This window comes from Parabacteroides sp. AF14-59 (genome assembly GCF_003479515.1).
GTDB classification, from domain to species: domain Bacteria; phylum Bacteroidota; class Bacteroidia; order Bacteroidales; family Tannerellaceae; genus Parabacteroides; species Parabacteroides faecis.
Map to the genome: position 1 here is coordinate 1 of NZ_QUHH01000025.1, position 96,915 is coordinate 96,915.

The window sequence follows — 96,915 nt, forward strand, 5'->3', positions numbered from 1 at the left end:
TTGTTTTTAGTAATAAATGTTTTATCTGTAAACTACTTTCAGTAAAGGTCACACCTCCCTTACTTCCTTTCTTTTGACAATTATCAAACGAATAAAGCACAATCATCAAACGAAAGGAACACATATGTCATTTATTCATTTGATATATATCAAACGAATAAGTCTACAGTAAGTTAATGAGATTTCAATACATTTTTTAAAGATTTTGCATAGGAAGTTTTCCTATCTTTGTCGCTATATCATTATCAATTAAAACTTAATTCTAAAATGGAATCAGTAGTGAAAAGAGTAGCTGCAACAAGTTTGTTAGCCTCTTGTGCAGTATCATTAGCACTGTTTACCTCTTGCGCAGGTGCAGAACAAAACACGCTTACTCCCGAAGAGGTAGCCGATGGATGGCAACTTCTTTTCGACGGAAAAACACTCGACGGTTGGAAAGATTACAACGGAACAACCCTCACACAGCCATGGCATGTTGTTGACGGATGCATCCAGGCTAAAGGTGACGGCAGTGATGCCAGCGGTTATATTGTAACCGATAAACAGTATGAAAATTTCGAATTGTCATGGGACTGGAAACTGTCGAAGGGTGGCAACAGCGGTATGCTTTACCATGTTGTCGAACGTCCTCAGTTCGCCGTACCTTATGTTACAGGTCCGGAATATCAGCTGATCGATGAACCGAACTTCCCGGAACCTCTGGAAGAATGGCAAAAACTGGGCGTAGACTACGCAATGCATCTGCCTGACAAATCCAAAATGAAGGTTAACCCGCAAGGTGAATGGAACAATTCTAAAATCGTATTTGATAATGGTCATGTAGAACATTGGCTGAATGGCCAGAAAATTCTGGAATTCGAAGCATGGACCGACGATTGGTATGAAAAGAAAAACAGTGGAAAGTGGGCGAATGCTCCCGAATATGGTTTAGCTAAAAAAGGCGTCCTTTGCTTACAGGATCATGGTTATCCTGCATCTTTCCGTAATATAAAGATCAAAGAACTTCCCCGCAAAAGCAAAGAAGTGAATCTGTTCAACGGAGTCGACCTAAAAGGTTGGGAAGCATACGGTACTGAATTATGGTATGTAAAAGACGGTTTGCTGATTTGTGAAAGCGGTCCGGATAAAAAATACGGTTACCTGGCTACACGTGACTATTATGATGATTTCGACCTGACAGTTGAATTCAAACAGGAAGCAGACGGAAACTCTGGCGTATTTATCCGTTCTTTCATTGAAGAAGATGTAAAAGTGAACGGATGGCAGGTTGAAGTAGCTCCTAAAGGTCATGACACCGGTGGTATCTACGAATCATACGGTCGCGGATGGTTGATTCAGATTCCGGATGAAAAAGAAACGATCCTGAAAGAAGGCGACTGGAACACCATGCGTATCAAAGTTCAGGGTGATAATGTACAAACCTGGTTGAACGGCGAAGAAATGGTTAACATCAACGATGAGAAAATCGGTGCCGGACAAGGCCGCATCGCTTTACAAATCCACGATGGTGGCGGCATTAAAGTATTATGGCGTAACCTGAAATTGAAAACGTTATAATCCCGTAATAACAAACAAAAAAATCCCCGGTAGAATGTTCTGCCGGGGATTTTTTACTTTTATCATTTACGTCCATGTCCTTTTTTACGAGAGCTATCCGCTTTTTTCTGTTTCTCCTGATATTGTTTGTACTGTTCGTCCGTCAGGATCTTCTTTATCTGAGCGTCTTTTTCAGTACGCATAGCTATCATTTTTTCCCGCATCTTTTCACGGTCTTCCTTGACAGACTCACGTTCCTTCTTCATCTGCTCTCTAAAATCAGCTTCCACCTTACGAAACTCTGCAGCCTGTTTATCATCGAGTTTCAGATCCTCGATCATTTTTTCACTACGTTTGGAAGGATCTCCCTCCTTTCCCTGGCGATTACCGCCCTGTGCAAAAACTGTTGCAGAACTAATCAGGATAACCAAAAACAATCCTATTACCTTCTTCATAAACTATACTTATTACTTAAATTAATATTTAACTGTTTGTGAAGCGCTTCGATATAATAGACTTTGTTACATGGAAATAGTTTAATCACTTTGAAAAATATTTTTTACTCAACCGGTCCGATCACCAGTCCTTCTGTCGTCCATTTATTGATAAAATGGCTGAGAGAATTCAGGAAGCGGTTGAAATCTTTCTTCTCTGTGCCGGTCCATCCTGTTTCGGCATAGGCCGCAATACGCGGATAAATTTTCTGATTCATACTTTCAACAGTCGGAATAAATTCACCCCACATCTGGCAACCCAACCCCAACACTCTACTTTGTTCTTCCGGAGATAATCCTTCCGGTACCGGATTGAATAAATAGGCTTTTGACAACGGGATCGATTTATAATCATAATCGATATAAGTATATATATGATATGAATTTACAACATCATATCCTTTGTCGATCGTTTTTTTGATCAAGGCAGAATCTCCTTTCCAGAAATGAACGATAGTACCTTTTGCCAACTGCTGCTCAACATCTTTTGTATCTTCTGCAGACTGGTATTCATGCAATTTATCACCAGTAATTTCATTCCAGCCCATCATTCTCTTTCCTTTGGCCGCAAGCATATTGGACACCTCATTCGTAAAATAGATCTGTAGTTCTGCAGGTGTTTTCAAACCTTTCTTAGCCATATAGTTACGTATGGCTGGAGATTCTTTCCACTGGTTATATTTTACTTCATCACCACCTATATGAAACACAGGGCTAGGGAATAAAGCAATAACTTCGTTCGTTACATCATCAAGAAATTCCATCACACGAGGATCGGAGACATTCAAAACCTCATAATGAACACCAAACTTTCCTGGTACTTTGATCTGCTTTCCACTTGTTCCCAACCAAGGGTAAGAAGCAATAGCAGCACTGGCATGTCCCGGCATACTGACTTCCGGAACAATAGTAATATGTCGTTTGGATGCATAATCAACAATTTCCTTTATATCTTCCTGTGTATAGAAACCTCCATGTCGTTTTCCATCGTACACATCGCTTCCAAAATGATTGATTTCCGAAGAATCGCGGAAAGCACCTATCTCTGTCAACTTCGGATATTTCTTGATTTCAATTCTCCATCCCTGATCGTTGGTAAGATGCCAGTGGAAAACATTCATTTTCAATCCGGCCATTTCATCCAACAGGTCTTTCACCACTTCTTTCCCTTTAAAATAACGTCCTTCATCCAACATAAAAGCGCGCCAGGAAAAAGCCGGATAGTCAGAGACAATTGCTCTCTGAACCAGATATTTACCGTCTTTCTCTTTGATTATTTGACGCAGTGTCTGCACACCATTTAAAATACCGGTTGCAGAATTAGCCTTGATATTTACCTTGCCGGAAGTAACTTCCAACTGATATCCTTCCGGTTTATCTGGTAAAACTGTCGGATCAAGCATCAGGTTAATATCCCCTTTTCCTGTATCTTTAAGGGTTGCATCCACCGAAAAGTCAGAAGAAAGAGCTGCTTGTAACAATTGAGCTTCATTGTTTAAATCACCGGAATAAAAAATAGCCGGATGAGCACTCATCTTAAAAAAACCCGGTGTATAACTGATCTCCTGAGGTTGCGGAATAATCGCATACTCTTCAACGGGTGGAGCCTGGCAGGCACAAAGGATAAGAAAACACAAATAGGTCAGAATGTTTGTTTTCATGTACTTCAGATTTATAAATTAGATATAAGATATTGTAAAAAAACAAATTACAAAGTAATATGATAAAAACAAAATACACAAACTTATATTTCAAAAAAACAGCTAAATAAAAGCGACAGGGTTCAGGATGTATATCTAAACCCTGTATTCTACTTCATATTCCAATCTGCATTAAAAAAGGAAAGCGACAGTTCCTGCAAAAAAGATATAAACTAAAAGCTTTAGTAAGGCTAAAAATTCAACTTAAATAATGATAGAGCCTCCTTTTTTTAATTCATCTCTTACATCTCCACTGGAAACGTCTCTGATCCTTTTTTGTCGATGCAATGCCAAATAAGAAGTAACTCCCGCAGCTTCACCAACCTGGTTCATATTTACCATAACTCTTATACCTGAATAGGCTATAATTGCAGCATCCAACATTCTGCCGGCAACCATCAAATTCTCATGTTTCTCCGGGATTATCGAACGAAGCGGTATCTGATAGAAAGTCGGATCAACCTCCATTTCCTTCCGCCAACGACTTTTCTGATCTGCGACTCCAGGTCTTACATAAACCTCTGAACCATCAAGATATCTAAAAGTCAATCCTGGCTTATCCTGATGATGGATATCCAAACGATAACTACCATTTGCTATTGCATCTTCAAAATGTTTACCATACATTGCATCTTCATCACTAATCTGATAGAGACATTTTATATGCCTTGTTTCCCGTATTCCAATATAAGAAGGTAATGCGACCAACCCCGGCAGATTTTCTTTGGTTCCATATTTTCTCAACATATCCATAATTGCCCGGATCTGCCTTCTTCCTTCAATTTCTGCTTTTGTCAAATCATCCGCCACAGAGCAATCGGCCTTATATACCCGAGTCCCAGCAAGCATGTAAACATTCGTATTAGGCAGTGTTGCCCCCCAGACAAATCCATCCGGAATATTGAATTCAGCAGCATGCATTTTCAACAGTTTATCAAATTCTCTGGAATTCCAGCCTTCAAAACATGCACAAGTCGTAGGGGGCTGTAACAAATCAAAAACATAAGATTTTAAACCTAAGCGATAGCATAAGTCACCATCTCCTGTTGCATCTATAAAATATTTCGCTTTAATGATCCCTCTCCCGGACTTATTATCGACAATCACCCCGATTAACTGACCATCTTCATCCAGGCATGGCTCTGAAAAAAGTGTATGTAAATAGGGATGAATACCTGTTTCCAACACTAATTCATCCAACTCTATTTTTAACTCTTGCGAATTAAATGTATACGCTGAACTTGGATTTGAACTGACATTTACCGCATCACGTGTAGCCAGGCGATCCAATACTTCTTTCGTCAATCCGGCTATTATTTGCTGTTTGCCTTCCGTATCATATAATGAATGCCATATATTTACTAAAGAACTGGTTGCAACACCACCAAATGCATTCTGTTTTTCAACAATAGCAACAGATGCACCTAAGCGTGCCGCTCTAACTCCTGCAAAAACCCCTGTACAACTACCTCCCAATATACAGATGTCAACCTCATCGATTACCGGTAAATTCACCCGTGTACTTTTTATTTCTCCACCATGTTCCATACAGGAAGAAAAAGGAGCCATGATCCCAAGACCAACACTTCCGACCCAAATATTATTTAGAAACGTTCTTCTGGAATGTATTTTCATATCTATATTTTATTAATTGTTTTTTATTCAATTTATTTTCATAAACCAGTACCGGATGAGTATCCCACCTAAATACTTCAGGTGGTACTCACCACGGATAAATTTCTCCAAACGAAACTAATAACCGCTATTCTGTGTCAGATTTTTGTTAACATCCCGTTCTGCCTGGGGAATTGGCCACAAATAATCTACATTCTCCCTGAAAAATGTTTCTTCACAAAAATAATAGCCATCTGCATTGACAGGCACTTTCGTATAACCAGGTGCATCTTTTTTAGAACAGATCTTCATGCCATGAAAACGTCCTTTAAGTAATATATGAGCTGTACGCCACCGGAACAAATCAAACAGTCTTAGACCTTCCCAAGCCAATTCCACACGTCTTTCACGTCTCAGGATAGTGGTCAACTTATCCGGGTTTGTTTCCGTAACAGGAGGCATTTTTATTTCTTCGCGACCTCTGACACGGTTTATTGTCTCATCCAATAAATTCTGCGTTATAGGTGTTCCAGACTCTATATTCGCTTCCAGATAACTCAACAAAACTTCTGCATAACGAATCATTGGAAAATCGCAACCATACACATTCAGATTTCCATTATAATCTTCATCACAAAATTTACGAACCATATAACCGCTCCACTGACGTCTTGTCAATTGATCCTGATAAACGTTCGGGGATGAATCAGGATGGGCAATATATAATATATTTTTAAAGACGGATATATTATCTACAAATATTGTTTTCAGTAATCTCGGATCACGATTTTCATAGGGTTTCTCCGGATCGAACAATGGAGATTCTTTAACAGGCAAACCATCTATACATTCAAAATCTTCTACCAATTCATTATACGGACTGTAATGATGATATCCTCCCCAGGTAAACCCTAGACAACTTAACAAGATGGAATTCCCATATATATCCGGCATTCTTTTACTTACCAACAAGAACTCTTTACTGTTCTCACCCTTTTCAATAAAAAGATCGCTGAAACGTGCATCTATGCTATAGATCCCCAGATCTATAACTTGTTTATAAACATTTTTCGCATCTTCCCATCTTTTTTCTGCCAAAAAGACTCTTCCCAAAATAGCCAGAGCCGCCCCTTTCGTTATTCTGCCATAATCTTTATCCGGGCGCGTCACCGGTAAATTAGGAATTGCCGATTGTAACTCCTCTATTACAAATTTGATAACATTTTCACGACTATCACGAAACGCACTATTAGCTTCATCCACCGTTAATACTTTAGTAACCAAAGGAACATCACTCCACAAAAACGCCAGCCAGAAATAATCGTAAGCCCTTATCGTTTTGACTTCAGCTTTCATTTCTTCCAGCTTATTTACATCCATTTCAACATTATCAATATTCTCAAGGAAATTATTACATTTCGTAATTTTGATATAAGTAGTTGTCCACAAATCCATTACTGGCTGATAAGATGCTGCTAAATCACCATTATTAAAATCTGTGACACCGTTGTCCTTTTCAAAACCATTATCTGTGGTAGCCTCAAACAATCTTAAATAAGCATCCTGATTCCATAAGTCAAAAGATTGTTTTGCATTGGTTCCTGTCAACTTATTTTGTTGATATACTCCTGTTAAAGCTAACAAAGCATCCCCTTCTGTTTTCCAGAAAGTACTATTAGACAAACTATCCAGCGGATATTTGTTTAATAAACTATCACACCCTGTTAGTATAACGACAGAAAAGCTCAAAAAAGCGATTACAAATATATATTTACTTACACAACTCTTTTTCATATTGTTTCAAATTAGAATGTTACACTAATACCTGCCATAAAATCCCTAACAGCCGGATACATAGAAGTTCTTTCCGGATCCCATCCTTCCAAAAAATTATGAAAAGTGGCCAGATTTTTTACACTTGCATAAACCCTCAGATTTGACATACCCAAAGATTGAATCATTGCAGAAGGGAATGTATATCCGATTTGTATATCATTTATCCGAAAGAAAGACGCATTAATAACTCTGTATGTAGATTTATAAAATTGTTGTTCTCCTCCCCCAACAACCAGTAACCGGGGATAAGTCGCATCATGATTATCTTTAGTCCATCGTCCCTTTATCATCCATTCCTGCGGATTGGATCCACGGTAAAAGGCATTTCCCTGATAACTTTCTTCTCCTCCGACAAAGCGGTCCATTCCTCCTACTCCATTCATATTAAGTAAGAAATCGACATTTTTATACTGAGCATTGATATTAAAACCAAAATTAAACTTAGGAAACTGGGTTCCTATTATCTGCCTGTCATAGTCAGCATTAACAATACCATCGGGTACACCATCCGGGCCACTTATATCGACCAACTTTAAATCCCCAGGTTTAGCAGTCCGGGGTTGCTTGGCATAATTATCTATCTCTTCCTGGCTATTGAAAAAACCATCAACAACATAGCCATAAATCGAATTTAAAGAATGACCGACAAAAAGTCCTCCGGCAATATCCTTTTCCACATTAGCCAGTTTATCCACACGATTTTTCACATAAGACACATTTGCCGCAACTCCATAAGAAAAAGCCCCTATAACATTTCTATGCTGAACTGAAAAGTCGACACCTTTATTAATTACAGTTCCTGCATTTTGTACAGACGGAGTCATTCCCAAGACCTTTGAAGCTGTTACATTATATAAAATATCAGATGTTTCTTTTATATAATAATCTGCAGTAAACGTTAGTTTATTGCTAAATAAGCCGAAATCTAGTCCGACGTTCATTACCTCTGTGGATTCCCAGGTAATATCCGTACTTGGAACATCTACAGCAGCAGCACCAGGCCATAACTCTTCCGAAACACCAAACGGAGCATTAATACCCAGAGCTATTACTTGTTGATAAGGATAATCTCCAATATTCTGATTACCTAATTTACCCCAGGAAGCTCTCAATTTCAAATTGTTTATAACCGGTATATTGAAAAAATTCTCTTGCGATATAATCCATCCACCAGAAACAGACGGAAAAAAACCCCACCTGTTCTTTTTGGGGAACCTTGAAGATGCATCATACCTGGCACTGACTTCCAAAAGGTATCTATCCAGGAATGAATAATTCAATCTTCCGAAAAAAGAGGCCAAAGCCCACTCCGATGCAGAACCGGCATTTTGCTGGTTAGAAGCCGAACCTGCATTCAGTTCATATAAAGTATTACTGGGAAAATTATCGCGAAAAGCTTCAACCCAATCGTTTTTATTACTTTCCTGAGAATACCCTAAAAGAGCATGAAACAAATGAGAATTTACAGACCAGTCATAATCCAAATATGCCTGCAATGTTAAAAGAGTATTCCGTGCCTTACGTATCCTGAGATCGGAAGGAGAAGCAGTCAGATATTGATCTATCACCAATGTAGGCCTGAATCTTTTGTAGTCGGAAGCCGAATAATCATACCCTGCCACTCCCGTCAGTTTTAAATCCTTCAATATATTCCATTCTATATTGGCACTTGCAATAACATCTACATCATCATTCTTAATAAAAGATTCACTGTCCATCCAACCTTCAATTGTAAATCCCGTCTGATTACCATAATAACCATCCGAACGTTTCCCGGCTATTGTATTCGGAACCTTTATGGCGTAGCTTATCAAGCCTTCAACTCCCTCAGGAGGATTACTGTCAACAGCCGTTGGCTGGTTACTATCCCCTTTCTGTCCAGAAAATTTCACATTTACTTTAAAATTATCTCTTAGTTTGCTGCTTGCATTAAACATTACATTATAACGTTGATAATTTGTTTCTGCAACAATACCTTTTTGATTAAGATAACTCAGAGAAAACATATAAGAATTCTTTTCTGTTCCTCCCGTCAAACCTAAATAATGATTGGTCTGAAAACCACTTCCGGAATTTATCAGGTCGTCATAATGCCTTTTATTGGGATAATTATCCGGATCTTCCCCTGATTTAAATTTAGCAATTTCATCTGCCGTATATTGAGGACTTCCTCCTCCATTTATCAATGCCTCATTGTACATTTCTGCATAGACCCAGGAATCCACTATCTTAGGAGTCTCCGATGGACGGGAAAAACCGAAATTACCCTGATAAGTGATTCGGGCTTTTCCTTCTTTCCCCTTTTTCGTTTCAATTAATATAACACCATTGGCTGCTCTGGTTCCATATATAGAAGCTGATGCTGCATCTTTTAAAACAGAAATACTCTCTATATCATTCGCATTCACATTGTCCAATGAAGAAGACAACCCGTCAACCAATACTAATGGAGAGTTTCCTGCACTACTGAAAGTCCCCAATCCACGGATCGTTACAGAAGACTGATCGGCCCCCGGTTGTCCGGATCCTTGTGTAACATTTATACCGCTAACCATTCCCGATAACAATTGAGAGGTTTGTGTCACTTTCAATTTTCCAATCTCTTTCGTGCTTAATGCCGAGACGGACCCTGTTAAGTTGACTTTTTTCTGTGTGCCGAATCCCACAACCACAACTTCATCCAAGTTAGTCGAATCTTCCTGTAAATCAACATTGATCACATCCTTATTACTGACTGTAATATCTTGAGACATATAGCCTATATAAGAAACAGACAATATATCGGACGATGAGACTTCCAGAGAGAACCTGCCATCTATATCAGTAACCGTTCCATTTGTTGAACCTTTCACCAAGACATTCACTCCGATAACAGGTTCGCCCGTACTTTTATCTTTAACTATCCCTGTTATCTTCCGCCTATCCTGTAAAGTTCCGGTAGCTTCATCTGCCGAAAGGATAATATCCTTATCCACGACCTTATAAGCAACATTTGAATTTTGAAATATCTGATCTAGGATTGTAAAAACAGATTTATCTTTTACGTTTACCGAAACTGTTCGATGAATATCGATAATCTTGCTGTTATAAAAGAAATGAAAATCAGTTTGCGTTTCAATCTCTTCCAATACATCAAAAACAGTCCGATTAGTCATATTCATTGAAAGTATAGCCTTTTGTGCATATGAGTTCGATGCCCAAGCTAATCCGATTGACAAAAAAAGCAATAGACTGGTTAACTTCATGATTCTCGTGATTTTAGATTGTAATATAAAGGCACTAATATTCCCTTTATATTGGAAATAATAAATCTTTACCATACTTTTGCAGTGATTTAAGATTAAAAAAAATTGTTTGTAGTCTCTAAAGACCTTTCGAATTTTCATACGGGAATATGTTACCAGCATATTTCCGTATGTTTTCAATAAGGTTTACAATAATTAGGTATTACTTCATAGGCATATATATTAAATTAAACATTCAGATTTAACACTATCTCATTTTCTTCAGGATGACAGTCTCATTTTGAATACCCGAACTATCATCCGATGTCATTTGCTTAATTGTATAATCGATTTGCGAAGAAATTTTCAAATAATCCAATATTTGCGACAATAGCTTATTTTCAAATGTTCCGGTAAAACGGTAAGTATTGATTACGGAATCCTTTACATCAAACCTTACATTATAAAAATAAGATAACTTCTTCAATACCTGTGGTATCGGCATGTCTTTAAACATCAAACGCCCCTCTTTCCAAGCTGTATCGTACTCCGTATTTACGGTGGCAATAGAAACAGAACCAGAAGAAATGTCATAGACTGCCCTCTCTGATGGTTTTAGTTTAATATTAGACACTATATCGCCTTTCCTTACAGTTTCTATATTTACAGAACCGCAAACTAATGTCGTTTGTACTATATTCTCATTTTTATAAGACTGCAAGTTAAACTCCGTTCCCAGCACTTTAACCCGCATCCGGTCATTAGCCACACTTACTATAAACGGTTGCTCCGGGTTATGCACAACTTTAAAATAAGCCTCCCCCGTAAGTGTTACCCGCCTCTCCTTTTTATCATAATGCAACGGATAGGAAAGTACACTTCCCGAATTCAAATAAGCAACGGTTCCATCCGGCAAGTTAAAATGAGTACGCATACCTGCATTAGCCTGGACTGTTACGATCTGTGTTTCACCTCCAATTTCCTTTTGTTTCCAATAAGATATTGCAGTAGATAAGATCAATACACCCAAAAAACAGGCAGCTACCAGATAAGCACGATCTATCCAGTACTTTCTCTGTGAAAGTTTAATACGCCTTTTCACTTTACTAAAAGCATCCAGCGGATTACGGGATGCTATCCTTTCTTTTGTGCGAAGAGCATGATCTATCGCAGCCAACTGCAACAAAACATTTTCCCTGTCTTCATCATCCCTTAACCAATCGTCAACCCGGATTCTTTCCTCTTCCGAAGCTGTTTCCGATATATATTTCAAGAGAACTGTTTCGTCTGGTTCATTACTGATAATATGTCTATTTTCTTTTTCCATTCTATACATACGACAAAACTTGAGGCACAGTACCCTAAACTCATGTTCCACTTTTTTTCAAAAAAAGTAATCAGTAAATCATATAAAATATTTTGTATGTATAAAGAAACAATTTACATTTGCTTATAGATTTGAAATACCACAACAGACAAACAATCCAACTCCATGAATGATGATCAGATTCTGAATTTACTACAAAATAATGATGAAAATGCTTATAAACAGCTTTTTCTAAAATATTATTCACCTTTATGCGAATATGCCTCCCAGTATATTTCCGATGAAGATTCTGAAGAGTTAGTGCAGGATCTGATGCTGTTTATTTGGGAGACACGCAAAAGTTTAATTATCGGAACATCTCTCAAATCATATCTCTTCATCTCAACCAAACACAGATGCCTGAATGCCATCAAAAAGAACTTATACCACGAACGGATACATAATAAAATATATGACAAACTTAAAGATCAGTTTGAAGATCCTGATTACTATTTTATAAACGAACTAACAGAGCACATAAACAAAGCTATAAAAGAATTACCGGTAACTTATCGGGATACTTTCGCCTTAAGCCGTTTCGGAGAACTTACCAATAACCAAATAGCCAATAAACTTGGCGTATCCGTCAAAACGGTTGAATACCGTATCTCCCAATCCTTGAAAATCCTCCGTGTCAAACTGAAAGATTATCTCCCTCTTCTTTCTTTTTTATTTGGATTTCCTTCCTGATAGATCCCTAAGGATTTTGTTTTCTTCCGCAGAAAAACTGTTGCCGACAGTGTCGGCAATATTGTCGACAACGTCAGCAAAATTGTCGACAGCGTCGGCAAAGCTGTCGAGGACGTCGGCAACAGATAACCCCGGCAACTAAATCAATATACATAAGGATAATTACGAACAAATATACGGCAGTATTCAACGAAGTTTTTGTTAATAAAAACAAAATCAACACATAGTTTTTTAAACTTAATCATATTCCTGAAGTCTATCTTCTCGTACCGGAAACCAGTCCGGTACACTATTTGTTTTATACAGATAATATATTAGTTATGAAATCGGGAAGATACTTATTATGGTTATTTTTTATTCTTTTTTCGTTGCCGGCAGTTGCACAGCGGGGAGGAGTTGATGTCACTGGAACAGTGGTAGAAGAGGGGAACAACGAGCCGATCGAACAGGCCACAGTCCGCTTATTGAATGTAAAAGACAGTACAATGATCGGAGGTGTGGCCAGTTCGCGCAACGGGAACTTCACTTTAAAAGGAATTAAAGCCGGTAGTTATTTACTGCACGTCAGCTTCGTCGGTTTCGATCCTTTATACCAGCCGATACGTATCACAGGAAAGACAGACCCGGTCAAGTTAGGGAAACTGGCACTGAGCGACGGAGCTATCCAGCTGGGAGAAGCTGTCGTGATCGGTAAAGCACCCGAAGTAGTGGTACGAAACGATACCGTCGAATATAATGCGGATTCTTATAAAACGACCGAAGGAGCCGTACTGGAAGACTTATTGAAAAAGATGCCAGGTGTGGAAGTGGACAGTGAAGGAAAGATTACCGTCAACGGGAAAGAGATCAAGAAAGTCCTGATCGACGGGAAAGAGTTCTTCTCTGATGACCCGAAAGTCGCTTCTAAAAATCTTCCCTCTAAAATGGTTGAGAAAGTGCAGGTATTGGACCGTTTGAGCGACATGGCACGGATGACCGGATTTGACGACGGAGAGGAAGAAACCGTTATCAACCTGACCGTCAAGCCTGGAATGAAACAGGGATGGTTCGGAAATGCTTTTGCCGGATATGGCAGTGAGGACAGATATGAAGGGAACTTTATGGTCAATCGTTTCATTAACAACGATCAGTTCACGTTGATGGGAGGTTTGAACAATACGAATAATATGGGATTCTCGGATATTGCCTCCAACATGTTCTCCGGAATGGGAGGACGACGGGGCGGACGTATGGGAGGTGGAGGAGCCGGAAACGGTATCACGACTTCCGGAAATGTCGGCATGAACTTCAGCAAAGAGTTTAGCAAAAAACTGACATTGGGAGGTAACGTACGCTACTCGCATTCCGATAATGAGGCGGAAAGTAAGACAACCCGGACAAATATTCTACCGAACGACAGTTCGACTATTTATAATGAGATAAACAATAACAATACAAAAAGTGATAATGTCGGTGCCGACTTCCGTATGGAATGGAAACCGGATACCGCCACACAAATCATTTTCCAGCCGAGTTTCAGCTATAGTAACAGCCATAACCGGGAGTCCGGTTCATTCAACACGCTGACCAACCGGGGAGACACGGTCAATCTCGGAGAATCCGATTACCTATCCGACGGAGAGGGCTATAATATCAATGCCCGTTTGGAATTCAGCCGAAAGCTGAATAACGAAGGACGTGTGTTCAGTGGTTCATTAAACGGAGGGATAAGCGACTCTTATAACAAAGGTTTGAACTACTCCAATACGGAGTATTTCCTTGGGAACGAACAAAACGAGTTGATCGACCAACAATTCAGATACGATAATAAAGGATTCAATTACCGCGTTTATTTGTCATGGGTAGAACCGATCGGTCGTAATAATTTCATCCAGGCGACCTACAGTATCAGCCAGAACAAACAGGAATCATTGAAAAACTCATATACCAAAGAAGAAGGAAGCGAAGAGTACAATGTACTGGATACGGCATACAGCAAAAGTTACCGTAATAACTTTATAAATCAGCAAGCTAGTCTGGCATTCAAAGCTGTCCGCGAGAACTATGATTATACGATCGGTATGAATCTGGAGCCTTCGCATAGCGTAAGTGAAAACTTCGTCGGCGACTCTACCCTTTCCAAGCTGACACGTAATGTAGTTAATGTCTCCCCAATGGTCCGTTTCAACTATCGGTTTGACAAACGTACCAATCTGCGTATCAATTATCGAGGTCGCACCAGCCAGCCGAGTATGACTCAATTACAGCCGGTAGCCGATATATCCGATCCGTTGAATACCGTTACCGGTAATCCGGATCTGAAGCCGACTTATTCAAATAACCTGTCTGCCCGTTACCAGAAGTTCATTCCTAATAAACAGACTGCTTTCATGGTCATGTTGAATGCAAATTATGTGGTCAACGATATTGTTACCAAATCCATCTATGTCGGTGAAACAGGTAAAAAGATGACGACTTACGAGAATGTGAATGGAAACTACAATGGCAACGCACGTGTCATGTTCAACACTCCTTTGAAAAACAAGAAGTTTTCTATCAACTCCATGACAATGGCTTCATTCGCCAACTCTAACGGTTTCATCAACGATGAAAAGAACGTAAACAAGGATTTCACAGCCATGGAGCGTGCCGGTATTGATTTCCGTTCTGACTACCTCGACCTGGGGTTAAATGGGAACGTACGCTACAGAAGTACGAATAACTCTTTACAAAATCAAAATGATCAAAACACTTTCAACTATGGAGTCGGCGGGACAACCACTATTTACCTTCCGCTTGATTTTAAAATTGAAAGTGATATTACCTGGTCGAGTAACTCCGGTTATGCCGCCGGATACCAACAGAAAGAAGTTCTGTGGAATGCATCGGCCTCTAAATCCTTCCTGAAAGGCAATCAGGCAACCCTGCGTTTCAAAATATATGATATCCTGCAACAACGTAGTAATATTTCCCAAAGTGTAACAGCCAACTACACCCAATATTCGGAATACAACACGCTGAGCAGTTATTTCATGGTCCACTTTATCTATAGGTTCAGCATCTTTAAAGGCGGAGCTTCCGCCAACGATATGCGCGGACCGGGCGGTAGAGGGCATGGCGGTCCCGGAGGACCTCCCCCACGGTTCTAGCAATCGTAAAAACAGATATGCTCACAAACTATTAGGGGACGCAGATGACGCAGAAAACGCAGACTCTCGCAGATTTATATTAAAATTAATCTTTTCTGCGAGAGTCTGCGTTTTCTGCGTAGTCTGCGTCCCTTAATACAAATATAGGAACCAATCTTTAGCCCTTTTCCTATACATTATTATATATACTATACTTTCAGGCTATACGGTTCACGTATCGGATTTCCCCTCCGTTTATTGGCTTCGTCATCAAAGAAGAACTCTTCTTTTTCCGGATTCCATACCAGTTTACGGTCAAACTCATAACAAAGATTGACTATATGACAAAGGGAAGCCGTACGATGTCCTATCTCCACCGTGCTTAACGGTTGCTTACGGGTCTTCATCGCTGTGAGGAAATCATTATAGTGATCGTCACTCTTATACAGTTTGATCTTATCATCACCGATCACTTCATCCTGAAGTTTTGCCGGGATCGTATCCAGGAAACTACGGCTGATGTCGATCACTCCGTCCGAACCGATAAAGCGGACTGCATTCCCATCGGCTTTCCGGAAAGGTTCGTGTGTCATAATGGTTCCATTTGCATAACGCATGCTGAGCGGTCTCAGTTCACCTTCCTCGGGAGGAGTAAATTCGATCGGACCGGAATCGTCCATACCCAAAGCCCATTGTGCAATATCAAACATGTGAGCACCCCAGTCGCAAATCATACCACCGCCATATTCCCGGTAATTACGCCAGTTCGGGAACGTATTCCGTTCCATAGGGGGAGCCAGTTCCTCATTATACACGTTCATCGGAGCCGGACCGATCCACATATCCCAGTTCAGCGTCTTGGGGACCGGTTGTGCCGGAAGATCATATTTTACAGGAGGAGGTCCGATAGAGACTTTGACCTCTTTGATCTCACCGATATAGCCATTACGAACCAATTCGCAGGCATGGCGGAAGTTACGCCATGAACGTTGCATGTTACCGACCTGCAGTACGCGGTTATATTTCGCAACTGCATCCGCCATAGCACGTCCTTCTTCGATACTATGAGACATCGGCTTTTCCACATACACGTCTTTACCGGCACGGCAAGCTTCGATAGTCTGAACAGCATGCCAATGATCCGGAGTGGCAATAATCACTCCGTCTATGTCGCTACGATTCAGCAATTCATGGTAGTCGGCATACAGTTTAAAACCTTTATATGCCTGCCCTTTTGCCTTTTCGGTCTCTTTTTCAACAATCGCCTGCATGGCATTCAGCTGACGGGATTCACAATCGGATGCTGCGATCAGGTTAGCTCTACGGGCAAATTCCGGAGCAAGTGTCCAACGTCCTTGTGCCCCGCAACCGATAATCCCGAGATTGATCTGGTCGCTGGGAGCAACGAAATTCGTTCCTCCTAAAATGTGACGGGGTAAAATAGTGAAGCCTGCAATTGCCAATGCTCCACTTCTGATGAAGTTTCGTCTTTTCATTATGTCTGTCTTATGGTATTAGAGAAATTGAGATATTTCTACAAATCTATAAATAATACCCTACAAAACAAACACTTGAACACGATTATATACAGAAAATATCTCGATCAGAAGTGCGACAGAAAGGCTTTTATCAACGAAGGATTAAGTAAAGCCGGGTACAGGAAACCATAGACTGCCCCGTAAAAATGGGCATTGTGGTTGATATTGTCCCCTGCACGTTTAGCCATATATTGACAATAAGCCAGATAAACCACTCCAAAGATAATTCCCGGCACAGGAATGATCGCAAACAACAAAATTTTGCTCCAGGGATCAAATAATATGTAGGAGAACAACACTGCCGACACCGCACCCGATGCTCCGATAGACACATAATAAGGATCGTTATGATGCTTGATCAGGTCATAAAGGGAGGCAAAAATCATTCCACCGAAATAAAGTCCGAGAAATCCCCATGTTCCGAAACCAAGGTAACCGAATACTTTTTCTATATAAGTACCGAACGACCAGAATGTAAACATATTGACCAGCAGATGCGTCATGTCTGCATGAACGAAACCGTGAGTAATCAATCGGTACCATTCATTATTCTTCACCGTACGATAGGGGATCAACGCCAGTTTACGAAATAATTCCGCATTATTGAAACAGAGATAAGAAACTAATACGGTTATACCGATAATAATATATGTAATCATCTTCTTTCTTTTGATATATCCGGCAAATGTAGTAAAGATTTGTTATTTACAAATTACCTTACTACCTTTATCAACTTGTAACAAAGTATAAAAAAGCATGCTGGCTGCCATACATATACAATGGGTTGCAGGGGTAATATTCATCATATTGTACTCCATCACCATACTGGGGTTGGTTCTGGTTATCATTGCAGAGAACAGGAATCCTTTAAAAACCATCCCCTGGGTCATTGTATTATTACTGGCTCCCGGCATCGGATTACTCTTTTATTTCTTCTTCGGACAGGACAACAGGAAGCAACGTATCATCTCACGCCGAACCTACAAACGTATCATGAAACGCCCGCAGGAAGGTAAGCTCCCACAGGATGCCTGTACAGTCCCCGAGCCGTACCAACCGTTGGTCACCCTGCTGAATAACAACAACCAGTCTTCCCTGCTTTACGGAAGTGAGATTAAAATCTATACGAACGGGACAGACAAATTCAAGGATCTGCTACAAGATATCCTGGGAGCAACCCACCATATCCATATCCAATATTACATCTTTTGCGACGATGAAGTCGGGACTCGTTTCAAGAATGCCTTGATCGCAAAGGCGAAAGAAGGTGTCCAGGTACGGTTATTATATGATGATGTTGGCTGCTGGAATGTAAAGAACAGTTTCTTTAATGAAATGCAGGAAGCAGGTATCGAAGTACATGCCTTCCTGAAGGTAGCTTTCCCAGTCTTCACCAGCAAAGTCAATTACCGTAACCACCGGAAAATCGTTGTCATCGACGGAGAAATCGGTTATATGGGAGGCATGAATATAGCCGACCGCTATGAGAATGGAACGGAATGGGGCATCTGGCGCGACACCCATTTCAGGATAATCGGGAAAGGTGTACACGGCCTCCAGTCCGCTTTCCTGATCGACTGGTATGTTGTCAGCAAAAATCTTCTGAATGACAAGATTTTTTATCCGCCAGCAAAGATCTATAATGAGGACAACATTATGCAGATAGTAACCAGCGGTCCGGTCGGCCAATGGCGTACGCTGCTTCAGGCATATATCTTTGCCATAGCAAATGCCAAGAAATACATCTACATACAAACACCTTACTTCCTTCCGACCGAGGGGTTGAACCAAGCATTGCTGATCGCAGCACTGGGAGGCATCGACGTACGCCTTATGCTGCCCAAACGTTCAGATACCCGTACGGCTAACATGGCGACACATTCTTTTATAGACGAAATGGTAAAAGCAGGAGTGAAAGTATACTTCTATGAGCCGGGCTTCCTGCATTCCAAATTAATGATCACCGACGATGCGCTAACCTGCATCGGATCGGCTAACATGGATTTCCGCAGTTTCGAGCATAATTTTGAAATAAACGCATTCGTATATCAGCCCTCTTTCGCCATACAGATGAAACGGGTATTCCTGCACGACATGCACAGTTGCGAACGGCTGATCCCTTCGCGCTGGCTGAAACGTCCTGTCAAACAACGACTCACCGAGTCGTTCATGCGCCTGTTCTCCCCGCTTCTTTAAGCCTTTTCTTCTTTGATAAAAATACTGAAATTAACGGAGCCATAAACACGTTGCTGATCGAAATAAGGAAGATGGGAGAAATCATTCGTTTTCGGATGTTCCATTACGAATATGCCCCCGTCACGCAACAGGTCGCGTTCAAAGACCAGTTCAGGCACTTCCGGCAGTTCCTTCAGCGCATAAGGCGGATCGGCAAAAATAAAATCGAAACTCTGTTTCGGAGCCGAATGCAGATAGCGGAACACATCGCCACGGATCAGATGGAGAGATTCGGTCTTCAGTTCTTTTGCGACCTTTGCAATGAAAGAAGCGTGTGCATTATTCTTCTCCACAGCGGTAACACTTTTACACTCTCTTGAAAGCAATTCAAACGAGATACTCCCTGTTCCGGCAAATAAATCCAGTGCATCAGTCCCTTCCAGATCGGTAAGGTTATTGATCACATTAAAGAGGTTCTCTTTTGCAAAGTCGGTAGTCGGCCGTGCACTGAAAGAAGACGGCACGTCAAAACGTCTACGACCATATATTCCGCTTATAATTCGCATACAGATAAAGCTATTAAATCCAATGGGGCCTGAACGACTTCGGCTCCCAACAAGTAAGCATCCGACGGTATCTCTGCCGGACTGATATATTGTATATAATTGCGTAACGTAGTCGTTATACTGTTACGCAGGGAAACACCTCCATAGATATGAAGCTGATCCTTTTCCTGATCCATACCGACCTGTTTCCATACATATAATATATAGTACAGGATATCGTCAGGCTTATCATACTCAAAAGTGTTCACAAAAAGCAATCTCCCCTGGGCAAAACAAACCACATCCATCATCTTCCGGTGGAGCACCACATACATTTGGCGGGGGATCAACGTCCGGCTTTGTTGCTTCCACAAAGCCAGCTGGGGCGTAATATGATGGACAAAAGAGGGATTGATCAGTGAACGGGAACAGAACTCATACACCTCTTCATCCATTCCGAACACCACTTCCGCAGCTTCACGTGCCAACAGATTATGCAGGCATTTATTCTCCGGAGCAGAAAAAGTAAACGATAACAGATCGTTTTTCTGCTTTTCTGTAAAGACTTCTTCCGGCACCACCGTATATTGCGATGTCACATAGACCAGGTTTGTCCGCTTATATGAATAAGTAAGAAACTCATGTCCGAAGAAAAACTCTTTCAACGAAGAGATATAAGGCTTCGTCCGGTCGAACTCCATGTTCCTGTAAAAGAAACTTTCGCTCTCCGAAGGGCAGTATCCTGAAAAAGAAAGTCCATCCGACCTAAGCCGGATGGACATTATGTATTTTCCAGAATTATCAGCAGTCAACGTATCAGGGATACTGATAGCCATAAGCAATCGATTATTCCCAGTTACCTGCGTTGTTATTAATTTCAGTCAGTGAACCGACACGTAAGCCCGGATATTTTTCCAGCTTTTCGGCTTTATCCTTCAGGTTCACAACCAACTGTTTGTCGAGGTCACCCAGATAATCGTCATACTTAACGCCTGCTTCAAATACTTTTACAGTATAACCTGAACCGGAAGTCAGAGTTGCTGTATCCATAGAGAACTTCACGCTTGTTCCCGGAACATTTGCCAAATCGTCTACATTGTAGCTTTTACCGAACAATGTATCTTTTGCTACAACCCAAATAGTATCACGTCTGATCAAACCTTTCTTCACAGCTTCCTTCTCAGTCATACCTTTTTCCAACTGCTCGTCAGTCAAAACACCTTCTTTGATCAAGAACGGAAGTTTGTCATCCTTCAGGAACTTAACCAAGTCGTTGAAACTACCTGCATGCGTTTTGTACACATTCTTATACTCGATCTGAGCTTTACGGATATCGATCAGACGAGCCTTGATAGCATTTTCACGCGCATCCTTTTGTTCATTGAATTCAATCGGCGTCATAATGCTTCTATAGCACATGTAAACTAGCAGGAGAACTGCAGCAGCTAATAAAATCTTTAATGTAACTTTCATGGTTTGTATTGTTTTTTTGAATTTATTTCGTTCGGCAAATTTAAAAAAGAATATTTAATACACTACCTTTATCACCAAAATTATTGCAATCAAAATGATAAATAGTTATTTAAGCCGCCAAATTACACAAAATTTTCCACATAATCCTACTGAAGACCAGTTTTCTGCCCTGAAAACACTCACGGATTTTCTGCTTTCGACGGAATCAGACACACTTTTGTTGCTGAAAGGGTACGCCGGAACGGGAAAAACATCGTTGGTCGGCGCCCTGGTCAAAACCCTGACCGAACTGAAGCAAAAAACGTTTTTGCTCGCCCCCACCGGTAGGGCAGCCAAAGTATTTTCTAACTATTCCGGCCAGAAAGCATTTACGATCCATAAAAAAATATACCGCCAGAAGGCCTTCTCCAATGAGCCTACCGGATTCATGCCGACTGATAATTTACATAAAGATACGTTATTTATTGTTGATGAAGCGTCCATGATATCGAACGACGGTTTAGACTCGATCTCTTTCGGTACGGGACGGTTACTCGATGACCTGATACAATATGTTTACTCGGGAGAAAACTGCCGGTTGATCCTGATGGGCGACGTGGCACAGCTACCGCCGGTCATGCAGACGGAAAGCCCGGCACTGAACCCGGAAATACTCAGGGGATACAATCTGCAGGTACAGGAAATCGTCCTGACACAAGTTGTCAGACAAAGCGGGGATTCAGGTATATTACTCAATGCCACCCGTTTACGGGATGCACTGCGTAACAACGAAGTCGAGATATATCCCAAACTCCACCTGAAAGATTTTACAGACTTCCGAAAGATCAACGGGGATGAACTGATCGAAGAAATATCAGCGGCCTATAGCCGTGACGGGATAGAAGACACAATGATCATTACCCGCTCCAACAAACGAGCTACGATCTACAATAACGGGATACGCAACCGTATCCTATACAGAGAAGAAGAATTATCATCGGGCGACCGGCTGATGGTCGCCAAGAATAACTATTTCTGGACCAACGATTGCAAAGAAATGGATTTTATTGCCAATGGCGAGATCGTCCAGGTTGTCCGTGTAAAACGGACAACCGAACTCTATGGTTTCCGCTTTGCCGACGTTACCGTCCGTTTTCAGGATTACGACCTCGAACTGGATATAAAAATCCTGCTCGACACCTTGCAGACCGATTCGCCAGCCCTGCCTAAGGAGCTTAACGACAAGTTGTTCTATACGATCCTCGAAGACTACGATGACATTCCAACCAAGGCGGGTAAAATGAAAAAGATGAAAGCCGATCCGCACTATAATGTCGTACAGGTGAAATATGCTTATGCCATCACCTGCCATAAAGCACAGGGCGGACAGTGGATGAACGTCTTCCTCGATATCGGCTATATGACGGAAGAAATGCTGGGAGAAGATTTCTACCGATGGCTGTACACCGCTTTCACCCGTGCCACCCACCGACTGTATTTAGTTAATTTACCGGATGAATTTGTTGAGTGACAGCACACTTTTTTACATATTAAGTACGTTACATAAATAAAATAGTTATTTTTGTTGCAATATAAACCGGGGCGTTGTTATTACACTCCCCGTTAAGCATAAATTCAGAAATGGCAAATAAAGAAAAAATAGATTATCTGTTACTTGACATCAAGGAACTTGAGACGTTGATTGCCGGTATGCGCGATGCAGAGGTATATCCGGTGTCCTTCTTTAGCCAGACGTTCAATCTGACACATAAAATACTGAATGACCTTCATTCGCTGGAAACGGCACAGATTGAAATGTTACGTAAACAAATGGAAGCCCATCAGGCATTGATCCAGTCGCTGCCCAATCCGGCCGCGACAACGATCCCGGTTCCCGAAACGGAAATAAAAGAAGAACCGGTTGCAGAAACTGTGATCATTCCGGAACCGGAAGTTGCACCAACCAGGAAAGTCATCATCGAGCAACAAGAGATTATTCCGGAAGAAAAGATAGAGGAAAAAGTGGTTATCGAACAAGCGGAGGTCCATCAACCGGAAATAGTGACACCGGAACCGATTACCGCCGTACAGCCGGAGCAGGTACAACCTGAATCCGTACAACCGGCCCCCAGGTTATCTGAACCGGCACAGGCAACCGAACACAAAATACAGCTCGAGACACCTCACAAAACAGTTGTGGCAGACAAACAAGGGGTTTTCCTCAGCGACATACTGGAAAAAAAGAATCTGTCTGACTTCCGCAAGGCTTTCAGCCTGAACGACCGCTTCCGCTTCCGCCGCGAGCTGTTCGGTGGCAATGAAGATAAAATGAACAAAGCGATTACCGACCTCAACGATATTCATTCGTACGAGGAGTCGGTAACCTATCTGAATAACGAACTGAAATGGAATATTGAGGATGAAGCCGTAGCCGATTTCCTCAAATTGTTGGAGAAACGATTCCTTTAATCAGTTGACAGCTGACAAGTAACAGTTGACAGTTTTAAGGACTGTATTTTAACTGTCACTTGACAACTGTCGACTGTCAACTAAAAAAGATTATGGCAAAGTTAACAGTTGTACCGACTCCCGTAGGAAACCTGGAAGATATGACCTTCCGGGCCATCCGCGTGTTGAAGGAAGCCGACCTGATCCTGGCCGAAGACACACGTACTACCGGTATCCTGCTGAAACATTTTGAGATACAGAACAAAATGCAGTCGCACCATAAGTTCAACGAACACAAGACGGTGGAACAGATCGCCTCCCGTATCAAAGGAGGTGAGAACATAGCCCTTGTGTCGGATGCCGGAACGCCCGCCATCTCCGATCCCGGCTTTATGCTGGTCAGGGAATGTGTACGACAAGGCGTCGACGTGGAATGTTTGCCGGGAGCAACCGCATTTGTTCCGGCACTGGTAGCCTCCGGGTTACCGAACGAGAAATTCTGTTTCGAAGGATTCCTTCCCCAGAAGAAAGGTCGTCAGACCCGCTTGAAGGAACTGTCCGTCGAATACAGGACCCTTATTTTTTACGAATCCCCTTTCCGGTTGGTAAAGACGCTTACCCAACTAGCCGAATTCTTCGGGACCGACCGACAAGTATCCGTGTCACGCGAAATATCCAAGCTGCACGAAGAGACTGTCCGCGGAACCCTGGAAGAGGTTATAGCACACTTTACCGTGAACGAACCGAGGGGTGAGATTGTTATAGTATTAGCAGGCTTAAAAGATAAAAAGGAAAAAGAGACAGAAAAAGATGTTTAACTCAAAAAACAAAAAGAACATGAAGAAGTTATTATTAGCTTGCACCTGCGCAACATTACTGGTATCCTGCGGACAAAATTCAGCCGAATACAAAAAGCTGAAGGCAGAAAACGATTCTCTGAAGATAGAGAATATGAAATCGACCAGCGAGATGAATGAAATCCTGACTACATTGAATGATGTAGAGGCAGACATACAGTCTATCCGCGATGCTGAAAACTATCTGAATCTACAGCAACAAACAGGTGGCGAGTTCAGCAAAAGTAACCGCGAACAAATCAAGCAGAACATGCAGCTGATCAGTGAGACACTGAAAAAGAATAAAGAAACGATCAGCCAGCTGGAAGACAAGCTGAAAAAAAGCGGTATCCAATCGGCTGCCCTGAAGAAAACGATCAACCGTCTTTCCTCCGAACTGGACCAGAAGGCAACGATGATCGTCGCCCTGCAGGAAGACCTGGCAAAGAAGAATGTCCGCATCCAGGAACTGGACGAAATGGTATCTTCCCTGAATGAAGATGTCGAAAGCCTGGCAACAACTGCTGCCGCCCAGTCTGAAAAATTAGGCGAACAGGATAAGGCACTCAACACGGCCTACTATTGCTTCGGTACGGGAAAAGAGTTGAAAGACCAAAAGATCCTTTCCGGCGGTGGCCTCTTCTCTAAATCAAAAGTATTACAAAGTGGCTTCAACAAAGATTATTTTATCTCTGTCGATATTCGCGAAGTGAAGGAAATTCCTTTATTCGCAGCTAAAGCCAAACTGAAATCCAACCATCCGGAAGGTTCTTACGAATTCGTAAAAGACGAAGACGGTAATCTGACATTGAATATCACAGACCCGAAAACATTCTGGAGCCTGGGTAAATATCTGGTTATTGAAGTAGGATAATGAAATACAAAAATCTCTTTATAGATCTGGACGATACCCTTTGGGATACGTACCATAACAATAAAAAATGCCTCGAAGAGCTTTATACCGATCACCACTTTGACCGGTATTATGCCTCCTTCGAGGCTTTCTTCGCTATCTATTGGCCGCACAATGAACTGTTGTGGAAGCAATATCGCGCAGGAGAGATCGACCGTCAAACGCTTATCATCGACCGCTTCCGTTACGTGCTTCGTCCGCTGGGTATTGAGGATACCCAATCGGTGCTGGCTGTCAATAATGATTTCCTGCAACGTACGACAACCAAGACCGGACTGGTCCCCGGAGCGATCGAGTTGCTGGAATATCTTCGCCCCTCCTACCGCATGTATATCTTATCGAATGGTTTCCGTGAAGTACAGGACAAGAAACTGCGCAACTCCGGACTGGCTCCCTACTTTACCCGGATGATCCTCTCGGAAGATGCCGGTATACAGAAGCCTCATAAGGGTATTTTCGATTTTGCCCTGATCAATACCAATTCCCGACGCAATGAAACGCTGATGATCGGCGACTGTTTCGAGGCCGACATATTCGGCGCCCACCAATCACGGATAGACCAGCTTTGGTTCAATCCGCAGGATCTGCCGCCCCAGGAGTTTACCCCTACCTATACAGTTAAACGTCTGGAGGAAATAAAAGGGATATTATAGACCTTTTTCAGTTGACAGATGACAAGTGACAGTTGGACTTCACGATCGAATATAGAAAAAGATGAAACCTCCAAAGAAAAAGCTTACGTCTTTTTGTCGAAAAGCTTACGCCTTTTTCAGAACGGGTAGGCAACCATTTCAAATGAGTGCCGCAGCGATTTTTCATGACTGCAGCAACTACTGGAAATGACTGCAACAGCTACCCGAAATGACTTCTACAAGCGAGATCCATAAAGTCACGTTTCAGCCTTCAGTCACTTCTCCGCATTGATTTACAAAGCATTATCCTGAAAGGAGAATAAAACGCGTCATCATATTTTCACCCTTCAGGATTGAGCCATGATTATCAAAGAGAGTGAGCTCCTGAAGGCTGAAACGTACATAATAAGTTCTCGTATGTAGCAGGTAAGTAACTATCCCCATTAGCACATTGGCTTATTGGCACATTATCCCCCTCTCCTTAAAATTCCGACGTAAAATGGAACTTGATATCCGGGAAATCCTGTTGTGCCATGGTCAGTACATAACCGGAATCGGCCAGATAAACATCACGGCCTTCTTTGTCAAGCGCCATATACTGCGATTTACGCTTCTTGAAATTATCCAAAGCGACCTGATTGTCACTTTCAATCCAGCAAGCTTTATAAAGACTGATCGGTTCCCATTTACACTGGGCACCATATTCATGCAACAAACGGTACTGGATTACTTCAAACTGCAATTGTCCGACCGTACCGATAATCTTACGGCCATTGAACTGGTTGGTAAAGAGCTGTGCAACCCCTTCGTCCATCAACTGTTCGATCCCCTTATTCAACTGCTTGGCTTTCATCGGGTCGGCATTTTCAATGTATTTGAACATCTCCGGCGAGAAGCTGGGCAACCCTTTGAAATGAAGCTCTTCACCGGCAGTCAGCGTATCGCCGATCTTAAAATTACCCGTATCCGGCAAACCGATGATGTCGCCTGCAAACGCTTCGTCCACCGTTTCTTTCTTCTGTGCCATAAAAGCAGTCGGGCTGCTGAAACGCAGTTGTTTGCCGAAGCGGACATGTTTATAAGGAGCATTACGTTCGAAACGACCGGAACAGATCTTTACGAAAGCAATACAACTGCGGTGATTCGGGTCCATATTCGCGTGGATCTTGAAGATGAAACCGGTAAAATTATCCTCTTCCGGCTCAACGACCCGTTCCACCGCCTGGATAGGACGGGGAGACGGTGCGATCTTGATAAAACAATCCAGCAGTTCCTTCACACCGAAGTTGTTCAGGGCAGAACCGAAAAAGACAGGAGCGATGTCTCCCCGCAGATACGTATCCACATCGAACTCCGGATAAACGCCTTCAATCAGTTCGATATCTGCACGAAGCTTTTCGGCCAGCGTATCGCCGATATGGTTTTCCAGTTCCGGGTTGTTTATATCGTTGAACTCGATCTTCTCCGTCACATACTGTTTACTCGGCGTGTAAAGGTCGAGTTTCTGCTCATATATATTATATACCCCTTTGAAACGCTGTCCCATATCGATCGGCCAGCTTAAAGGGCGCACGTTGATATGCAGTTCTTCTTCAATCTCATCCAGAAGATCGAAAGGATCTTTACCGTCACGGTCCATCTTGTTAACAAACACGATCACCGGCGTTTTGCGCATACGGCAAACTTCCATCAACTTACGGGTCTGTGCTTCCACACCTTTGGCAATGTCGATCACGATAATTACACTGTCTACGGCAGTTAACGTACGGAAAGTATCTTCGGCGAAATCCTGGTGACCGGGAGTATCGAGGATATTTACCTTATGATTGTCATAGTCGAAAGCCATCACAGAGGTTGCTACGGAGATTCCACGTTGTTTTTCTATTTCCATCCAGTCGGAGGTAGCCGTCTTTTTGATCTTGTTGGATTTTACGGCACCAGCCACATGGATCGCACCACCGAACAACAGCAGTTTTTCCGTTAATGTGGTTTTACCGGCATCCGGGTGGCTGACAATAGCAAACGTTCTTCTTCTTTTAATCTCTTCTGAATACTGACTCATTTTTATATCTTTATTTTATTTCAAACAGGGTTATGAACAGAGTTATCAACATACTTATCAACATATCAACAGGGTTATCAACACCCTACAATTTATCCATGCAAAGGCGAAGGCTCTCTTCCCAATGCGGGATAACGACACCGTATGTTTCTTTTATCTTTCTCTTATTCAACACACTATAGGGAGGACGTACGGCCTTTGTCGGATAATCTTTCGTTTCGATCGGCAAGACACGGCAATCGATCCCGGCGATCTGAAGGATCTTCACTGTAAAATCATACCAACTGCAAACACCCTCGTTCGAGAAATGATAAATACCCGGTACGAAAGCGTTCAGCTCATCGGATGTCACCACCACCAGCATGGCAGCTGCCAGGTCACCGGCATAAGTCGGCGTCCCGATCTGGTCGAAGACAAAGCCTAACTCATCGCGTTCTTTACCCAGACGGAGCACAGTCTTCACGAAATTATTACCGAACTCGGAATATAACCAGGCCGTACGGATGATAACCGCATCGGGACAAACCTCCTGCAACATCTCTTCACCGGCGAGTTTGGTACGACCATAAGCCGAAACCGGACGAGTGGCATCTGTTTCCACATAAGGGCGGTAACCCGTTCCGTTAAATACATAATCGGTTGAGACATGGATCATTTTAGCTCCGGCTTCGTGCGCTGCTTCACCCAATACACCGACTGCAAAAGCATTGATGCGGCGGCACAGGGCTTCATCTTCCTCTGCCTTGTCGACAGCCGTATAAGCGGCACAGTTCAACACATAATCGACCCGGTTGTCCTTGATCATTGCCCGCACGGCAGCAGGGTCTGTAATGTCCAATGTATCGACATCCGTAAAAAGGAAATTGTATCCTGAATAGTTCTTTGCCAGCAGGCGGATCGAATTGCCCAGTTGCCCATTGGCACCGGTTACTAATAATGTTTTCATTTCATTAATCTTCTAATTTCAAATCACCGTTCATATCTTCACGATACTTCTCGGCCAAAAGAGCCAGGAAAGAACTGATCTGTTTGATCGCCTCCTGTGTTTCCGAACTGACGGTTTTTCCCTGCATACGAAGAAGCAGATAGCCATAGATTGCGTTAAAACAGGTTTCCAGTTCCGGTAAATCTTCACCCCCGGACTTTGCCCTAAGTTGTACTATATAAGGAAGCGTTTTATAATAAGCCGCCCCGTAAACCATTTCTTTCGGGGATTTCAGCAATCGCAGGTGCAGGTCGGTCAGGGCAATGATCACATTCTTATTCAACTGAATATGTCCTTTTTCCATGACTCCTTCGCTACGCATCATATCGATCAGTTCTTCATACCATTTGGCTATCTCCTCTTTCACTTCGTCCGGTTGATCGTATTGGGCGATTACCGTCCGGCGGATCGAATCGAGATCAAACTGATTGGCACGTATCAGGTCTTCCACCTGCCACATGTATAATAAATACTCGGCTATATTTTCTTTTCTTTTTTGTCTCGCTATAATCATAGCTACAAAGATACACTATATTCAGATATCGCCCGATAAAAATCGGCATCTTTAACACCTAACTGGCGGCATGCCAGGCGCGCTGCGTTCAGATTCGTCAGAAAATAGTTGTCCGGTATCCGTATCGGGAAATCTCCGTAACGGGTCTGCAGGAAAGTAGCCCCGTCTTTTTCAATCACCGGATGCTGACCGTAAGAAATGGCGGTAATGTCTTCACGCACCTCTTCCGCCAACTGTCTCACAGCCGGATCGCCTTCAAAATAAATCAGTTTGCCGGAACGTTCGATCAGGGTTATGAAGTTCCTGAACGTACCGTAATAAGCATCCGGACTGTCATGGTCTGTTTCCGGTGTCCACGACAGATTGGTCAGTATGGCAATATGAGGACGGTAGAATTCCAGTTGAAAGCGTTTTTCCAATGCGGATGTAACATGCTCATCCCCTTCGATCAGGGCTATACGTGCTTCATAGCTCATATGTACCCGATTCGGCAACAAAGGGATTTCACTGGTCAGGGCATAATCGAAGGCCAGTTTCTGCCGCTGAAGGGCATAAATGATCATCGAGATAATTGTTTTCTTTCCACGGCTTCCCGCAACAACTACCCGAGTCTTCTCTTTGGTTCGCTGAAAAATGAATTCAGGTATAGAGAGAATTAATAACCCCAATTCCTTAGCTTTTATCAATTCCGGGTTATCCTGCTTGACAGTAGCACCCAAAACGACAAAATTATTATCCTTTGTTAATCTCTCCGGAAACCAACCGTCTCCATGACATGTACAACCTGCGGCGTGTAGCTTTGCTATCACTTCCTCTGCTATACCGTCACCTGAAACACTCACGTCATATCCCTTTTCATGAATAGCCAAAGCCAAATCAAGCACAAGAGGTTCGGTCACGGAGATTAAATGAACTTTTCGCATCGCTTAGATTTTGTCGCAAATGTACACATTTTCATTAAGGTTCACCATAACAGTAATAGAAAAAACATGCTTATATTTGACACAAAAAAAGTGAAATGGATATACAGATAATCGATACCGGGTACTTTTATGCAGATGGCGGAGCCATGTTCGGAGCTATTCCTAAAACGGCATGGAGCCGGCGTTATCCGAGTAATGAAACGAACGGCTGCGTCCTGGCAATGAGAAGCCTGCTACTATCAAACGTTCCCGAAAAAGTGGTCCTCATCGATACCGGAGCAGGCACAAAACATCTCAAGCAACTGGGCTATTATAACTTCTTCGATCTTGTCGACCTCGGGGAAGAATTACACAAACGGGACATTTCACCGGAACAGGTAACGGATGTCGTCCTCACCCATCTGCATTTTGATCATTGCGGCTATTCGACCCTGAAAAATGAAGAGACCGGAGAAATCTATCCGGCTTTTCCCAATGCGACCCACTGGGTCAGCCGCAGACAATGGGAGAATTTCCTCCACCCGAATGCATTGGAAAAGGATTCTTATTTTATTGAAAATATGCAGGCGATAGCAGACAAGGGGTTGTTACGCCTTATCGATACCGATACGGAACTTTGTCCGGGTATAGACTTGCGTCTTTTCGACGGACACACACCGGGGCAGATCGTTCCTTATATCCGGACACCCGAACAGACCTTTGTTTTTGCCGGCGATGTGATCCCGCTGGCTGCCAGCGTTTCTCCGGAATGGATATCTGCTTACGACACATTTCCGGTCACTTCTTATCAGGAAAAAATACGCCTACTGGAAGAAGCAGCCCTCGAAAGGCAAGCACTCATTTATTGCCATGATGCGTACATAAAATGCAGTACAGTAAAAAAAGTAAAAGACTTTTTCAAAAAGGATAAAACGATAGAAACACAGTAACTTCGTCGATTAAGAACGAGAATTATATCAGGTATAAAATAAATCACTATCTTTGGAAACAATCTCTAAGACAGATCATAAATACAAGAAAAAAACAGTATCATTTATAACTTTTTACGACGCATGAATAAACTAAGCAAATTAACGCTGCTTTGTGCAGCTTTTGCGGGAATGATGGCATGTTCCGACGGAAAAGTCGCTAAAGGCGATTACGGAATTATCCCACTTCCCCAGGAAGTTTCCATCACCAATGGAGGCTCTTTCGTATTAACGCCTTCTACTTCTATCATTTACCCCGAAGGGAATGATCTGCTAAAACAAGCTGGCGAGTTTCTGGCTTCTTATATTAAAGAAGCAACCGGTTATGCCCCGAAAGTGGCTACGGCAAAAAGCTCAAAGCCGATCCATCTTTCGATCGATAAAAGCATCTCCAATCCGGAAGGTTACCGACTGACAGTTACTCCCGAAGGCATTGAACTGGCCGGAGCGACCGAAGCCGGTGTTTTCTATGGCGTAAAAACTTTACGCAAGTCGATCCCCGCAGTTGCCGAAGGCATGAATATAGAACTTCCGGCTGTCACGATCAACGATTATCCCCGTTTTGCCTATCGGGGTATGCACCTGGATGTTTCCCGTCATTTCTTCCCGGCTGACTCTGTCAAAAAGTACATCGACATACTGGCTTTACATAATATGAACACTTTCCACTGGCATCTGACAGACGACCAGGGATGGCGTATCGAGATCAAGAAATATCCGGAACTTACAAAAATAGGTTCTCAACGCAAACAAACCGTGATCGGACATAACTCCGGCGAATATGACGGCAAACCTTACGGTGGTTTCTATACCCAGGACGAGATCCGTGATGTGATCGCTTATGCCAAAGAGCGTTTTATCACGATCATTCCTGAAATCGACCTGCCGGGACATCAGCAGGCTGCGTTGGCTACTTACCCGGAACTGGGTTGTACAGGCGGTCCGTATGACGTATGGCAACAATGGGGAGTTTCAGAAGATGTGATCTGTGCAGGAAATGAGAAATCAATGCAGTTCCTGGAAGACGTACTCTCGGAAGTGATCGACCTGTTCCCGTCCGAATACATCCACATCGGCGGTGACGAATGCCCGAAAATACGCTGGAAAACCTGCCCGAAATGTCAGGCAAGGATTAAAGCGGAAGGCATTAAAGGAGATAAAAAACACAGTGCAGAAGAATATCTGCAAAGCTCCGTGATCTCGCAAATGGAGAAATTCGTGGAAAGCAAAGGCCGCCATATTATCGGCTGGGACGAGATTCTGGAAGGCGGTCTGGCACCGAATGCCACCGTTATGAGCTGGCGCGGAGTGGATGGCGGCATCGAAGCGGCCAAACAACATCACAATGTGATCATGACCCCGAACACTTACCTTTATTTCGACTATTACCAGTCTACCGATACGGAGAACGAACCGATGGCTATCGGTGGTTATCTTCCTCTGGAACGGGTTTATTCACTGGAACCGACTGCCGGTATCCCGGATGAATATAAAAAATACGTGATCGGCGTACAGGCAAATCTCTGGACCGAATATATCCCGACCTTCTCACAGGTTGAATACATGGTTATGCCTCGTATGGCTGCTTTGGCTGAAGTGCAGTGGACCGATCCGAGTAAGAAAGAATATCAGAGCTTCCTGCCCCGTCTGGTTCGCATGACCAAGCTGTACGACCGTCTGGGATACAATTATGCCAAGAATATCTTCGATATCCATGCCGAATTCACCACTGATACGGAAAACGGCGAAGTCGTTGTCGATCTGTCTACAATGGGTGACGGCGATATTTATTATACACTGGACGGCAGCGAACCGACAAGTGCAAGCAATAAATACGATACACCGGTAAGGATCAAAGAAAATGCAACGATAAAAGCCGTTGTGGTACGTCCTGCAGGTAACAGCCGCGTATTCTCTGAAAAAATCACCTTCAGCAAATCGACAGCAAAGCCGGTTACCTTGCGGGTTGCTCCGAGCAGAGGGTATGAGTTCAAAGGCGGTCCTGAAATGACAGACGGCCTGACAGGTGATACGAACTATAAAACCGGACGTTGGCTGGGTTTCCAGGGGAAAGACCTGGATGCTGCTATCGACCTGAAACAACCGGTCGAAATCAGCCAGGTGGCTTTCAATACCAATGTGGTGAAAGGCGACTGGATCATGGGGGCAGCAGGAGTTACCGTTAAGGTTTCTGAAGACGGAAAGAACTTCAAAGAGATTGTATCCAAGACAATCCCTTCATTGAAGCAATCGGATAAAGACGGCATCTATCCGCAGGAAGTTACTTTTGCACCGGTTAAAGCCCGTTATGTAGAAGTGATTATCAAGAGTGACAAGCTGCCGGCATGGCACGGTGGCGCAGGCAATCCAGCCTACCTGCTTGTAGACGAAATTATTATTCAATAGGGTACTATCAACACAGAGCCGGTTAAAGACTTACCTCTTCCCGACGTAAGCTTTAACCGGCTTTTTTGCTTAAAATCCACACTGGTTTCATGCGAAGGACAATCATCACACTAAGCTTCCTCTTATACTTCTTCACACTGGCAAGTTCCAAAAATCAAGATGACCAGGAATATATTCTTGTTCTGAACTCCGTCAATTTCGATGAAGCCTGGACTAACGGAATCTATCAGTCTATCTGCAAATCATTCGACGAGTCGCCATACGCAGTCAAAGCGGAAGAGTTGATGATCCCGACCATTGCAAGCGCAGAAGAAGCTGCGGCCAAAAGAAATTCTTTACTGGAAAAATTCCCCCAGTGTCCCAAAGTCGTTGTCTTCATAGGCGATCCCGGATGGCTGGTGTGCCGTCCGTTATTCGATGACGAGTGGAAGGATATCCCTATCCTGATCTGTTATTCACGTGAATCAATGCCCGCCAGTCTGGAGAATCTCCTTTCGCGGAACCTATCCGACCAGCAACTCGTACCTGCCGGCCAACTTATGAAAGGTTATAATATAACGGCTTTATACCAACCCTTTTATATCCGGGAAACTCTTGAACTCATGCAACATATACAACCGGATATCAGGAATATAGCTTTCATATCCGACAACCGTTATATCAGCCTGTGCGCACAAAAAGAAGTCGAACAGACTATGTCGACTCATTTTCCTTCTCTGAAACTGCACCTTCTTACCACTACCCGGCTTTCCACCGAACAATTACTCGACACGATCTCGCGTTATAACAAAGAAACCGGTATTTTATATTATTCCTGGTTTTCGAAACATCTTCAAAACAAAGACAATTACCTGAACGACAATATACAACGGGTCGTTTACGGATTTTCCCATTATCCGGTCTTCACCATCGCAGACCAGCAAGTGGAAACCGGTTACTTTGCTGGAGGACATTACATCTCGTTATCCGACTTCAGCCACGAAACGACCCGTACGTTACAGAAAATAATCGAAGGTACTCCTGCCCGCGATATTCAGCCGCATCCCGGTGGTAAAGCACGAACTTACCTGAACTATCCCCATCTGAAATCACACAATACCGACAGCAACCTCTATCCCGGGGATGCAGTCTATTACCAGCGTCCTCCTAATTTCTATGAACGGAACAAGCTGGCTATGATCTGCATCGCCGCTCTTTTCTGCGCCATGATCGTCATCCTCGTCATGAGACTCCGTTTCTACTGGCAAAAGCGCCAGCAAAAGATACGCGAGTATGAACTGCTCGCCGGTTTCAGGCGTATGATAGACAATATGCCGGTCATTTATATCCGTCAGCAGATCATCTCTAACGAAAAAAGAGAACCCAACGATTTTATTTTCATAAATATCAACCGGGCTTATGAGAAGTTTTTCGGCTGTTCCCGCGAAGATGTGATAGGTAAGCGTTTTTCACAGATAAAACGGAAGTTTCCTAAACTCCAGTTCATAGATAATATGGGAATCAACCACAGCGGCCTGTTCCCAGTAGAAGACAAAGAAGGAAAAACCTCTTTCTTCGATGTATTGATTTTTCCGGACACAGAAAATGTGGTCGATATATTCTGCATTGACAAGACGGAAGCCCAGCAGAGCCTGAACTTACGCAAAAAGATAGAACAGGAAATCCGCGAACGTGAAAAAGCGGAGGAAGCGAACCGCCTCAAGTCCGCCTTTCTGGCTAATATGAGTCATGAAATCCGCACTCCGCTAAACGCAATCATCGGTTTTTCCAATCTGCTCGCCTATGAAGAGAATCTAGGAGAAAGAGAAGAGTTCATCCGGATCATCGAGAATAATAATGAACTATTGCTCCGGCTGATCAATGACATACTCGACCTGTCCAAAATAGAAGCGGGAACACTCGAATTTACTTATTCCGATGTAGACCTGAACAGTCTATTAACGGAAATAGAGCAAAGTTACCATATCCGTAACCGGCATCCGGAAGTTCAAATCTCTTTTGAGGAACGTTTACCTCAGTGTATCATCCATACGGAGCGTAACCGCCTGACCCAGGTCATCACCAATTTATTGAACAACTCCATGAAGTTCACCACCCGGGGAAATATCCGTTTCGGTTACCGGCAAGAAGGCAAGATGCTGCGTTTCTATGTAGAAGATACCGGCTGCGGCATTCCTGCCGATAAAATAGATTCGGTATTCGGACGCTTTGTCAAACTGAATAATTTCCAGCAAGGTACCGGGCTCGGACTTTCCATTTGTAAAACGATTGTTGAAAAACTCGGCGGAGAGATCGGTGTGGAGTCGGCAGAAGGAGAAGGAACTTTATTCTGGTTTACAGTGAAAGTTGAATAAAGACAAAAGCTATCCGGTGAAATAAATTAGATACCTTTGCGTCAAATATCTAATTTTATTCGCCATGAAAAGAAATATATTACTTTTAGCGGCGATCTGTTCCTGCTATAATCTGTTTGCCGAAGAGGTAATCGTAAAACAGTTCAGATACGCCGGCCCCTATGAAGTTAAAAAGCCGTTCCTGCAAGACAGCCTCGACGTAAACAGCAAGAAATTTACTGAAAAAGAGTTACTGAAAACATCCGTTCCGTTCAACAATGTCCGCCAAAGTATGCAATTCCTGGAGGTAAATGCCAGCGGGGAAAGTATGCTACCGGACAATAACCAGGCCTGTCATATCGGACTGGCTTCTTTCTATCTGAACAGCGACCGGTATGTAAAGGGATCTTTGCAGATAAAAGGACCGGAAACGTATGAGGTTTATATAAATAATGAAAAGCAGACACCTTCGGATGGGAAAGTGGCACTGACACTTGAACCTCACCGGTATGAAGTCATTATCAAATATCTGTCGGAAAAAGAAAAAACAGGCTCTCTGAAAGTCTCTTTCGATACGGAATCGGAAGCTGTCGTTACAGCAACAACCGATCCGGAAAAAAGATATACCATCAGCGATGTGTTCGACGGAACACGTATACGTTCCGTCAATCTCTCCCCTAACGGAAAATATCTGCTGACAGCTTACCAGACCACTTTCCCGGGTGGTAAAACCGAATCATACCAACAGGTTACCGACCGGGCCAGCGGACAAGTCCTGATGGAAAGTAACTCCATTAATTATAACTGGATGCCTCAAAGCAACCGTTTGTATTATACCCGTAACGGCTTGCAAGGGAAAGAACTGGTAAGCCTCGATCCTGTTACGAAAACGGAAAACATACTTTCTGTCAACTTGCCCGACGGATGGTTTGTCTTCTCCCCAACCGAAGATTATCTGCTCTTCAGCGTATCTGAAGAAGGGCCGAAAAAGGATCAGGATATGGAAGAAATCCTGGTTCCCGACGACCGTCAGCCGGGATGGCGCAACCGTTCCTTCCTGCACAAATACGATCTGGCGACAGGGGTTTTCGAGCGCCTGACTTACGGACATAATTCGACTTCGCTCAACGACATCTCACAAGACGGTCGTTATCTGTTATTCACCAGCCACGAACGGACACTGACCAAACGTCCTTTCAGCATCACGACGCTTTACCGCATGGACCTTCAAACCATGCAAACAGAAGCGTTACTGAAAGATCCGTTTATCAATTACGCCTGCTTCTCTCCCGATGGTAAACAATTGGCTATCGCAGGTTCAGGCGAAGCTTTTGACGGCATCGGATTGAATATCGCACCGGGACAAACCTCCAATACGGCTGACGGGCAACTATTTATCTATGATCCCGATAGCAAACAAGTGACTCCCGTAAGCAAGGATTTTAACCCGTCCATCCAGTCTTTTACCTGGAACAACCATAATAAACAGATCTATCTCCAGGGAGAGGATAAAGATTGTGTCCGCCTCTATGTGCTCGATCCGTCTAATGGCAAGATCAAACCTGTCCCGTTAAAAGAAGATATTCTCTCGGATTTTACGATAGCTACATCGGCTCCGGAGCTGGTTTATTTCGGAGAAAGTGCTTCCAACTCGCAACGTCTTTACGCTGTTGACCTAAAGAAGAATACGACTGCCTGCCTGAAAGACCTCTCCAAAGATATACTCAAAGATATCACGCTAGGTGAAGTACATGACTGGAACTTTAAGGCAGCGGCAGGCGATACGATTTACGGACGCTATTATCTACCTCCTCATTTCGATCCGAATAAGAAATATCCGCTGATCGTCAACTATTACGGTGGAACAAGCCCAACAGAACGCTCGCTGGAGAACCGTTATCCGTCACATGTGTATGCGGCATTGGGATATGTGGTTTATATCATCCAACCCAGTGGGGCAACAGGATTCGGACAGGAATTTTCGGCACGCCACGTCAATGCATGGGGAAAACGCACGGGAGACGAGATCATTGAAGGAACAAAAAAGTTCTGTACAGAGCATCATTTCGTGGATGCCAAGAAGATCGGCTGTATCGGAGCCTCCTACGGAGGATTCATGACACAATATCTGCAAACGAAAACAGATCTGTTCGCTGCAGCGATCTCGCATGCCGGTATCAGCGATATTACAAGTTATTGGGGAGAAGGGTACTGGGGCTATTCATATAGCTCGCTGGCAACAGCTAACAGTTATCCCTGGAATGCCCGCGATATTTATGTAGAGCAGAGTCCGTTGTTTCATGCGGATAAAATCAATACACCGCTCCTGTTCCTACACGGTTCTGTCGATACGAATGTGCCGATCGGAGAAAGTATTCAGATGTTCACTGCCTTAAAGTTATTAGGAAAAGAGACTGCCTTTATACAAGTAACAGGACAGAACCATCAGATATTCGATTATAAGAAACGTGCCGAATGGAATAACACGATCTTCGCCTGGTTCGCCAAATGGCTGAAAGAACAGCCGGAATGGTGGGAGGCGTTATATCCTGCTAAATCCTTATAAAAAGAGCCCCTCAGGCCACAGTCTGAGGGGCTCTTTTTATAAAATATATTGTTACGTTACACTATCCCACGCATCCGGTCTTCGAAAGCTGTCAGCGCAGCCTTCGCTCCTTCACCCATCGAAATGATGATCTGTTTATAAGGAACAGTCGAAACATCACCCGCTGCATAAATACCCGGAACACTTGTCCGGCAATGGCTATCAATCACGATCTCGCCCGGCCGGTTCGTATCCACCACCTCACGGAAAGCACCGCTATTGGCAGCCAGACCGATCTGAACGAATATACCATCCAGCCCGATCGTACGCACTTCATCCGTCTGACGATCTTTTACACGGATACCGGTCACTTTCTCACCGTTACCCACGACTTCCATAGTCTGTGAGTTCATGAATATCTCCACATTCGGCAGACTTCTCAGTTTATCCTGCAATACCTGATCGGCTTTCAGCGCATCGGCAAATTCCAGGACAGTCACTTTCGAGCAGATACCTGCCAGGTCGATAGCCGCCTCGATTCCCGAGTTACCTCCACCCACTACAGCCACATGCTTTCCTTTATAAAACGGTCCGTCGCAATGCGGGCAAAAAGCAACACCACGTCCGATATACTCTGCTTCGCCGGGAACATTCAGATGGCGCCAGCTTGCCCCGGTCGCAACGATCACTGCGGGTGCGATCAATTTCTCTCCGGTCGAAGTGGTCAATATTTTATCACGGCCCTCCACTACCACATTTTCTACCCGGCGATGTTCGAGGATATCGATCGGATAATCTTTCATATGCGACATCAGGTCGAGTGCCAGTTGCTGACCGGTCGTCTGAGGAACGGAGATCATATTCTCGATGCCCACCGTCTCCTTTACCTGACCGCCTACACGATCCGCCACGACTGCCACATTCAACCCTTTACGCGCCGTGTAAATAGCAGCCGCACTACCGGCAGGGCCACCGCCCACAATGATCACATCATAGTTCTTTTCTACTACAGGCAGGTCTGTTTCTTTCACGCCATACTGAGCTTCCAGCTTACCGAGCAGCTCGCCGAAATCACCCCTACCCACATGGATCAGTTTGCCGCCGGCAAAGACAGAAGGAACACCCTGCACTTTCATGGCTTCCACTTCTTCCTGATTGATCGCTCCGTCCACCATCTCATGTGTGATCTCCGGGTTCAGCGTAGCCATAGCATTCAGAGCCTGTACTACGTCAGGACAGTTGGTACAGGTCAGAGAGACATAAGTTGTCAGCTTGACTGGACCGTTCAAAGCTTTCACGCGGTTGCAGATACTTTCGTCGGGAATATTCTTTCCTTTCCCGTCACTATTCAGAAGCGCCAACAGCAGGGAGGTAAATTCATGTCCATTGGGAACACCACGGAATTTAATACCGGTCTTTTCCCCATTTTTCAATAAAGAAAATTCCAGTCCTTCTCCGTCGACCACCTGTACAGAGATCTTATCTGAACAGTCCGCCACATCGTTCAGCAGTTCCAACAGTTCCTTGCGGTTTTCGTGTTCTGAGGATACCTGAACATCAAACATATATTCGTTCGTCAGTCCGGCAAAAATACCGGATAACTGATTTTTCATTGAAGAGTCTAACATTATTAAAATCCTCCTTATTATTAGTTGTTTATTCTTTGATAGCTTCGAGCTATCCTATTATCAAATGAACCTGTAACTAAGTATGCCTCAAAGACAAAAAAGGCCGACAATATGTTGCCGGCCTCCAGTTTTACTATTAGATCTTACCGACCAGATCGATGCTCGGTTTCAATGTTTCGCCGCCTTTTTTCCATTTAGCGGGACAAACTTCACTCGGATGTTCAGCGATGAACTGAGCAGCTTCTACCTTACGAAGCAGTTCGTCTGCATTACGACCGATACCGTTATCGTTGATTTCAGCCAATTTGATCTTTCCTTCCGGATTTACCAGGAATGTACCACGGTAAGCCATACCGTCTTCTTCGATCATGACACCGAAAGCACGGCTCAATACGCCTGTCGGGTCAGCCAACATCGGGTATTTGATCTTACGGATCGTTTCAGAAGCATCGTGCCATGCTTTGTGTACGAAGTGTGAATCTGTACTTACAGAATAAACTTCTACACCCATAGCCTGGAACTGGTCATATTTGTCAGCCATATCTACCAACTCGGTCGGACAAACGAATGTAAAGTCAGCCGGATAGAAAAAGAAAATAGCCCATTTACCTTTGATATCGTCGCTGCTTACTGTTTCGAACTTACCGTTATGGTATGCCTGTACTTTGAACTCGGGTGCTTGTGAATTGATAATAGGTTCCATAGAATTTTTATTTTAATCGTTATTACTATTTTGTTTTGTTTCTGATGCAAAGATAAGTTGCCGGTTCGAGGTAAGAACAAAAAATCCAATCGAAAGGTTTTATGCCCTCATAGACAAAATCTTTGGGTATCAGTATTTCAGAGTTATTAACAAGTGGATTCAATCCGGCCAGCACAGGCTCTCACCCTTGATTTCCGAGGTTTCGAACTCCAGAGTGGCATGATGTATACCAACATGTTGAAGCTCGTGCTTGATCTCCTGTTTGATGCGTTCCATATCAGACAGATCGTCGATCGAGACATGCGCGGTCAAGGCTGTTTCAGTCGTGCTGATCGCCCAGATATGCAAGTGATGGACACCCTGTACACCTTCCACGGCATGCATGGCCTTTTCCACCTTTTCAATATCGGTCCCGGCAGGAACGCCGTCGAGCGAAAGACGTAAGCTGTCACGCAACAATCCCCAGGTAGAATAGATGATGACTAAAGCTATGATCAATCCGATAACCGGGTCGATAATATACCATCCCGTATGTGCAATGACAATCCCGGAAATAACGACTCCGACAGACACCAGCGCATCCGCCGCCATATGCAGATAAGCCCCTTTCACATTCAGGTCTTTATCCTTATCCTTCATAAAAAGCCATGCCGTAACTGCATTGATAACAACCCCGATCCCTGCAACCCAGGCGATTGCATCTCCTTCTACCGGACGGGGATGAAACAGTTTCGTTATGCTCTCAGCTATAATAATGCCGACAGCGACCAACAGAATGACCGCATTCAGCAGGGAGACCAATACCGTACTTTTCTTATACCCATAAGTATAACTAGCCGTCGGATGTACCTTTGCCAGCCGGAAAGCCAGCATAGCCAGTACCAGGCTGGCGACATCCCCCAGGTTATGTCCGGCATCGGATAGCAAACCGAGCGAATTATACCAGAAGCCCGCAGCAAACTCGGCTACAACAAATGCCAGGTTCAGGGTAATACCGATGATAAAGGCTTTATTCAAAGAGGTTATTTCGTGATGATGGTCATGATGATGTTGTTCCATATTCATTCTTACTTTTATTTGAGTAACAAAATGAAACAAAACTATGTTTTTCCCAGCAATAAAAATCTACCTGATTGTAGGTAAAATGTCACACAATTTTATCCTCCGGTCTTTGGATTTCGTTATCTTTGGACACAAAGCAAACTAAAAGAAAAAGAATATGAGAAGAATAAGTTTTTTCATTTTTTCGGCAGGTGCACTACTAACCTATATGGCCGGTTTGACAGCATGTGGCCTGGCAGGAAGACCTATCGCTCAATCAGCTCCTGATAATAACCCCAGTTATAAAGTCGAGTATCTATTCGAACATGATGGTTGCAAAGTATACCGGTTCATGGATATGGGGAATTACGTCTATTTCACCAACTGTCAGGGAGACGTAACGAGTATCGAGAACGACAGCATCCGTCTCGTTAACAAAATCCGTAGACAACCGGTAAAAATTCACAGGGAACGGATTGAATAGGGTCACACGGTAATACCCTGTTTCTTAAATATCTCTTTGGCATTTGCCAGACGTTCGGCAGACAGAGGTTCCACGTCTTTTAATTTGTATTCGATTCCTTGTGCTTCATATTTATAAGCACCCATTGTATGATAAGGCAACAGCTCTGCTTTCTGCACCATTTTATAGCGGCTGATATATTCAGCCAGTTTATTCAGCGCATCGTCATTATCAGTCAGTCCGGGAACGATGACATGGCGGATCCATACAGGAACACCGCGTTTCTCCAGTTCATCCAGGAAACGTAACGTATTATCCAGCTTCACTGCCGTTAACCGGGGATGTAATTCGGGATCGATCGTTTTTATATCCAGCAGGACCAGGTCGACATAATCCAACACTTCCAAAGCTTTCGGTGTACAGATATAACCGGAAGTATCCAATGCCGTATGAATACCGGCTTCCCGGCAAAGACGGAAAAAAGCGGTAAGGAATTCAGCCTGCAACAAAGGTTCTCCTCCGGTGACAGTCACACCACCTTTAGCTATAAAATTTTTGTAGCGCAAGACTTCCGCCAGAAGTTCTTCCGGTGACAATTGGTATTTAGCACCTCCCCGGCTGTCCCAGGTATCCGGATTATGGCAATAGAGACAACGAAGCGGACATCCCTGCATAAAAACGACGAAGCGAATTCCGGGTCCATCAACTGTACCGAAACTTTCTAAAGAATGAATTTTCCCCTCCATAAGCAGATGACAAGTGATAGTCAACAGATGACAGATGACAGCCAGGACACATTTACGCATCCTCTAACTGTCAACTATCACTTGTCAACTGTCAACTTTTAAAGTGAGTGATTGATTGTTCTTGAAATGACATCCAACTGCTGTTCGCGTGTCAGTTTCACGAAGTTCACGGCATAACCGGAAACACGGATGGTCAGCTGCGGATATTTTTCAGGATGGTCCATAGCATCCAACAGTAATTCCTTATCGAAAACGTTCACGTTCAGATGTTGACCGCCGTCAGGAGTAAAGTAACCATCCAGCAAACCTACCATATTGGCGATCTGAATATCACGTTCTTTACCTAAAGTAGACGGAGAAACGGCAAATGTATAAGAAATACCGTCATGTGCATGCTGGAACGGCAACTTGGCAACAGAAGCCAGTGCGGCAATCGCCCCCTTGGTATCGCGTCCGTTCATCGGATTGGCACCCGGAGCAAACGGCGTACCGCCTTCACGTCCGTCAGGCGTAGCACCTGTCTTCTTTCCATATACGACATTAGAAGTAATGGTCAGGATAGACTGTGTCGGAGTAGCGTTACGGTATGTCTGGTGCTGACGCAGATATTCCATGAACATTTCAGTAATATCCACAGCAATACTGTCCGTACGGTCATCGTTGTTTCCGAAAGGAACATAATCGCCTTCGCGCTCAAAACCGACAGCCAGTCCGCGTTCATCACGGATCACCTTCACCTTCGTATCGCGGATAGCCGCCAATGAGTCGGCCACGATAGAAAGACCGGCAATACCTGTCGCACGGATACGTTCCACATGACCGTCGTGCAAGCCCATCTCGAATGCTTCGTAAGCATACTTATCATGCATATAATGGATGATCTTCAAAGCATTGACATATACCTTCGCCAACCAGCGCATCATCTGTTCGTATTTCTCCATTACTTCGTTATAATCGAGGTATTCGCTGGTGATCGGCTCGAACTTCGGAGCTACCTGCGCACCTGAACGTTCGTCACGTCCGCCATTGATCGCATACAGCAAACATTTAGCCAGGTTGGCACGTGCACCGAAATATTGCATCTGCTTACCGATCTTCATTGGAGATACACAGCAGGCAATACCATAATCGTCGCCATAATCCGGACGCATCAGATCGTCATTCTCATACTGGATAGCGGAAGTATCGATAGAAACCTTTGCACAGAAACGTTTCCAGTTTTCAGGAGCATTATTGAACCACAGCACCGTCAGGTTAGGTTCCGGAGCCGGGCCGAGGTTATATAATGTATGCAGATAACGGTAAGATGTCTTTGTCACCAGAGAACGGCCGTCGACACCTTGTCCGCCTAAAGATTCAGTCACCCACACAGGATCGCCGGAGAACAGATCGTTATATTCCGGAGTACGCAGGAAGCGGACAATACGCAGTTTGATGATGAACTGGTCGATCAACTCCTGTGCTTCTTCTTCCGTCAATTTGCCCTCACGGATATCTTTTTCAAGATAAATATCGAGGAAAGTAGAAGTACGTCCCAACGACATAGCCGCACCATCCTGGTCTTTTACAGCAGCCAGGTAAGCCAGATAGACAAACTGAACGGCTTCGCGTGCATTCTTAGCCGGCTGGGTCACATCGAAACCGTAACTTGCACACATCTTTTCGAAAGCCTTCAAGGCCTTGATCTGTTCGGATATCTCCTCACGGCTCTGGATAATCTCTTCCGTCAGTTCCTGAATATCGAGTCGTTTCAGATAGTTCTTCTTCTCTGTGATCAGGATTTCAGTACCATACAATGCTACACGACGGTAGTCACCGATGATACGTCCGCGTCCGTAAGCATCCGGCAGACCGGTGATGATAGCGGAGCGACGTGCTGCAACCATTTCATCCGTATAAGCTGAGAATACGCCTTCGTTATGCGTCTTTCTGTATTTCGTGAAGATTTCTTTTGTCATCGGGTCCAACTCATAGCCATAAGCAGTCAAGCTGTTTTCTACCATGCGGACACCGCATTTCGGGAAAATACCGCGTTTCAGCGGAGCGTCTGTCTGCAAACCGACAATGACCTCATTTTCCTTGTCGATATACCCGGGACCGTACGTATCTATCCCCTGCGGTAATTTAGTTTCAGCATCGTAAACACCTTTCTCCCTTTCTACCTTAAACATTTCGGTCAGTTTATCCCAAACCTTTTTCGTCTTATCCGAGGAGCCCTTCAGGAAAGAATCATCCCCTTCATAAGGTTTATAATTGTTCTGGATAAAATCCCTTACATTAATCTCTCTTTTCCAAATTTCGCCTTTGAACTGCGCCCAGTTCTCGTTTTCAAACTTCATACCTATCTTTGTTTACTTCGGTTTTAATTTCGAGACAAAGGTACAGCTTTTATATGGGACAAGAAACTGGTCATATATACTTGATATGCCGGAAACGGTCAAAATGCCTACAAATAGTTACAAAAAAGGCCGGAGAATAGTAGCATATAGCCTCTTTTAGGTATCATAGCGTATGGATTATAAATAATAACAAAAAAATAAAAAAGGGACCATCCTTCACAGGGGAGCCCCTTTTTTATGTCGGAAACAACCAATAAAAACTTCCCGACATACGTTTAATCATCTTATATGCTTACATAATTAGCAAAAAGGTTTTGATATAGCGATTATACTAATAGTGTTACTTTTTACATTTGCAAAGATAGAGGCGGCTAGGAAAGTACACAATACCTATAATAGAGTAAAAAGGGAGGTGTCTGTTACCTACTTTGTGTTATATTAAGCAAATTGCTTTCTATACTAAAGAAAAGACGAAAAAATAAAAAGAGCCATTCTTCACAGGATGGCTCATCTTTTATATGAAAGGGACAACCAATAAAAAAACTCCCTTCCACTTGGGTATTTTACCTTAAATAATAGGTGTACATAAAAATCAACAAATCGGGGTTTTGGTCAGGACGATTATACTAATAGTAAAACTTAATTGATGGTGCAAATATACGGGCACTACCCTAAGGCCACAATACCTATATATATGTAAAATGGACTCATTTCTAACTATTAGTAGGGATTACAGGACAAAAAATCACCAGCGCAGCTATTCTGCCAGCAGATTCTCTCCCGTAACACCTGCCGCCCCTCGGCGACGGAGAATACCCTGGTCAAGGAAAGCATTCAGCTCGTTCATGGCCTCGTAAGGAGTCAATCCGGTCAGCCCTATATATTCCTTTCGTGTAATGCAAATGTTTATTTTGAGGAAAGAGATCAATTTATCCTTCCTCTCTTCCACAGTAGAGTGGCTTATTTTCTGTCTCCGTGTCAGGGAATGCACACGTTCGAACTTCATCTCCTGTTTGATTTTTTTGCAAAATTCACTGCTGATTCTCATAGTATATATAGATTATTATTTATGTCAAAGAAACAAAATTCCATTTAAACAAATTTTCATTCAAAAATCATTCTTTATTCATTCGACAGATGTCGAATGAATAAAGAATGATTTTTGAATGAAATAGACACCTTTGAGAAAGGAATGCTTTTATATATAAAATAACAATTTAATACCTATTACTAGGTAGCCAAAATCAAATTATACCTATTATAGGTGACTACCCAAATTCTTATATATGTTTATATTTGCAAATATAATTCACACATAAATATTAATATTATGAAACAGTTTATCCTATCTTTACTTATTATCCTAGCAAATATATCAAATATATCTGCAGAAGTTGTCCCTCCTTATCAGATTTTACAAACGAATATTACATATTCATATAATGTAACTGAAGGGAATGTTCTTAATTCTAAGACTGTTGTAACATTCAATGGAAATGGTCTGAATAATACAGGGATATCTAGAGGCACATGTACTCTCGTACTATCCAAAACCCCTTATTTAGACAATTATTCAGAATGCTATTATTCTGCTCCATACAAACAAATACTTCTAAATAAACCAGGAGTAGAATCAAACTACATTTTTCCACTCGAAGGTAATAAACAGTATCGACTTATCAGCATAAATAATGATAGTTACTACACTCTTACACATAGAAGAGAGCAAATTCCTAATGGAATATATTATCAATATATACTGCTAAAGTTTGCTTTAAATCCAGCAGGAAGCTGGGCCATCATAAAAGAAGCCAATAATCAAATGATAAAAGTAAAAGATGGACTATATTATGCTGCAAAAAAAGCAGATCCTACCCCCGAACCTGAACCCGAAAAGAAATTTGACTTATCTGTTGAAAGCATAAAAGTAACTCCCAACAGCAACAGTATCAATGGTGATGTTAAAGCTTCTGTAACCATCAAGAATAACGGGAACAAAACAGCAAATAATTGCTGTGTACGATTCTTTTTATCCAAATATAACACCGTATACAAACCATATCAATATTTATTTTCAACAGTATTTAAACTAGGTTCACTTGATGCCGGAAAATCGACGACACATGAGGAAACATTAAATTTTTTAAGTCAATCTGCTGCATCACCAGGATCCTACTATATAATTGCAGATGTATATTCATCAACTGCTGAAAAAGAGGATAGTGATGATACAAATAATCAAAAAGCGACTCCTTTTACAATAAAAAGTGGCAAATCTTTAAATATTATAAACAATAGATCTTCCATACAAATAACTAACATTACCGAAGAGGATCTCGGTAACACAATCTACATAACCGGAAGCAATGCCAGATCAATAAAAGAAATTCCAATCAATACAACTAACGAAATTAACATTACAAACAATTGGTCAGACCCCATTTTATTTATAACTATTATTGATAAAGATGGAAATCGAAAAGATACCAAGATTAACAATACAAAATAAAAATCTAATTTTCAACTCTTAAACGGCACACGATTCAAGTATTTTATTCAGATAGCTAGAACTACAAACAATAATGCCATAGTTCTAGCTGTCTGAATTATTCATAAATAGACATCTCTATTTATAAAGCATTTAAGATTTTTATAATATTGATATTGAACAACAATCATTCTATTCGTAGATACTCTCCTCCTCAAAAGTTCAAATAAGACCTATATATCAGCAAAATAAACTTGTCACTAACCATTAATGGAGATTTTACAGCATTTTTCCAGCAAAACTCCATATAATACCTACAAATAGGTAACATTGGGTAATTTTTACCTACTATATGCGATTGCGCATACTTTTTAACCGCCCTAATTTTGCCAAAAATTTCAAAAGGCAATGAGAAAATTAACAAATTTGTTGGCTATCACTCTACTTGGATCCTGCGCAACAGCCTTCGCACAGAACGAAGAGACACTTACATCAGCAGAAGAATCTGCAGAAATTTATGCAAGCGGTTATGAAAAATTTAGATTTGGCGGTTATGGTGAAATGGCAGCCAGCTATATGGATTATCAATGGAACAGATTAACCCCCTACGGATCAGCTAAAAAAAGTCGGGGTAGCATATCTATACCACGTTTTATCGTCGCTTTCGATTACAAATTCAGTCCTACATGGATATTAGGAGCAGAAATAGAATTTGAATATGGAGGGACTGGTATGGCACGTGAATTGGAATGGTACTCTGAAGGTGGAGAATACGAAATGGAAGTAGAAAAAGGAGGAGAAGTTGCTCTGGAACAATTCCATATTACCAAACTGATTCATAAATCATTCAATATACGTGCCGGACATATTATTGTTCCAGTTGGTTTGACTAATGCACATCATGAACCGATCAATTTCTTTGGAGTATACCGTCCTGAAGGGGAAACGACAATTCTCCCTTCAACATGGCATGAAAATGGTATTGCATTCTTTGGAACAATAGGAAAGTTTGATTACGAAGCTATGCTTGTTGCAGGGTTAGACCCATTAGGCTTCCGTAATACAGAATGGATTGCCAGTGGAAAACAAGGAGCATTTGAAATTGACAACTTTACAAGTCCAGCTGTTGCAGGACGCATTAATTATAGCGGAGTAAAAGGCTTACGTGTTGGAGCCTCCGCCTACTTTAATCGCTCTTCTAAAAATGCATCCAAGCCTCAACGGACATCGGGATACAATTTTGATGTTACAGTTCTTACAGCTGATGCTCAATATAAAACAAAAAATCTGACAGCACGGGCTAACGTTGTTTATGGGAATCTCAGTAATAGTGAAAAATTATCACAAATAAATCAAGGTAGTACGGGTAGTTCGGGATATCCCCGTACACAAGTAGGAAAAAATGCGATCAGCTACGCAGCTGAAACAGGCTACAATGTAGGCTCATTTTTTAACGACAATGCACCACGCATATACCCATTCGTACGCTATGAATATTATAACCCTATGGAGAAAACACAGGGAAAAGTATTAGCAGATAAACGTATGCAGATATCAATGTGGACTGCCGGAGTTAACTATTACGCACTTCCTAACCTGGTTATAAAAGCTGATTATTCCAATCGCCGTGTCGGCGGAGGAAACTATAACAGTGAAAACATGATATCAGTAGGTATCGCATATATCGGCTGGTTTTTGACTAAATAAATCAATTAAACAATAAATTATATGGAAATGAAAAAGCAAAATCTTTTTGCCATGTTGTTTTTAAGCATGGGTATGTTTCTCACAACAGCTTGCAGTGATGACGAATCAGACAAAGAAGATGATGGTGACAAAAAAGTCACAGCAGAAATGCTGGATAAAGTTATTGTCACTTATGTAGACAAAACAGTTATTCCTACTTATGCTTTGATGGATGAAAAAGTTGAAGCACTGGACAATGCCGTAAAAACATTCATAGCCAGTGGAAACCAAAATGATCTGGATGCAGCTTGTGATGCATGGAGAGCAGCACGCAAACCTTGGGAAGAAAGCGAAGCATTCTTATACGGTCCTGCTGATTACGAAAATTTAGACCCCAGTTTGGATAGTTGGCCTTTACAGAAAGATGATATTGACCAGATCCTGGCAACACAAGATTTTTCGAGTTTAGATGATGATACAGAAGATGCACAGGGGGTCAGAGGTTATCACACATTAGAATATCTGTTATTCAATGACGGTAAACCTAAAGTAGCAACAACAGTTACAGCCAATGAAAAAGGATATATGCAGCGCGTTTCAGCTCGTTTGCTAAAAGATGCACAACGTCTGCATAAAGCATGGTCAGAAGGTCTAGGAACAACAGAAGTGCCAACAGCTTTCGGACAAGAAATGAAAGATCACAATGGTCGTTTATCCAGTGCCGCTCATGTTGTTAGTACAATCATCGACGACGGTATAAAAAATATTGCAGATGAAGTCGGTAGCCAGAAAATAGCAAATCCATACAACTATTGGAAATCCGGAGAAAAAGAACAAGCCGTTTTAGAAGTTGAATCTTGGTACAGCTGGAATTCTTTGGTAGACTATGAAGATAATATCATCAGTATTGAAAACTCATATTTTGGTGGACGTGAAGGAAGCCGTGATGAAGCAACCAGTATGTCAGCTCTTGTCAAGTCTGTGGATGAAAGTCTGGATAGCCGGGTTAGAGAACAACTGACCGCAACACGAAAAGCTATCAGAAATATCCCTGCTCCATTCCGCAGTAATCTGGGTGCTACCACTGAAATCGAAGCAGCAATGAAAGCTTGCAGCGAGTTGTCAAATATTTTCACAGAAGTAGCTAATGCATTAGAAGTTAACAACTAACAAAAGCTAATCAAGGTAAATATAAAACAAATAACGATATGCGCGTATCTTACCGAAAATTACATTCAGATCGGGGATTCGTTAGATACAAAGTCCTTTATGGACTTTGTATCTTTGCGTTACTGAATGGCGCGACTTCTTGCGAAGACGGATTAGACGATACTGAGATCAGAAAACCTAACGGGAAACTTGCAAAACAAGAGGAGTTGTCTGCGGGAATTTCAACCCTTTTTAATTCCGGACCTAAAGCATATGATCAGGCAGCCGACTGGGTTACAGGAGAATATGATACTCGATTCAATTTAGGAGACAATTTATACGATCGTTCCCGGGGTACAGGTGAAGGAGTAGGAAATGGATTAGGTCCTGTTTATGCCGGTTATTCTTGTGGTAGTTGTCACAAAAATGCAGGACGGACCAAACCATCCCTTTATACAGACGGAGGATCCGGCACTTACGGATTTTCATCCATGCTAGTATATATTACCCGTAAAAACGGAGGGTTCTATCCACAATATGGACGTGTTCTGCACGATCAAGCCATCTATGGAGTAAAACCTGAAGGAAAGCTTAAAGTAACTTTTACAGAAGATGAGTTTGAATTTCCCGATGGAGAAAAATATCGTTTACAAACTCCACACTATAACATTACAGACTGGTATGCAGACAGTATAGCTCCATCCGATCTACGTATCACCGTAAGACAGCCGCTTCGCCATGTAGGTATGGGGCAAATGATGGCATTAGATCTCGATGAATTACAAGAGCTTGCCAACAGAAGTAATTATCCAGAGTATGGCATCAGTGGACGTCTGAACTGGATTACTGAACGGGGAGTTTATCAGATTGGCGTTTCTGGTAATAAAGCACAACATGCTGACCTAACAGTAGAACTTGGCTTTTCTTCTGATTTAGGAGTAACTAATGATCGGTATCCAGAAGAAGTATGTGAAGGACAAACTCAAATGATGGGTTTCTCTCAATATGGTGTAGATATATCAACGGAAGATATGGAAAATGTGGATCTTTATATGCAGGCATTAGGAGTTCCTGCACGACGAAATATCGATGATCCGACTGTTCTTTTGGGTGAAGAGAAATTTTATGAAGCTAAATGCCACTTATGCCATACAGTTACTTTGCATACCCGTCCACGTGGTACAATATTGTTGAATGGGACACAATTACCCTGGTTAGGGAGCCAGGTTATCCATCCCTATTCAGACTTCCTGCTACATGACATGGGGCCAGGGTTAGATGACAACTATCCTAGTGGTTTAGCACAAGGTTGTGAATGGCGTACAACTCCGCTTTGGGGAATTGGATTACAGTCCATTGTCAACGGGCATACTTATTATTTACATGACGGACGAGCACGTAATTTGACAGAAGCAATTATGTGGCATGATGGCGAAGGTGCAGCCTCACGAATACTTTATTCACGAATGAGTAAAGAGGAGAGAGACGCTCTTATCAAATTCATCAATTCACTTTAATTCAGTTATTATATCGACAAAAGATTTACTTTATAAAAAAACAGAGAATGGAACTATCATATAAATCAATCGCAACAGCCCTGCTCATCTTGGCTGGAACAACTGCGTCACTAAAAGCACAAGATATACAAATAGATGACAAATACGTTGAGAATGATGTTGTATCCTTAGCAGGAAAAAAAGGATTCTCTTTCAGCACAAAAGCCGGGGATTTCTTATTTAAGCCGTATGCTTTAGTACAAGCTTCAGGGACTTTCAATTATTATGACGGGCCGGGGTTAGAAACTCCCTATGCCGATAATATAGCCAACTCCGGATTTGCTATACCTAATGCAATTTTAGGTTTCACAGGAAAAGCTTTTGGTAAAGTAACATTCAACCTCTCTATCAATGCTGCCAAAAGTGGTGGAGCCCTATTACAGCAGGCATGGTTCGATGTTGCTTTAAAAGAATCATTCCGTATCCGTGTCGGTAAATTTAAAACACCGTTTAGCCATGGTTATTTGACAACGCTCGGGGAAACTTTATTCCCTGTATTACCGACTTCCCTGAATACAGCAGTTTCATTACCATACTCTTTAAACTCTGTAAATCCTGTGTTTGCCACCGGTTTTGACTTAGGTATACAATTTCATGGGCTTGTCAACGGCAAATGGAATTATCAAGTAGGTATTTTCAATGGCACAGGGATCAATGTCAATACAGCAACAAAGACAATGAGTGACGATCATAAATGGCTTCCTTCTCTTCTTTATTCCGGACGTATCGCCTATATGCCCAAAGGAGTCATGCCCTCTACACAAGGAGATCCGGAAAATCTGAATGATGATAAAATAAGTATAGCCCTTGCTACGTCTTACAATGTAGAAGCAGAAAATGAAAGTAGCAATGATCTTCGTTTAGGTGTAGAGTTTTCCTGGATCAAAAACAGATTCTACTTTGCTGCAGAAGGTTATTATTTGAATATGAAATTTACCAAACGCCAAATGATATCTAAAGCATATAACTTTTGGGGAGCTTATGCACAGGCTGGTTATTTCATAACAGATAAATTACAAGGGGCACTACGCTATGACCTGTTTGACCGTAATGGAGCAGATATGGGAGGTTTACTAAATATGCCGGCAATCGGAGCTAATTACTATTTCTTCAATTCGAACCTGAAACTTCAAGTAATGTATCAGTTTATGGGACGTACCGGACATGCATCTCAAATCGATCGTGATGACGATGGAGTTGGCATGCCTATGCATTCAGCAACTGCGATGTTGCAATATACATTCTAAATATACAATAATGAATATTGATAATATGGAATATTTCATACGAAATTCTATTTTCTCCTTATTATTAACAAGTTGTTTGTTAAGCTGTGATGACGGGAAAATATATCCGAAAGAAACAGAAGAAGTCAGTGGAGGTAAAGCAACCATTAATGTTCGCTTTACCGGGCAAGAGGCCTGGCCATCTGAATATATGTTACTTTTTGCAGCTTTTGGAGATGATGAAGAAATGCCCGTTGTATCAAAAATAATCTCCAGGCCCAGCTCTGAGGATGAAGAAGTTTCTGTAACATTAAATGGATTGGATGAACGCACAAAAAGAATAACTGTAACGGTTGCCAACAAAGGACGACAGCCTTTATATCACTTTTATTCATATCCACTGAAAAATACAACAGAAGAAACAATTCTTCCTGTTGAAACAATAAATCTGGCGACATATGATCGTATACAACACCAGGTATACAACAATTATTGTATCGCCTGTCATGGAGCAGGAGATTATGCAGCTGCAAATCTTTATTTGACAGAGAATAAAAGTTATGAAGCAACAGTTAACGTTCCGGCTCCATTGTCATCAACAGGCAAAATGTTGGTAAAGCCCGGATTGTCATCTCAAAGCTTTCTTGTTGATATTCTAACAAATGATATTGTAAACTATAATCACACTGACGTTCTTCCGGAAGATGAACTAATCACCCTCATCAAAACATGGATCAACGATGGTGCCCAAAAATAAAGTTAATGACATTCAAAACAAAAACATACGAACAAGACTTCATTCACGCTCAAATTTGTTCTTTTGAAGGCAAGGGAGGGGTGACGGAATATCATATACTATTTTCCGTTACCAACCCTTCGCTGCCTTTTACCAAACAATTGGATAAATTAGAAAAAGCATACGAAACAGTAACAAAAGAAGAAGCCGGTAAAGCCGTAGCCGTATTCCGGCGGTATTTCCTGAGCGATGCGGCAAATCAAACGGAACTGCTGATGGAACGGGAATGTGAAAACCCGTTCTGTGCATTATCGATCGTACAACAAGCTCCGCTAAACGGTACTAAAATAGCCTTATGGGTTTATTTACAAACCGATATGACTACGGAGACTTACAATTCCGGTATGTTTGAGGCTTCTCATAATAAGTATCGCCATCTGTGGACCGGCGGTGCATACAACAAGGCTGCCACATCCGAATATCAGACGCGTCTGTTACTGAACGATTATGTACTGCAACTGACCGAACAACATTGTACGCTGGCAGCCGACTGTATCCGGACCTGGTTTTTCGTACAGAATGTAGATGTAAACTACGCCGGTGTCGTAAAAGCCCGCAAAGAGGTTTTCATCACACAGAATCTGACGGAGAAAACGCACTACATAACCAGTACCGGGATAGAAGGACGCCATGCCGATCCGGAGGTATTGGTACAAATGGATGCCTATACGGTAGACGGCCTGCAACCGGAACAGATACAGTTCCTCTATGCCCCTACCCATTTGAACCCGACTTATGAATACGGTGTCACCTTTGAACGGGGCACAGCCGTTTCGTACGGTGACAGGAAACAGATATTCTTGTCGGGAACAGCCAGTATCGATAACCGGGGGGAGATCGTCCATCCCGGAGATATTTTGAAACAGACTGAACGGATGATGGAGAATATCAGCGTCCTGCTGCAGGAGGCCGGAGCTTCCGTTGCCGATATCATGCAGGCTATCGTCTATCTTCGCGACCCGGCAGATTACGAGGAAGTAAACCGTTATATCCGCACCCATCACCCGGATATGCCGCACCTGATCGTACTGGCACCGGTATGTCGTCCGGGATGGCTGATCGAAACGGAATGTATTGCCGTTATTCCGGCAGACTTTCCGCAATACCCCTGTTTATAAATAAAACACCATAAATACAACAACATGTATAAACAAGGAAAATACAAAGAGACAGATAAAATGAGCGACTTGATTTGCGAGAACTATCCCATGGTTCTCGTAATGAGCCGCTTCGGTATCGACCTGGGATTCGGGGAGAAAAACATCGGGGATGTATGCCGACAGAACGAAGTGGATTGCTGCACGTTCCTTACCGTTGTCAATTTCCTTTCGGAAGAAAATTCAGGTACGATTAACGAGATCAACAATTGCCTTTCCCTACGGTCGCTGATCACTTATCTGCATAATGCGCACGATTATTTCCTGAACTTTCGGTTGCCGCACATCCGCCGTAAACTGACGGAAGCGATCACCGGATGCCCGGGCGATATCGCCTTCGCTATCACTAAATTCTTCGACGACTATGTCTACGAGGTCCATAAACATATGTCGTATGAAGAAAAGATCGTCTTCCCTTATGTACGCAACCTGCAAGACGGAGTGAAAGATTCCAAATACAATATCAGTATCTTTCGCAAGCGGCACGACCAGATAGAGATGAAGATCGTCGAACTCAAGAATATCCTGCTCAAATACTATCCCGGACCCGACAATTATCTGCTGAACAGTGTCCTGTTCGATATCTTTGCCACCGAACAGGATCTGGCTTCTCATAACCGGGTAGAAGATTTCCTCTTCGTTCCCGCCGTACTAGCAATTGAAAAAACAATCAAATGACCGTTGCTTTATGAGCACTAACTTTAAAATAGCTGTTGCAGAACCATCTTCCATTATTCGTTGCGGGCTGATCACCATCCTGAAACGGCTGCCTGGACTGCATATCCAGTTGACGGAAATCGCTACCGCAGAATGTCTGGTGGAAAGTCTACGCATGCACCGGCCGGAAGTACTGATCATTAACCCTTCACTTCCCGGCTATTTCGGAATACAGCACCTGAAAGAAGAATGTGGTTGCCCTGAAATGAAATGTATCGCGATTGCCTGCATGGCTACCGACCACGCCATGTTTCGTCCTTATGACGACCTGATCAATATTTATGACAGCCCCGATGAACTGAAACATAAGCTGGAGCGGCTGAATGCGGAAGAAGTCACTCCCGAACCCGAAGAGGAAGAACAACAGACTCTCAGCGCCCGGGAAAAAGAGATCGTCGTCTGTGTCGTAAAGGGTATGACCAACCGGGAAATAGCCGACCGTTTGTACCTTTCCACCCATACCGTGATCACCCACCGCCGGAACATCGCCAGAAAACTACAGGTGCATAGTGCCAGCGGTCTGACTGTATATGCCATCGTAAACAAACTGGTCGAATTGAACGATATCAAAAAGACCTGACAAGTCAGTTTTATTTTCTTTTCACATTCCAAAATTTGGCTTCAGACTGATATACTGTATCTTTGGGAAAGAAACAATAATAGATATCAGCTACCATGGAGTTAACAACAAAACAATACGATAAAACAGAGGTACAGATCACTTCATTCGAAACCAAAAAGGGAATTACGGAATATCATGTCATCTTCCAGCAAACAGATTATATGGAAGATTATCCCACCCAGTTACAGAACCTACAGCAGGCATATAAACAATGTGTCGAAGAACTTCCGGGAAATCCGACTGCCGTATTCCGCCGCTACTTCCTGAGTGACGTAACCAACCAGACTGCTTTGTTAATGGAAAAGGACCGTTCCAACCCGTATTGTGCTTTATCCATCGTACAGCAAGCTCCCATGAACGGGACAAAGATCGCTCTCTGGGTGTGGCTCCAGACCGGAGTTCAGACACAAGTACTCCCCAGTAATCTGTTCGAAGCACGTCACGGCAGTTACCGCCAATTGTTCGGTGCCAACCTCTGCAACCGTGCTGCCAATTCGGAATATCAGACACGGCTTATCTTCCGCGATTATATCATGCAACTGACAGCAGCCAACTGCACGCTGGCCAATAACTGTATACGTACCTGGATATTCGTACAGAATGTCGACGTGAACTATCCGGGGGTAGTCAAAGCCCGCAAGGAGGTTTTCGCCACGCAGAACCTGACAGAAAACACCCATTTCATAGCCAGTACCGGTATCGAAGGCCGTTATCAGGATACAAATGTGTTCGTTACCATGGATACGTATGCTGTTTCGGGTATCGGACGGGAACAGATCCAATATCTGTATGCTCCCGACCATCTGAGCCGGACTTATGAATACGGAGTAACCTTTGAAAGAGGTGTTGCCATCACATACGGTGACCGCCGTCATGTTTTCGTATCCGGTACGGCGAGTATCGACAGATATGGCGAGATCGTTCATCCGGGCGATGTGATCAGGCAATCGGAGCGTATGATCGAAAATATCACCGCCCTCCTCAATGAAGCCGGTGCCGACCTGAACGATATCATGCAAGCCATCGTCTATATACGCGATACCGGCGACTTCGCCCGTGTGCAACAGTATATGGAAACCCAACATCCGAATATGCCTTACCTCATCGTCCGGGCTCCGGTATGCCGCCCGGGTTGGTTAGTCGAAATCGAATGTATAGCCGTCATAGCCGTAGATGAACCGGAATATGCTCCGTTATAATCGATTATTATGCTTACATTTGTAGCAACACTTTAAAACAAAAGCCTTATGACATTCTTACAACGCAAACAGAAACTGATAGACCGCCTGGAAGAGACCTTCGACGAGGATATCCTCGACAGGATTGAAGAAATCTTCAACGAACAGGATGGCGTTAAAGCAGAAAGTCCCTATGTTGAAGACGGTGTTCTCCATTTCTCCCCCGAACTGAAAGGAAGAATAGACTTGGCATTAGAACAGATGCGGAGCGGGCAGACTTATACGGAAGAGGAAATGGATCAATTCTTTGACGAATGGCTAGGAAAAGAAGAGTAAAATGGACAGAATACCCCCATATCCGTCATGCCCTCGTTATAGACGACTATTCCGTATTCTACCACCACAGCGACGAACAGATTACCGTTCTTGTCCTGTGGGATAACCGTCGTAATCCGGCACGTCTGGCCTATACGTTACGCAATCAGGACCCAAAATATCTGAACGAACCGATGGCTCCATATGGAGAACAAACAGACCCAACAAACGTGAAAGATTAATAACAAGCCAAGAGGTTCCCTAAAAAAGAAGTATCTTTGAACAGTCAAACACCAAAACAAAAAAGAAAGGACGATTATAGCTTATGTATAAAAATGGGAAATACCGGGAAACCGACAAAATGAGTGATCTTATATGCGAGAACTATCCGATGGTGCTCGTGATGAGTCGTTTTGGCATTGCCCTGGGCTTCGGTGAAAAGAACATCGGAGAAGTATGCCGTCAGAATGGTGTCGATGCCTGTACTTTTCTCACAGTCGTCAACTTCCTGACACAAGATGTATCCGCCCCGGTTATGAACGTGGACAAATGCCTGTCCATCGAGGCGCTGATCACTTATCTCCATAATGCACACGATTACTTCCTCAATTTCCGGCTGCCGCATCTGCGCAGAAAGCTGCTGGAATCGATCGGCGAATGTCCGCAGGACGTAGCCTTTGTCATCCAGCGTTTCTTCGATGAATATGCCGAAGAGGTAAATAAACATATGTCATACGAAGAGAAAGTCGTTTTCCCGTATGTCCGCGATCTGTTGAAAGGAGTAAAAGATCCGAAATATAATATTTCTATTTTCCGCAAACGGCATGACCAGATAGAAATGAAGATTGTCGAACTGAAGAACATCCTGATCAAATATTACCCCGGTCCCGGAAGTAACCTGCTGAACAGTGTCCTCTTCGATATCTTCGCCACGGAACAAGACCTGGCTTCCCACAACCATGTAGAAGACTACCTCTTCATGCCTGCAATACTTGCATTAGAAAAAACAATTAAATAACAACCTATGAGTGCTTATTTGAAGATCGTTATTGCTGAACCTTCCGCTATTATCCGCAGCGGGTTGGAAACAATGTTGAAGCACCTGCCAGGTCTCCGCATCCAGATCTCAGAAATAGCAACCATCGAATCGCTTACAGAAGATCTCCGGACACACCAACCGGATATCCTTATCATCAACCCTTCTATCCCGGGTTATTTCACGATCCCTCACTTAAAAGAGATGACCGGATGCCCGGATATGAAGTGTTTCGCCCTGCTTTATACACTCACGGACCATTCCCTCACCCGTTATTACGACGATCAGATCAGCATCTTCGACAGTGCCGACGAGTTGAAGCATAAACTGGAGCGCCTGCACGCGAAGAAAGAAGAAGGTAATGACGCAGACGAACAACAAACTTTGAGTACGCGCGAGAAAGAGATCGTCGTCTGTGTAGTCAAAGGTATGACCAACCGCGAGATAGCCGACCGCCTGTTCCTCTCCACCCACACCGTCATCACACACCGGAGGAACATCGCCCGCAAACTACAGGTACACAGTGCCAGTGCCCTTACGGTCTATGCCATAGTGAACAAGCTCGTAGAACTTAGTGACATCAAAAAGGCCTGACTTGGAGAGGCTTCGGCGTGCCCCTTAATAATTAACGCTAACATTTCACCCTTTTTTTATAACAACCACGAACATTCACGTCTCTACTTATGTTACATTCATGAGTATCACTAATAATGAATATCATATGAAGAGATTCTTTTTAATAGGAGCAACGTTATTATTCTCATTGTATGCAAGTGCACAGCATGTTGCGTTAAAGAACAATATCGTCTACGATGCCACCGCCACTCCCAACTTAGGTCTGGAAGTAGGATTGGGGAAGAAGGTTACGATGGACCTTTCTGCGGGTTATAACCCATTCGAGTTTAACAACGACAAACAGTTCAAGCATTGGCTTGCCCATGCCGGCGTTCGTTTCTGGACTTGCGAGAAGTTCAACGGTACGTTCATCGGAGTCCATGCCCTGGGCGGGCAGTACGACGTAGCCGGATTCAAGTTGCCGTTCGATATGTTCAAGAAACTGGAAAACCATCGCTACGATGGTTATATGTATGGTGGAGGCGTCAGTATCGGTCATCAATGGATATTGAGCAAACGCTGGGGACTCGAAGCCGAGATCGGTGCAGGCTACGCCCGTATGCATTACGACGAATACGCCAAAGGCAAAGATATGCCGAAACTTCGTACAGGCAACCACAACTACTGGGGTGTGACGAAAGCGTCTATCTCTTTTATCTATTTTATCCACTAAAATCAAGCAAGCAAAATGAAGAAGTTATTCTATATAGCAACCGTTTTATTATGCTCCGCCTATGGGAGCATGCAGGCACAGACTGTTAGCCCCGACGGTATAGCATACAGCGACCTGCAAGTAAAAAAAGAGGGTAGCCAGGTTGTATTATCGACAACCGCCAACCTCACCAACATGAACCTGAAATCGCAGAACATGGTTATCATCACTCCGGTTCTTCAATCGGCCGACAAGGCCAATACTATCAAGTTCGATCCGTTCGTCGTAACCGGCAAGAAACGTATGAAAGCGCTCGACCGCGAAATGGGCTTCGGCGCCGAACCGTTCGCACAGACACCGACCGTCATCTTCCGTCACAAGAAAAACCAGGCGGAGTCTATTCCGATGACACTCTCCGTACCATACGAGAGCTGGATGCGTAACGCCTCACTGGTAATGCAGGCGAATACGACCGGATGTGCCTCATGTGATGTAGCCAGCAACATCACTCCGCTGTCGTCACGTATATTGCCGCCCGTGGTTGCACCGACTTACGAACTGAGCTATGTAACTCCTCCGGCAGAACCGGTAAAACAACGTAGCGAAACCCATTCGGCTTATCTGAACTTCGAAGTAGGCAAGTCTGTCCTGTTGCATGACTTCAAGAATAACGCTGCCGAACTGAAAGACGTCAACAAGATCGTGAATGAAGTACGTAATGACAAGAACCTGAAGTTCACCGAGTTCAACATCACCGGTTATGCATCTCCTGAAGGTGGTTACGAGTATAATATGAAATTGTCGGAAAGCCGTGCCAAAGCTTTTGCCACTTATATGAAAGATAAGGAAGATATGGCTGCTTCACTGATGAAAGTCAATTGGGAAGGTGAAGACTGGATCGGTCTGCGCAACGCAGTCAAAGCATCCAACCTGTCCAATCGCGATGAAATCCTCAAAGTGCTGGAAATCTCCGATATCAACAAACGTAAAGCACAACTGAAAGCGCTGAACGGTGGTAAGACATATCGCATGTTGCTGGACGATTATTATCCTGCCCTGCGTCGTATCGACTATACACTGGCTTATATTGCCCGCCCGTTCGATGTGAACGAAGCCAAACAGGTAATCAAAACGAAACCTCAGTATCTGAGCCTGAACGAAATGTTCGTGGTAGCCAACACCTATCCGAAGGAAAGTGCTGAATTCAAAGAAGTATTCGATATTGCCGTACGTCTCTACCCGACCGATCCGGTTGCACAACAGAACACGGCTGCTCTCGAAATAGAACGCGGAGCTACCGACGCTGGCATCGAACGTCTGCAGAAGATCAACACGCCGGAAGCATGGAACAACCTCGGTGTTGCCTATGCGAAAAAGAAAGAGTATCAGAAAGCGCTCGAGTATTTCAGCAAAGCAGCTAATGCAGGTGTTGCAGCCGCAGTACAGAATAAGGAAGGATTAAGTAAATGGTTGGATGAGCAATAATCACTGCTTGCCGACAGGACAGGTAAGTCATGCTTAGTAGCACTATTAACGTACACGTAGTAACACTACTTACCTACATACAGCAGCACTGGCATGCTACATACGGTAACACTACTAAGACAGGACAAGATCCTGAATAATAATAATAAAACCCCGATAAGCATTATGCCTACCGGGGTTTTGTATTCATATAAGTAGATAAAAATCATTCTTTCGACTTCCACTCGCTGATCAGTTCATTGATCGTTTCCTTCACCGACATGATACGGCTGGTCTTCCAGGCATTACTTCCGGCAAAAGCATAACCGTTTTCAAAGTTTCCTTTGAAAGCATTATACAACGCCGTAACGATGCAATAAGGACTTTTCGAGATATCGCACGTCTTGATGCAGTTGAAAGGACATGCCTTCGGTTGCTTGATGCCTGCCTTCACCTTCTCGAGGAAGTTACAATGGATCGCACGCCCCGGCATTCCGACAGGGCTCTTGATGATCTCGATGTCTTTCTCTTCCGCTTTGATGTAGCTCTCTTTGAAAGCATCAGAAGCGTCGCACTCGGTGGTGGTGACAAAACGGGTTCCTAATTGAACGCCTGATGCTCCAAGGTCCATCATGCGTTTGATATCTTCACCCGTATAAATGCCTCCTGCTGCAATTACCGGGATACTCTTGTGATATTTCTCTTCAAAGAGAGAAACTTCGTGTACTACCTGCGGCAGTAACTCTTCCAGTGAGAAATGTTCGTCTTCAAGCTGGTTTTCCTTGTAACCAAGGTGACCGCCTGCTTTCGGGCCTTCCAACACGACAGCATCGGGAAGATAGTCGTAGTTGTTTTTCCACTTCTCGCAGATGATGCGTACGGCACGTGCACTCGATACGATAGGCACTAGCTTCGTTACGCTGTCTTTCTTCAGGAAAGACGGTAAGTCGAGAGGCAGACCTGCACCACTGAAGATAATATCGACCTTTTCGGCGATACTTGTCTTCACCAGTTCAGCGAAGTCAGACAATGCGACCATCACGTTTACACCGATGATACCTTTGGCCTTTTCACGGGCTTTACGTATCTCTTCAGCCAGGCCTAAGTTGCCAGCTTCAGTGTAATTGGGAGATAATTTCTTATATAAAAGTCCGAGACCGGCGGCGGAGATAACGCCAATCCCACCTTCATTTGCTACGGCCGAGGCTAAGCCGGATAGAGATATACCTACGCCCATCCCACCCTGGATAATTGGGAAACGGGGTTTGAGATCTCCGATTGTTAATGTCTTCATGTAAGTTTATATAGTTTATAAATACGCAGCAAAGGTAGCACAATAAACCAAATGATGTGCAAAAAGGACCAATATTATTGCACAGGTATATCTTTTTTGTGCAATAACATCGGCCCTTCAGATTAAAACTAAAGCAAAACCTTTAAAGACTAAACTATTTAACCGGGATATAACCCACTTTCTTCACAATTTCTTGTCCCTCAGCAGACAACACATAATCGATGAAAGGCTTTACGCGGCCTTCACTTTTCACTTCGTAATAGTAGAACAACGGACGAACGATCGGATAGGTCTTGTTCTTTGCATTCGCAAAAGAAGGTTCTACATAATTCTTCCCGGCATCGTAAGAGACATGAAGCGGTTTTACGTCCTTATTGACATATGCCAGTCCGACGTAACCGATAGCACCTTTTGTCTGGCTCACCGACTGGATAATAGCTCCGGTAGCGGGCATACTCAGGATACCGTTCATATAGTTCTTGTTCTTCAATACACTTTCCTTGAAAAACTCATAGGTACCGGAAGATGTTTCACGTGAATAAGCCACGATCTTCATGTCGGCTCCGCCTACTTCTTTCCAGTTCTTGATCTTCCCGGTAAAGATACCTTCCAGTTGTTCGCGGGTCAGGTTATCTACTTTATTGGACGGATGGACAACCACTGCCAGGGCATCATAGGCAATCACCACTTCCTTTGCGTTCTTCTTTGCTTCCTGCAGACGGACCTTTTCATCGAATTTCATCTTACGGGAAGACATGGCGATATCAGTCGTACCTTCCATCAGGGCAGAAATACCGACACCCGAACCGCCACCTGTAACCGTTACTTTCGTTCCTTTATTCTTATTCATAAAGTTCTCGGCTTCCGTCTGGCTGACCGGTAAGCAGGTATCGCTACCTTTGATCTTCTGTGCAAATACGTTTGTTGTAAATAAACCGATGGCCATAGCGGCCAAAAGAATCGTCTTTTTCATTACTCTTTATTGAATTAATTTTCTTACTGCAAAGTAAGTACAGGCGTATTTCAACGGCATGAAACAGGTGTTACATTTCTATGAAGAATAAACCTGTAATCAGGCATGCCTTATTTGTAACTGAAGCTTATGCCCGGACAGGCTCCCATTCCGACTTGTTTTAGAATTTATACTGTAAACGGACGGTCAGGACATTGTCCTTGCGGTCTTTTTCGTATCCTTTTACGAAGTCGCTCTTTTCATTGAAGTTGAATTCATAGTAAGCCTGTACACGGATATGTTTATTAAAACGATAGAGAGCGCCGACACCGAACGTACTTTGTGCCAGGTCGGTTTTAGAGGTATTGGAACCATCCAAACCGATCTCATTCCCTTTCAACTTGGTATTCGGATCATATACATCATACTTAAATACGGCTGAGAACGGGGAAGTTCCGATATCCTGTACCAGGTAGAAGAAATAGCCGATGAACGGACGTTTGAACAAGGCATTCTCCGGCAGGTTTTCAGGGCGCGTACCGGTATTCGGGCTTTTACTGCTGGAAGCAATCCCAGGCTGCGTACCCAACAGGCCTTCAGCGCGTAATGTTGTTGTTCCCCATGAACTCAGAAAACTCAACTGCGCATCCAGACCGAGATATTCACGCTTCATATACGTACCCGTTTCATCTTTATCTATTTTGACGAAACGTTTATCCTTCATTTCGTAAGCTTCCGTTGTCGGATTGTAAACGCCGCCATTATAATAAGAGAAACCCGCTCCCCATTTACCCCAGTTTCCGATTTCTTTCTCGGCTCCCAGACGTCCGATGAAATCTTTACGGCTGTCGGTTTCGCGATTGATACTGTTACCGGCAAACAATCCGGCGTCCAGACGAAGGAAACCCAAAGGACTTTCTTTCTTCGCACGCAGCGTTAACATGGCCCCCAGGTCGCGTTCATCCGGGAAAAAATACTGGATGATCGTAGCACGTTCGGGCGACTCCAGGCCACTGGTCGAATAACCGATCTCGTAACCGAAAGGACGGTTGAAAACACCTGCCATCAGCTGGCTTCGCTTCGTCCAGGGATCCTTAATTCCGATATACAGATCGCGGAAACTGACACCTTTATCGTTAGCTTCGATCTGTACGGCTCCGGTACCGATACCGTCGTTATATTCAAACTTCAGTCGTCCGCGACGAATGCCGATGCGGTTAAAACCTTTATCTTCGTGTTCGTTCTTATCGCCGACCTTCAGGGTAGCATCTTCCTGTCCATACTGGTATTGCCCCTGGATATAAGCAGAGACTTTGAACTTACTCAGTCCCTTTACGATCTTATCCAGTGTTGCTGTTTCTTCCGCAAGCGAATCGATGCGGGCATCTAATTGTTCCGTGTTTTGAGCTTCCGCGAAAAAGGGAAGCAGCGCCAACAGGAGGAGCGCCATTACATTTGTTATCTTCATTCCTGAGTTGGTTGGTGCAGTGAAAAATGTATTACAATGCTGTTTCCGGCTGCAAAGAAACAGCATTGCTATTTCACATGTATTGCATCCTTATTACAAATACGTTACAAGCGTTTCGTCCATCAGGATCAGCTTACATCCAGGTTACCGTGGGTGGTACGTTTGTCCTTTTCGGCACGTTTGGCAAGCTCTTTTACAGTCAGGGTAATGACTTTTCCGACTGGTTTACCGTCGCGGTAAGTTACGATACGGAGCCATGTTGCATTCTTTGGAATACTAAGCGGTTCCGAGTATTTCGGAGTGTGGCGGTCGGGATCGGTATTGTCGAATGTGTAATAAATATCCGTTCCGTCGATCTCGCTACCCAGCTCCACTTTCAAGACATCGTCCTGCAGGTACGGGCTGACAATTGCATTATACATACTACGGGCGTAATTAATGTCTGCCTGGTCGGCACGTACGAAATGTTTCTCTACACGAGGCCAGAATCCGTTCCAGTCGCTCTTAGCCGGTCCGCTCCATAACACCTCGGCCAATGCCCAGCCACGCGGCCACGTCATATATTCAGCATGACGGAAAGTCGGAACCGATTCAGCCCACAGATTTCCCTGTCCGCCCAGCACCATTTCGGCAGGTACACCTTCCGGTACGGGATTGAAACTATAGGAGTCTTTCAGACGGCACATGGAATAGGTATCCGGTTCTACGGAAGGTTCACCCTGCCACAGGTCGATATAACAATGGTTTGTCGGTGTCATGATCACATGATGTCCCGCCTGGGCTGCCTTGATGCCGCCTTCCATACCACGCCAGCTCATTACATTGGCATCCGGGGCAAGACCGCCTTCCAGAATCTCATCCCAGCCGACCAGCTTTTTGCCTTTCTCTTTCAGCATATCTCCCATCCGGTGGATGAAATAGCTTTGTAATTCTTCTTCATTCTTCAGGTTCTCTGCTTTCATACGAGCCTGACAACGGGGACATTTATGCCAGAAGCCTTTGAAGCATTCGTCGCCGCCAATATGGATATATTCATCCGGGAAAAGGGCAGCCACTTCCGTCAGCACTTTATCCATGAATTCAAAAGTAGATTCTTTTCCTATACAAAGCGTGTTTTCGTCTTCTCCGTAAAATTTATTCCCGACATTCACTGCATCCGGCGCTTTCATACAAGCGAGTTCCGGATAAGCCACCAGCGCAGCAACACCATGCCCCGGTACATCTATCTCAGGAATAACGCGAACAAACCGTTTAGCAGCATAAGCCAACACTTCCTTCACATCTTCCTGGGTATAGAAACCGCCGTAAGTAGCTTCTTCTCCCGGTTGCTGGCGTTCGCGTTGCCACCACTGTCCGACACGCGGAGCACGCCAGGCACCTACCTCTGTCAGTTTCGGCAAAGATTTTATTTCCAGACGCCATCCCTGGTCATCCGTCAGATGCCAATGGAAGACATTCATTTTGTATTCTGCCAATTCGTCGATATATTTCATCACTTCCTCTTTAGTAAACCAATGACGACTTACGTCGAGCATCAGGCCACGCCAGGGGAACTGCGGTTTGTCCGTGATATCGACACAGGGGATCGTCCATTTCTTATCTGTCGGCTGTTCGGTTGTGCTCTTGATCTCAGCCGGAAGCATCTGCAACAAGGTCTGCACACCGTAGAAGATACCCGCAGGTTTATTGGCAGTCAGGATAATATCGCCGTGTTTCACTTTCAGGTGGTATCCTTCATCACCCAATGCCGTATCGTCGGTCAGCTTGAATTCGATCTTCCCATGTTTCTCTACAGGGAGAGTGAAGCCGGTAGCCGGAGCTATCTTTTCATTAAAATACTGCGCAATACCCTTCAGATCTTCGTTCGAAGTATCCAACGTGATTGAAGCTCTGCGTGTAAGTGTAAAACAATCCGAACCGACAGTCATTTCCTGCGGCACGGGGATCAAGGCGAGTTCTTTGTCCGCTGTCGCACAGGTCTTGTCGGCACAAGACGTAGAGGTAAACAACAAAGCGGCTGTAGCAAAACTTAGCAGTGTTCTTTTCATTATTTTTTGTTTATGTTAGAAATTCTGCACGAAGATAACAATTCATTGATAAACAGAAAAGTCTCCCCGGTAAATTACCGAAGAGACTCTCTTCTTATTGTTTCTCTGAGTTATCCCCTGCCTATAATCGCCAGGATAACCAGTTCATTTCTTACTGAACAATCGCTTTAACAGCTGCTTCTCCTTCCACGGGATATATTGATGTGTTTACCTTCTTCACCCAATCCATATACAACGAACGTCCGACAACCCCCTTTCCTCCTTATACCCGATGTTATTTTGCAAACTGCAAACCTTTCAGTTTATCCCATGCACCACGGGTAAAGTCAGGGATTTCGACCGGGACACCTCCATGCTTCACGGATGTTTCCGTCAGCTCGGTCAGGCAAGACCATTCGGCTGCATCATATACATCCTGATCTAACGGCAAACCATTATGCAGACAGTAAATAAGACGATAATCCATAATAAAGTCCATACCACCATGCCCCCCTACTTTCCGGGCCTTTTCTCCGACCTCCTTAGTTATCGGATGTTCATACAAAGCCATGATGGAATCCATTTGCGCTTTATTAAGAAATTCGTGTGCTTCAGGCTCCAGAGCAATACCTTCTACGGGATATTTCTGGGCAAAACCTTTCGTTCCGCTAACGACATGATGACGGTCGTACGGACGCGGACTGGTAACATCATGCTGAATCAGAATAGTCTTTCCTTTCTCCGTCTGGATCAACGTAGTATTCATATCACCTACTTTATAGGTCTGTTTCGCCTCTTTTGAATCGGCTCCGAAAGTTTCTTTGGCATATTCAGTCATCCCCACCTGTTTAGTGGACATGGATACCAGATAATTCATTTTATCCCCTCTGTGAATATTCATAATCTGACAGATCGGCCCCAATCCATGGGTGGGATACGGATTTCCGGTATGTTCCTCATTGTATTTCAAACGCCACATTCCCTGATAACCACCCTTCTCACTCGGATAGAAATTTAATGAACGCAGGTCGTGGATGTAAGCGCCCTCCCCATGGATCACCTCACCGAATACTCCCTGTTGAGCCATATTCAAAGTTGCCATTTCAAAGAAGTCATAACAGCAGTTTTCAAGCATCATACAGTGCTTACGAGTCTTTTCTGCCGCATTAACCAATTGCCAACATTCATCGATCGACATGGCTGCAGGGACTTCCACAGCCACATGTTTGCCATGTTCCATCGCATAAACAGCCATAGGAGTATGCTTCAACCAGTCTGTGCAAATATAAACCAAGTCGATGTCATCCCGTTCGCAGATTTTTTTCCAATCATCCAAACCGGTATATTCATCGGCTGCAGGCAGTTTTTTATCTGTCAATGTTTTTTGCGCACTTTTCACGTAGTCACCATTCAGGTCACAAAGAGCTTTCACTTCTACTCCTTCCAGGAAAGTAGAACGATAAACAGCTCCGCTTCCACGCATACCCAAACCGATATACGCAATACGTACCGTCGGGATAGGATCGCAAGCCAGATTCAAAACATCTGTCTGTCCGGCAGGACGTTCAGATGTTGATGTCGGGATCATTCTTACCTGTGCCACCGACTGACTACAGGTAAAACTGGCTAAAACAGCCAGTAAAAACAATAAATAAACAATTCTTCTCATAAGTATTTTAAATATATAAAGTGCGAATAAGTTAAGAAAAGCGGGCCATCCTTCATACCGGACGGCCCGGAACTAAGGTCAATTAATACCCTGGATTCTGATCATCTTTCAGAAGCGGGTTCAAGTCCATTGCATTTTGAGGTATAGGCATCAGAAGGATACGATCGTTCCATTTCTTTTCGATCAGTTTATATCCGTTCGGAGCATATGTAATTCCATTCATAGCCTTCTGCCCATAGGCTGAACCATAGCGGCGGATATCATCATAACGATGTCCCTCACCGGCCAGTTCTATACGGCGTTCATTACGTACAAATTCCAAAGCAGCATCTTTTGAAGGCATGGTAGTCGGCACATTCGGCATTCCGCAACGGTCACGCAGATCGTTCAATGCAGCCTGCACTTCACCGTCCCAGCCAGAATTGGCAATACGGGCTTCCGCGAAAGTGAGTAACACTTCGGCATAACGGATGACTGGATAATCGTCAGAACTGTTATAATCGTTATATGGACTCAATGCCACCATTTTACGATAGCTATATCCGCTCCATGATTCATTTCCGTCCAGTCCGGCTTTGGTCGGATCCCATCTGTAATAAAACGTGCCGCCTTTAAAGTCTGTTTCGTGCCAACCCTTGAACGGGAACTGGATAGAAGCGTACAAACGGCTGTCGCGGTTACGGAACTCCTGCATATAAGCATATTTTGCAAGATCCATAGTTGGAACCTTTGTTATATAGGCTGCCTGATCCAGGCCATCCACCTCAGCGGTAATCACTTCGAAATTTGCTTTACGGGTTTCCATCGGGATCAACGAACGCACTGTTTTGCCGTCAATATCCCAATAGGCATCCACCAGGTCCTGCATCGGTTCGAATGAAGAGTATCCTGATCCCATCTGGCTGGGACGGATATACGTATAACGTGCCCAGTCATTATTATTATCGTCATTCATATATTCGCGGGTCTGGATATACTCAGGATTGGAAGGAGAAGCATTGTCATGATGCCAAAGAGCTTCATAGCTGAACAGTCCTTTTGCAAACTTGTCCTTATCGATACCTTTTGCTTCAAAATCAATAAACTGACTTAATTCTTCCGCTTCTTTCCTCTGTGCTTCATTCAAAGACGTCACACGGAACAATGAATGGTGCCCCTCTTTAATAATGTTGTTAGCCGAAGCTTCAGCTTCTGTGAAATTTCCGAAATACAGTGCGGCACGTGCACGCAAAGCCAAAGCGGCGGCACGTGTGATACGCCCGGTTTCCTCTGTATAACCACCGTTGTATTTGTCCGGCAGGACAGCAGCAATAGCAGCCAGTTCGTCCAGAATAAAAGACTGTACTTTATCCACCGGATCACGCGGAATATTCGGTGCATCATATTCCATCACGGTTGTTACAACTGGCACTTTTCCAAATTTAGTTGTCAGATCCAAATAAGCCTGGGCACGGAAAAAACGAGCTTCCGCTTTCATCCTTTCTTTCAGGGTTTCGTCCATTTCACAGTTATCCACCTTCTCAAGAAAGTTGTTCACAATACGAACCGTGCTGAAACTATATCCACGGTCTTCCGCCGTACTCAGTTCACTTTGCTGGATAGATTCGTATGGACCTTCCCAAGGTTTATGACTATGGGCATTATCTGTACACATCTCATCCCAGATATCAAAACCGTTTCCTTGTGCATAACAGGCATTCAAACCGTACCATGCGTCTTTCTCCGATGTCCAAAAACTTTCTGCCGATATATCGGATGGCGGAATCACGTCCAAATCACAAGCTGTAAAAGAGGCAGTTATCAAACCAAGCACTGCCCATTTCTTTATATTTAGATTTACCATTACTCTTACTTAATTTAAAATTATTGAATCAATTAAAAAGATACGTTCACGCCGAAAGCAACCGACTTGGTTCCTAACGAACCGATACCACGCCCGGAAGAGGCTTCAGGATCGAAATCTTTCATCACATGATCGGCACGTAACGTAAACAGGTTTTCACCGGTCAGGAAAAATTTCAAAGAAGACATTCCCCATTTGGAAATAAGATTAGACGGAACACGATAACCCAGAGATATAGTCTTGATACGGAAATAGTCTGCATCAAACAACTGGTAATCTGAGAAATACTGATTATAATCATCCAAACTGTGTCCGCCATAGATACGGGGATAAACAGCACGCGGATTCGGATTTTCCTCTGTCCAGCGTCCCAGATGGAACTTACGCGGGTTTGAGTTCAACATAAAAGCAGAAACCTGTTCAGATTCAAAACCAGCCATTGTCCCGGATACACCTTGTCCGAAAATAGAAAGCTCGAAGTCTTTATATTGCAGATTCAAATTAATACCATATGTAAAGTCAGGCACATCTTTACCGATAATCGTGCGGTCTTCTCCGTTTATGGCACTACCCCATTCTACATTCTCGCGTTGCGGAACATACTTGATATCACCGGCTTTCGGTTTACGACCGTAGGTATAATAATGACCGGCATCAATCTCTTCCTGTGTATACAACCCGTCTGTTTTTAGTCCGAAGAAAGAACCGATTGACTCGCCTTCGCGCAGGATATAGCGTATCTTGTCACCACCGTTCTGGATAATATCGTCAGATTCACCCATATCTTTGATCTCATTATGGTTGGTTGCGATATTGGCACTTACCACATAAGAAAAATCGCCGAACGATTTGCGATGCGTCAAAGCCAGTTCAAAACCACTGTTACGCACCTTGGCTATGTTTTGCGAAGGGTTAGACCAAATACCTGTTTCCAACGGCACATTGTAACTCAGCAAGATATCACTCGTATTCTTCACATAATAATCAGCTGTTAAGCTCAGTAGTCCGTTGAAGATATCGAAGTCGACACCTATATCGGTCAGGGCAACCGTTTCCCAGCCTAATTTCTCGTTTGCCGGTTTTGATTCCAGTACACCCTTTACAGCCTCATTGTCGAAGTTATAATCCGCACCATTATTATACAGTTGGAAATAATCGTAATTACCTACGTTATTAATATTACCCAACGTACCCCATGATGCACGGATTTTCAGGTTATTGATCCAATCGATCTGCTGCATGAAATTTTCCTGGTTGATACGCCATCCGGCAGAGAAAGACGGGAAAATCCCCCAACGGTTATCTTTATGGAAACGGGAGGAAGCATCCGCACGCAGATTTGCTTCAAACAGATAACGATCCAGCAGGCTATAATTCAAACGGCCGAAATAAGATAGGATCTTATATTCTCTCAGCGGCGTACCATACGAATTCTGGTCCGGTTGATCTTTGCTGATCTCTCCACCAGTCGTCATATCTTCCAGATCATCCGTTACAAAATCTTTCCATTTCGTATAAAGACGTTCATATTTATAATGTTCGTACGAAGTTCCGGCCAGTATACCGATATTATGTACCTTATTCGACCAGTCATAGCGGGCCGTCAATGTATACATAGTCCGGTTTTCACTCTGCCAGAACATATTCATTTCATTTGTATACACACCGGTTCCTGGGATTTCAGCTCCTGTTTCAAAATTCTTTACATTATCCTGCAAAGCGGTATACCCTCTTGATTTACTTTCCCATCCTTTGAATGCACCTTGCCCGGAGATCACCAAGCCTTTAACAGGTTTAAGATCGAATCCCAGATCGATCATTGTATTGTCGGTCTTACCGTCCGACCAGTTATTCTTACTCAGGGCACGTAACGGGTTACCGTTCATAAACGACTGGGTAGCAGCCTTTCCTCCGGCAATGGAACCCCATTCGCCGTTCGACTGCTGCGCAACCATCGTAGAAGGTACCATCAGGAAATTTCCAATCGAAGCAACTCCATGTTCCGTTTTATTAGTACTACGGATAAACTTCACGCCCGATTTCAATGTCAGCCACTTTGTTACATCGGCAGCCACATTGATATCCAAATTATAGCGCTGTGAACTTTGTCCCGGCATGAACTTGTCATCATACAGATACCCCAATCCGGAGAAGAAACGCACTTTATCACTACCTCCGCTAAAATTCAACGAATGCTGTGTGGTAACCACCGGATTATCGAGCACCAGATCCGCCCATTTCGTATTCGGATAATAATCCGGTTTCGAACCGTCTCGGAACCACTTGATCTCATCTTCCGAATAAGCGGCATTTTTACCATTACTTGCATCGCGATTATAAAATGCCTCGTTCAACAAGGTCGCATAATCCCATGAATCGAGTACATCCGGCAGATAAGTAGGCATCTTCATTCCGACATAGCCGCTGTAAGAAACATTCATCTTTTCTTTCTGTCCGCGTTTGGTTGTAACCAATACTACACCATAAGCGGCACGTGAACCATAAATTGCAGAAGAAGAAGCATCTTTCAGAAAAGAGATTGTCTCAATACTGTTCGGATCCAGATTCGAAAACAAGTCGGCATCAGCTATAGCGCCATCGATCACATATAAAGGAGAAGATGTACCCAGGTTACCGCGACCACGGAAGTTAATTGACGGTGTCGATCCAGGACGGGATATTACCGTTACACCGGGAACAGTTCCCTGAACGGCTGCCAGTACATTTGTTTGTACGCGGTCTTTGATTTCTTCCGAACTGATAGCTGCAACCGAGCCGGTCAGGTTCACTTTTTTTTGTGTACCGTAGCCCACTACAACAACTTCATCCAACAGTTCAGAGTCCTCTTCAAGTATAACATTAACCGAAGTCTGCCCGTCTTTCAAAGCTATATTTTTTGTTGTATAACCAATATAAGAGATAAGCACGTGCTTATCTCTCCCTGACAGTGTCAGGGCAAAATTACCTTCAAAATCAGTTACAGTTCCGTTTGTCGTTCCAGCTTCCACCACGCTGGCACCGATAACAGGCTCGCCATGTGCATCTTTCACGACACCTTTGATCGTAACACTCTTCTGCTGTTGCGCTGCATTCACAGACAGTGTACGTGCAGATGCCTTTTCATCGGAAGCTTTTGAAACTACAATCTGATTATTCACAATCCGGTAAACATATCCGGTATTCCTGAACATATGGTTCAATACCACATCCAGAGAAGCATCAGTAACATCGATTGAAATTTTCTTACCCAGATTGATCTGGTCATCATTATAAAAGAAAGTATAGCCGCTCTCTTTCTCTATTTCTGCAATCACAGACGACAAAGGTGCATTACTTTTCTTCATGGTAATTTGATAGACTTGTGCAAAAGCCGAGATAGGAACCAATCCTATCGCACCTACCAGAAACAACTGTGTGATCTGCTTTCTGAATTGCTTACAGAACACATCCTTCAACAAAATAACTCGTTTGTTCATATTAATAATTAGATAAAATAAATATGCGTTTTTTCTTTCTCTTTATCAGCCAATATTCCTACTGTCTCTTATTATCCGCTTTGTCTGTTTTTCATATATTTCTGATTTAAGTTTAACATAATTATTTATTGACTTTCTCATACAATACAAAGCTGTCTCCCCTTTTACGATAGGCAACCGGAGAACTTTTGGATATGATATCCAGTAAAAGTTCCAACGACTCATCGTGAATAGAAAAGGTAAAACTATATTTACCGGCCAGTTCAACCGGACATTTTATACTTATACCGTACCAGCTTTCCAGACGTGGAAGAATCATTCCCAGTTTTTCATTTTTGAAATTAGGTTTTCCATCCCTGCGCCAAGATGAATACAGATCGGCATTTACCTGCACAATTTCAGCCTTTCCTCCTATCACATAAGCCAGTTTCTCATCAGGCTTTACCAGTAAGACGTCCTCTTTACCTTGCTCATTCTTTGTACTTACCTCAACTGCCCCCTCTGCCAGAATCATTTCCGCATAAGAAAGAGAGTCGACACAGAAGACTTCGAAGGCAGTCCCCAATGCCTTTACATCCATACCTTTTGTTTTCACGATGAAAGGATGTTCCGGATCATGATGTACCTTAAAAAAAGCCTGCCCGGTCAGGGATACTTCCCTTCTTTCTCCGTCGAACGACTCCGGATAAGTTAACCTTCCACCGGCATTCAACGACACATGACTACCATCCGGCAGATAGAACGACTCCATCGATTGCCGACCGGCACTTACTACATAAATAGTTTTCTCTTCTGTCCCACTCTTCCCAATTAACCAGGAGCCAACCGAAATAAGCAGAGCCAAAGAAGCCGCTACCGCATACTTCATCCAATAGTCCCGGCGGGTATTATAAGGATGTATCTTCCTCATAACCCGCCCCAACACCCGTTCTTTAGCCACAGGACAAAGAAAAGAATCTCCCGATTCATTCCACTGTTCTTTTAAATGGCGCAAAACAGGCTCCTGACCAGCCAGAAATTCTTTTTCCTTATCAGTCAGTCTGCTTGTCAAAGCTTTTTTTATAATATCCTCTTCTTTCATTTCCTTCATATCTAACACTAAATACTCCAAATTCAGAGTTATCCCCCAGAAGAATATCTAACTTTTTTTATTTTAACAGAACGCCCCATCTTTCTAAGAGACTTTTGCTATTCTTCAATTCTTTTCTATCTTTGCAATAATCAATAAAGAAGCTAATTTGGATAATCAATCACTAATACTGGCATTAAAAAGCGGTAGCGAGGAGGCCTTTACTTCTTTGTATCACAAGTATTGCGACAAAGTCTACAAGTTTTGCAGACTTTATTACACAAACGATTCTACCACTGAGGAAGTGGTACAGGAAGTTTTTATCAAATTATGGGATATACGCAGTTATGTAAATGAAAATGAAAATCTGGAAGGATTACTGTTCATCATCACCCGGAATATGATTTTCAGCAATTCAAAGAAAAATTTCAACGAAACTTTTTATAAAATATCTATCCTTGCGGCTTACGACAAGGCTTATGATATAGAAGAAGAGTTACAGGCAAAAGATCTGCAGATTTATATTGAACGGTTGGTAAACGAATTGCCGCCCAGGCAAAAAGAAGTTTTTTACCTGAGCCGCCATGAACAACTTAGCTATAAAGAAATTGCCGAAAGGCTCGACATTACCCCAAAGACAGTGGAAAGACACATCAACGAGGCTTTGAAATATCTGAAAAAGAATATTTACTTCCTGCAATTATTCCTTTCAGTATAGCAGGTTACTTTCCAATCATCTCCTTCAGCTGTACCGGTTTGTCCGTTGTAATAAAATCGACATTCTTTGCAATGAATGACTCCATCACTGCCGGGTCGTCCACTGTCCACACATTGATCGTCAGGCCGACATCCTTGGCTTCCTGAATCCATTCAGGATGTTTGTCAAATACCTTATAATGATAATCCAAACCGGAGAATCCGAGTATTTTCAAATCAGCCGGAGAAACCTCTCCGCGCAGATAAGAGACCTGTACTGCCGGAGCACGCCGGATCAACTCCTTACAAATATTCATACTGAAAGAAATATATTCTACCTGGTCTTCCATCTGATATTTTTGTACCAGATAAAGAATTGCCGCGACAGCTTTGTCTTCATTGACTACTCTTTTATGAGGTTTGATCTCGAGGATCAGTTGAGTTCCCTGATTTTTCTTTCCCTGGATCAGGTATTCTTCCAGAGTCGGTAATCTCTCCCCGTTCTTCAACTTCAGGTCTTTCAGTTGTTCATAGAGAGATGTTTCTATACAAAAACCCTGAATACTGTCATCGTGGTTGACGACCGGAATACCGTCAGCCGTTATAGATACGTCGAATTCAGAACCATACGCACCAACCTCATGGGCTTTGTTTAAAGCCGTAATCGAGTTCTGGGCAGAACCTTCACAATCCCAATACCCCCGATGGGCAATTACTTTTGTCTGGGCAAAAACATTACTTCCATATAAACATACGGCAAGCAGAATAGTTAACATTGATCTCTTCTTCATCTTCTTTTTTGTATTAGAATCCGTTACAAAATATTGAGCATGTAAACTTACAGATTTTATCCGATATTCGGGAGCATCCGCGGAAGATTTCTAACTCCGGCTAAAACTGCCGGTAATCAATGCGAGTATAAAAAATGATGGTCTTACATTATCTTAACGGGAATAGAAGATATCGGACATAGTTCTTCAGGAACTATGGAAAACAAATCAAATTGAGAAAAACACAGGGCAAAAATAATAAAAAAATTAATATAATATCATAATACCCCGGCTTTAAAATCAGATGAAGTAATTAATAAGCTAATATTTTATTATAAAAACACAGAATTCGATGTTTTACCTTGACTTATTCCTCCTTCTCAAGAACATTATTCGCAAAATTTCCCAATAAAGGGACTGCCTTCTCTCTCAATCAAATTCATAAAGTAATTAGTTCCTGAAGAACTATTGATTGAATTTCAATGCGAGTATTAAATCAACTTTAATTCTAATCTAAAAAAATAAGGCCTATGACGTAGAAAAAACAACAGTTCAGACAATACGTATAAGATACGTATCACTTACCTATTAAAATTATTAATTCTAACTAGTATTAATTCACAATTATGAAGAAAACATTTAATCACATCTCTTTCAACGAGATAGCAAAAATGTCAGCATTCTGTTTTCTATTCTATGCCTTTCCTGTAAATGCATCTGATATAAAACGATCGACAACAGAAAATTCACCGGTAACAAGTATTACCCAGCAAAGCAAAACAATAACAGGCACCATTACCGATACAAAAGGGATGGCTGTTATCGGAGCCAATGTAGTAGTAAAAGGAACAACCAATGGGAGCATTACGGACCTCGACGGAAATTTTACGCTGAACAATGTACCTGCGAATGCAACGCTACAAATATCTTATATCGGTTACAAATCACAGGAGATACCGGTAGGCAACCAGTTAAAAATAGAAGTTACACTGGAAGAAGATACCGAAAATCTACAGGAAGTAGTTGTTGTCGGTTATGGTAGTACGGTGAAAAAAGACCTGACAACTGCCGTGACAAGTGTAAAAAGTAAAGACTTCCTGCAAGGAGCTTCCAATAGTCCGTTACAGATGATCGACGGTAAAGTAGCCGGTGTATCCGTATCCAATACGGCAGCCGCCGATCCGAATGCCAGTCCGAGTATCCAGGTACGCGGAGCCTCTTCTTTGAAAGCCGGAAACGGTCCGTTGATCGTTATCGACGGGATGCCGGGCGGTGACCTGCGAAATCTTGCCCAGCAAGACATCGAATCTATTACCGTATTGAAAGATGGTTCCGCCGCTGCCATCTACGGTTCTCGCGGAGCGAACGGAGTTATTCTGGTTCAGACGAAGCAGGGGAAAGCCGGTAAAGTATCCATCACATACGATGGTTATGCCGAACATGATTTCGTTGCTGCACGACCGGAAATACTGAGTCCGGAAGAGTTTGTGGCCAACAATATCGGAAAGGATTACGGTTCCCGTACGAATTGGTACAACGAGTTGCTCAACAAAAACAACTTCGGACAGAACCACAACCTGGCCCTCTCCGGTGGTAGCGAATCCAGCATCTTCCGTATCTCGGCAAACTACCGTTCGAAAGAGGGGCTCGACATTGCAACAGACCGTAAAGAATATGGTTTACGTGCCAGCTTCAAACAAATCACTTTAGAAGGTTTATTGGAAGTGACAGGAAACATATCCTATCGTTACGCCGATGAAGATTACACCGATTACGGAAGTTTCAAACAGGCAGTCGAACTGAACCCGACCTATTCGAAGGATGAAATGGATGCATTCCGGAATAACTTCGATAGTTACAACCCGATCTTCAACCTGACAAGACGTGAAAACGGAGCTACACAGGAATACCTGACTACCGACTTCAACATCAAACTCAACATCCTGAAGAACCTGAATACCGAATTAAAACTCGGCCGCCAGGGACATGACAAGAAGCAACGCGAGTATTATTTCAAAGACCATCGCGAGTCGATCAACAACAGCCGTAACGGACGTGCCCGCCTGGAAAATGAGAAATGGGTGGACTACACGTTAGAATGGTTAGGCAATTATTCGCTGGATATAGATCGGCACCACCTGAAAGTAATGGGCGGTTACTCCTATCAGGAATTCAACTGGGAAAAGTTCAATGCCGAAAACATGAACTTCCCGACAGACGCTTTCCTGTACAACAACCTGGGAGCCGGCGACTACAACAAGGCCGACGGACGTCTGGGCATGGAATCCGATAAAAACAAAGAAAAGACGATCGCTTTCCTGGGACGCGTCAACTATGATTTCGATAATACTTTCCTGTTCACGGGTTCTATCCGTTACGAAGGGAACACCAAATTCGGTACGGATCATAAATGGGGTGCTTTCCCTGCTGCTTCTGCCGCATGGCGTGTTTCCCGTCTTTCCTTCTTTGAAGATTCTCAGACTGTGAATGACCTGAAACTCCGTTTCTCTTACGGACAGACCGGACGCTCGGGCTTCGATAAATATATTTCCCTGGCGAAATATACCGGTTACGGATGGATGCCGAACAGTGAAGGTAAATGGGTTCAGGTATACGGCCCGGGAAACAACCCGAACAAAGACCTGTCCTGGGAAAAACAAATATCCTACAACCTGGGTATCGATTATACCTTGTTCAACTCGCGCCTATCCGGTAGTTTAGACCTTTTCATCCGCGAAGGGAAAGATGTAATCGGTGAATATCAGGTGCCGGTTCCTCCCTATTTGCACGAAAAGATCATGACTAATGTAGGTACAACCAATTCCAAAGGTTTTGAATTGCAGGTAAACTGGGATGCCGTACAAAACGACAAGTTCACCTATTCAACCAATGCCACGCTTGCCTATACCAAATCGAAGCTGAAATCATTCTCTAACGAGAAATATGAGTTGGGTTATATGGAAGGCGACGGTCTGCCTTCACCCGGAAACCCCGGTCCGTGCCAGCGTTTGCAGGATGGTGTTGAAATCGGTTCATTCTACGGATATCGCTACGCCGGTGTCGATGAAGATGGGAATATCATGGTTTTCAAAAATGGTATCAAAGGAGGTGAAACCGTACGGGGACGTGACGCCAGCGAAGCGGACAGAACCTATATCGGCAACGGTACGCCCAAATGGGAAATGGCCTGGGGAAACACATTTACTTATAAAGGTTTCGACCTGTCCCTTTACTTCCGCGGACGTTTCGACTACCAGATCCTGAATCAATACCAGATGTATTATGGTTTGCAAGGGGTAACAGGTATTAACAAGCTGACATCCGCCTATAAGGAAAATGCCCATATCAAAGGAGAAAAGATCATGTGCGACTACTTCCTCGAAAACGGTAATTACCTGAAACTGGATAACATCACGCTGGGATGGACACCTAAACTGAATACGAAATGGATCTCCAACCTGCGTATTTATGCAACCATGAAGAACGTGTTCACCATCACGAAGTATTCAGGCGGCATGGACCCGTCAAGTGTCGACGTCACTGGCTTATGGGCCGGTAGAGGCAGTATGGACTTATATCCGACAGCCCGCAACGTATCATTCGGAGTTCAAATCAGTTACTAAACTAAAAGTATATACAGCATGAAAAATATAAAATCACTTTGTACAGTCAGCCTGATGGCTACAGCCATGGCTTTCACTTCCTGTACGGATCTGACGGAGGAGCCATTCAATATATTGACAAGCGACAACTACTTCACAGACAAAGCATCTGTCGAAGCAACCGTACTCCGCCCCTACGAACACGCTCAATGGTGTGGATGGGACGGCGACCGCTGGCAGTTGCAGGAACTTACCGGCGACCATTTCGTCTGGACACAGAAAGGACGCCACGGCTACGACGACGGACAATGGGTCCGTCTGCACGAGCATAAATGGAATTACGATATGAACCAGATCAATGGAGGCTGGGTCGGTCCGTACCAGGGTATCCAACAGATCAATTCACTCCTTCGCGATTTCAATGTCCTGGACTTCCAGGCCATGGGGATCACGGATGAAGAGAAAAACAACTACATCGGCGAATTACGTACTTTGCGTGCCTGGTTCTATATCTTCCTGATCGACTTCTACCGGAATGTGCCTATCTTCACGGAAAAGGATGCACCGGACGAACTGCTCGCCCAGGCTACACCCGAAAAAGTATTCAGCTATATCGAGAGCGAACTGAAAGATGTATTGCCTCAACTGAAAAAAGAGAATATCGTCGGTCGTTTCACCCAGGCTCCTGCTGCGGCATTGCTGGCCCGTATCTATTTCAATTCGCAAGTGTGGCTTAACGTCGACCGTTCGGCAGACTGTAAAACATTCTGCGAAGATATCATTGCCGGTAAATACGGGGAATATCATATCAACCAGAACGATTACCGCGATCCATTCCGCTCCGGCATCAAAGGATACAGGTCACCTGAATTGTTGTTCGAATTCCCCCACAAACGCAATGTGTACCAGTTCGGCGGTTTCCATGATTCTTTCCTGCATTATACTTCCGGCCAGGCTTTGGGTAATCCCGACGGTGGCAACAATGGTATTCACATGACACCTTCACGGGATTTCGATGGCAACGTGTATCGTTTCGCCAGCCAACTGGGAACCCCGTATGAAAAGTATGCAGACTGCGATTACCGTAAACAACCGTTCCAGATCACCAGTGCCAACGGCGATTACGAAGGTTTCTTCATGATCGGAACCCAATACAAGTTCGACTATACAAAAGGATACGGCTACACGAACGAGACAGTAAAAGGAACGGAAGAATACAAAGGTGAACCGTTGATCTATGTAGATCAGGTCGGCCGTTTCTCCGAAGGTCTCAGCACGGCTAAAGAAAAAGGTTCACGCGTAACGACAGGAGAAGAAAATTCAGGCGTACGTTTCAATAAGTTCCCGTATCTGCAGGAAGGCGACGGACTATATATGTGCCAATCCGCACCGGAGATCCGTCTGACAGAAATCTATTATATGCTGGCAGAGATCAATTACAGAAGCGGCAACAAAGCTAAGGCTGCCGAACTGCTCGATTTTATCCGTGTCAGAAACTATCCGGCAGACGAATGGGGTAAATACAGCTATGTACAAAATCCGGCCCTGCTGACCGACCAGGAGTTTGTCGACGAATGGGGACGCGAGTTTATCGGCGAACGCCGCCGCCGTTCGGACCTGATCCGTTGGGGACGTTTCGGTAATGCCTGGTGGGATAAAGATGTCGATCCGTCGGATAAAGAATACACGATCTTCCCGATCCCTAAGCGCCAACTGGACGCCAACCCTCTGTTAAAACAAACGACAAAAGGCTGGTAATCATCTGATGAAACAACTATGAATAAGCGGCCGCATCTACTAACAATTCAGCACTTAATAATAAATTCCAGGCTGCTTATTCATAGAAAAAAAGGTTGCAACGTTCAGAACATTGCAACCTTTACTTTTATAAAGATGTATCTCTTTTTCTTATTTCTTGTTTTCTTCAATCCACTTGCGTGCATTTACAAAACCTTCAATCCACGGAGTTACTTCGTCACCTTTACGGTCAGCAGGATAATAACCGCACTGCCATGGGAACAAAGCACGTTCCAGGTGAGGCATCATAGCCATGTGGCGTCCGTCGTGTGAGCAGACACCGGCAACCGACCAGGGCGAACCGTTCGGGTTGGCAGGATAACCTTCGTAGTTGTATTTAAGAGCAATATGATATTCTTTCTCTTCGTATGGGAAGCTGAACTTTCCTTCTCCGTGTGTGATCCAGATACCCAGTTTCTGTCCGCTCATCGGACCGAACATCACTGAATGGTTCTTCGGAATCTCTACAGAGATAAAGTTAGACTCCAGTTTGTGAGAGTCGTTATGCAACATCTTATGTTTCTTTTCGTGTTCCGGATAAACCACACCCAGTTCAGCCATCAGCTGGCAACCGTTACAGATACCCAGACTCAACGTATCAGGACGTGCATAGAAGTTATCCAATGCTTTCTTAGCCTTTTCGTTATACAAGAAACCACCGGCCCATCCCTTGGCTGAACCTAAAACGTCGGAGTTGGAGAAACCACCGCAGAATACGATCATATTCACATCTTCCAGTGTTTCGCGTCCCGAAGCCAAGTCGGTCATGTGAACGTCTTTCACGTCGAAACCGGCCAGATACAATGCGTAAGATGTTTCACGTTCGCACTGGCAACCCTTTTCACGGATTACCGCAGCACGGATACCACTCTTACCTTTACGGTCGGGAGTCAGACCGTAGTCAGCCAGCTTACCGGTGAAATTCTTGCCGTATTTAAATTCCAGCGGCTGCATCTTATAGTTTTCGAAACGGTTGCCTGCGCATACGCTACCGCTCTGCTTGATATCCAGTTTGTAAGACGATTCGTACCATACGTCACGCATATAGTCGATACCGAAGTGATACTGAACACCGTCTTTTTCCACCAGGATATGACGTTCGGCAGTCGGTTTGGCAATGATAGCGAAACCGACACCGGCTTCTTCCATCAACTTTTCGAAAGTTTTCTTGTCTTTCACCTGTACCAGGATACCCGGGTTTTCAGCGAACAGGATCTTCACGATGTCAGTTTCAGACAGCTTATCCAGATTGACTTCCAGACCGCCTTCTACGTTTGCGAAGCACATTTCAAGCATGGTAGTAATCATACCACCGGCAGAAATATCGTGTCCGGCAAGGATCAGACCTTTCTCGATCGCATCCTGTACGGCGTTGAACGCATCTGCGAAATATTCGCTATCCTTCACGGTCGGCACTTCATTACCCAGCTTGTTCAAAGCCTGTGCAAAAGCAGAACCGCCCAACTTCATCGTATCGAACGAGAAGTCTATATAATATATGTAAGAATTCTTTTCGTGAGCCAATACCGGAGAAACGATCTTGCGGATATCGCTTACCTCAGCACCTGCCGAGATAATTACCGTACCCGGAGCGATCACCTTATCGTCGCCATACTTCTGTGTCATCGACAAAGAGTCTTTACCTGTCGGGATATTGATACCCAGTTCGCAGGCAAAATCAGAAGCGGCCTGAACAGCCGTGTACAGACGAGCGTCTTCTCCTTCGTTGCGGCACGGCCACATCCAGTTAGCACTCAAAGAAACACCGGTCAACTTATCAGCCAGCGGAGCGAATACGATATTCGTCAACGACTCAGCGATAGCCATTACCGAACCGGCAGCCGGATCGACCAAAGCCACCTGCGGAGCATGACCGATGGAAGTAGCGATACCAGCCTTTCCGCGGTAATCCAATGCTACGGCACCCAGGTCACTCAACGGCAACTGCAATTCACCCTGGCACTGCTGACGGGCGATCTTACCTGTTACGGAACGGTCTACCTTGTTGGTCAACCAGTCTTTACATGCAACAGCTTCGAGCTGAAGTACGTTTTCCAGGTAATGATGTATTTCTGAATCTTTGTAAACCACAGGAGCATAAGTTTCGCTCACTGTATGGTCTGTCATGATTGTTCTAGGCGGTTTACCGAACATATATTCCAGCTTAATGTCGATCGGTTTCACACCGTCGGCCTGCTCGAATACGAATTTCATATCGTTGGTCGTTTCACCTACTACATACATCGGAGAGCGTTCGCGGTCGGCAATGCGGCGTACGCGGGCAACGTCTTCTTCCTTCATCAGCAAGCCCATACGTTCCTGGCTCTCGTTTCCTACGATTTCCTTAGCAGAAAGCGTCGGGTCACCGACAGGTAACTGGCTCATATCGATATGTCCGCCGGTAGCTTCCACCAACTCAGACAGACAGTTCAGGTGACCGCCTGCACCATGGTCGTGAATAGAGATTACCGGATTGTTGTCAGACTCTGCAATCGCACGGATCACGTTCGATACACGTTTCTGCATTTCCGGGTTGGCACGCTGTACGGCGTTCAACTCGATACCGCTGGTGTACTGTCCTGTATTTACAGAAGATACGGCACCACCGCCCATACCGATACGGTAGTTGTCACCACCCAGCAGTACGACCTTTTCACCCGGCTGAGGATCACCCTTCAAAGCATCGCGCATATTGGCATAACCAACACCACCTGCCAGCATGATCACTTTATCATACCCATATTTCTTATTATTCTCTTCGTGTTCGAAAGTCAGTACCGAACCGCAGATCAGCGGCTGGCCGAACTTGTTACCAAAGTCGGAAGCACCGTTGGAAGCCTTGATCAGGATCTGTTCCGGTGTCTGGTACAACCAAGGACGCGGGTCCATGATCTTTTCCCATTCACGGGCACCCTCCGTACGCGGATAAGCAGTCATGTAAACGGCTGTACCAGCGATAGGCAAAGAAGCCTTACCTCCGCCCAGACGGTCACGGATCTCACCACCTGAACCGGTAGCAGCACCGTTGAACGGTTCAACCGTTGTCGGGAAGTTATGTGTTTCAGCTTTCAGAGAGATAACCGATTTATATACCTTTGTTTCATAGAAATCAGGTTTGTCACCGCTTGCCGGAGCAAACTGTTCGATCACCGGACCTTCATTGAAAGCCACATTATCTTTATAAGCAGAAACCAGTTTGTTCGGGTTTTCTGCCGATGTTTTCTTAATCAGGTTAAAGAGAGAGCTTTCTTTCTCTTCTCCGTCGATAACGAATGTACCGCCGAAGATCTTGTGACGGCAGTGTTCCGAATTTACCTGTGCAAAACCGTACACTTCGCTGTCGGTCAGCTTACGTTCCAGCTTCCGGCTTACTTCGTTCAGGTAAGACACCTCTTCAGCACTCAGCGCCAGCCCTTCCTGTTGGTTGTAAGCTGCAATATCTTCGATATAAACAATCGGATCCGGTTGTTTACTGATCGTGAAGATATCCTGGTTCAGTCCGTTGTAAATGCGTTGCAGCATCGGGTCGTGGTCTGCCTCACCGGAAGATACAGGGAAGTATTCTTCGATACGTGAGATACCGCTCAATCCCATGTTCTGGGTGATTTCCACGGCATTAGTACTCCACGGGGTGATCATTTCCCGGCGGGGACCAACATACCAGCCATCCAATGTTTCCGATTGAACGGGAGTTGCTTCACTAAACAACCAAACGAGCTTTTGAACATCTTCAGGAGAGAAAGCATGTGCCGCCTCAACAGCCAGCACCGTCTTTGTTGGAGATTGAAAGAATAGAATCATATCGTCGATTTATTAAGATATTCCAATAACAGACTGCAAAGATAGTAAATATGTAGCAGATAAAAATATTCATCTTTACATTATTAAATTTACAACCCTTCTCTCAGCATCTTTTTCTGTGGCAGGAAGAAACGTTCTATCAAACGAGAATCATCGGTTACTATTTCAGCAATCGTTTTCATTTCATAAAAATTGACGACAAACGCCCCTCTACTATGAATCGATCAATTACATTTATATATAATAAAGAGAGGATTACTATCTTCGTTCATATCACGATAGACAGCTGGAGCTTGTTCATCAAAATAGTTCAAATCTTTCAGATCTTGAATTTCTCCACCTGATAAAGTCTGAACATATATATTCTCTTTCGCATAATGGTATAATGGCCAGATAGGGGCTCCATTATCAATATCATTTTTAACACCTAAAACTCTTTTCGTTTTAGGCGCATAACTTTTTGTTTGTTTTCTACTTTTATTATATTGCAAAACGGTACCGCCTCTATCACTTGCATATCTCAAATATAAACAAGAGTCTGTTTCAAAAAAGCCCTCTCTATTAATAAATAGATAATTCAAATTATTCCCATCAAGAGAATTTGTATAATATTTAGAAGAGTAAGCCAATTGATAAATTTCTCCTCTGATAGGATTTTTTAAATCCAAATAATAAGCAGGAACAATTGTATCTCGCATTGCCCTATAAAGGATATTAATACCTCCGATTTTGTACAACACACTGTTTTTATGTGAAAAAAAGAACACACGCCTTAATCTGCAATTTTCAAGATCGCATTGTTTTACATACGATTTTCTTGAATAATACTTTTTCCCCAGAATATCAAACATACCAGAAACATAATTCAAGGAATCAGTCAAAGGAATTATAGATTCCCTAAAAGAAAAAAACACCTCATCACCTAAAGGCAACATAAAATCTATTTTATCGAACGGATATTCCAAGTTTCCTAAAAACTTTCCTTCAAAAGAAAAAACGGCTATACTATGTTTTCTTCTAAACTGCATTACATAGACCTTTTCTCTATATTCATCTACAAATATATGATGTGGATTAACCTGTTCAGGACCTTCACCAACCCTGGCGATTACTTTGATAAAATTACCTTTCCGATCATATTTCATTATTCCTCCATCATGAGAGAGCATTAAAAACATATAATCCTTTGTAAAAGCTATATCTATTATCTTTCCGATTATCTTTTTATTATCAATACGAACATACTCTATACTCTTAAATTCATTCTTTATCGATATATCATCATTATTATGTTGTGTATCACGCACTTTTACCACATCAGTTATGGTTGACAATTCAGCAGGATCTTCTATTATCATTTCCATACGTTTTTTATCACCTTGTTCATGACAAGAAAATAAGGCAATAACAAAAACAAATATGTATATCAATCTACTTGTCATAAAGTTTTTGTAATTTACACATTAATCAACTATATCCACAAACAACTAACTGACAGATGTTTATCCAGTTATTCCATCAGACTATCTATTATGATGGAAAGATAGCCATTTTCAGGGAGTTGGACAACTATTTCCGGATCCTTTTTATCAGCTTTTTTATGTGTATTCCATCTTTTTCAACGAGTACAATTATCCCAGTCAACACCCTGTATCATCAGCATTAAATCCAGCCAAGTCGTTTTGTAAATATGAAGCGGATGGAAAATATCATATATATAGAAAAATAGACCAGGCTATTATGAAAAAAAACAGCAAAGGATCGGTTACCTTTTAGATTTAAAGTCCTTCTTTCAGAATCTTTTTCAGAGGCTGGAAAAAGCGTTCTATCAAACGTAAATCATCAGTTACAATTTCGGCGGTAGCTTTCATTTCATAAAAAACAGGCAGTTTTTTTCCATAATTGGTAATCAATCCGTCAGGAAAAACAATCTCTACCATATAATTGTTTTCCGAGGGGACCAATGAGACAGATGACAAACGACCATTTACAATACCAAATTCCTGATCCGGAAAATTCGTAAAACGCACAATTACTCTCTGCCCAACCTTTACTTTTCCAGAACGTTGTAACGGCAACAACGCCCTCCCTATCCAACTCTCACCTTCTTTAGGCACAATACGGGCAAAAATATCTCCCGACGATAAATACTGATTCGGAGCCTCCTGAACAAGCAGTTGCACTCGTCCATCCGAGGGTGCTATCAGACAATACGACATCTCCCAGGTATGGATCGCCGCCAGCAACTGCCCGACAGAAGCACGGTAATCACGGGCAGAAACATCTTTCGATGCCAGATCCATATATGCCGGTTGAATATCACCCAGCAACCATACATCCTGTAATAAATAATAACTCAGTCGTTCCGGCTCACCCATATAACGAGCTAATAATTTCTTTAATCGAAGTACATCTTCCGTCTTCGCAGGATTCTCCACCACAGCCAGCAGAGCATCCATTTTCACTTCCTGCCCGTTAAAGACATAAAGTTCATTGATCTTTCCCGACGAACGGGCCACTGCCTTCACAACCGGTTCCCGGCTTGTCAATGTCATCTCCGTCTCAATCACATCCGGATAAATAAAAAAATAACTACCCACCAAAAGAGCCAGTACCACGACAAACAACAACGTAATACCCCATCGTACAATCCAGGCAGGGATTTGCCCCATCACCTCTTGTACCTCTTCACTACGTAATTCTATTTTTTTACCATCCATTGTTCCTACTATAGTTATTAGTTATCCGAGAACAGTATAAATCTGATCCATTATTGCAGATTCATTAAACAACCTCGCCCTTTCCAATGCCTTATTCCGTAAATCACTTCTCAACACAGCATTTTCAATTACGGATCTCAATGCCTTATACAACATATATTCATCTTGTTCCGTTATCAAGCCATATTTCCCCTTACCCAAAACTTCTTCTGAACCAGCATTCTTTGTTGCAACAACCGGTAGCCCCATACACAAAGCCTCACAAATTACAAGAGGAAAACCTTCAGACAAAGAAGAGGAAACAAAAATATCTGTTTCTCTCAAAAAAGGTATTGGATTTTTATGATACCCCTGTAAAAAAACAATATCCTCTAATGAAAACTCCTTGATCTGGTCTTCCAGTTTTACTCTTTGTTCTCCTTCTCCTACAATCCATAAATCAAAGTCCAGTCCATCCTCTACCAAACGCCGGACAGCTTGTATCAACAACAAATACCCCTTTACCGGGGTCAATCTCCCAATACTACATAATGTAAATTTTCTTTTCGTTATACCCACACAATCCAACTTATTCAAGAGTCCCGCCCGGTCAATAAGATTATAGACTACTAACAATTCGGATTTAACATCTCCAAACAACTTAAGATATTGCTCCTTCACATTATCACTCACAAAAACGATTTTATCCATTCTTTGAAAAATGCGATATTCATGTTCATCACTTTCATAATATTGCTTTATCCAATGATAATTATACAAATCCGCATGAACCCAAACTATTTTAACAGCAGTGCTATCCCTTTCCCCTATATATTTTGCAGCTAGTCCTTCTAAAAAAGCAATCTCTATATCATAAAATCGTTTTTTTATTTTTTCACTGTCCGGGAAGAACCACGAAACTTCCTCCGGTATATCTGCAAAATAGATTCCATCTTTAATTAGGACTAATAGATCAACAGCATATTTGTCATAATCAAATCTTTTCAAAACATCGATCAATAATTTTTCTGCACCGCCACCTCCCAATGTATCGATACAAAACAATATCCTGATTTTACCTTCCACTAAATGTATCTCTTCTTTTTCTCTAATATGAATATATGCATTCCGAACAAGCTCTTTACATTCTTCAAAAGTCAATTTATTACTATTTTGCAATTCAACAGCACTATTCAAAAAATCAAAATACGCAGGATCAAGCTCAATGATCTTATTCATAAGATAATCCAAATAATTACATTGGATATCTCTTTGATCTGCTTGTTCTAAACTTGGATCAGAAAATAAAGATATATTTTTTCCTGTTCGCACTTTCAATAACACCTCCGGTATATTGGCAAAAAGGTATCCTTTTATCATTAAATCAGTCCATATCTCATAATATTCCACAGATTCATGTCTCTGTACTTTTCCTAAACACATTTTTAGAAACTCTCCAAAAACATGCTTGCGCATTATCACCGACTGAGTATATATAGCTTTAGAAAACAGCATCTCAATAACAATATCATTATGCCGCACCTGATAAAAATGATTTACTATAGAATCTACATTTTCCGTTACCCAGGTACCACAAACATCAACATCTCCATGATTCTCCATAAAAGAAAATTGCATATGTAGTTTCCGGGGAATCATTAAATGATTTACATCCATTAGAACAACATATTTTCCCTTTATGCTTTCCATAACCTGTCTCCATACTCCCGGTTCTTTAAATGATACGACATTCAAAATTCTCAAGCGTATATCATCAAATTCCATATCATCCCAAGTATCTCCGTAGCTATTAGCCCTCTCCTTCACTACAAGAAGTTCAAAACCTGTAAACGATTGCATGAAGACACTATTCACAGTTTCCTGTAAATCTTCGTTTTCATCATCAACTATCAGAATAACACTAATCTCCGGCATATCAATATATTTTATGAACCCAATTCTAACTGATTCTTTACCAGCTTATAATATATTCCCCGCCGTGCTGTCAGTTCCTCATGCGTTCCTTCTTCCACGACCTGGCCTTTATCCAATACCACTATATTATCCGCATCTCGTACCGTACTCAGCCGGTGAGCCACAACAACCACTGTTCTTCCTTTATAGAACTGATGCAGATGCTCCATTATCTCACGTTCATTATTGGCATCCAAAGCATTCGTTGCTTCATCCAAAAAAATAAACTCAGGATTTTTATATACGGCCCTGGCGATCAGGATACGCTGCCTCTGCCCCTGACTTACACCATTCCCTTCCATACCGATCTTTGTATTATATCCTAGAGGCAAAGAATCAATAAAATCCCGGATATTAGCCACCGTCACTGCATGCAACAAACGTTCCTTATCAATCACTTCCTCTCCTATCGCAATATTCTTTGCGATCGAATCTGAAAAGAGAAAGCCATCCTGCATCACACACCCCGTACGGGCCCGCCACACATGCGGATTCATATTCTTCAAAGACAGATCACCTATTTTGATATTCCCTTTGTTCGGTTCATAAAACCCGAGTAATAATTTAATCAATGTCGTCTTTCCGCTTCCGCTGGCTCCGACAATAGCCGTCACCTTATGTTGTGGGATCGTCAGATTAATATGTTCCAACACATAATCCCGGTCTGCCCCGTCATAACTGAAACTCACATCCTCTATATATAAAGTCTGGTTCTCCGGTAAAGTATTTACTTTCAAAGCTAAAGTCTGCTCTTCATCTTCTCGTTGATGGATCTCACCCAAACGCTCCAAACTAATCTTTGCATCTTGAAATGAACGTGCAAAACCAATAAACTGTTCGATCGGTGAGGTCAACTGTCCTACAATATAAATCAATGACATCATCATACCCAACGTCATCTCACCCGAAACAACAGCCCGCGCGGCAAGGAAGGAAATAAGGATGTTGGTAGTTTGGTTAAAAAATACCGATCCTATTTGTTGATATTGCCCCAAAGCTAATCCCTTAATACTGATTTTAAATAACTTTACTTGAATACGCTCCCATTCCCAACGTTTTTCCGTCTCACAGTTATTCAATTTGATTTCTTGCATACCGGTTATCAGTTGAAACAAATTACTCTGCTCACTTGCCGCCTGCGCAAATCGTTTGATATCCAATTCCCGCCTATACTTCATAAACAGCAGAATCCAAGTAACATACAAACCATTTCCTAATAAGAACAACCCCAATATATTTAAGTCATAATAAGCCAATACAAAACCAAAAACGATGAAATTCACAAAAGAAAATAATGTACTAATAGAAGTCCCCGTCATAAATGCCTCAATACGGTTATGATCACCGATACGTTGCATAATATCACCCACCATCTTCGTATCGAAAAAATGAAGGGGTAAGCGCATAAGTTTTGCTAAAAAATCAGAGATTAAGGCTATATTAATTCGAGTATTAACATGCAATAATATCCAACTGCGAATAAAATCGACCGATAAGCGGGCTATAAAAATTACTAACTGTGCGATTAGGATCAAAGTAATAAAACTCAGATTACTATCCCGGATACCCGTATCAACCAAGCTTTGAGTAAGGAACGGCATAATCAATTGAAGGATACTTACCGTCAGCATACCTAATATCAACTGAAAAAGTTCCCGTTTATAGGGTGTCAGATAACGAAAAAAGTAAGATAATTTTCTGTTTTCCTGGTCCTCCACATCTTCCCGTTCATAAAAATCCGGACCAGGCTCAAGGAGCAAAGCCGTTCCAGTGTCTTTCCCTTCCACAGGGGTGCTAAACCAGCAACGCCCGAATTCATCCTCATCAAATACCCCCCGGCTAGCAGCCGGATCGGCTATATAATATTTCCCCTTTTTTATTTTGTAGCACACTACGAAATGACGTTGGTTCCAATGTAAAATGCAAGGCAATGAGATCTCTGTCTGTAATTGCTCCAATGTAATCCGAACCCCCATTGTACGAAACCCTATTTGTTCTGCTGCATCACTGATCCCTAACATAGATACGCCTTCACGGGTGATATAGGCATGTTCACGCAAATACCGAATCGCATAAGTACGACCGTAGTACTTCGCTATCATACGAAGGCAAGTGGGACCACAGTCAGCTGCATCAAGTTGATGAAAGTGGGGAAAATACTTTAATTGCATATAAGAAAACAATTATATTTATGTTTTATAAATATCACAAAAATCATATTTATTCATAAAATGTTCCATATCCGTAATAGAAGGACAAATATTCATAAAAATGCACTTCTTACAAGGACTCACTTTTTTTCTTGTCAAAAACCAATTACGACTATTTACTAATTCCAAGAAAATCACTTCTTTTAAACTAATATCTGGACTTACAACAGCTAATTTCCTGCAATTTATATCAGAAAAGATATCTCCATTTGGAAGAATCACAAGTGATCCAAACGTATTAACATTTAATATTGATTTTGATACAATTTCATTATGCTTCAATTTAACAGAGAAAAGATCTTTAACTGTATATGATAATATTCGACAACAAAAATCACGATTATTTTTATTACAATATGGGAGTATCAACATAGTATTATTTTCTATATTCAACATTTTCTTACAACCCCTATATTCACTTTCATTTTCAACTAATATTGACAAAATCACATTACTTGTATAAGATCGCAAAAGTTCATCCTTACCCTGTAGCCATAATATATATTGAATATTATCCTGTAGAATAAAATCTGTCCTATACTGATAAAAATGATGCGCAAACATATATATACTTAATCTATAAAATCTGGACTGATAAGAAATAAACTCCAGCAAATCTAATAAATTACCATCATTCACTTCTCCTATTACTAAATTTATCACCTCTAAATTAGGAAAGGAAACACTCAGTTCTCTTTTCACCCACTCAAGATCAAGTGTTATTGATTTTGAGTAAAAAGGATAACAATACTGTTTATAAGCAAATCTATGCTTATATATTTCAGAAGCAGAATTAATATGTAAAGTTATTTCATACAAATTATTAATAATATCAGTACCCATTCTATGTTTGAAATATTCAAAATCCTGTTGATTACTATTTAAATTTGAAGAAATTCTTTCATCATCTAAGCTATAGCTTTTAACATCAACCACAGGTTGAAAAACTAAAGGCAAATGCTCAACAGATTTCTCAATAATCTCACCAAACATTTTTTCTTTTACTTCATTTGCAAATGAAATAAATAAATGATTATCCAAAAGAGATTTTGATATTTTAAATCCATAATAAGGTTTATTATGAACCTTTGAAATCTTAGAGGCAAGTATTGGATCTTCAACTAAAATATGGCCACCATCTAGTAGACTGTATAACAAGGCCTTCCCTCTGCAATATCTTATATATATGTAGCTATAAAAAATAATATATTTACTCATTATCATCAAATTTATTGTATACTATTCTTATGAAGATTAAGTATCGATTTATTTCTCCTAATACTATTTATACTATTTTTCAAATACTGGGTCATTTCCTCTCGATTAATAGGCTGACAATCCAAATCTCTTTGAAAAAGACATGTCGTACAGGAATTAACACGATAACATTTAATACATTTTTGAGCTATTCTATCATAATAGCCATTATATCTATCTAAAATAGATTTATAATCAATCTTTACATTAAAATTTTCATCTATATACCCTAAAGGATAATCATGACCGACTTTTTCACAGGGATGGAACTTACCATCAGCAGAGACAAACAACTTATTCGCAAAAGGAGTACACGAAGCAGTTGGTATATGATTCATTTTCATATCCCCTGTCAATAAATGTCTATATCCTCTGTAATGGGAGCCTCCACATCCTTCAACAAATTTAAATGTTTGAGGAAGTATTGGATTGATTTTATGATGAATAACTGGAGAAATTAAATCTTTATTCAACTGAACAGCCCTATTAACACTTTGAAACATACTTTTATAGACTCCCTGATATTCTCTTTTCAAAGAAACACTCGTTAACTCTGAAAATATCGGAATCACATCAAAGTTTATCTTAAAAAAAGTAAGTATCTTCAATATGTCACTTCTATTATGGAATACAGCATTGAATGAAACATTTTTCTTAAAATACTCTGGGTAGTTATCTTTAAGTTGAACTAAATTTCTAAAAACTACAGGAAAAGAATCTGAATTATTTCGTGTCAATCTATACTTTGATGTCGATAAATCACCATCTAAACTCACTAACAAAGTAACATTATTTTCAACTAAGAAATCCATATATTTATCCAGAAGTAAACCGTTCGTAGTTATATTATAGTGGAAAGAGAAATTTTGCGTATTTAAATCTTTTGAATAACAGAGGATTTGTTTTAACAAATCAAACCTCAAAAGAGGCTCACCACCATAAAAACCAATAGAGACGCTTCTATTTATAGATGCTGCAGCATTAGAATTGAATTGTTTATAAAAAAAATCAATCACAGCTTTGGCAATGCCAAAAGATAAATCAACACTCTCATTCGGTGCGGAGGAATCATACATCTCACGATAGACACAATAAGTACACTTCAAATTACATTTTTGAGTTAATTCAAATGTTATCACTTTCAAATTAGACAGAGCCATTTCTATATCTTCCGCAAATAGTCGTCCATTTACAGTATAAGGATTATCTATTTTAAAGAATCCATTCTTATTTAGATAATCAAATCTTTTAAAAACATAATTCAGTTCCTCATCTCTATCTTTAAAAAAATAATTAGAGACAAACGTTTTAGGATTATTCAAATATTCAGTTATCAAATCATATAATTTTCGATCAATATTTATTATCTGATTTTTATAAACAGAATATAAATAATAATTTTTTGAATTATCAACAAATACTATAGGTTTCATATTAAGTCGTTAAAAAATACATTTTGGGGTCTAGGTTTTAGTCTAGACCCCAGTTTAATAAACTAAAGTGTGTAATAATCTGGATTCTTCTGATTGGATGAAATACCATGATTATGAGCTGAATCCGTTTCATTACTAGCATTTTTATCAGTAAAATGAGAATTGTTATAAAACAACTGCTCACGACATGTACAGCTACTAACACGACATGCATATAGACCATCCGGATTACAACTATAACCACCAAATAAGCGACTTTTCTCTGCCTTTGTTAATTTTAAAATCGACAACTTTTTCATACTACTACCTGTTAATTAATTAATTACATTCATATATAATAACGAGAGGATTACTATCTTCGTCCATATCACGATAGACAGCTGGAGCTTGTTCATTAAAATAGTTCAAATCTTTCAGATCTTGAATTTCTCCACCTGATAAAGTCTGAACATATATATT

At 42.6% G+C, this 96,915-nt stretch carries 71 protein-coding genes; 33 read left to right on the top strand and 38 right to left on the bottom strand.

Translation table 11 applies throughout. The annotated features are described in order from the left end of the window. The first annotated feature begins 267 nt into the window (after positions 1 to 267). A complete protein-coding gene (locus tag DWW23_RS20995; RefSeq protein ID WP_122355843.1) occupies positions 268 to 1,557 on the top strand; it encodes a DUF1080 domain-containing protein in 1,290 nt (429 codons plus the stop codon). Between the two features lie 62 nt (positions 1,558 to 1,619). Here the strand turns inward: DWW23_RS20995 and DWW23_RS21000 are convergent, their stop codons facing one another. The 6 genes from DWW23_RS21000 to DWW23_RS21025 form a co-directional block, all read right to left on the bottom strand. Then, positions 1,620 to 1,991 (bottom strand): Spy/CpxP family protein refolding chaperone, encoded by a 372-nt coding sequence (locus tag DWW23_RS21000; RefSeq protein ID WP_122355845.1) that lies wholly within the window; start codon positions 1,989 to 1,991, stop codon positions 1,620 to 1,622. 104 nt (positions 1,992 to 2,095) lie between these two features. Continuing rightward, positions 2,096 to 3,691, bottom strand: a complete 1,596-nt coding sequence (locus tag DWW23_RS21005) for a beta-N-acetylhexosaminidase (protein WP_122355847.1) — start codon at positions 3,689 to 3,691, stop codon at positions 2,096 to 2,098. Between the two features lie 243 nt (positions 3,692 to 3,934). Next, positions 3,935 to 5,365, bottom strand: a complete 1,431-nt coding sequence (locus DWW23_RS21010; protein WP_122355849.1) for an FAD-dependent oxidoreductase — start codon at positions 5,363 to 5,365, stop codon at positions 3,935 to 3,937. A gap of 117 nt (positions 5,366 to 5,482) precedes the next feature. Further along, positions 5,483 to 7,138 carry a RagB/SusD family nutrient uptake outer membrane protein gene (locus DWW23_RS21015; RefSeq protein WP_122355851.1) on the bottom strand — a complete coding sequence of 552 codons (1,656 nt, stop codon included), beginning with the start codon at positions 7,136 to 7,138 and terminating at the stop codon, positions 5,483 to 5,485. A gap of 11 nt (positions 7,139 to 7,149) precedes the next feature. Then, positions 7,150 to 10,341, bottom strand: coding sequence for a TonB-dependent receptor (locus DWW23_RS21020; protein WP_158583218.1), 3,192 nt, complete (start codon positions 10,339 to 10,341; stop codon positions 7,150 to 7,152). A 331-nt stretch (positions 10,342 to 10,672) separates the two neighbouring features. Next, positions 10,673 to 11,731, bottom strand: coding sequence for a FecR family protein (locus DWW23_RS21025; protein ID WP_122355855.1), 1,059 nt, complete (start codon positions 11,729 to 11,731; stop codon positions 10,673 to 10,675). Between the two features lie 165 nt (positions 11,732 to 11,896). Here DWW23_RS21025 and DWW23_RS21030 point away from each other — a divergent pair, with 165 nt between their 5' ends. After that, complete coding sequence (locus DWW23_RS21030) at positions 11,897 to 12,460, top strand: RNA polymerase sigma-70 factor (RefSeq protein WP_122355857.1); 564 nt, start codon at positions 11,897 to 11,899, stop codon at positions 12,458 to 12,460. Between the two features lie 320 nt (positions 12,461 to 12,780). Further along, positions 12,781 to 15,588 carry a TonB-dependent receptor gene (locus tag DWW23_RS21035; protein ID WP_122355859.1) on the top strand — a complete coding sequence of 936 codons (2,808 nt, stop codon included), beginning with the start codon at positions 12,781 to 12,783 and terminating at the stop codon, positions 15,586 to 15,588. Between the two features lie 188 nt (positions 15,589 to 15,776). Here the strand turns inward: DWW23_RS21035 and DWW23_RS21040 are convergent, their stop codons facing one another. Both DWW23_RS21040 and DWW23_RS21045 read right to left on the bottom strand, forming a co-directional pair. Further along, on the bottom strand, positions 15,777 to 17,063 hold the full coding sequence (locus DWW23_RS21040) for a Gfo/Idh/MocA family protein (protein ID WP_122355861.1): 1,287 nt from the start codon (positions 17,061 to 17,063) through the stop codon (positions 15,777 to 15,779). 107 nt (positions 17,064 to 17,170) lie between these two features. Next, a complete protein-coding gene (locus tag DWW23_RS21045) occupies positions 17,171 to 17,764 on the bottom strand; it encodes a rhomboid family intramembrane serine protease (protein WP_122355863.1) in 594 nt (197 codons plus the stop codon). A 97-nt stretch (positions 17,765 to 17,861) separates the two neighbouring features. On the opposite strand from DWW23_RS21045, the gene cls reads away from it, so the two are divergent. Next, positions 17,862 to 19,301 carry a cardiolipin synthase gene (cls, locus tag DWW23_RS21050; protein ID WP_122355865.1) on the top strand — a complete coding sequence of 480 codons (1,440 nt, stop codon included), beginning with the start codon at positions 17,862 to 17,864 and terminating at the stop codon, positions 19,299 to 19,301. Here the strand turns inward: cls and rsmD are convergent. From rsmD to DWW23_RS21065, 3 genes are read right to left on the bottom strand one after another with little or no spacing between them, the layout of a single operon-like run. Beyond that, entirely contained in the window at positions 19,298 to 19,846 is a 549-nt protein-coding gene (rsmD, locus tag DWW23_RS21055; protein WP_122355867.1) for a 16S rRNA (guanine(966)-N(2))-methyltransferase RsmD, read from the bottom strand. The two genes, cls and rsmD, sit on opposite strands and share 4 nt — an antisense overlap. Beyond that, positions 19,834 to 20,661: a DUF3822 family protein gene (locus DWW23_RS21060; RefSeq protein WP_122355868.1), complete on the bottom strand. Its 828-nt coding sequence runs from the start codon at positions 20,659 to 20,661 to the stop codon at positions 19,834 to 19,836. The genes rsmD and DWW23_RS21060 overlap by 13 nt, the downstream gene beginning before the upstream one ends. Positions 20,662 to 20,671: 10 nt before the next feature. Next, positions 20,672 to 21,298 (bottom strand): hypothetical protein, encoded by a 627-nt coding sequence (locus tag DWW23_RS21065; protein WP_122355870.1) that lies wholly within the window; start codon positions 21,296 to 21,298, stop codon positions 20,672 to 20,674. A 94-nt stretch (positions 21,299 to 21,392) separates the two neighbouring features. Between DWW23_RS21065 and DWW23_RS21070 the strand changes: the two genes are divergently transcribed. From DWW23_RS21070 to DWW23_RS21090, 5 genes are all read left to right on the top strand, one after another. Further along, positions 21,393 to 22,808, top strand: a complete 1,416-nt coding sequence (locus DWW23_RS21070) for an ATP-dependent RecD-like DNA helicase (RefSeq protein WP_122355872.1) — start codon at positions 21,393 to 21,395, stop codon at positions 22,806 to 22,808. A gap of 110 nt (positions 22,809 to 22,918) precedes the next feature. Continuing rightward, a complete protein-coding gene (locus tag DWW23_RS21075; protein ID WP_122355874.1) occupies positions 22,919 to 23,746 on the top strand; it encodes a hypothetical protein in 828 nt (275 codons plus the stop codon). 92 nt (positions 23,747 to 23,838) lie between these two features. After that, positions 23,839 to 24,543 (top strand): 16S rRNA (cytidine(1402)-2'-O)-methyltransferase, encoded by a 705-nt coding sequence (rsmI, locus tag DWW23_RS21080; RefSeq protein WP_122355876.1) that lies wholly within the window; start codon positions 23,839 to 23,841, stop codon positions 24,541 to 24,543. A gap of 19 nt (positions 24,544 to 24,562) precedes the next feature. Then, the gene (locus DWW23_RS21085) at positions 24,563 to 25,435 is read left to right on the top strand and encodes a hypothetical protein (protein ID WP_122355979.1); all 873 of its coding nucleotides are present in this window, start codon (positions 24,563 to 24,565) and stop codon (positions 25,433 to 25,435) included. Then, entirely contained in the window at positions 25,435 to 26,127 is a 693-nt protein-coding gene (locus DWW23_RS21090; protein ID WP_183671166.1) for a YjjG family noncanonical pyrimidine nucleotidase, read from the top strand. Before DWW23_RS21085 ends, DWW23_RS21090 begins: the two co-directional genes overlap by 1 nt. Positions 26,128 to 26,587: 460 nt before the next feature. Here the strand turns inward: DWW23_RS21090 and DWW23_RS21095 are convergent, their stop codons facing one another. The 4 genes from DWW23_RS21095 to DWW23_RS21110 all read right to left on the bottom strand — a co-directional run bounded on the left by DWW23_RS21095 (position 26,588) and on the right by DWW23_RS21110 (position 30,590). Then, positions 26,588 to 28,168, bottom strand: coding sequence for a peptide chain release factor 3 (locus tag DWW23_RS21095; RefSeq protein WP_122355880.1), 1,581 nt, complete (start codon positions 28,166 to 28,168; stop codon positions 26,588 to 26,590). Between the two features lie 85 nt (positions 28,169 to 28,253). Further along, entirely contained in the window at positions 28,254 to 29,114 is an 861-nt protein-coding gene (gene rfbD / locus DWW23_RS21100) for a dTDP-4-dehydrorhamnose reductase (protein WP_122355882.1), read from the bottom strand. 4 nt (positions 29,115 to 29,118) lie between these two features. Next, entirely contained in the window at positions 29,119 to 29,667 is a 549-nt protein-coding gene (locus DWW23_RS21105) for a DUF4924 family protein (RefSeq protein WP_122355884.1), read from the bottom strand. Positions 29,668 to 29,669: 2 nt separating this feature from the next. Continuing rightward, the gene (locus DWW23_RS21110; RefSeq protein ID WP_122355886.1) at positions 29,670 to 30,590 is read right to left on the bottom strand and encodes a Mur ligase family protein; all 921 of its coding nucleotides are present in this window, start codon (positions 30,588 to 30,590) and stop codon (positions 29,670 to 29,672) included. Positions 30,591 to 30,685: 95 nt separating this feature from the next. Between DWW23_RS21110 and DWW23_RS21115 the strand changes: the two genes are divergently transcribed. From DWW23_RS21115 to DWW23_RS21130, 4 genes are all read left to right on the top strand, one after another. Further along, on the top strand, positions 30,686 to 31,519 hold the full coding sequence (locus DWW23_RS21115; RefSeq protein WP_122355888.1) for an MBL fold metallo-hydrolase: 834 nt from the start codon (positions 30,686 to 30,688) through the stop codon (positions 31,517 to 31,519). A gap of 123 nt (positions 31,520 to 31,642) precedes the next feature. Beyond that, positions 31,643 to 33,964: a glycoside hydrolase family 20 protein gene (locus tag DWW23_RS21120; protein WP_122355890.1), complete on the top strand. Its 2,322-nt coding sequence runs from the start codon at positions 31,643 to 31,645 to the stop codon at positions 33,962 to 33,964. A gap of 89 nt (positions 33,965 to 34,053) precedes the next feature. Further along, positions 34,054 to 36,318: an ATP-binding protein gene (locus DWW23_RS21125; RefSeq protein ID WP_122355892.1), complete on the top strand. Its 2,265-nt coding sequence runs from the start codon at positions 34,054 to 34,056 to the stop codon at positions 36,316 to 36,318. A gap of 64 nt (positions 36,319 to 36,382) precedes the next feature. Further along, positions 36,383 to 38,863, top strand: coding sequence for a prolyl oligopeptidase family serine peptidase (locus DWW23_RS21130; protein WP_122355893.1), 2,481 nt, complete (start codon positions 36,383 to 36,385; stop codon positions 38,861 to 38,863). A 56-nt stretch (positions 38,864 to 38,919) separates the two neighbouring features. Here the strand turns inward: DWW23_RS21130 and ahpF are convergent, their stop codons facing one another. The 3 genes from ahpF to DWW23_RS21145 form a co-directional block, all read right to left on the bottom strand. Then, positions 38,920 to 40,470, bottom strand: coding sequence for an alkyl hydroperoxide reductase subunit F (gene ahpF / locus DWW23_RS21135; RefSeq protein ID WP_122355895.1), 1,551 nt, complete (start codon positions 40,468 to 40,470; stop codon positions 38,920 to 38,922). A gap of 136 nt (positions 40,471 to 40,606) precedes the next feature. Further along, positions 40,607 to 41,173: an alkyl hydroperoxide reductase subunit C gene (ahpC, locus tag DWW23_RS21140; protein ID WP_122355897.1), complete on the bottom strand. Its 567-nt coding sequence runs from the start codon at positions 41,171 to 41,173 to the stop codon at positions 40,607 to 40,609. Between the two features lie 159 nt (positions 41,174 to 41,332). Next, positions 41,333 to 42,232, bottom strand: coding sequence for a cation diffusion facilitator family transporter (locus DWW23_RS21145; RefSeq protein ID WP_122355981.1), 900 nt, complete (start codon positions 42,230 to 42,232; stop codon positions 41,333 to 41,335). Positions 42,233 to 42,392: 160 nt separating this feature from the next. On the opposite strand from DWW23_RS21145, the gene DWW23_RS21150 reads away from it, so the two are divergent. Beyond that, complete coding sequence (locus tag DWW23_RS21150; RefSeq protein WP_122355899.1) at positions 42,393 to 42,698, top strand: DUF4884 domain-containing protein; 306 nt, start codon at positions 42,393 to 42,395, stop codon at positions 42,696 to 42,698. A 2-nt stretch (positions 42,699 to 42,700) separates the two neighbouring features. Here the strand turns inward: DWW23_RS21150 and pflA are convergent, their stop codons facing one another. From pflA to DWW23_RS21165, 3 genes are all read right to left on the bottom strand, one after another. Then, on the bottom strand, positions 42,701 to 43,423 hold the full coding sequence (gene pflA, locus DWW23_RS21155; protein WP_122355983.1) for a pyruvate formate-lyase-activating protein: 723 nt from the start codon (positions 43,421 to 43,423) through the stop codon (positions 42,701 to 42,703). Between the two features lie 98 nt (positions 43,424 to 43,521). After that, positions 43,522 to 45,762, bottom strand: coding sequence for a formate C-acetyltransferase (gene pflB, locus DWW23_RS21160; protein ID WP_122355901.1), 2,241 nt, complete (start codon positions 45,760 to 45,762; stop codon positions 43,522 to 43,524). A 757-nt stretch (positions 45,763 to 46,519) separates the two neighbouring features. Then, positions 46,520 to 46,768 (bottom strand): hypothetical protein, encoded by a 249-nt coding sequence (locus DWW23_RS21165; RefSeq protein WP_233564414.1) that lies wholly within the window; start codon positions 46,766 to 46,768, stop codon positions 46,520 to 46,522. 324 nt (positions 46,769 to 47,092) lie between these two features. Here DWW23_RS21165 and DWW23_RS21170 point away from each other — a divergent pair, with 324 nt between their 5' ends. From DWW23_RS21170 to DWW23_RS21245, 16 genes are all read left to right on the top strand, one after another. Then, entirely contained in the window at positions 47,093 to 48,271 is a 1,179-nt protein-coding gene (locus tag DWW23_RS21170; protein WP_122355903.1) for a CARDB domain-containing protein, read from the top strand. 387 nt (positions 48,272 to 48,658) lie between these two features. After that, positions 48,659 to 49,957, top strand: a complete 1,299-nt coding sequence (locus DWW23_RS21175; protein WP_122355905.1) for a hypothetical protein — start codon at positions 48,659 to 48,661, stop codon at positions 49,955 to 49,957. Between the two features lie 21 nt (positions 49,958 to 49,978). Continuing rightward, on the top strand, positions 49,979 to 51,106 hold the full coding sequence (locus DWW23_RS21180; RefSeq protein ID WP_233564415.1) for an imelysin family protein: 1,128 nt from the start codon (positions 49,979 to 49,981) through the stop codon (positions 51,104 to 51,106). Between the two features lie 38 nt (positions 51,107 to 51,144). Next, positions 51,145 to 52,602, top strand: coding sequence for a di-heme oxidoredictase family protein (locus tag DWW23_RS21185; RefSeq protein ID WP_122355907.1), 1,458 nt, complete (start codon positions 51,145 to 51,147; stop codon positions 52,600 to 52,602). Between the two features lie 47 nt (positions 52,603 to 52,649). Continuing rightward, positions 52,650 to 53,888, top strand: coding sequence for a porin (locus DWW23_RS21190; protein WP_122355909.1), 1,239 nt, complete (start codon positions 52,650 to 52,652; stop codon positions 53,886 to 53,888). 10 nt (positions 53,889 to 53,898) lie between these two features. After that, entirely contained in the window at positions 53,899 to 54,624 is a 726-nt protein-coding gene (locus tag DWW23_RS21195) for a hypothetical protein (protein ID WP_122355911.1), read from the top strand. A gap of 5 nt (positions 54,625 to 54,629) precedes the next feature. Further along, on the top strand, positions 54,630 to 55,781 hold the full coding sequence (locus DWW23_RS21200) for a Rid family hydrolase (protein WP_122355913.1): 1,152 nt from the start codon (positions 54,630 to 54,632) through the stop codon (positions 55,779 to 55,781). Positions 55,782 to 55,805: 24 nt separating this feature from the next. Continuing rightward, positions 55,806 to 56,498, top strand: a complete 693-nt coding sequence (locus tag DWW23_RS21205; RefSeq protein WP_122355915.1) for a hemerythrin domain-containing protein — start codon at positions 55,806 to 55,808, stop codon at positions 56,496 to 56,498. A 10-nt stretch (positions 56,499 to 56,508) separates the two neighbouring features. After that, a complete protein-coding gene (locus tag DWW23_RS21210) occupies positions 56,509 to 57,117 on the top strand; it encodes a response regulator transcription factor (protein WP_122355917.1) in 609 nt (202 codons plus the stop codon). Between the two features lie 95 nt (positions 57,118 to 57,212). Next, complete coding sequence (locus DWW23_RS21215; RefSeq protein ID WP_122355919.1) at positions 57,213 to 58,358, top strand: Rid family hydrolase; 1,146 nt, start codon at positions 57,213 to 57,215, stop codon at positions 58,356 to 58,358. A gap of 48 nt (positions 58,359 to 58,406) precedes the next feature. After that, positions 58,407 to 58,673, top strand: coding sequence for a hypothetical protein (locus DWW23_RS21220; RefSeq protein WP_122355921.1), 267 nt, complete (start codon positions 58,407 to 58,409; stop codon positions 58,671 to 58,673). Further along, on the top strand, positions 58,652 to 58,894 hold the full coding sequence (locus DWW23_RS21225) for a hypothetical protein (RefSeq protein ID WP_233564416.1): 243 nt from the start codon (positions 58,652 to 58,654) through the stop codon (positions 58,892 to 58,894). Before DWW23_RS21220 ends, DWW23_RS21225 begins: the two co-directional genes overlap by 22 nt. An 83-nt stretch (positions 58,895 to 58,977) precedes the next feature. Continuing rightward, complete coding sequence (locus tag DWW23_RS21230) at positions 58,978 to 59,670, top strand: hemerythrin domain-containing protein (protein ID WP_122355923.1); 693 nt, start codon at positions 58,978 to 58,980, stop codon at positions 59,668 to 59,670. Positions 59,671 to 59,676: 6 nt separating this feature from the next. Next, positions 59,677 to 60,282, top strand: coding sequence for a response regulator transcription factor (locus tag DWW23_RS21235; RefSeq protein ID WP_122355925.1), 606 nt, complete (start codon positions 59,677 to 59,679; stop codon positions 60,280 to 60,282). 127 nt (positions 60,283 to 60,409) lie between these two features. Continuing rightward, a complete protein-coding gene (locus DWW23_RS21240) occupies positions 60,410 to 60,976 on the top strand; it encodes a DUF3575 domain-containing protein (RefSeq protein ID WP_122355927.1) in 567 nt (188 codons plus the stop codon). Positions 60,977 to 60,991: 15 nt separating this feature from the next. Then, a complete protein-coding gene (locus tag DWW23_RS21245) occupies positions 60,992 to 62,440 on the top strand; it encodes a DUF3868 domain-containing protein (protein WP_122355929.1) in 1,449 nt (482 codons plus the stop codon). Positions 62,441 to 62,645: 205 nt separating this feature from the next. Here DWW23_RS21245 and DWW23_RS21250 read toward each other — a convergent pair whose 3' ends face one another. From DWW23_RS21250 to DWW23_RS21285, 8 genes are all read right to left on the bottom strand, one after another. Next, positions 62,646 to 63,713 (bottom strand): nitronate monooxygenase family protein, encoded by a 1,068-nt coding sequence (locus tag DWW23_RS21250; RefSeq protein WP_122355931.1) that lies wholly within the window; start codon positions 63,711 to 63,713, stop codon positions 62,646 to 62,648. 154 nt (positions 63,714 to 63,867) lie between these two features. Next, positions 63,868 to 64,686 carry a phosphate ABC transporter substrate-binding protein gene (locus DWW23_RS21255; protein ID WP_122355933.1) on the bottom strand — a complete coding sequence of 273 codons (819 nt, stop codon included), beginning with the start codon at positions 64,684 to 64,686 and terminating at the stop codon, positions 63,868 to 63,870. A 160-nt stretch (positions 64,687 to 64,846) separates the two neighbouring features. Then, complete coding sequence (locus tag DWW23_RS21260; RefSeq protein WP_122355987.1) at positions 64,847 to 66,133, bottom strand: hypothetical protein; 1,287 nt, start codon at positions 66,131 to 66,133, stop codon at positions 64,847 to 64,849. 128 nt (positions 66,134 to 66,261) lie between these two features. Continuing rightward, a complete protein-coding gene (locus DWW23_RS21265) occupies positions 66,262 to 68,181 on the bottom strand; it encodes a beta-N-acetylhexosaminidase (protein ID WP_122355935.1) in 1,920 nt (639 codons plus the stop codon). 274 nt (positions 68,182 to 68,455) lie between these two features. Further along, complete coding sequence (locus DWW23_RS21270) at positions 68,456 to 69,829, bottom strand: Gfo/Idh/MocA family protein (protein ID WP_122355937.1); 1,374 nt, start codon at positions 69,827 to 69,829, stop codon at positions 68,456 to 68,458. A gap of 82 nt (positions 69,830 to 69,911) precedes the next feature. Beyond that, positions 69,912 to 71,672, bottom strand: coding sequence for a RagB/SusD family nutrient uptake outer membrane protein (locus DWW23_RS21275; protein WP_122355939.1), 1,761 nt, complete (start codon positions 71,670 to 71,672; stop codon positions 69,912 to 69,914). A 32-nt stretch (positions 71,673 to 71,704) separates the two neighbouring features. Then, positions 71,705 to 75,148: a TonB-dependent receptor gene (locus tag DWW23_RS21280; RefSeq protein WP_122355941.1), complete on the bottom strand. Its 3,444-nt coding sequence runs from the start codon at positions 75,146 to 75,148 to the stop codon at positions 71,705 to 71,707. A 121-nt stretch (positions 75,149 to 75,269) separates the two neighbouring features. Then, a complete protein-coding gene (locus DWW23_RS21285) occupies positions 75,270 to 76,238 on the bottom strand; it encodes a FecR family protein (protein ID WP_122355989.1) in 969 nt (322 codons plus the stop codon). Between the two features lie 148 nt (positions 76,239 to 76,386). Here DWW23_RS21285 and DWW23_RS21290 point away from each other — a divergent pair, with 148 nt between their 5' ends. Further along, the gene (locus DWW23_RS21290) at positions 76,387 to 76,935 is read left to right on the top strand and encodes an RNA polymerase sigma-70 factor (RefSeq protein ID WP_122355943.1); all 549 of its coding nucleotides are present in this window, start codon (positions 76,387 to 76,389) and stop codon (positions 76,933 to 76,935) included. Between the two features lie 4 nt (positions 76,936 to 76,939). Here DWW23_RS21290 and DWW23_RS21295 read toward each other — a convergent pair whose 3' ends face one another. Further along, positions 76,940 to 77,704: a glycerophosphodiester phosphodiesterase family protein gene (locus tag DWW23_RS21295; RefSeq protein ID WP_122355945.1), complete on the bottom strand. Its 765-nt coding sequence runs from the start codon at positions 77,702 to 77,704 to the stop codon at positions 76,940 to 76,942. A gap of 605 nt (positions 77,705 to 78,309) precedes the next feature. Here DWW23_RS21295 and DWW23_RS21300 point away from each other — a divergent pair. Both DWW23_RS21300 and DWW23_RS21305 read left to right on the top strand, forming a co-directional pair. Next, a complete protein-coding gene (locus DWW23_RS21300; RefSeq protein ID WP_122355947.1) occupies positions 78,310 to 81,306 on the top strand; it encodes a SusC/RagA family TonB-linked outer membrane protein in 2,997 nt (998 codons plus the stop codon). Positions 81,307 to 81,324: 18 nt separating this feature from the next. Beyond that, positions 81,325 to 83,043, top strand: coding sequence for a RagB/SusD family nutrient uptake outer membrane protein (locus tag DWW23_RS21305; RefSeq protein ID WP_122355949.1), 1,719 nt, complete (start codon positions 81,325 to 81,327; stop codon positions 83,041 to 83,043). 150 nt (positions 83,044 to 83,193) lie between these two features. Here the strand turns inward: DWW23_RS21305 and purL are convergent, their stop codons facing one another. From purL to DWW23_RS26395, 8 genes are all read right to left on the bottom strand, one after another. Next, entirely contained in the window at positions 83,194 to 86,883 is a 3,690-nt protein-coding gene (gene purL / locus DWW23_RS21310) for a phosphoribosylformylglycinamidine synthase (RefSeq protein WP_122355951.1), read from the bottom strand. Between the two features lie 224 nt (positions 86,884 to 87,107). Further along, the gene (locus tag DWW23_RS21315; RefSeq protein WP_122355953.1) at positions 87,108 to 88,325 is read right to left on the bottom strand and encodes a 6-bladed beta-propeller; all 1,218 of its coding nucleotides are present in this window, start codon (positions 88,323 to 88,325) and stop codon (positions 87,108 to 87,110) included. 336 nt (positions 88,326 to 88,661) lie between these two features. Next, positions 88,662 to 89,603: an HlyD family secretion protein gene (locus DWW23_RS21320; protein ID WP_122355955.1), complete on the bottom strand. Its 942-nt coding sequence runs from the start codon at positions 89,601 to 89,603 to the stop codon at positions 88,662 to 88,664. A gap of 21 nt (positions 89,604 to 89,624) precedes the next feature. Then, positions 89,625 to 91,517 carry a glycosyltransferase gene (locus DWW23_RS21325; RefSeq protein WP_122355957.1) on the bottom strand — a complete coding sequence of 631 codons (1,893 nt, stop codon included), beginning with the start codon at positions 91,515 to 91,517 and terminating at the stop codon, positions 89,625 to 89,627. A gap of 11 nt (positions 91,518 to 91,528) precedes the next feature. Then, complete coding sequence (locus tag DWW23_RS21330) at positions 91,529 to 93,727, bottom strand: peptidase domain-containing ABC transporter (protein WP_122355959.1); 2,199 nt, start codon at positions 93,725 to 93,727, stop codon at positions 91,529 to 91,531. An 18-nt stretch (positions 93,728 to 93,745) separates the two neighbouring features. Continuing rightward, the gene (locus tag DWW23_RS21335; RefSeq protein ID WP_147382637.1) at positions 93,746 to 94,984 is read right to left on the bottom strand and encodes a hypothetical protein; all 1,239 of its coding nucleotides are present in this window, start codon (positions 94,982 to 94,984) and stop codon (positions 93,746 to 93,748) included. 11 nt (positions 94,985 to 94,995) lie between these two features. Continuing rightward, complete coding sequence (locus DWW23_RS21340; protein ID WP_122355963.1) at positions 94,996 to 96,456, bottom strand: radical SAM peptide maturase; 1,461 nt, start codon at positions 96,454 to 96,456, stop codon at positions 94,996 to 94,998. A gap of 62 nt (positions 96,457 to 96,518) precedes the next feature. Continuing rightward, the gene (locus DWW23_RS26395) at positions 96,519 to 96,755 is read right to left on the bottom strand and encodes a hypothetical protein (RefSeq protein WP_147382638.1); all 237 of its coding nucleotides are present in this window, start codon (positions 96,753 to 96,755) and stop codon (positions 96,519 to 96,521) included. Between the last annotated feature and the right edge of the window lie 160 nt (positions 96,756 to 96,915).

Excerpts from the sequence above, each read along its gene's own strand:
- DWW23_RS20995 (WP_122355843.1), top strand. The coding sequence starts at position 268 with ATGGAATCAGTAGTGAAAAGAGTAGCTGCAACAAGTTTGTTAGCCTCT.
- DWW23_RS21000 (WP_122355845.1), bottom strand. The coding sequence starts at position 1,991 with ATGAAGAAGGTAATAGGATTGTTTTTGGTTATCCTGATTAGTTCTGCA.
- DWW23_RS21005 (WP_122355847.1), bottom strand. The coding sequence starts at position 3,691 with ATGAAAACAAACATTCTGACCTATTTGTGTTTTCTTATCCTTTGTGCC.
- DWW23_RS21010 (WP_122355849.1), bottom strand. The coding sequence starts at position 5,365 with ATGAAAATACATTCCAGAAGAACGTTTCTAAATAATATTTGGGTCGGA.
- DWW23_RS21015 (WP_122355851.1), bottom strand. The coding sequence starts at position 7,138 with ATGAAAAAGAGTTGTGTAAGTAAATATATATTTGTAATCGCTTTTTTG.
- DWW23_RS21020 (WP_158583218.1), bottom strand. The coding sequence starts at position 10,341 with ATGAATATGACTAATCGGACTGTTTTTGATGTATTGGAAGAGATTGAA.
- DWW23_RS21025 (WP_122355855.1), bottom strand. The coding sequence starts at position 11,731 with ATGGAAAAAGAAAATAGACATATTATCAGTAATGAACCAGACGAAACA.
- DWW23_RS21030 (WP_122355857.1), top strand. The coding sequence starts at position 11,897 with ATGAATGATGATCAGATTCTGAATTTACTACAAAATAATGATGAAAAT.
- DWW23_RS21035 (WP_122355859.1), top strand. The coding sequence starts at position 12,781 with ATGAAATCGGGAAGATACTTATTATGGTTATTTTTTATTCTTTTTTCG.
- DWW23_RS21040 (WP_122355861.1), bottom strand. The coding sequence starts at position 17,063 with ATGAAAAGACGAAACTTCATCAGAAGTGGAGCATTGGCAATTGCAGGC.
- DWW23_RS21045 (WP_122355863.1), bottom strand. The coding sequence starts at position 17,764 with ATGATTACATATATTATTATCGGTATAACCGTATTAGTTTCTTATCTC.
- cls (WP_122355865.1), top strand. The coding sequence starts at position 17,862 with ATGCTGGCTGCCATACATATACAATGGGTTGCAGGGGTAATATTCATC.
- rsmD (WP_122355867.1), bottom strand. The coding sequence starts at position 19,846 with ATGCGAATTATAAGCGGAATATATGGTCGTAGACGTTTTGACGTGCCG.
- DWW23_RS21060 (WP_122355868.1), bottom strand. The coding sequence starts at position 20,661 with ATGGCTATCAGTATCCCTGATACGTTGACTGCTGATAATTCTGGAAAA.
- DWW23_RS21065 (WP_122355870.1), bottom strand. The coding sequence starts at position 21,298 with ATGAAAGTTACATTAAAGATTTTATTAGCTGCTGCAGTTCTCCTGCTA.
- DWW23_RS21070 (WP_122355872.1), top strand. The coding sequence starts at position 21,393 with ATGATAAATAGTTATTTAAGCCGCCAAATTACACAAAATTTTCCACAT.
- DWW23_RS21075 (WP_122355874.1), top strand. The coding sequence starts at position 22,919 with ATGGCAAATAAAGAAAAAATAGATTATCTGTTACTTGACATCAAGGAA.
- rsmI (WP_122355876.1), top strand. The coding sequence starts at position 23,839 with ATGGCAAAGTTAACAGTTGTACCGACTCCCGTAGGAAACCTGGAAGAT.
- DWW23_RS21085 (WP_122355979.1), top strand. The coding sequence starts at position 24,563 with ATGAAGAAGTTATTATTAGCTTGCACCTGCGCAACATTACTGGTATCC.
- DWW23_RS21090 (WP_183671166.1), top strand. The coding sequence starts at position 25,435 with ATGAAATACAAAAATCTCTTTATAGATCTGGACGATACCCTTTGGGAT.
- DWW23_RS21095 (WP_122355880.1), bottom strand. The coding sequence starts at position 28,168 with ATGAGTCAGTATTCAGAAGAGATTAAAAGAAGAAGAACGTTTGCTATT.
- rfbD (WP_122355882.1), bottom strand. The coding sequence starts at position 29,114 with ATGAAAACATTATTAGTAACCGGTGCCAATGGGCAACTGGGCAATTCG.
- DWW23_RS21105 (WP_122355884.1), bottom strand. The coding sequence starts at position 29,667 with ATGATTATAGCGAGACAAAAAAGAAAAGAAAATATAGCCGAGTATTTA.
- DWW23_RS21110 (WP_122355886.1), bottom strand. The coding sequence starts at position 30,590 with ATGCGAAAAGTTCATTTAATCTCCGTGACCGAACCTCTTGTGCTTGAT.
- DWW23_RS21115 (WP_122355888.1), top strand. The coding sequence starts at position 30,686 with ATGGATATACAGATAATCGATACCGGGTACTTTTATGCAGATGGCGGA.
- DWW23_RS21120 (WP_122355890.1), top strand. The coding sequence starts at position 31,643 with ATGAATAAACTAAGCAAATTAACGCTGCTTTGTGCAGCTTTTGCGGGA.
- DWW23_RS21125 (WP_122355892.1), top strand. The coding sequence starts at position 34,054 with ATGCGAAGGACAATCATCACACTAAGCTTCCTCTTATACTTCTTCACA.
- DWW23_RS21130 (WP_122355893.1), top strand. The coding sequence starts at position 36,383 with ATGAAAAGAAATATATTACTTTTAGCGGCGATCTGTTCCTGCTATAAT.
- ahpF (WP_122355895.1), bottom strand. The coding sequence starts at position 40,470 with ATGTTAGACTCTTCAATGAAAAATCAGTTATCCGGTATTTTTGCCGGA.
- ahpC (WP_122355897.1), bottom strand. The coding sequence starts at position 41,173 with ATGGAACCTATTATCAATTCACAAGCACCCGAGTTCAAAGTACAGGCA.
- DWW23_RS21145 (WP_122355981.1), bottom strand. The coding sequence starts at position 42,232 with ATGGAACAACATCATCATGACCATCATCACGAAATAACCTCTTTGAAT.
- DWW23_RS21150 (WP_122355899.1), top strand. The coding sequence starts at position 42,393 with ATGAGAAGAATAAGTTTTTTCATTTTTTCGGCAGGTGCACTACTAACC.
- pflA (WP_122355983.1), bottom strand. The coding sequence starts at position 43,423 with ATGGAGGGGAAAATTCATTCTTTAGAAAGTTTCGGTACAGTTGATGGA.
- pflB (WP_122355901.1), bottom strand. The coding sequence starts at position 45,762 with ATGAAGTTTGAAAACGAGAACTGGGCGCAGTTCAAAGGCGAAATTTGG.
- DWW23_RS21165 (WP_233564414.1), bottom strand. The coding sequence starts at position 46,768 with ATGAAGTTCGAACGTGTGCATTCCCTGACACGGAGACAGAAAATAAGC.
- DWW23_RS21170 (WP_122355903.1), top strand. The coding sequence starts at position 47,093 with ATGAAACAGTTTATCCTATCTTTACTTATTATCCTAGCAAATATATCA.
- DWW23_RS21175 (WP_122355905.1), top strand. The coding sequence starts at position 48,659 with ATGAGAAAATTAACAAATTTGTTGGCTATCACTCTACTTGGATCCTGC.
- DWW23_RS21180 (WP_233564415.1), top strand. The coding sequence starts at position 49,979 with ATGGAAATGAAAAAGCAAAATCTTTTTGCCATGTTGTTTTTAAGCATG.
- DWW23_RS21185 (WP_122355907.1), top strand. The coding sequence starts at position 51,145 with ATGCGCGTATCTTACCGAAAATTACATTCAGATCGGGGATTCGTTAGA.
- DWW23_RS21190 (WP_122355909.1), top strand. The coding sequence starts at position 52,650 with ATGGAACTATCATATAAATCAATCGCAACAGCCCTGCTCATCTTGGCT.
- DWW23_RS21195 (WP_122355911.1), top strand. The coding sequence starts at position 53,899 with ATGAATATTGATAATATGGAATATTTCATACGAAATTCTATTTTCTCC.
- DWW23_RS21200 (WP_122355913.1), top strand. The coding sequence starts at position 54,630 with ATGACATTCAAAACAAAAACATACGAACAAGACTTCATTCACGCTCAA.
- DWW23_RS21205 (WP_122355915.1), top strand. The coding sequence starts at position 55,806 with ATGTATAAACAAGGAAAATACAAAGAGACAGATAAAATGAGCGACTTG.
- DWW23_RS21210 (WP_122355917.1), top strand. The coding sequence starts at position 56,509 with ATGAGCACTAACTTTAAAATAGCTGTTGCAGAACCATCTTCCATTATT.
- DWW23_RS21215 (WP_122355919.1), top strand. The coding sequence starts at position 57,213 with ATGGAGTTAACAACAAAACAATACGATAAAACAGAGGTACAGATCACT.
- DWW23_RS21220 (WP_122355921.1), top strand. The coding sequence starts at position 58,407 with ATGACATTCTTACAACGCAAACAGAAACTGATAGACCGCCTGGAAGAG.
- DWW23_RS21225 (WP_233564416.1), top strand. The coding sequence starts at position 58,652 with ATGGCTAGGAAAAGAAGAGTAAAATGGACAGAATACCCCCATATCCGT.
- DWW23_RS21230 (WP_122355923.1), top strand. The coding sequence starts at position 58,978 with ATGTATAAAAATGGGAAATACCGGGAAACCGACAAAATGAGTGATCTT.
- DWW23_RS21235 (WP_122355925.1), top strand. The coding sequence starts at position 59,677 with ATGAGTGCTTATTTGAAGATCGTTATTGCTGAACCTTCCGCTATTATC.
- DWW23_RS21240 (WP_122355927.1), top strand. The coding sequence starts at position 60,410 with ATGAAGAGATTCTTTTTAATAGGAGCAACGTTATTATTCTCATTGTAT.
- DWW23_RS21245 (WP_122355929.1), top strand. The coding sequence starts at position 60,992 with ATGAAGAAGTTATTCTATATAGCAACCGTTTTATTATGCTCCGCCTAT.
- DWW23_RS21250 (WP_122355931.1), bottom strand. The coding sequence starts at position 63,713 with ATGAAGACATTAACAATCGGAGATCTCAAACCCCGTTTCCCAATTATC.
- DWW23_RS21255 (WP_122355933.1), bottom strand. The coding sequence starts at position 64,686 with ATGAAAAAGACGATTCTTTTGGCCGCTATGGCCATCGGTTTATTTACA.
- DWW23_RS21260 (WP_122355987.1), bottom strand. The coding sequence starts at position 66,133 with ATGAAGATAACAAATGTAATGGCGCTCCTCCTGTTGGCGCTGCTTCCC.
- DWW23_RS21265 (WP_122355935.1), bottom strand. The coding sequence starts at position 68,181 with ATGAAAAGAACACTGCTAAGTTTTGCTACAGCCGCTTTGTTGTTTACC.
- DWW23_RS21270 (WP_122355937.1), bottom strand. The coding sequence starts at position 69,829 with ATGAGAAGAATTGTTTATTTATTGTTTTTACTGGCTGTTTTAGCCAGT.
- DWW23_RS21275 (WP_122355939.1), bottom strand. The coding sequence starts at position 71,672 with ATGGTAAATCTAAATATAAAGAAATGGGCAGTGCTTGGTTTGATAACT.
- DWW23_RS21280 (WP_122355941.1), bottom strand. The coding sequence starts at position 75,148 with ATGAACAAACGAGTTATTTTGTTGAAGGATGTGTTCTGTAAGCAATTC.
- DWW23_RS21285 (WP_122355989.1), bottom strand. The coding sequence starts at position 76,238 with ATGAAGGAAATGAAAGAAGAGGATATTATAAAAAAAGCTTTGACAAGC.
- DWW23_RS21295 (WP_122355945.1), bottom strand. The coding sequence starts at position 77,704 with ATGAAGAAGAGATCAATGTTAACTATTCTGCTTGCCGTATGTTTATAT.
- DWW23_RS21300 (WP_122355947.1), top strand. The coding sequence starts at position 78,310 with ATGAAGAAAACATTTAATCACATCTCTTTCAACGAGATAGCAAAAATG.
- DWW23_RS21305 (WP_122355949.1), top strand. The coding sequence starts at position 81,325 with ATGAAAAATATAAAATCACTTTGTACAGTCAGCCTGATGGCTACAGCC.
- purL (WP_122355951.1), bottom strand. The coding sequence starts at position 86,883 with ATGATTCTATTCTTTCAATCTCCAACAAAGACGGTGCTGGCTGTTGAG.
- DWW23_RS21315 (WP_122355953.1), bottom strand. The coding sequence starts at position 88,325 with ATGACAAGTAGATTGATATACATATTTGTTTTTGTTATTGCCTTATTT.
- DWW23_RS21320 (WP_122355955.1), bottom strand. The coding sequence starts at position 89,603 with ATGGATGGTAAAAAAATAGAATTACGTAGTGAAGAGGTACAAGAGGTG.
- DWW23_RS21325 (WP_122355957.1), bottom strand. The coding sequence starts at position 91,517 with ATGCCGGAGATTAGTGTTATTCTGATAGTTGATGATGAAAACGAAGAT.
- DWW23_RS21330 (WP_122355959.1), bottom strand. The coding sequence starts at position 93,727 with ATGCAATTAAAGTATTTTCCCCACTTTCATCAACTTGATGCAGCTGAC.
- DWW23_RS21335 (WP_147382637.1), bottom strand. The coding sequence starts at position 94,984 with ATGAGTAAATATATTATTTTTTATAGCTACATATATATAAGATATTGC.
- DWW23_RS21340 (WP_122355963.1), bottom strand. The coding sequence starts at position 96,456 with ATGAAACCTATAGTATTTGTTGATAATTCAAAAAATTATTATTTATAT.
- DWW23_RS26395 (WP_147382638.1), bottom strand. The coding sequence starts at position 96,755 with ATGAAAAAGTTGTCGATTTTAAAATTAACAAAGGCAGAGAAAAGTCGC.